The sequence below is a fragment of the Nocardia sp. NPDC051321 genome (genome assembly GCF_044455225.1).
Lineage (GTDB): Bacteria > Actinomycetota > Actinomycetes > Mycobacteriales > Mycobacteriaceae > Nocardia.
Window position 1 is genome coordinate 48,133 of sequence record NZ_JBITEM010000021.1, and the last position, 106,488, is coordinate 154,620.

Sequence of the window (106,488 nt, forward strand, 5' to 3'; positions counted from 1 at the left end):
CGCGCGTCCGAGCTGTCGAGACTCGCGCCTGCGGCGCATGCGCTTCGACAGCTCGGACGCGCGACGGGCCGCGAACGCGCTCGTATGACTCGCTTTGTGCGGGGCGGGTTGGGGCGATATGTCACGAGGGGGTTCGCTACAGGAGTGTGTGCTGCCGCGCGGTGCGTATTGCCCCGTGTGCTGGACCACATTTCGGAACTTGTTGCGTGGGGCTATGCGCGGAGCAGGGTCGGCGGGGGTCTACCATCCTCTGTAGTAGTAGCCGCGCCGCACGGCCGAAGGGGCGCCGAGGCGGGCGAAGGTCCAGCTCTCGCGCATCCAGGTCGGCGGGACCGAGCGCGCTGCTTGGTCCATGCCGGATGCGATGCACAGCGTGCGAGGAGAAACAGTGCGGATTGGGCAACAGCCGGGTGGCAATGACGCGCACGGCTCCGCTCCCACGGTGCTGGCCGACCGGTTCACGGGTCCTGGCCTGCCGTCCCGACTGACCCGGCGGGTGCTCGCGTACATCGCGCTCACCAAGCCGCGGGTCATCGAACTGCTGCTGGTCGCGACGATTCCGACGATGCTGCTCGCCGACCGCGGGCACATCGACATCCGCCTCATCCTGGTCACCCTTTTCGGTGGCTGGATGGGCGCGGCCAGCGCGAACACCCTGAACTGCGTCGCCGACGCCGATATCGACAAGGTGATGAAGCGGACCGCGAAGCGCCCGCTGGCCAGGGAGGCGGTGCCCACCTCGCACGCCTTCGTGTTCGGTGTGCTGCTCGGCCTGGCCTCGTTCGCCTGGTTGTGGTGGCAGGCGAATCTGCTCAGCGGCGTGCTGGTGGTCGCGACGATCCTGTTCTACGTCTTCGTCTACACCCTCGGTCTCAAGCGCCGCACCTCACAGAACGTGGTGTGGGGCGGCGCCGCGGGCTGCATGCCCGCCCTGGTCGGCTGGTCCGCGGCCACCGGCGGCATCGGCTGGCCGGCGATCGCGCTGTTCGGTGTCATCTTCTTCTGGACGCCGCCGCACACCTGGGCGCTGGCCATGCGCTACAAGGAGGACTACCGCGCGGCGGGCGTCCCGATGCTGCCGGTGGTGGCGACCGAGCAGGTGGTGACCAAGCAGATCGTCATCTACACCTGGCTCACCGTGCTCACCACGCTCGCATTGGTCCCGGCGACCGGCGTGGTCTACGCGGCCGTTGCGCTGGTGGCCGGAGCGTGGTTCCTGCTGATGGCGCACCAGCTCTACTCCGGCGTGCGGCGCGGTGAGTCGGTGAAGCCGCTGCGGTTGTTCTTGCAGTCGAACAACTATCTCGCCGTGGTGTTCTGCGGCCTCGCGGTGGATTCGGTGCTCGGCTGGGACACGATCGGCAGTCTGTTCTAAGCGCACGGATCCGATAGCGCGTCCCTCCTGCGCCGGGATTTGCCGACGAATTCGTGAGCGGCAGGACGAGATGTCCGCGGCAGTTCAGGCGCGGTGGCCGAGGTAGCCGTCGGGACGGATCCGGACGCGAGTACCGGGCTCGGCGGCATACGCGGTGAACGCGTGGCCTTCGATATCGATGACGTGCCGCTCGGACGCCGCGGTGCCGGGGCGGACCACTACGTAGACCGCCACGCCCGGTTCCTCCGGAAGTTCACCGGCCTCGCCGAAGCACAGCACCGTCGCGTGCGGACCACGGAACAGGTCGAACAAGCGAATCGGGTTGCCTGCCATGTCTTTCAGCGGTGCGTCGGGAGCGCGATCGCCCGCGACGAGCGGCCGGTGGTCGTTGATGTCGCGGTAGCTGATGTCGAGCTGCTGGGTTTCCGGGCCGCGTTCCATCGCGTCTTCGGCACCGTCGACCAGTTTGTCCAGCAATGCCGAGCTCACGCCGAGCACCCGGGCGGCGACCGTTCGGCGCTCGGATTCGTAGCTGTCCAACAGTGATTCGTCACCGTGCAGCGCGGCGGCCAGCTTCCATCCGAGGTTGTACGCGTCCTGGATGCCCGTGTTCATGCCCTGCCCGCCGGTGGGCGGATGCACGTGCGCCGCGTCGCCGGCCAGGAAGACGCGTCCGTCGCGGAACCGTTCGGCCAGCCGGACATTCGGCCGCCACACCGTCACCCAGGTCAGGTCGGTCAGCGTGATGTCGGTGCGGCCGGAGTAGCGGTCGACATACTCCTGGAGGACGGCGAGAGTCGGCTCGGCATCGCCGGTCAGCGGGGCCGCGAACTGGAACTGGTGTCCACCGGGCAAGGGGGACATGGCGATTCCCTCCATCGGCCGATCGGCCCCGGCGAACCAGTAGCCGAACTCGTGGTCGAGTGCGTCGGCCCGGACATCGCCGAGCAGGATCCGCAGTGATTCGTCGGTGCTGCCCTCGAACGCGATGCCGAGCGCCTTACGTACCGTGCTGCTGCCGCCGTCTGCGCCGACCAGGTAGGCGGCGCGGACGGTCTCGTCGACGCCGTCGCGGGTCAGCGTCGCGGTGACGCCGGTCGCGTCCTGTGCGAATTGCGCCAGGGCCGTGCCGAGTTCGACACGCACACCGAATTCGGCGAGTCGATCGCGCAGGATCGCCTCGGTCCTGGACTGCCCGAGCACCCACGGATTGGGGTAGGGGAGTGCGGGCGTCGGCGCGATCGGCTCCCACATCCGGCGCTCACCGGCGAACTCGCCGCCGAGGTAGGCCCGCATGATCGGCACCGGGATGCCCGCGGCCAGTACCGCGTCCAGCACGCCGAGGTCGTCGAACACCTCCAGGGTGCGGGGCTGGATGCCGTCGCCGCGCGAGCCTGCGAAGAACTCGGTGGCCTGGTCGATGACGCGCACCGGGATATTCCGGCGGGCCAGATCGAGGGCGAGGGTCAGGCCGGTGGGTCCGGCACCGGCGACGAGTACCTGGTTCTGCACGATTTCTCCTAGATGAACCAACATTCAATGAATTCTGATTCAGTATTGGAGTTGGTACGTTCCCTGTCAAGGAGGTGGGTGCAGGTGTCGATGAGTCGCAAGGAGAAGTCGGCCGAGACCGAGCTCGCGCTGAAGGCGGCGGCCCTACGGCTGTTCGCGGAGCGTGGCTACCTGAACACCAAGATCGTCGACATCACGACCGCGGCCAATCGCGCGGCCGGGTCGTTCTACAACCATTTCGCGAGCAAGGAAGAACTACTCCAGGCGCTGCTGAACGACGTCGCGGCAGCGGGTGATGTGACGGCGGAAGGCCCCGACCACAGCCCGGACTTCACCGATCCGGCGGCGATCCGCTTCCACGTCGAGGGGTACTGGGTCGCGGCGAGGCAGCACTGGGCGGTATTTCGATCGATCCAGCAAGCGGCTCTGGTCAACGACGAATTCGCCAGGCAGGCGGGGCAATTCGCGATTCAGCAGCGACGCGACATCGCCGATCATCTGGACGGGTTCGGTCCGCGTGGGCTCACCTTGCCGAGCACGCCGGATGCGAGCCTGGCCATGATGTTCTTGCTCACCACCGGCATGGTGCAGGCCGTCGAAGAAGGCACCGTCGAACTGACCGACAAGCAGGCGGTAGAAGCTTTGACCCGCTTCATCTACCGAGGTCTCACCGGGCTCGACTACTAACGCGGCGGGTTAGGGGATCAGGACGATCGAGCCGGTTGTCTTGCGGGCCTCGAGGTCGCGGTGGGCGCGTTCGGCCTCGGCGAGGGGGTAGGTTTCGCCGACCAGGATGCGTAGGGTGCCTTCGGCGATGGCGTTGAAGACATCCGTTGCGCGCCAGGTCAATTCGGCGCGGTCGCGGGTGTAGAAGGCGAGACTGGGGCGGGTGACGAAGAGGGAACCCGCGCCGTTGAGGCGCTGCAGGTCGAAGGGCGGGACGGGGCCGCTGGCCGCGCCGAAGAGGGCGAGCATGCCGCGCACGCGCAGCGACGCGAGACTCGCCTCGAAGGTGGACGCGCCGACTCCGTCGTAAACGGCGGCGACGCCGACGCCGTTGGTGAGCGCGCGGACGTGGTCGGCGAGGTTGTCGTCGTAGCGCAGCACCTCGGCGGCGCCCGCCTCGCGGGACAACTTTTCCTTCGCGTCGGTGGACACCGTGCTGATCACCCGGGCGCCGCGGGCCACGGCGAGCTGGGTCAGGATCAGGCCGACGCCGCCCGCGCCCGCATGCACGAGGACAGTCTCGCCGGGCTCAGGTGTGTAGATCGATTCGAGCAGGTAGTGCGCGGTCATCCCTTGAAGCAACGCGGAGGCGGCGACCGGCGGCTCGACATCGTCATGCACCTGGATGGCGACTGCGGCGTTCACCGCGACCTTCTCGGCGTAACTGCCGGGTCCAGTCGCCCAGGCCACCCGGTCGCCGACCGCGAACTCGGTGACAGCCGCGCCGACCTGAGAGACCACACCGGTGGCCTCGGAGCCGGGGATGTAGGGCACGGCTTGCGGATAACGCCCGGTGCGAATGTAGGTGTCGATGTAGTTGATGCCGACCGCTTGTACGTCGACGAGCAGCTGATCAGGGCCGATTTGTGGGTCTGGCACATCGACGTACCGCAGTACTTCGGGACCACCGTGTTCGGACACCTGGATCGCACGCATGAGTTCTGTTCTACACCCACTCGGCATGGGCGTCCGATCCGGAGGAGGGCCTGCGCGCGCCGACAATCCGGCACGGGGACTGGACCGTTTCCTACTGGTCGGTAAACTACGGTCCATGAGTGCTCATGCCGCCACGGCCCCAGTGAAGTTGTCGGGCGCCCTCGTGGAGTCCGTCAAGGGATTCGTCGCCGATCACGACGGTTCGGCCACCGCCGTGCTGCAGCCGGTCGGCCGCGCCGGTGTCCGCGTGACGCTGGTCGGTGCCGACGGCATCCTCGGCGACCGCGTCGTCGCCGACCTGGCGACCGCGAAGGAGCTCGTCGCCACCGTCGACGGCCTCACCGAGGCCGACGAGTGGGACCGCGAGCTCACCTCGATCGTCACCCCGCGCAAGTCGCACTGGACCAAGATGGCGGGCTGGGTAGCCCGGCAGAAGAAGTTCCCCAAGGCGCGCAACGAGAGCTGAGCGATGCGCGGAACACGACTGGTCGGCGCGGCGCTGCTGGCCGGGACAGTCCTTGTCGCACCGGCGATTCCGGCCGGAGCCGAGCCGAATGCCCTGCGCGTGTGCACGCCGGGGGACTATCCGCCGTATGCGATCGCCGAGGGGGCGGGCGAATATCGGGGCGTAGACATCGATCTGGCGCGCGGCTTCGCCGAGGTCCTCCGCCGACCGGCCGAATTCGTTCCGGTCACTTGGGCGACCCTGAGGACGGATTTCGCTGAGCGACAGTGCGATATCGCCGTCGGCGGCATCTCCGACTCGCCCGCCCGCCGCGCCTTCGCCGACTTCTCGATCACCTACGGCACCGACGGCAAGACGCCGATCACCCGGCGCGGCAACGACACCGACTACTCGACGATCGAGCAGATCAACCGCCCCGAGGTGCGGGTGATCGCGAACCGCGGCGGCACCAACGAGGAGTTCGCCCGCAAGAACTTCCCCGACGCCCAACTCACCCTCTGGCCGGAGAATCTCACCATCTTCGACGAGGTCGAACAGGGCCGAGTCGACGTCTTCGTCACCGACGGCGTCGAGGGCCGCTACCGCGTTCGTCAACACCCCGCCCTCCAGGTCCTGCACCCCGACAAGCCATTCGACTCGTTCGGCAAGGTGCTGCTGATCCGCAAGGACGCCCCACTTCTGTCCACCGCGCTCAACGCTTGGCTAGCAACACAACTCGCCACAGGCGGCGTAGACCACCTATTCGCCCAGTGGATCGGTCCGAACCCGACCGCCCCCGTCGGCTGACCCCGTATCGGTTTTGTAAAAATGCTTGCGGCAGGGGATTCGGTGGGGTCACCGTGAAGGGTCGAACTGCGGCGGGGTCGGAGGAGTGGTGGCGACAGATGTAATCGGCAAGATTGCGCGCGTGACCGCGGCAATCCGGCCGGACCATCTCGGTGAGGTGGTGATCGAGGTGCGGGCGGGGACCGAACGATTCCTGGCGCGGGCCGCCGACGGGACGACAACCATTCCGAAGCACACCCAGGTTCTCGTGACGGGGAGCCTGGGCGGGCGCACGGTCGAAGTCACTCCCTGGAAATGAAGGTGCATCATGGACGTCCAACTTTTGGTCGTCATCGGGTTCGTCGTCGTCGCTCTTATCGCATTGGCCGTGCTGTTCCGCCTGTCCTGGCGGGTCGCGGAACCCGATGAGGCACTGATTATTTCGGGTTTCCGCGCGGGTGAAGGACCATCAGGGGTCGGCGAGAGCATGGGCTTCCGGATCGTCACCGGCCGCGGCTGCTTCGTCATGCCCGGCCTCACCAAGGTGCGCTTCATTTCGCTGGAAGCACACGAGAGCCAGATCCAGGTGCCGTGCGTGAGCCAGCAGAAGATCAACCTGCAACTCGGCGGGGTGGTGGTGTACAAGATCGGCGACGACTACCGGTCCATCGCCAACGCGGCGCGCCGCTTCCTGGATCGTCCGGCCGAGGAGCTGGAAACCAAGGTGCAGAACGTGTTTGTCGGGCACCTGCGGGCCATCGCGGGCTCGATGACCGTCGAGGACATGATCAGCGATCAGGACAAGTTCTCCGAGCAGGTGCGTGACCGGTGCTCACAGGAGATGGAGTCCTTCGGCCTGGTAATCGACAGTTTCCAGATCCAATCGATCGCCAGTGGCTCCAATTACATTGCCAACCTGGCGATTCCGCATCAGGCGGCGGTCGAGCAGAAGGCGCGGATCGCGCGGGCCAACGCCGACCGGGAGGCCATCGAGCAGGAGCAGGCGGCGCAGCGGCAGATCGCGCTCGCTATGCGCGACACCCAGATCAAGAAGGCGGAGTATCAGGCCGAGATCGACAGCGCCAGTCAGGAAGCCGCACAGCAGGGCCCGCTCGCGGAGGCCACGGCGCGGCAGGCGGTGGTCGAGGTGGCGACGAAGGTCTCCCAGCTGGAAGCGCAGCAGATGGAACAGCAGCTGCAGGTGGACGTGCGCAAGCCCGCCGACGCCGAGGCCTACCGGCAGACAACCCTCGCGACCGCCAACCGCGACGCCAGGATCAGCCAGGCCGAGGCCGATGCCCAGGAAACCAGGTTGCGCGCGGAAGCCGCTGCGGCACAGACGAAGATGCAGGCCCTCGCCGAGGCGGAGTCGATCAAGCTGCGCGCGGCGGCACAGGCCGACGCCACCCGCCTGGCCGGCCAAGCGGAAGCCGACGCGATCAAGGCACGCGGCCTGGCCGAGGCGGACGCGGTCCGCGCGCACATGGCAGCCGAGGCTGCGGGTATCCAGCTGCGGTCCGAGGCGATGAGTCAGAACCAGGAGGCGGTGATCGCCCAGCAGATCGCCGAGAAACTGCCGCAGATCGTCGCGGCGGCCGCGGCCCCGTTCGAGCACATCGACAGTTTCACCGTGCTCAACGGTGCCCAGGGGGTGACCTCGGCGCTCGCCGAGATCATTCAGCAGGCGGGCGCGCTCACCTCGATGGCCCGTGAATCACTGGCCCCGGCAATGACTTCCGGCGTCAAGCCGGCGGAGAACGGCCAGGTCGGTGCCGACCGGCCGTAGTAGCTCGGCGACTTCGCGCTGACTGCGGAGTCATTCGGCAGAACCTGGTGCGCGACGCTCAATATTCGCCGCGTACCAGGTTTTTCGGCTCTTCGCCCGCGATGAAGCGGATGATCTCCGCGCGGACGACGGCGTAGCCGCGTTCGTAACTGCCGGTGCTGCTGCCGCCGACGTGCGGGGTGAGTAGCAGGTTCGGCGCGGTCCATAGCGGGTGGCCCGGTGGGAGCGGTTCGGGGTCGGTGACGTCCAGCGCGGCGCGCAGTCGGCCCGATTGCAGTTCGGCGAGCAGGGCGTCGGTGTCGACGATCGGACCGCGCGCGATGTTGACCAGAATGGCGTTGTCGTCCATCGCGGCGAGGAACGCGGCGTCGACCATGCCGGTGGTCCGGGAAGTGACCGGGACAGTTAGCACGACGACGTCATGTCCGGGGATCAGGCCGGGTAGTTCGTCGACGCCGTGCACGCCATCGCGGGCCCGGCTGCCGACCAGGGTCACCGTGGTGTCGAAGCCGGTCAGCCTGCGGATCAATTCGGCGGCCAGGTCGCCCGCGCCGACCACCAGAATCCGTTTGCCGATCAGCGTCTCTGTCTGATGGAAGGTCCATTGCTGCGCGCGCTTGGCATCGGTAAAGCCGCCGAGTTCACGGTAGATATGCAAGAGCGCGGCCAGTACCCACTCGGCCGAGCTGCCGCCATGTGCGCCGCGTCCGGTGGATAGGCGCACCCCGTCGGGCAATTGGCTGATCCATCCTTCGGCGCCCGCGGTCATCGTCTGCACCAGTCGCAGCTTGGGCAGTCGGGTCAGGTCGACCGTGTCGGCCCGGGAAAGGAACTTGGGCACCAGCACTTCCGCGTGTTCCGCGCCGTCGGGCAGCGGCTCGCCCGCGCTGTATCGCACCAGTTGTACCCCGTCGATTCCGGACAGCGCCGCGACGCCATAGTCGTCCGGCACCAGAACAATGACCGCCATGCAGGCCAGGTTAGCGGCCCCGAGTGCGCCCGGCTCCGCCGGACTTTTTCCGGCCGGTCGGCCCGCGGAAACGCATTTGTCCGCAACTGTCTCAGTCGGTGGGCCGATCGGGCCGAAACGGCCGCAGAGTGACATATCAGTCGGTTAAATTAGGCCTCGCCGGGGGGAGCCGGTGGAATAGAGGTAGCTGTGGTCGTAGACAGGGTCGCTCGGGTGTCCGAGCCACTGGTGCGGTGGGGATTCGATCTCGTGCTGAAGAGTCTGCAGACCTTCGGCCGGACAATACAACTCGCGGCCGCCGCGTTCAGCTTCCTCGTCGGCGACCTCCTGAGGCTGCGCCATCCGTGGCGGGAGACGGTGCAGCAGGGCTGGTTCATCGTCAGCGTCACCGCCATTCCCGCTGTGCTGGTGGCGATTCCGTTCGGCGTGATCGTCTCGGTCCAGGTCGGCAGCCTGACCCAGCAGGTCGGCGCCACCTCGGTGGCCGGCGCGGCGGGCGGACTCGGCGTCATCCGGCAGGGCGCGCCGATGGTGACCGCGCTGCTGCTCGGCGGCGCGGCCGGGTCGGCGATCGCCTCGGATCTCGGGGCCCGCACGATCCGCGAGGAAGTAGACGCGTTGCGCACCATGGGAATCGACCCCGTGCGACGGCTGGTCACGCCGCGGCTTGCGGCGATGATCGTGCTGACGCCGCTGCTGTGCCTGCTGGTCATCTTCATGGGTGTGTTCACCGGTTACGTGGTGGCGGTGGGCTTCCAGGGGGTGACGCCGGGCAGCTACCTTTCCTCGTTCGCGGCCTTCGCGACCATGGCCGATCTCGCGGTGGCGATCGCGAAGTCGGTCGTATTCGGGGTGATCGTGCTGATCGTCGCCTGCCAGCGCGGGCTGGAGGCGACGCACGGGCCGAAGGGCGTCGCGAACGCGGTGAACGCGGCCGTGGTAATCGGCGTGATCGCCGCGTTCGGCGTGAATCTCGTAATCACCCAGCTGGTTTCGATGTTTCTGCCGCAAAAGGTGGGCTGATGACTGAAGTTCCCGCTCAGTATCGGCCGTTCGGCCGGGCCGGTCGCCTCGTCGAGCGCGGCGCGCGCGGACCCATGACCCTGTTCGAATCACTCGGCCACCAACTGACTTTCGTCATCCAGGTGCTCGCCGCGGTGCCGCACACGCTGCGCGCCTATCGCCGTCAGACCATGCTGATCCTCACCGATATCACTTGGGGCAGCGGCAATATCATCGTCGGTGGCGGCACCGTTGCGGTGCTGGTCTTCCTCGGCATCGCGGTCGGCGGCTCGATCGGCGTCGAGGGATTCACCGCGCTGAACATGGTCGGCATGGGTCCATTGACCGGATTCGTCTCCGCGTACGCGAACACCAGGGAGATGGCGCCGATGGTGGCCGCGATCGGTTTCGCGGCGCAGGCGGGCTGCCGGATGACCGCCGAGATCGGCGCAATGCGCATCTCCGAGGAGATCGACGCGCTGGAAGCCATTGGCATCCGGCCGATTCCGTTCGTGGTGAGCACCAGGGTGATCGCCGGGATGATCACCATCGTCCCGCTCTACCTGCTGACGCTGATCCTCAGCTACCTGTCCTGCGCGGTGGTCGTCAACGTGCTGCACGGTCAATCCTCGGGCACCTACTACCACTACTTCGACGCCTTCCTGCAACCCGGCGACGTGATCGCGTCGCTGATCAAGGCGACGGTCTTCGTGGTGATGATCATCCTGATCCACGGCTACCAGGGTTTCTACGCGACCGGTGGACCAGAAGGGGTCGGGCGCGCGTCGGGCCGGGCGATCCGGGCAAGCCTGGTACTCGTGGTGATCGCAGACATGATCATAACGATCGTCTTCTGGGGTCTCGATGTCGGAATCAAGATTTCGGGGTGACGCGTGCCGATATTCGTTGATCATTCGGGGCGCACCGCCGGGCGGTGGATGCTGCGGCTGCGCGGGCTGGTCGTCGCCGCGGTCATCCTGGTGGTGGCCGTGTTCACCACGCAATACGCGCAGGGCAAGTTCGCCGACACCTTCGCACTGACCATCGACGCGGCCACCCTCGGCGAGGGGCTCGCGCCGGGGGCGGAGGTGAAGTTCCGCGGCTTCGGGATCGGTACCGGGCGCAAGGTCGAGACCGTCGACTACGGGCACCAGCGCATCGAGTTGTCGCTGGATCGCACCCAGGCCGCCGCGCTCACCGACGACGTGTCGGCGCGGTTCACCTCGTCGAACATCTTCGGTTCCAGCGCAATCGAATTGGTGAACACCGGCAAGGGTGGGCGGCTACCGGAGAACACCACGCTGTTCATCGGCGCCAACGCGACCAACGCGACGGTGTCGAGCGTGTTCCGCAGGGCGGCGCGGTTGACCCAGGTGCTCGATTCCGACACCGTGCGCGCGCTGTTCGATCTGCTGCTGGACAACACCGCCTCGCTCGGTCCGGCGGTGCGGTCGTTCTTCGCCACCGCGCGCGTGCTCGCCATGAATCAGCGTGCGCCGCTCGGTCATTACCTGGACATCGGCGCGGATGTCGGTGCCGGCGCGGCGCAGGTGACGCCGCCGGTGGTCGACGTGATTCTCGGCGTGCTCGACAACAGCGAGTATTTCGGCACCGAGGAGAACCGGGAGCGGACCAAGCATTCGCTGTCCCGTCTGGACAGCGCGCTGCTACTGCCCGTCACCGATCTATTGCGCAGGGACAACCCCGATCTGGCCGCCATCATCGGCGGAGTGCTGGATCTGGTGGTACCGATCAGCGCGTCGATCGGCACGGTCGCACCCGCGTACAACCGATTGCCCGCACTGCTGGCCCGCATCGACAGCGCGTTCCCGGTGATCGACGGCCGGGTACAGCTGCAACTCGAGGTAATCGTGAAAAACATGCCGTACCTGGCGGATTCGATCATCGGGGCGCCGCGATGAACAGTGTGACCGGTGCGGCCGTCAAGCTCGGCATCTTCGTCGCGATCGTCGCGGTGTGCTCGGCTTTCATCGTGGCCGCGCTGAATACGCCGGTGCCGGCGGACAAGGTCTCCTATGACGCTGTCTTCACCGACATTTCGGGGCTCTACGCCGGAGACGTTGTCCGGATGTCGGGGGTGGCGGTCGGGAAGGTCGACACCGTGTCCCTGGACGGCACGCGCGCACGTGTCCGGTTCACCGTGGACCGCCAGCGCCCGGTCTTCGACAACACCGAAGCCGCTGTGCGATACCAGGATCTGATCGGCCAGCGCTACATCGAATTGCTGACCGCGAAAACCAGTGGGGTGCGGCTCGCGCCGGGTGCCACCATTCCGGTGGAGCGCACCATCCCGAGTTTCGATGTGTCCAAGCTGTTCAACGGCTTCAAACCGCTGTTCGAGACCTTGGATACGGCTCAGCTCAACCAGTTCGGCACCAACATCCTGCGGGTGCTGCAGGGCGACGGTGGCGGCATCGGCCCCGCGCTCGCCGATCTGGACCAGCTCACCAAGCACGCCAAGAGCAGCGAGGCGGTGGTCGTGCTGCTGATCCACAACCTGGGCGAGATCTCCCGGTCGATCGGCGGAAAGTCCGCGGCGGTCGGCGATCTCGTCAAACAGCTGAACGGCGTGTTGAACGCGTTCGGCAGCCGGACCGCGACCATCATCACCGCCATCGAGCAGGCCAATCGCACGTTGGTGCCGCTCATCCCGCTGCTCGAGGAACTGCAAGGAGCCTACGACCAGAGTTACCTGCCGTTGGACGGGTTGTTGCGCAGGCTGCTGCCGCAGACCGATCAGCTGGTCGAAATCCTGTCGCTGGTGCCGTCATTGCTGACCGGCCTCAACCAGCACATACCGGCCAGCGGCGAGGCGAAGACGTATTCGTGTGCCGGTGGTGAGCTCGGGATACCGGGCATCGGCAATGTCGTGCTCGGTAATCAGAAGCTGGTGGTGTGCAAATGACCGGTGCGGCATGGCAACTGGCGGGGCTACCGTTCCGGCTGTTCGGCGAGCTGAAAGAGCTGCGGGCCGCGAAGTCGGAGTCGTGGTCCCAATTGCGTTGGGGGATAGCGGGTGTGCTGTTGAGCGTGCTGGCCCTGCTGGCTGCAGCGGTGCTGTACGTGGTGCCGTTCGGCGAGCAGTCCTATACGGCGGACTTCCGATCCTCCGGTGGCGCCCGCTCCGGAGACGAGGTGCGGATCGCGGGAATCAAAGTGGGGCAAGTCCGTTCGGTGGACCTGGTGGGCGACCACGTGGAGGTGCGCTTCGGCGTCGACCGCGATGTGCACGTCGGCGACGCCTCGGCGGTGGCGGTGAAGATGCTGACCCCGATCGGCGGGCACTACCTGTCGCTGGCTCCGCAGGGGGAGCCAGCGCTGGGCGGCAAGCACATTCCGCCGGAGCGGACCAGCACACCGTTCGAGCTCACCGACATCCTCGACGTGGCCACGCCGGTGCTCGGCCAGGTCGACGGCACCACCCTGCGCGGCACCATCGCCGAGGTGAACGCCGCGCTGGCCGGTCAGCCCGACGCGGTGCGCTCGATCATCGGCAACTTCAACGACCTGACCGGCGTGCTGGCCGACCGGTCCAAGCAGCTGGATTCGGCGGTGCGGGTATCCGACGAATACATCGGCGCGATCGCCACCGACCGGGCGGTGCTCGCCGATTTCGTGCGCGAACTCGGCGTCGTCGCCGTGGTGCTCGGCCAGCGCAAGGGCGAGGTCGTCCAGGTCTTCGAACTGTTGAAGCGGTTGTTCGCGGTGATCCATCGGCCGGTGCTTGCCTACGGCGATTCGATCGAGCCGTCGGTCGCCGAATTCGAGGACCTGTTCAACAAACTCGTGCAGGATCCCGGCCGGCTCGACACGGTCGTCGCGGGGGTCAAGGACTTCATCGGGAAGATCTCGGCGATGCTCGGCGCGGATGGGGTGACCATCGACCAGTCCGCCAGCGTGATTCGCGGTCCGGCACTGTGCGTTCCGTTCGAGGGGAGGACGTGCTGATGCGCGCCTGGGGCAGAGCAGCCGTGCTGATCGCCGCCGTGGTGGTCACGGTCGCGGTGGTGGTCGGCGTGAGCGGTGCGACCTGGCGCGATCGGGTGCAGCCCGCCAAGCAGACCTTATGCGCCGAATTCACCGACACCGTAGGGCTTTACGAGGGCAACAGCGTCACCATGCTCGGCGTTGAGGTGGGCACCGTCTCCGGTATCGAGGCGCGCGGTGACCGCATGCGGGTGTCGATGACGATCGACGGCAAGCTCGCGCTGCCCGCTGATATCCGCGCGGTGACCATGTCCGGTTCGATCGTCACCGACCGGCACGTCGAGCTGACCAAGACCTACACCGGCGGGCCGAAATTCGATACCGCGACCTGTATTCCGCTGGAGCACACCAAGACTCCCGTCGGCATCAGCGAAGCGTTGGACGCACTCGGGAAACTCTCCGGTGATCTGCTCGGCGCGCAACAGTCGCCGACGCCGGGCGCACCCTCGGACACGCTGCTCGATCAGACGATCACCGGCGCGGTCCGCTCGCTCGACGGCACCGGACCACAGTGGAACGCCCTGCTGCAGCGGCTGTCTCAGGTGATCGGTGATCCGGCCGACCGGGATGTGGTGATCCGCAGGCTCGTCGACAACCTCGACCAGCTCACCACGATGTTCATCACCAACTGGCCGGATATGCAGGCGCTGCTGGACAATCTGAAGAACGGCGTCCAGCTGGTCGAAGGCTTCTCCGCCGAACTGTCCAGGGCGGTCGATCTCGCGCTGCAGTTTTTGCCGGTGATCGCCCGCAATGTCGGCAAATACGATCAACAGTCCTACGAATTCCTGGATCGGATCGTGCCGGAGGCGCATCGGTACGCGGTGCTGGCGGGCAGCATCGTGGATCTGCTTGTGCAGCTGCCGCCGCTGAGTAATCGGCTGGTTCAGGTGTTCGACCCGGCGACGGGTGCGGTGCGGGTGAATTACCGCCCGCCGCACTATGAGTCGGCGGACGGCAGCCAGCCGGGTCTGGCCCAGGTAATCCTCGGATCGTTGGGGGCGCCGTGAAGCGAGTGATACCCGTGCTCGCCGCACTGGTGCTGCTGTTGGCCGGCTGCGGTGTGCGCGCGACCGACGTGCCGATTCCCGGAACGTATCTGGCGGGAAAAACCTTCTCGATCAGGATCGAATTCGGTTCGGTGCTCAACCTGCCCGACCGGGCCAAGGTCATCGCCGAGGGCGTCGAGGTCGGCATGCTCGACCGGATCGAGCTGATCGGGGACACCGCCGTCGCCACCATCGACCTGAAATCCGATGTGCGGCTGCCCAAGTCGACCACCGCAGAACTGCGGCAGAGCACCATCCTCGGTGACATCCATATCGCGCTGCAGGCACCGCCGAACGCGGGTCCGCCGTTCCTGGTAAACGGCGACGTCATCCCGCGCTCGCACACGGTGCCCGCCGCCAACGTGGAAGACATTCTGCGGGCGCTGTCGAACATCGTCACCGGCGGTCGCTTCGGCGAAATGCAGGAGCTCGTCGCCAGCGTCAACGCCGCCTTCCCGAGCGATCCGGCGGATCTGCAGCGAATACTGACCGGCGGCAAGAACGCACTGCATGACCTCGTCACGCACAGCGACGATATCGACCGGATCCTGGCCGCCGCGGCCAGCGTGACGACCACCCTCGAGGCGAACAAGGACAACGTCGACCGCACCCTCACCCTCGGGCCCAGCCGCGCCGCCGGTCTATCGGACGTGCTGTTCGGCCTGGTCCAGCTGATCATCGACGGCGGCCAATTGGCGCAGTACGTAGGCGATCTCGCGCTGCCGCTGCGTGGCGACCTGCACGACGTCATCAGCGTCCTGGCGCCCGCGGCGCTCACCATCGCGAGCTCGGACACCACGGTCCCGATGAATGTCGACGCGATGAACCGGCTGCTGCGCGACAAGCTGATCCCGTTTTTCAGTGCGCCACCGAACATTCGGGTGCAGCGACTCAGCGCGGACGCGGTCGCCGCCGACGCGTCGGCTCGCTCGGACCAGATGATCCAGGTGCTGCGGTCGATAGGAATGGTCCGATGAAGCTGTCCGGTCCGGTCTCGCTGGCGCTGTTGCTCGTGATGACGGTGGTGTGCGCCGCGTACCTGGCCGTCGGGGTGCTCGACATCGATCCGCGTCGCACGACGAATACCGTGACGGTGCTGATGGATTCGTCCGGCGGGCTGATGCAGACCTCCCAGGTCGACCTGCGCGGCATGCGGATCGGAAAGGTGCGCGCCATCACCGCCACCGGCACCGGGCTGGCGGTGCGGATCGAGCTCGACGCGAAGTATCGGGTGCCGATCGGCAGCGAGGTACACGTCAGCAACCTGTCCGCGGCGGGCGAGCAGTTCATGGACTTCCGCCCGACCGGTACGGCGGGCCCGTATCTCGCCGACGGCAGTGTCATTCCCGCGCACCAGGTTCGGATCGCCACGACGGTCAGCGAGGCGCTGGCCAAGCTGGATGTGCTGAACTCGCAGATCGATCCGGCGAAGATCGAACAGCTCGCCGCCATCCTGTCGCAGGGTTACGCGGGGCGCGAGAAGGAGATCGCCAACCTCACCCGGACGCTGACCATGACGGCGCAGCTGCTGCACGACAAGCGGGACGAGATCACCCGGCTGTATCTGAGCGGGCAGGACCTCGCCGAGAACTTCAACGGGTACGGACCGGTGATCGGTGGCTGGGCCGACGATTTCACCCAGCTGCTGCCCGAGGTGGTGCACCTGATTCAAGGTTTCCAGGGTTATTCCTATGCGGGCGAGCATGTCTGGGATGAGCCGCTCGGGCCGCTGGTGCAGAAGATCGACCAGTACCTCGCGGTGCTCGGGCCCGATCTCGCGCACATCGCCACCGCGTTGAAGCCGTCCACCAGCGTGCTGAAACCCGTTCGGGTGGACGCGGGTTCGATCATCGACCTGCTGTCGGCGACCTTCCCGGAGAACGGGACCGCTCGCGTCACGCTCGACGTTCCGAAATAGAGAGTTGAGGACATCATGACCACCAATGAGCCCGCTGACGCGTCCGAGACCGGTCAGGACGCAGCCCCCGATGCCGCCTCGACGCCAGCGGCCGTTGCCGCTCCGATGTCGGAGGCCGCGCCGCCGCCGCGGGATGCCGCTCCGGTTCCGGCGATTGTCGCTGCCCCGGCATATGCGGTTGGAACTGCGGCAAATAGAGGTGTCGCCGCTCCCGTCGCAGAGCTGAAGGGACTGCGGCGCAACGGAACCAGCTACCTCCTTGGCGGCCTTACGGTGCTGCTCACGGTGCTCGGCATCGCCCTCGGCCTGTCCTGGCAGTCCACCTCCGACGATCTCAGCGCACTGCGTCAGCAGAACGCCGACCGCGACAAGGCCGCCGAGATCGCCAAGGACTACACGCTGCGCTCGCTCACCTACGACCACAAGAACCTGCCCGCCTTCTTCGACGGCGTGCAGCGCGGTACGTCCGACGCGCTGCGCAAGCGCTACGACGAGGTGCACGACACGCTGGCGAAGATCATGACCGAGGCGCAGGTGGTGGCCACCGGGCAGGTGCTCGGCACGGCCGTGGACGCGCAGGGCAACGATCAGTACTCGGTGACGGTCTTCGCGACACAGAAGACCCAGAACATCCAGCAGCCGACTCCCGCCACGGTGCCGAACCTGCTGGTGGTCACAGTGGCGAAGAACGGCGGCAACTGGCAGGTCGTGGACTACGGGCCGAAGGGTGATACACCGGCGCGTTGATAAACTGACGCGCTATTTGTCCTGTTCTGTCGAGAGGGAGTGCTGTGCCGGAGCAGCCCCGCCGCGGTCGGCCACCGCTCGCCGGTCTGCCGGAACGACGCAGACAGCAGATCATCGAATCGGCGTACGCCGTGTTCGTCGAGCGCGGTTACGAGGCGACCGCGATCTCCGATGTGGCCGCGCACGCCGGTATCGGGCAGGGCACGGTGTACCGGTACTTCGCGAGCAAGCGCGAAATCCTGGACCATGTGGTCGATTTCGGCTTCGAGAAGCTAATCGACGCGCTGGAGCCGCAGTCGCTGCTAAGCCGTCCGAACTCGGCCGAGGAGCTGCTCGCCGGGGTGCGGGCGGCCATTACGCGGTTGTACGCGATGCTGGAGCACGATCCGGACTTCGTTCGGCTGGCGCTCGTCGAGGCGAGCGCCATCGACAAGGAGCTCAGCGATCGGCTGCTCGGTGTCGAACTGCTGGTGAGTACCTTTGTGGCGCAAGAACTTCGACGCGGCGTCGCGGCCGGGTGGATTCGCGCGGACATCGATCCCGAGGTGACCGCGCACGTTACGCTCACGCTGGTGGTACCCGGGTTGTTGCAGGAGATGCGCGGCGACAACACGCCGCAGGCGCGGGAAAGAGCCACCGCCAGCATGCTCACCCTGCTCGAAAAGGCATTGCGGCCAAGCCATTCCGTCACGGCCGGACCCGCTCGATGAATGTCGCCAAACGTCGTGCTGAGCTTGTTCTCGCCGCCTACGAGCTGTTCGTCGACAGGGGATATCGCGCTGTTGTCGTCGCCGACATCGTCGCTAGGGCGGGCGTAAGCCACGGCACCTTCTACAACTACTTCACCAACAAGCGCGACGTGCTCGACGCGGTCATCGACCACTATTTCGCGTTGATCCGCAGCCGTGTCTTCGGCCGGGTGGTGGCCGGGCAGCGCCCGCAGACCCTGGACGAATTCTGCGCGCTCGCCGCCAGCGTCATCGACCAGTGCTACGAATTGGTCGCTGCGGAACCGGGTTTGGTGACCTTCATCCTGCTCGAGGCGACCTCGATCGATGACCGGGTAGCCGAGCGATCGATCCAGAACCTGACGATCTACGGCGACGAAGCCACCGAGTGGATCAAGAACGGCATTGCCCTCGGGTACATGGACTCCGCGCTCGATCCGCGGCTGACCGGCGAGATTCTGCTGTCGATCCTGTTGTCCGCCTTGCTGTCAGCGGTCCGCAACGGGTCCGACGGCCTGGATCAGGAACGCGTCAGGACCGACCTCGTCCGGTTCGTCCGTGCCGCGCTCGCACCTTAACGGCGGGCGAAACGGGCGGCCGCTTCAAGGATTGTCGCGGACAAAGGCGACGTACGGGGGAGCGGTGGGTCAGGCGGACTGCTTCGCGGGGGCAGGGGTGGCGACCGTTTCTCTGGTGCGCAGGGAGGCCCAGAGGGCGGCGGTGGCCGCTACACAGGCGGCGGCTCCGCCGACGTGGACGACCACGAGAGCTGCTGGGACGTGGGTGAAGTACTGCACGATGCCGACCAATGCCTGCGAGCAGACGAGGGCGAGCAGGACGAACAGGCGAGTGCGGACCGCGGGGGTGATGCCGACCGCGAACAGGCCGAAGGCCAGGCCGATCAGCAGCGCCAGATAGCCGACGAGCAGCTGGGAATGCAGGTGTACCAGGGTGACGATTTCGATCTGCAGGCGCTCGACCGGACGCTCGATACTCTTGTCGCCCGCGTGCGGCCCGGCGCCGGTGACCAGGGTGCCCGCGATCAGCACGCCGCTCAGCGCGACACCGCTGAGCGCGGTGAGCCAGCGCAACGGCGCGGGCGCCTGCACGACCTCGATGCCGTCGTCGGGTTGATTGATTTTCGCGTAGAGCACCACGGCCAGCCAGACCATCAACATCGAGGCCAGCAGATGTACGGAGACGGTCCACCAGAGCAGGCCGGTGCGCACGGTGATGCCGCCGATGATGGCCTGCAGCACCGTTCCGCCGGGCATCAGCCAGGCGTAGGTCAGCACGTCGCGGCGGCGCCGGGCGCGGGTGACCGCGAGCACGATCAGCGCGGCGCACAGCGAGACGGCGAAGGTGAGCAGCCGGTTGCTGAACTCGACGGTCTGATGCAGCACCGGCACCTCGGAGACGCCGACGGGGGTGAAGCTGCCGGGGAAGCACTGCGGCCAGGTCGGGCAGCCGAGGCCGGAGGCGGTGACCCGGACGACAGCCCCGGTGACCGCGATGCCCGCCTGCGAGAGGATCACCGCGATGGCGATCAGGCGCTGCACCCGCAGCGAGGGCAGCGGCAGCTTGTCGACGAGTCGCAGAAAGGCGCGATACAGCACGTCACGATGGTAGAGCACGGTCAACTACACGCTGTCGTTGGTACCGGGCTCGGACCGCCGAGCCGGCCTATTCGAAGCGGAAGTAGCGGGCGGCGAGCACGCCGGAGACCGCGCCCCACGCGGCGAGCACGGCGACGCCGAACCAGTCGATGCTGCTGCGCATCGCGTCCTCGAGGGTGACCGCCAGCGCGCCGGAGGGGATCAGGCGGGCAAGCACATTCACCGCGGTGGGCAGGTCGTCGGAGGCGAATACCACGCTGGCGATGCCGAGCATGACGAACCACAGGATGTTCGCCAGCGCCAGCACGATTTCGGCCTTCAGCGTGCCGCCGAGCAGCAGGCCCATCGCCGCGAAAGTCGCGGTGCCGAGCGCGATCACGAGCGCGCCGAGCGCGAGCCCGGCGGGTTCGGGTCGCCAGCCCAGCGCGAAGCCGATGGCACCGAGCAGAATCGCTTGCAGCACAACAACAATCAGCACCGCCGCGCTCTTGCCCGCGATAATGCCCCAGCGGGGCAAGGCGGTGGCGCCGAGCCGTTTCAGCGCGCCGTAGCGGCGATCGAAGCCGACGGCGATGGCCTGCCCGGTGAACGCGGTCGACATCACCGCCACCATCATCACCGCGGGCACGATCTTGTCCACCCGGTCGTCGCCGAGGTCGCCGAACGGCAGCAGGCTCAGCCCGACCAGCAGCGTGATCGGAATGAACATGGTCAGCAGCAGCTGTTCGCCGTTGCGCAGCAACAGGATCAGCTCCAGGCGTGTCTGCGCCGCCATCATCGCGGCGCGCGAGTTCGGCCGTGGATCGGGGGCGAAGGTGCCCGGCGTGAAGCGGTTGGCGGTCAGATCGGGCTGGGTCATCCGCGTAGGTCCCGTCCGGTGAGTTCCAGGAAGACATCTTCGAGCCTGCGCTGATCGATCCGAATATCGGTGGCCAGCACGTTCACTCGCGCACACCACGCGGTCACCGTCGCAAGCACCTGCGGATTGATCTCGCCCTCGACCAGATACGTGCCCGGCGTGGTCTCCCGTGGCGAGAAGCCCTCCGGCAGCGCCGATTTCAACAGTTCGAGATCGAGTTTCGGTGGGGCGGAAAAGCGTAACTGTCCCGCGGCGCCGTGCGCGGTCACCTCGGCGGGCGTCCCCGAGGCCACGATCCGCCCATGATCGATGATCACCAGCTGATCGGCCAGCTGCTCCGCCTCGTCCATCAGATGCGTGGTGAGCACCACGGTCACCCCGTCCCGCCGCAACGCGTCGATCAGCTCCCACACGATCAGCCGAGCCTGCGCGTCCAACCCGGCGGTCGGCTCATCCAGGAACACGATCTCCGGCTTCCCCACCAGCGCACAGGCCAACGCAAGCCGCTGCTGCTGCCCACCCGACAACCGCCGATACGGCGTCCGCCGATTGTCTTGCAACCCAAGCGTCCGCAACAACCACTCCGGATCCAGCGGATCGGCGGAATAGGCAGCCACCAGATCGAGCATCTCGCCCGCCTTCGCTCCGGGATAGGCGCCGCCCCCCTGCAACATCACCCCGATGCGGGCCCGCAAGCGATCAGAATCGGCGATCGGATCAAGCCCTAGGACGCGCACCGAGCCCGCGTCCGGTGTCACGAACCCCTCGCACATTTCAACGGTGGTGGTTTTGCCAGCCCCATTAGGACCGAGCAGCGCAAGTACTTGTGCGCGTTCGACATCGAAGCTCAAACCATCGACCGCAGTGGTCGCGCCATAACGTTTGACGACACCGTCGACGCGAACGGCAGGTCCGGAGGCTGTCACGATGTCACACCGTAAGACGTGGGCGTCTGTGACGGAGCCGACACCCCCTGCTGTGCCCGCCACGGCAGCTTGTTTCGGGTGATCACGATGAACAGCACCGAGACGATCACGGTCGCGATGGCAGCGCCGACGATCTGGAACACCTCGAGGTCGGCGCCGCGCGGCATCAGGATGACGCTGACAACCGCAGAGAAGGCAACGGCGGGAACACGGAACGCTGGCCGGGTGGCCCAGGCGGCCAACGGCACGATCGCCCACAGCACGTACCAAGGCTGCACGACGGGGAACAACAGCACGATCGCACCCATCGAGACGCCGAGCGCGCCGATCGGATGCAGCCGCCCGAGACCGGTGGCGACCAGCATGCGCACGGTGAGGAAGGCCGTGATCACCGAGGCGATCGGCCGGGTAATACTCAACAATGCGGTGGTGTGATCGCCGAGCCCCAGCAACACCCCGCCGAACCCGGCGATGATGCCGAGCACCGTCGGCACCGACATCCAGCTCCGCACTTTGTTCGCGACACCGAGGGTATGGATCCAGCCGAAGCCGAGCCCGCTCATCGAACCGATGAAAAGTGTGACGCCGATAGCAATCGCACCAAGCATTGCCGCAGCGATGAGTACGTTCCGCAGACTGAATCCCCACCGGCGGGCCAATGCCATGCCGACGAACCCGAGCGCGACGATCGACGTGAGTTTTACCGACGAAGACAGCGTTATGACGATCGCTCCGGCGATCAGCCACGTATATGCCCGCCCGTCGAACGGATGTATGTCTTCGATTGCCCGTAGGCAGAACTCCATTCCGGCCAGCATCAGACCGAGCATCAGGGCGTCGTTGTGCACACCGCCGACCAGATGGAACAGCACCAGCGGATTTGCGGCACCGAGCCACAGCGCGCTCACCGGCGCCACTCCGCAACGCACCGAAAGTCGTGGCAGCGCCCAGACGATCAACGCGACACCCGCCAGCGCGAGCATCCGGTGCACCCACACGCCCGCGATGATGTTGTCGCCCGTGATTTCGGCGATGCCGCGGCCGAGCCAGAGGAACAGCGGCCCGTACGGCGCCGGGGTGTCGCGCCAGATGTTCGGCACATTGTTGGTCAGCACGTTATCGATGCCGAGCCCGGCGACTGGCCCCTCTTGATAAGGATCGATGCCGCGCGCCGCGATTTCGCTTTGTGCCAGATAGGAATACACGTCGTTGCTGAACAGCGGTGGCGCGACGCTGAGCGGGATGATCCAGAGCAGGAGGGTGCGATCGAGTTGGGAGCGGGTCAGTCGACGCAGGGGAGCACGACCGATGCCACCGACCGCGAAGCGGCCGAGCAGCAGCCAGGCGAGCACCACCACGACCGTGCCGACCATGCACATGGCAAGCGAGCCGGTGTGGGCGCGGGCGAAGATGCCGAGGACGCGGACGCCGGAGGTGGGGTTCTGGTGGACGGGCTGGGCGCCGATGCCTAGCGCGCTGATCGCCATCAGGACGGTGCCGGTGGCGCCCATCAGGCGGATGCGGTCCAGTTGGACGCGTTCTTTCCGGTCGAGGCCCGGAACCTCGGTCTCGTCCTGGTGCAGGACCGCGATCGTGTGATCGGCGGTCGGCACGTCCAACCCGAGTGCTCGGCGCCCGAATGCCAGTGTCCTGCGCCGCGCGCCCTCCAGTACCGCCACGAGACGAAGCATAAGGGGCGCGGTCCCGGCACAGACCGGTGACGGCGGTGCTCGTTCCGATCGGAAGCGTCGCCGGCCGGGGCACAATCAGACACATGGTTTCGGAGTCCAGGCGGCGGATCGAAGTCGCCGCGTGCGAGCTGCTCGCGCGGCACGGGTATCACGGGTTCGGTCTGAAGGCGTTGAGCGAGGCGGCCGGATTGCCGTATGGCTCGATCTACCACCACTTTCCAGGAGGCAAGGAGGAGATCGCGGTCGCCGCCATCACCGGGACGGGGACGTTGACCGGGCGGATGATCCGGCAGGCGCCGACGGATGTCTTCGCGACGACCACCACCATCTTCGATTTCATGGTCGGCAAGCTGGCCGCGTCGGCCTGGGACGACGGCTGCCCGATCGGCACACCCGCGCTGGACGGCGGCAGCGATGTCGAGACGATCCGCGCCGCCTGCGCGTCCGCCTTCGAGGAGATGGAACAGGCGTTCGCCGGGATGCTCGCCGAATTGGGGTTGTCTGCGCAGGACGCGGGGGAGTTGGCCACCACGGTGGTCGCCGCGTACGAGGGCGCGACCATGCTGGCCAGGGTGCGTCGCTCGGAGGCGCCGCTGCACACAGTGGCCGCGGCGATGGAGCGACTGATCCGGGTGACGTTCACCGAGGCGGGTTTGCCGAATTCCGAAGCGGCCGCGGCGGAGACGCGTCCGTCGGGCACCGGATCATCCGATATCGACAAGGGGATGCCCGCGGTAGATGCGGCACCATCGGTCGAAGCGAGAGTGGTGGCGGCGGCCGCGGAATCCACCGGAAATGTCCCGGAAGTTGGTGTCGAGCAGTGAAATCCCCGGCAAGGCATTGACTAGAAAGAACGTTCTAGCGAAACTCGACTCATGAAGCGTCTGATGTTGACCGGCCCCGGCGAGCTGCGGTGGGAGGAGCACCCTGAACCCGAGCTCACCGGGCCGGACCAGGCACTGGTGCGCCCGATCGCCTTGGCCACCTGCGATATCGATCCGGCCGTCCTGCGCGGTGCCTTTCCGCTGCCAGGTCCCTACCCGTTCGGGCACGAGGGGGTGGCCGAGGTGGTCGCGATCGGGGACGACGTGCGCGCGGTCGCGGTCGGTGATCGGGTCGTGGTGCCGTTCCAAATCTCTTGCGGCACATGCCCTTCCTGCCTGCGCGGCCGCACCGGCAACTGCACGAGTCACGCGCCGTTGGCGTCCTACGGCCTCGGCCCGCTCGGCGGACTGGACTGGGGCGGACTCTGGGCCGACCGCACGCTCATCCCGCACGCCGACGCCATGCTCGTGCCGCTGCCGCCCGGTATCGACCCGGTGGCCGTCGCGAGCGCGAGCGACAACATCCCCGACGGCTATCGCGCGGTCGGCCCGCAGCTCGCGGACAACCCCGGTGCCGAGGTATTGGTCATCGGTGGACCCGCCGCCCCGTCGATCGGGCTCTACGCCGCAGGCCTTGCCGTCGCGCTCGACGCGGCCCGCGTCGTCTACCTGGACGACTCCGTCGAGCGCTTGGAGATCGCGAAATCCTTGGGCGCCGAGGCAATCGAGGGTCCACCCGACGCCCGCGTCGGCCGGTTCCCGATCACGGTCGAGTCCGCGGGCGGTGCGACGGCGCTCCGTGCCGCGATCAACGCCACCGCCTATGACGGCTGGTGCACGAGCGTCAGCGTCCAGCCCGCCGACGTGCCACTGCCGATCTTTCAGATGTATTCGCGATGCTGCACCTTCCATACGGGTCGCGCGCACGCTCGTCCCGCCATCCCCGAGGTCCTGGAATTGGTCGCCGCGGGGCGGTTCGATCCGTCGCTGGTTACCACCTGTACAGCAAACTGGGACGAGGCTGTCGAGGCGTTATTGGAGACGCCGATGAAGCTCGTCGCCGTCTGCTGAACGGTTTCAGCGAGGTGGTCGGATGACCATATGTGACGTAACGCACTGGACTCGATCGCCGCGAAAATGATGGTCGAGGCATCGGACGCCGAAGCGGCCGACCCGTCGACCGCGAACAGTGCGCACGTCGGGGCGTTCCGGGGTCGCCCAGTGAAACAGCAGCTCAGAGGCTATATTTTCGGCCGTTTTAAGGCTGAGCTTAAATAGCGGGCGGTCGCGACCCCGATCTGCAACTCCGCGGCACTCCGGATCGCACTCTCGCCGACCTGTCAAGGACGGTCTACGCAGGTCACGAGCCCTGAGAACTCAGGGCACCCTTATTAGATTTCGGGAACGAATTCCGCCACACTGATGTTGTGAAAACCGTGGGTTTGCGGAGTGAGGACGAAAGGGCTGGTCGTAAGGCCGGTACCGGATCGTCTGCTGCGTCCGCGACCGCCGGCGAGGGGCACACCCGCGCGGCTATCGTCCAGCTGCTCCTGGAAGAGGGGCCGATCACCGCGACCGCCATCGGCACCACGCTGGGCCTGGCTCCGGCAGGCGTGCGGCGCCACCTCGACGCACTGATCGACTCGGGTCAGGCCAGGGCGAGCAGGTCCGCACCGTGGCAGCAGAAGGGACGCGGCCGCCCCGCCAAGCAGTATCAACTCACCGCCGCCGGCCGTGGCCAACTGGGTCACGCCTACGACGACCTGGCAGGCGCGGCGATCCGCCAGCTCGGCGAGATCGGTGGCGACCAAGCCATCACCGAGTTCGCCAGGAAACGGGCCAGGACTATCGTGGCCGGGATCGCGCCGGTCGAGGCACACACCCCGCAGCAGACCGAGGCCAAGGCCGAGGAGATCGCGGACGCGTTCACCGAGGCCGGTTTCGCCGCCTCCACCCGCAAGGTGGGCACCGGCGTGCAGATCTGCCAGCATCACTGCCCGGTCGCACACGTCGCGGAAGAATTCCCGCAGTTGTGCGAGGCGGAACTCGAGGCGTTCCGTGACCTGCTCGGCACCCACGTGCAGCGGCTGGCCACGATCGCCAACGGCGACTGCGCGTGCACGACGCACGTGCCGCTGCTCGTACTACCGATCACCCAAAAAACTTCACCAGAAATCGCTGCACAGCCCGCAGCAATACGAACGAACTCCGGAAGGAGTGCCGAATGACGACAACCACCGACCAGGTGCAGCCGCTCACTCAGGAAGAGACCATCGCTTCCCTGGGTAAATACGGTTACGGCTGGGCCGATTCGGATGTGGCCGGAGCCAGCGCGCAACGAGGCCTCTCCGAGGCGGTGGTCCGCGACATCTCGGAGAAGAAGAGCGAGCAGGACTGGATGCTCGACATCCGGCTCAAGGCGCTGCGCATCTTCGATCGCAAGCCCATGCCGAACTGGGGCTCCAACCTCGACGGCATCGACTTCGACAACATCAAGTACTTCGTGCGCTCCAGCGAGAAGCAGGCGGCTACCTGGGACGACCTGCCCGAGGACATCAAGAACACCTACGACAAGCTCGGCATCCCGGAGGCGGAGAAGCAGCGTTTGGTCTCCGGTGTCGCGGCGCAGTACGAGTCCGAGGTCGTCTACCACTCCATCCGTGAGGACCTGGAGAAGCAGGGCGTCATCTTCCTCGACACCGATACGGCGCTGAAGGAGCACCCGGAGCTGTTCCAGGAGTACTTCGGCTCGGTCATCCCCGCGGGCGACAACAAGTTCTCCGCGCTGAACACCGCCGTGTGGTCGGGCGGCTCGTTCATCTACGTGCCGCCGGGCGTGCACGTCGACATCCCGCTGCAGGCCTACTTCCGGATCAACACCGAGAACATGGGCCAGTTCGAGCGGACCCTGATCATCGTCGACGAGGGCGCCTACGTGCACTACGTCGAGGGCTGCACCGCGCCGATCTACAAGTCGGACTCGCTGCACTCCGCGGTGGTCGAGATCATCGTGAAGAAGGGCGGCCGCTGCCGCTACACCACCATCCAGAACTGGTCGAACAACGTCTACAACCTGGTCACCAAGCGGGCCAAGGCGGAGGCGGGCGCGACCATGGAGTGGGTCGACGGCAACATCGGCTCCAAGGTCACCATGAAGTACCCGGCGGTCTGGATGACCGGCGAGTACGCCCGCGGCGAGGTGCTCTCGGTGGCGTTCGCCGGCGAGGGCCAGCACCAGGACACCGGCGCGAAGATGCTGCACCTGGCGCCGCACACCTCCTCGAACATCATCAGCAAGTCGGTGGCGCGCGGCGGCGGCAGGGCCTCCTACCGCGGCCTTGTTCAGGTGAACAAGGGCGCGTACGGGTCCAGGTCGACCGTGAAATGCGATGCGCTGCTTGTCGATACGATCAGCCGCTCGGACACCTACCCGTACGTCGACATCCGCGAGGACGACGTGACGATGGGTCACGAGGCCACCGTGTCGAAGGTGTCCGAGGACCAGCTGTTCTACCTGATGAGCCGCGGCATGACCGAGGACGAGGCAATGGCCATGGTGGTGCGCGGCTTCGTCGAGCCCATCGCCAAGGAACTGCCGATGGAATACGCGTTGGAACTGAACCGGCTCATCGAGCTGCAAATGGAAGGGGCCGTTGGCTGATGTCGACTGGTGTCATTGGAGCGGTAGAGGGCGAGAACACCTCGAAGCCGATTCAGAACCCGGGCGCTGGCGCGGCGACCAACAAGGGCGAGGTCTTCACCTCGTTCGACGTCAACGCCTTCGAGGTGCCGTCCGGCCGGGACGAGGAGTGGCGGTTCACCCCGCTGCGCCGCCTGCGCGGGCTGCACGATGGTTCCGCGGTGCGCGACGGACAGGCCACGGTCGAGGTCAGCTCGGTCGAGGGTGTCCGGGTGGAGACCGTCGGACGCGCTGACGAACGCCTCGGCGCCGCGGGCACGCCCGCGGATCGCGTTGCCGCCCAGGCGTTCTCCGGCTTCGAGTCGGCCACCGTCGTGTCGGTCGGCGCGGAGACCGAGGTCGCCGAACCGGTGGTCGTCACGGTCACCGGCCCCGGCGAGGGCCGGACCGCCTACGGCCACTTGCAGATTCGGCTCGGCAACTTCGCCACCGCCACCGTGGTCATCGACCAGCGCGGCAGCGGAACCTACGCGGAGAACGTCGAATTCGTGCTCGGCGACAGCGCCAAGCTGACCGTCGTCGCGGTGCAGGACTGGGCCGACGACGCGGTCAACGCGACCGCGCACCATGCGCTGCTCGGCCGCGACGCCACGCTGCGGCACATCGCCGTCACGCTCGGCGGCGACCTGGTTCGCCTCACCGGAACCGTCCGCTACGCGGGCCCCGGCGGCGACGCCGAACTGCTCGGCCTCTACTTCGCCGACGCGGGACAGCACTTCGAGCAGCGCCTGCTGGTCGACCACTCGCAGCCGAACTGCAAGTCCAACGTGCTGTACAAGGGTGCGCTGCAAGGGGATCCGCACTCGCCCAAGGGCGACGCGCGGACCGTGTGGGTCGGCGATGTGCTGATCCGCGCCGCCGCCGAAGGCACCGACACCTTCGAGGTGAACCGCAACCTGGTGCTCACCGACGGCGCGCGCGCCGACTCGGTGCCGAACCTGGAGATCGAGACCGGCGAGATCGCCGGTGCCGGTCACGCCAGCGCCACCGGCCGCTTCGACGACGAGCAGCTGTTCTACCTGCGCGCGCGCGGCATCCCGGAAGACGTGGCCCGCCGACTGGTTGTGCGCGGCTTCTTCCAGGAGATCATCCAGAAGATCGCGGTCCCCGAGGTCCGGGAGCGGCTGGAGTCGGCCATCGAGGCCGAGCTCGCCGCTGTCGGCGCCTGATCCCGAAAACTCATACCCCACAAAGGAACTCGAATTCGATGACCACCCTGGAAATCAAGGACCTGCACGTCGAGGTCGCCAACCCGGACGCGTCCGGCGAGCCCATCAAGATCCTGAAGGGCGTCGACCTCACCATCAATTCCGGTGAGACGCACGCCATCATGGGCCCCAACGGCTCCGGCAAGTCGACCCTGTCGTACGCGATCGCCGGCCACCCCAAGTACACGGTGACCTCCGGCTCGATCACCCTCGACGGCGAGGACGTCCTCGCGATGTCCGTCGACGAGCGGGCGCGCGCGGGCCTGTTCCTGGCCATGCAGTACCCGGTCGAGGTCCCCGGCGTCTCCACCTCGAACTTCCTGCGTACCGCCGCCACCGCCGTGCGCGGCGAGGCGCCCAAGCTGCGGCACTGGGTCAAGGAAGTCAAGGAGTCGATGGCCGAGCTGGAGATCGACCCGGCCTTCGCCGAGCGCAACGTGAACGAGGGCTTCTCCGGTGGCGAGAAGAAGCGCCACGAGATCCTGCAGCTGGGCCTGCTCAAGCCGAAGATCGCCATCCTGGACGAGACCGACTCCGGCCTGGACGTCGACGCGCTGCGCATCGTCTCCGAGGGCGTCAACCGCTACAAGGAGCGCGAGAACGGTGGCGTGCTGCTGATCACGCACTACACCCGCATCCTGCGCTACATCGAGCCGGAATTCGTGCACGTCTTCGTCGGCGGCCGCATCGTCGCCGAGGGCGGCTCGGAGCTGGCCGACGAACTCGACGCCAACGGCTACGTCCGTTTCACTCAGTCTGCTACTGCGGGAGCTTGATATGACCGCCACGGTCCGCACCCTCGACGTGGCCCGCATCCGGGCCGACTTCCCGATCCTGAGCCGCACGGTTCGGGACGGGAAACCGTTGGTGTACCTGGACTCCGGCGCGACCTCGCAGCGGCCACTGGCGGTGCTCGACGCCGAACGCGAGTTCCTGATCACCCACAACTCGGCCGTGCATCGCGGTGCGCATCAGCTGGCCGAGGAGGCGACCGACGCCTACGAGGGCGCGCGCGCCGACATCGGCCGGTTCGTCGGCGTGGACGCGGACGAGATCGTGTTCACCAAGAACGCGACCGAATCGCTCAACCTGGTGACGTACTCGTTCGCCGACGACCGGTTCCCGTACCACGTCGGGCCGGGCGACGAGATCGTCATCACCGAGCTGGAGCACCACGCGAATCTCGTTCCGTGGCAAGAGCTCGCGCGCCGGACCGGCGCGACGCTCAAGTGGTACGGCGTGACCGACGACGGCCGGATCGATCTCGATTCGCTCGAATTGTCGCCCGCCACCAAGGTTGTGGCGTTCACCCACCAGTCCAACGTGACCGGTGCCATCACCGATGTCGCCGAATTGGTCCGGCGCGCAAAGGCAGTCGGCGCGCTGACCGTGCTCGACGCCTGCCAGTCGGTGCCGCACATGCCGGTGGATTTCCGCGAGCTCCAGGTCGACTTCGCCGCGTTCTCCGGGCACAAGATGTTCGGTCCGTCCGGCGTCGGCGTGCTGTACGGGCGTCGCGCGCTGCTGGCGCAGACGCCGCCGTTCATCACCGGCGGCTCGATGATCGAGACCGTCACCATGGAGGTCAGCACCTACGCGCCGCCGCCGCAGCGGTTCGAGGCCGGCGTGCCGATGACCTCTCAGGTGGTCGGATTGGGCGCTGCCGTGCGTTATCTCGAAGCGATCGGCATGGCTGCCGTCGCGGAGCACGAACATACGCTGGTCGGTGCCGCGATCGCGGGTTTGAGCGCGATCGACGGTGTACGGATCATCGGTCCTACCGAGAACGTGGACCGCGGCGGCGCGGTGTCGTTCGTGGTGGACGGTATCCACGCCCACGACGTCGGTCAGATTCTCGATGACGAAGGTGTCGCGGTCCGGGTCGGTCACCACTGCGCGTGGCCGTTGATGCGGCGGTTGGGCGTGCCCGCCACCGCGCGTGCCTCGTTCGCCGCCTACAACACACTCGATGAGGTGGACGCACTGGTTGCCGCGGTGCGGAAGGCTCAGCAGTTCTTCGGCGTGAGCGCAGCGAAGGCCGATAATGGGCAGAGCGGAGTTGCATAGAACATGCGCATGGAGCAGATGTACCAGGAAGTGATCCTGGACCACTACAAGCACCCGCACCACCGCGGGCTGCGGGAGCCGTTCGGTGCCGAAGTGCATCACGTGAACCCGACCTGCGGTGACGAGGTCACCCTGCGCGTGCAGCTCGACGACAACGGCGACGTCGCCGACGTCTCCTACGACGGTCAGGGCTGCTCGATCAGTCAGGCCTCCACCTCCGTCCTCACCGACCAGGTGATCGGCCTGCCGGTGCAGCAGGCACTGAAGGTGGTCGACTCGTACAACGAGATGATCTCCAGCCGCGGCGCCGTCGAGGGCGACGAGGACATGATCGGCGACGGCATCGCCTTCGTCGGCGTCTCCAAGTACCCGGCGCGCGTCAAATGCGCGCTGCTCGGTTGGATGGCGTTCAAAGACGCCGTGCTCCGGATAACCTCGGCAGAAGAGGCACAACGTTCGATGGGAAACGGGGACCAGGCATGAGTGACACACCGGCAACCGAGACACCTGAGCAGGTCGAGCTGTCCGCCGAGGACATCAAGCGCCTCGAGGACCTCGAGGAGGCGATGCGCGACGTCGTCGACCCCGAGCTCGGCATCAACGTGGTCGACCTCGGCCTCGTCTACGGCCTGTCCGTCGAGGACGAGGTAGCCATCCTCGACATGACCCTCACCTCCGCGGCCTGCCCCCTGACCGACGTCATCGAAGACCAGTCCCGCAACGCCCTCGTCCGCAGCGGCCTGGTAGACGACCTCAAAATCAACTGGGTCTGGATGCCCCCCTGGGGCCCCGACAAGATCACCGAAGACGGCCGCGAACAACTCCGCGCCCTCGGCTTCACCGTCTGATATTCAGCCCCGCACCCAGGTTGGCACCATCGAGTCGAGTCAAAAGGTTGCTATTGAAGATCATCTAGCGACCTTTTGACTCGACTCGATGGTGGTCGATTGCCCGCCTGATGGGGTCAGTGAACAGCTCGGGCTGGTGGAGGACGTCGAGGGCTGTGGCATAGAAAATTGTCCAGCCCTCGGTGGTCAGGTGGTTGTGGCGGGCGTTGTCTCGCGCGGCGGCGTGTAGTCCGGAATGCCAAGCGATGCTGTCATATTCAAGTCCGATGCGATGTTGCGGCCAACCGAGGTCGAGTCGCCGAGGGCCGTCCGGGGTCGAGACTTCCAGCTGTGGCTGTGGGTGGGGGAGTCCCGCGTCGATGCAGCGCAGTCGGGTGCGTGACTCCATCGGCGATTCAGCTCTGCAGTCCGCCAATTGGATCAGTTCGGCGGCCTGCCGGAGGCCGCGGCGTCGGTGGTGGCGGGTGAGTTCTTCCCTGAGCTCGTCTGGTGAGAGTCCGCGGCGGCTGGCGGCGTCCAGCGTGGCCAAGGCGTCCATACGGTTCAGGGTGCGGGCAAGGTCGATCGCGGTGCGTGCGGCGGTGGTAGTGGATATCCCGTTTATGGTTGCCACCTGTGCGGGATCGTGTCGATCCAGGTGTACGACAAGGTGCTTCGAGCGAGACAGTTGCACACCAAGCACGTGTGTCGCGTTCCGATCCGCGACCGAAAAGCCGTGTAACTCGGCAGCCGTGTCGTACGCCGCGATCAGGACTGGCAATCCCATGGACAGGCGCGCCGCCTCGACGCGCAGTTCCGGTCCCGGCTGCGTGGTCGTCTCCCGGTAGACGCCATGGAACACCGGCACCCACTCGCCACGGTGCAGGCGTGCGCGCAACTCCGCGCGGGTGTATTCGATGAGCGCCTGCCCGGTGGTGAAGACGCCGAACTGCTTATCCCGCAACCCTTCCAACTGTGCCCTCATACCCGCCAGCATCGAGCACCGCCCCGTCACCCCTCGCCACCTCACCTGCAAAAACAACCCCCTGTGCACAACCACCCCGCTGGGGATGACCATCGAGTCGAGTCAAAAGGTCGCCAAATGATCTTCAACAGCGACCATTTGACTCGACTCGATGGGGAGTTAGCGCGCGAGGGTGGTGGACAGGCGGGGGTGGCTCGGCGATGATCAGGTTCGCGTTATTTCTTTGAAACGGGGAGATTCTGGTGTCTGTTCTGGGTAGGGGCGCGTTCGGTGCGGCTCTGGCGTGTACCGCGGCGCTGACCTTTGTGGGGGCGGCGGGGGCGGCGGGTAATTACTATGGGACGCTGGCTTTTTCGCCGGGGACCGGGAAGGTTGTGGCGGCCACTGATCAGGCGTCCTGGGTGGCGGCGGATGCGGTGGCGATCAGGGACTGCGGTGTTTATGACTGCCGGATCATGGTGCGGTTCGCCAACGGGTGTGCGGCCATCGCGCGGGGTGCGGACGGGCAGTTCGCCGCGGACTGGGCGCCCGCGCGGGAGGATGCGGAGCGGCTGGCGATCGCCAAACTCGGTGAGAGTGCGCCGCCGTTCCCTGACCTCGGCAGCGCCTCGCCGCGGGCGGCGAGCATCGTGTTGTCCTCGTGCACGAAGAACGCGGGCTGAGCGCGGTCACAAATCCCGGTGACGTCCGGTCATAGCGGTGACGGGAACGCCCCGTCACCGCCACGTCGCGTGGCGATCGCGGTCGAAAGGGATCGACGATGGCGCAACGGATCCGCAAGGCAAGGCTCATTACCGGGGTGTATTGGTTTCTCGGCTTCGAGTTCTTCGTCGGCTTTGTCACCAAATTCTGGCCCGGCCCAACCTTTTTCGGGCCCGCGTACGCGGAAAAATTCGTTGACTGGGGCTATCACCCGAATATGCGGTTCGTGGTCGGCGCCCTCGAACTGACCGCCGCCGTACTGCTGGTGATTCCGCGCAAGGAGAGCAGATTCCTGGGCGCCGCGCTGCTGGTGCTCGTGCTGACCGGCGCGGTCACCACCCACCTCGTCGACGACGCCCCGTTCTGGCAGGGCACGTCCGCGCCGATCCACTGGGTGATCATGATGATTGTCGCGTTGGCGAACTGGCCGGCCGACTGGCGCGACGTGGTGCCGCCGTGGTCTCGGCGCAGTGCCGCACCGGTGCGGCACTGCAATCTGAGGTATTCATTCCGAAAGGCTCTGTAGCCCGGCGGTTTTCACGCCTGGAACGGTTTGGACAAATCGGAAGCGGTGCCTCATGATCTTGCTCGAAGCTATTTCTTTTCTCGGGGAGGATCACAATGTCGTTGTCGCGCAAGGCTGCTCTCGGCCTGGTCGTGTCATCCGCGGCCGCATTGGTCGCGGCCGGTGCGGGCGCCGCCCAGGCCGAGCCGGACGCGGCGGGCCGGTACTACGGTTCGCTCGCGCTGAACCCTAAGAACGGGGACACCGCGTCGGGGTTCAACTACCCGAGCTGGGAATCGTCGGACGCCAGGGCGCTGGCCGAATGTGACAGTCGGGATTGCTTCATCGTCGTCCGCTTCGTGGACGGCTGCGGTGCTGTCTCGGCGAGTTCGGACGGCAAGTGGGCCGTCGGCACCGGCCGGGACCGGGGTGAGGCGGAACGCAACGCCATCGCCGCCCTCGGCCCCCTGGCACCGCCGTTCCCGAACTTCGGTAGCGCGGCGCCCAAGCGTGCCGAGATCCTGCACTCCCAGTGCACGCCGGAGTAGTCACACAAACCGAATGAGGGGTGTCCGTGCTCAGCGCGGACACCCCTCGTTTCGTCAGCGGCGCAATATCTTCCGGGCCAGCCAGTTGCCGAAGAACTGGATGACCTGCACGCCCGCGATGATGATCAGCGTAGCCACCAGGGTGACCTGCCAGTTGAATCGCTGATAGCCCTGAACGAGCGCGAAATCGCCGAGCCCGCCGCCGCCGACGGTGCCCGCCATGGCGGAAATGTCGACGATCCCGATCACCGCGAAGGTGTAGCCGAGCACCAGCGGGCCGAGTGCCTCGGGGATCAACAGGGTCAGGATGATGCGCAGCGGCCCGGCGCCGACCGCCCTGGCCGCTTCGATCACCCCCGGGTCGACCGTCACCAGGTTCTGCTCCACGATCCGGGCGATGAAGACCGACGCCGCCACGATCATCACGAACGCCGCGGCATCTCCGCCGATCGTGGTGCCGACCACCTTCAGCGTCACCGGGCCGAGTGCCGCGAGCAGGATGATGAACGGGATGGGCCGCACCACATTGACGATCACGTTGAGCAGCAGGTTGATCGGCGCGTTGGCCAGCAGCCCACCCCTGCGGGTGACGTACAGCACGGTGCCGAGAAACAGGCCGATCAGACCGGCGATCACGAAGGTGATCAGCACCAGATAGATGGTCCGGTCGATGGCCTCGTACAGCAGTGGCCGGAGAGTGTCCCAATTCGCATGCATAGGTACGCCTTTCAGGCCGACTGGCGATGGAGTTCGTCGATCACGTCGTCGATGGCGTCGTCGGGGCCGTGCAGCGCCAAGGTGATGCTGCCGAATGTCTTGTCCTGCAACGTGCTCACCCCGCCGTAGACCACCTCGAAGCGGACGCCCGCCGATGTCGCGGTGGCCAGCGCCGCGCCGATGCCGCGCCGGTCGTCGACGTCCACCGTGATCAGCCTGCCGCCGTGCAGCTCACCGAGCCTGCGCAATTCGTCCTCGGACGGCCGATTGTGCAGGACCGTCGCCACGAACGACTGCGTCGGCACCGCCTTCGGGGCCGCGAAAACCTCGAAGGTGCTGGCGAGTTCGACGATGCGGCCCTCGGCGAGCACCGCGACCCGGTCGGCCACCGCGCGGATCACATCCATCTCGTGGGTGATCACCACGATGGTGACGCCGAGTTCGCGATTGACCTTCTTCAGCAGTCGAAGCACCTCGCCGGTGGTTTCCGGGTCGAGCGCCGAGGTCGACTCGTCCGCGAGCAGCAGCGACGGTGAGGTCGCCAGCGCACGGGCGATGCCGACCCGCTGCTTCTGTCCGCCGGAGAGTTGATCGGGATAGCTGCGGGCCTTGTCGGACAACCCGACGAACTCCAGCAGCTCGGCGACCCGCGCCTTGCGCTCGGCTCGCTGCCAGCCCGCGACCTTGAGCGGATACTCGACATTGCCTGCGGCCGTGCGCGATCGGAACAGATTGAATTGCTGGAACACCATCCCGATGTCGCGGCGCAGCCGCCGCGCCTGCGCCTCGCGCACCCCGGTGATGGGGGTACCCGCGACCGTGATGGTGCCGCTGGTCGGCTTCTCCAGCGCGTTGATCAACCGGACCAGCGTGCTCTTACCCGCGCCGGAATAGCCGATCACGCCGAAGATTTCGCCCTGCTCGATGCGCAGATCGATATCGTCGAGTGCGACGTGGGCGTCCGCGCCCTTGCCGAAAACCTTGGTGACCGAACGGAACTCGACAGCAGGCCTGGTATCGATCACTTGCCGTCGCGGATCGACTGCTGCACCCGCTGCAGAATCTGTTCCAGCTCAGGGGCGTTGCGCCGCACCTCGACGGCGGTGCCCTTGGTCACCTCGCTGTGCGCCTTCTGCACCTCGGGGTCGTGCCACAGCTCGACCAGCTGCAGCAGCTTCGGGTTGTTCTTGTCCTCGGCCCTGGTCACCAGCGCGTTGATGTAGGGCTCGGCCGCGGGATTATTCGGATCGTCCTTGTACAGCGCCGAACTGGGGTCGATGCCGGACCGCTCGAGGAAGGTGTTGTTGATCACCGAACCGTCCACCGAGGCCAGCGAGAGCGCGGTCTGCGCCGCGTCGACCGTGGTCACCTTCACCTTGGACGCGCCACGGTCGATGTCGGCGGGGGAGGGCGAATTCGTCTTCGAGGACAGCTTCAGCAGACCGGCCGCCTGCAATACGAACAGGGCCCGCGCCTGGTTGGTCGGGTCGTTCGGGATGGCGATCTCGGCGCCCTGCGGCAGATCCGCGAGGGACTTGTGCTTCTTGGAGTACAGCCCGAGCGGCACGATGTAGGTGGACCCGATCGGCGTCAGGGTGTCGTTGTTGGCGACGTTGTACGCACCGAGGAACTGCAGGTGCTGGAACAAATTCACGTCGATCTGCTTTTGCGCCAGTGCGAGATTCGGTTGCTTGTAATCGGAGAAGTTGGTGATCTTCAGCGTGATGCCCTTGTCCTTGGCTCGTTGCTCGAAGACGTCCCAGGCCTTGTCCTTGTCGGTCGTGCCGATCCGCACTACCGTGTCGGAGGAGGCCTTGTCGCCAGAACCGCACGCCGTAACGGTGAGGGCCGTGGTTGCTACCAGGACCGGGATCGCCAGTACCCGATGGAATTTCACTCGTGCTCCCGAAATGCTTGTCGCTATATGAACCCGGTAATCCAAGCGGCCCGGCAATCGGGTGGACAACAGTTGAGATTGTGGTGAGCGAAACCCTTCCGGAAATTTGGACGACCGTCTAGTTTGCTCGCAATGCGCTTGATGCACCGACTACTGTTGATCCCACTCCTTTCCGCCTTGGCCATCGCCGCTGTTTCGTGTGGCGCGGAGCACCGCGGCGACGTGATCCGCATAGGTGTGAACGATCTCTCCCTGCCGCACTGGGACGTGTACAAGAAGAAAGCCGCAGAACAGGGCATCGCCATCGAGTTCATCAACTTCACCGACTACAACCAGCCCAATCCCGCACTCGCGCAACATCAGATCGATCTCAACAAGTTCCAGCACGTGCGATACCTGGCCAACTACAACGCCCGCAACAACGACACCCTGGTGCCGATCGGCGCGACCGAGATCTTCCCGCTCGCGCTGTATTCGCGTAAGCACAAGTCGGTGGCCGACATCCCGCGCGGCGGTCAGATCACCTTGAGCAACAATTCGGCCAACCAGGTGCGGCCACTGCTCAGCTTGGCCGCGGCGGGGCTGATCGTGCTGAAGGGCGGTGCCAGTTGGGATTCGAAGATCGAAGACGTGGATACCGCCGCCTCGAAGGTGAAGCTGACCCCGATCGATCCGACGCTGACCGCGCAGTCGCTCAGCAGCGTGGACGCCGCGTTCGTCGACGACACCTTCGCTCGCCCAGCGGGTTTGACGAAGAACGACACGATCTACACCGATGACCCGGAGCTGCCGGAGCTCGAGCAGTACATCAACATCTTCGCCGCGCGGGCCGCCGACAAGGACAATCCGACGCTGCTGAAACTGGCTCGGCTGTACCACGATCCGGAGGTCGAGGCCGCGGTGCGCGCCGAGACCGGCTATGAGGGCATCTTCAAAACCAACGAGCCCGCCGACCTACAGGCCGCGGCGGCCGAGCTGGAAGCCAAGTTCCGCAAGTAGTTTCGGCTACGAGCGCGCCGCGATAGCCCGTGCGGCTTCTCGCTGCGCGTTCGTATTCGGTTGCAGGCCACGAGAACCGGCGAGCTTCGCCTGGACATGTTCGGTGACGGTGATCGGCGCGTACTTGCTGCCCGCACCGATGCAGGAGGGAAGTGTCTCGATCAGTGCGTCGAAATTGCCGTCATGGAAAAACGCTGCGCTGCGGCGTCGTTCGACGGTGCCGTCGATGATCGGTGGCATCACCCGGTGCAGGGTGGAGAGCCACCGCTCGTTCGTCCAGCGGGCCATCAGGTCGCCGAGGTTGATCAGCAGTGCGTCGTCGGCGGGCTGCACGTCATGCCAGCGGCCATCCGCGCCGAGCACCTGCAGGCCGGGCACCTGATCGGCCCACAGGACGGTGACGATGCCGTAGTCGGTGTGCTCGCCCATGCCCCTGAGCTCGCCGTCGAGGTCGACGCTGCCCGGCGGCAGCGCGTAGTTGTTCATTCGCAACACATTCAGCGAATGATCGGTGAAGCGGTCGAAGTAGCCTGCGGGCAGGTCGAGGGCGTCGGCGAAGATGGTGGTGAGGGTGCCCGCGACGCGCGCGGCCTCGGCGTAGTAGGTCAGCACGCGTCGCCGGAAGGTGGGAAGCTCTGCGGGCCAGACGTTTTCGGCGTAGCCCGCGGCGGCGGGCAAGTCCAGCTCCGGGTAATCGGCGGTCGTGGTGCCGATATTGAACGCCTCGAAGAAGTCGTTCATTCGGGTCGCGGACGCCACTCCGAGACTCAAGCTCAGGCTCTCGCTCTTCGGCGGCGAGTAACCGCGGTTGAACTCGACTGCCGCTCGGTAGCCCTCCTTCGTCGCCTGATCGAGGGCGAAGAAATCGTCGAGGGCGGACGCGAACTCGTCGAGCACCGACTCAGCGATGCCGTGCCCGCGGATCTGCATGAATCCGACGCTCCGCGCCGCCTCATCGATCTGGCGCGCGACCACCGACCGCTCCGCGGCGCTCGCATCGCCGACGTAGGCGGAGATGTCGATGACGGGAACCTGAAACTCCACGATGAGCCGTCCTTTCATTAGTCGGTGACCGCTCCAAGCATGGAACGCGCGGACGTCCCCGTTCGCTCGTTCGGGTGACATTCCTGTAAACGTACGTTCCTATTGGAACGTTCCTCCGAGATATTGTGAAAAAGGTTCTGGCTCAACGAAATTCGCGCCCGAATTGGCTTGCATGTCTGTCGGTACCTTGCCCTAGACTGGGGCCTCATTCCATTCGAGGTAGGGGGCTCTAAATGACAGTGACGCTGCAACCGCTCGAGGTACGTGTGTGCAATTTGGAGCGCAGGTACGCGGCGCTGGATGAGGACCGGCTCGCGTATGAGGACGCCATCTACAAGACCAAGAGGAAGGTCAAGAAGACCCATCGGTGGGTTCAGGGGATCCAGCAGGAAGTCTGGGAGTTACGCGATGACTTCGTGAAGTTCAGGCTGGACATGGGCGAGTTCAAGGTCGAGATGGGCGAGTTCAGGCACGAGGTCCGAGACGAGTTCGCGACGATCAAGCAGGACGTTTCGGGCCTGAAGGAAGACGTTTCGGGTCTGAAGCAGGACGTTTCGGGTCTGAAGGAAGACGTTTCGGGTCTGAAGGAAGACGTTTCGGGTCTGAAGCAAGGCATGTCGGCATTGGCGCACGGTGTCAGTGCGATCGTGTCGCACCTCGGGATCGTTATGCCCGAGGGCGAGAACTAGCAGTTAGGCGACCACCCCCATTCCGTCCTCCGGTGACGTCGCACTGCGATGCCTGAAGGGCTGTGTGCGGCGACAACACGAGGGCGTGGATGGGGGTTCAACGAGACAGGGGGCTTTATGTCTGCAACACCGCCAGAGCTGGAGGGGCGTGTAAGCGTGTTGGAGAGGAGGTGCGAGCGTTCGGAGGCGGACATGGCGGCGTACCAGGACACGATTGTCGAGACCCACGAGGCGGTTAACACACTCGTCGTGAGCGTCGAGGTGCTGAAGCTGGACGTGTCCGGGCTGAAGACGGACATGTCCGGATTGAAGACGGACGTGTCCGGATTGAAGACGGACGTGTCCAGGCTGAAGACCGATGTGTCCGGGCTGAAAACCGACGTGTCCGGGCTGAAGACGGACGTGTCCGGATTGAAAACCGACGTGTCCGGGCTGAAAGAGGGCGTGTCCGGATTGAGAAAGGGCGTGTCGGAGTTGAAGCCGATCGTGCTCGACACTCAGGTGCGGACGCAGCGGCTCGAGCATGACGTGTCCGGGCTCAATCGAGGCGTCGACGCGATCGTCTCGTACTTCGGGATCACAGTTCCCGAGGACGAGAACTAGTAGGTAACGACCACCCCATCCGTCCTCTGGTGTCGTCGCTCTGCGATGCAGAAGGCTGTGCGGCTACACCGAGGCGGATGGTGTTCACCGAGACAGGGGGCTGTATGTCGGTAACGCTGGAAGATCTCGCGGCCAGGGTATGTGTGCTCGAAAGGTTGGTAGGGGAGCACGGCGACAGGCCGTTCTCAGCGGACGACGCCTTCAAGGATGTGCGTAACCGAATCACGAGTCTGCAGCTGAGCGTGATCAGTTTGCGACGTCAAACGGAGGAGCTCATTGACGATGTCCACGACCAGGGCAGCATGGGCGCCGCGGTTGCCGCAATCGCGTCGCATCTGGGTGTGACAGTTCATGAGGACGAAGCTCGGCCGTAGGCGATTCCGTTAGTACCGTCCACACCGGGAATGCCCCGGTGTGGACACTCAACTCCACAGTGTCACATGGACTTTCGGCGGGAAGTGGGTGACGTCGACGCCGGAGCCGAGGATCGCCGCCTGAGTCCATCTCGGGGTAATGAAGCGGAGGTGTTCGGACACGGCGCGGTGCCGTGGGCGACCAGGTTCCAGCCGACGGCCGCAGCGATGACGGCCGCGCTTAACTTATCTGCGATCTCTTACTGCCCGCGCATACCCTGGCCGGAATGCGGGAGCTGCCGCGTGTACTTATCGAACTGCCTCCGTGGTGCTATCGGCTGCGCTCTGAGCGGAAAGTGCTGCGGGCGGCGGTGGTAGCGGCGATGATGCTGGTGTGGACGAACAGATGTACGAGCGGTCGCGGCGTTGTTTGCATGCGGTGGCGGAGTTGTTGATTGCGGGGCCGCAGTATCGGCAGCACGGAACCATTCGGTTGCGGGCGGTGCACCAGGGGTTCGGTGGTGTGCAGTGGCCGGTTTCGGTGGTCGGTGCGGAATTGGTGTGGGCGGAGGGTCGGGCGCCGCTCCAAGGGACCTACCGGGAGCTCGGGCGGCTGGCGGGGTTCGAGCCGGAGGCGCCGAAGGGGGTGTACAAGGATACGACTGGGGTTGATCCGGACAGTGTGATGGTGATCGATCCTGAGGCGGCGCGGGTGATCGGGGATTGGTTTGCGCTGGGGGACAAGGCTTTGCGAGCCTTGGCGCCGGATGTGACACCGGTGCTGTGGCCGGAGCATTTCGACCTGTCGATTACGGTCAACGAGGTGAATTACGGTGTCTCGCCGGGTGATTCGTTTCATTCGGGCCCGTACGCCTACGTCGGCCCGTGGGCCCCGCGCACCGGCGAGTTCTGGAACGCGCCCTTCGGCGCCTTCCGCCCGCGCGCGGAGGTCGACTCGGACGCAACCCTGCTGGAGTTCTTCGAGCAAGGCCGAGCGGCAGTCGGATAGGCCGCCGCACGCCTCTTGATTTCCCGCACCGAGCATCGCATGCGAAATTCGGTGCGGGAAACCAGAAATGGTGCGTGTCAGTGTACGAGAGCGCCCGACGTCGTAGTGGCGGACCGGAAATAGGCTTCGGTGGCGATCTCGACCGGGATCAGGTTCCGAACGGCATGAACTAGCGGGCGGCGCGGTGATTGTCCCCGGCCAGACGCCCGCGGCGGATCAGTGCGCGCTTGGAGCCGGGTGCGATGGCGGCGGCGTCGAGGTGCGAATCCGGTTCGGGTTCATTGGGATTCGGCCGGACGAACAGGGTGACCGTGGCGGCCGGGAGGAAGCCGCTGCGCGTCATGAGAGCCGTGGAGGCGGCGTTGCGGTCTTCGACATCGGTGACGATGCGCCGCGCGCCTCGGGCGAACAAGGCTTCCGAGCAGACGTCCACCAGACGACGGGCGATGCCGTGCCCCTGCATGTCCGGCGCGACGGCGATCCACTCGAGGTAGGCCCAGTCGTCGCGGTTCTCGAATTCCATCGACCCGAGCACGAAACCGACCACTCGGTCGGAATCGAGTGCGACCCAGCAGGCGTTGTCGGGGCTGTCCAGGTGCTCGGCGACCGAGGTCAGCGACCACGAGGTGTACGGCTTGGTGGTGATGTCGAAGACTTCGTGACCGAGATCGAGGACCTGGCGCAGGTGGCCGAGACCCATCGGGACGATCACAATGGCGGAATCCATACGCGACAGTTTGCCAGGAGTGTGCGCCCGTTCTTACGCACCCTTGCGGGCCGCGGTCTTCTTGGCCGCCTTCTTCGCAGGTTTCGCGGCGGTCTTCTTGGCCGCGGTCTTCTTCGCGGCCGCCTTCTTCGCCGGTTTGGCCTTGCCCTTGTCTTCGCCCCCACCCGCCGCGCGCCGACCGCTCGCCTCCAGGCTGCGTTGCAGCGCGGCGACCAGGTCGACCACCTCCGCGTCCATCTCGGCGGGCGCCGACTCGGGCTGCTCGGGTACCTTGCCGGTGCCGCTGGCGATGGCCTCGTCCAGCAGCCGCTTGAGTTCGATCTGGTATTCGTCGGTGTACTGGTCCTGATCGAAATCGTCCGACATGGACTCGACCAGCGTCTCGGCCATCTTGATTTCCTGCGGGCGCGGCGCGGCGACCCCGTCCAGGGATTCGAAGTCGACCGCGCGCACCTCGTCCGGCCACAGCAGCGTCTGCAGCACCAGCATCCCGTCGCGCACTCGCAGCGCCGCGAGCCGGGTTTTCTGCCGCAGCGTGAAGTGCACGAGCGCGGTGCGGTCGATGCGTTCCAGCGTCGTCGCCAGCAGCACGTAGGCCTTGGGCGTGCTGGAATCGGGCTCGAGGTAGTAGCTCTTGTCGAACAGGATCGGGTCGATCTGGTCCGACGGGACGAACTGCAGCACCGGGATCTCGTGCTTCTCGGCGGCGGGCAGTTTCGCGAAGTCCTCGTCGGTGAGAATGACCTTGTCGCCGTCGGGTGACTCGTACGCCTTGTCGATATCGGCGTACTGCACGGACTTACCGCACACCGTGCAGACACGGTCGTATTTGATCCGGCCCCCATCCTTGGCGTGCACCTGATGGAATCGGATGTCGTGGTCCTCGGTCGCGGTGTAGACCTTGACCGGGACGTTTACCAGCCCGAATGCGATCGAGCCCTTCCAGATCGACCTCACTGCTGCATCCCCTCGACGCGGGTACCTCGTCCGCGGGTCACCGCTTCGGCGACTCGGAACGGGATGAGTGCTGGACGTTAAGGCCCACTCATTCTTCCATCATGGCCGACGGCATTCGAATACGCGAGCGAATGCCCATCCCGAGTGTCGCGGCAGCGACGCGCCGACGGAGCTGGGGCGGGAGGGCGCCGAAAAGGGTGCGCATCGCGGTGACGGTGCCGGTCAGGTCGGTTCGACCGGACAGGTAGGCGCGCTGCGCGGAGGTCGGCATGGCGAAGAAGGCGTCGAAGAAGACCGGGAGATCGGCGGGCGGCAGGCCGAGCAATGCGCGCAGTCCCGCGGCGCGGAGCCGATACACGGCGCGGGCCGATGCGGGCCAGGCCGCCGCTCCCGCAGCGACCACCTCGGCCGCGGTCAGCGAGGCCGCCACGCTGTAGCCGGTGGCCGGATGCGCGAAACCGCCTGCGGCGCCGAAGGTATGCCGTCCGGGCCGGCCGCCCTCGACCGGGAAGCGGACCCGCTCGACTCGTTCATCGCCGGTGAATTCGATTCCGCGCGAACGCAATCGGTGGTGCAGCCGGTCGCGCAACACGGTGCCGTCGAGCGCAGGGCGCCCCGCCAGGCAGGTCTCCTCCAGCAGCATCGAGCCGCCGCCGAGCGGCACCGCGTAGAGAAACGACCGTGCTGCGTCGGCGGGTGCGCCGTTGTCCGTGCGCCAGTCCATGAACGACGGTTCGACGCCTGCACAGTGCCGCGCGTCGAGAACAAGCCCGTGAGCCGTCTGCTCGGCAAATGCGGCAGATCGGGCAATGCCACGTGCATCGAACACCCGTCGAGCCGTCAGCAGCCGTCCAGAGGCCAGTACGACCGTGTCGGCGGTCAGCTCCATCGCACGATCCGCGACCACCTCGGCACCGGTCAGATCGAGCGACTCCCGCAGCCGGTCCGTATCGAGCACGACGTAAGGCCGATCAATCCGGTGCGCGCGAGTTCCCCACGCCGTCGGCTGGTCGACCGTGGCCGCGATAGCCGCCGGATCCAGCCAGCCGGGAAGTTCGTCAGCCCATGCCGCGTAGGTAGCCGACCACCGCCGATCAGGAAGTGGATCGACAACAGTGACCGATAGTCCGCGCGCCAGGCAGCGACTCGCCAGTGCCCGGCCCGCGGGACCGAGACCAGAGACGATGACATCCGTCGTCATGGCGCGACCACCGCCGAATACGCAACGGCCATCGGCGTTTCGGACGGTCAGAGACCGCCGGTGGACAGCAGCCCGCCGTCCACGCGCACGGTCTCGCCGGTGATCCACGCGGCCTCGTCGGAGACCAAGAACCCGATCAGCCGTGCCACATCCTCGGGCGTCCCGAGCCGCTTCATCGGATAGATGCTCGCCGCCCGCTCCTCGTCGTCGGAGTACAGCGCGTCGGCGAACTTCGTCTTGATCACGCCGGGCGCGACCGCGTTCACCCGGATCTTCGGTCCGAGCTGCCAGGCGAGTTCGTCGGTGAGCCGGATCAGCGCGGCCTTCGACGCGCCGTACGCGGCGATCACGCCGGACGAGCGGATGCCCGCGACGCTCGCGACGTTGACCACCGCGCCACCGTGCTCGCCCATCCACGCCTTGAACGCCTGCTGGATGTAGCCGAGCGCCGCGACAACGTTGACGTCGAAGATCTTGCGCACCGCGTCCAGGTCGGCGTCCATCAGCGAGCCGAACACGGGGTTGATGCCGGTGTTGTTGATCAAGATGTCCAGCGAACCGAATTCGGCCATCAGCCGATCGATGGCCGCCGCGCGATCCTCGGCATGACCCGAGTTGCCCGCGAACGCCACGACCTCGCCCTGATGACCGAGCGTGCGCAGTTCCGCGGCGGTCTCTTCCAGCGGATCCTTCTTACGGGCCGTGATCAGCACGTTCGCGCCACGACTCAACAACTCCGCCGCGACAGCTTTGCCGATGCCCCGGCTGGCACCGGAGACCAACGCGCTTTTGCCGAGCAGATCGGTACTCACAACTCCACCTCCCTAGCGCTCGCCGTCACCACCGGGATAGCTGTGTTGATTCGTCGTTTGCTGCGCTCGCTCATGCATCGGCAGGCTACCCGCCGTTCAGTTAGCGCCGTCACATGTGCGTCGCCGCGGGTAAAAGCGGTCGCCGGACCCAGGTAAAATCAGTGGTTCTTGTGCATATCGCGTCGCACAATCGAGTAGCTACCGCCCAGCACCACTGATCCGCGAGGAGAAATCTGTGATCACCGCGACCGACCTGGAGGTCCGGGCCGGCGTCCGCACCCTGCTGTCGGCCCCCGGACCGGCCCTGCGGGTGCAGTCCGGCGACCGGATCGGATTGGTCGGACGCAACGGTGCTGGCAAGACCACCACGCTGCGCATCCTGGCGGGCGAGGGCGAGCCGTACGCCGGAAAGATTCTGCGCTCCAGCGATATCGGCTACCTGCCGCAGGATCCGCGCGAGGGCAACCTCGACATCCTCGCCCGCGACCGGGTGCTTTCCGCGCGCGGCCTGGACACGCTGATCCGCGACATGGAGAAGCAGCAGGCGCTGATGGCCGAGGTGGCCGACGAGGCCGAACGCGACAAGGCGGTCCGCAAGTACGGCCGCCTGGAGGAGCGTTTCTCGGCGCTCGGCGGGTATGTCGCCGAGAGTGACGCGGCGCGCATCTGCAACAGCCTCGGCCTGCCCGACCGGGTGCTCGCCCAGGCGCTGCGCACCCTGTCCGGTGGTCAGCGTCGCCGAATCGAGTTGGCGCGCATCCTGTTCGCCGCCTCCGACGGCAGCGGCGGCCGTTCCGACACCATCCTGCTGCTCGACGAGCCGACCAACCACCTCGACGCCGACTCGATCACCTGGCTGCGCGGTTTCCTGCAGAACCACGACGGCGGCCTGATCGTGATCAGCCACGACGTGGAACTGCTCGGCGACGTGGTGAACAAGGTGTGGTTCCTGGACGCGGTGCGCGGCGAGGCCGACGTCTACAACATGGGCTGGCAGAAGTACCTCGACGCCCGCGCCACCGACGAACAGCGCCGTCGTCGCGAACGCGCCAATGCCGAGAAGAAGGCGGGCGCGTTGCGCGTGCAGGCCGCCAAACTCGGTGCCAAGGCCACCAAAGCCACTGCGGCACAGAACATGGCCAAGCGCGCCGACCGGCTCATCGCCGAGCTGGATGACGTGCGCGTCGCCGACAAGGTCGCCAGGATCAAGTTCCCCGAGCCTGCCCCCTGCGGCAAGACGCCGCTGATGGCGGAGAACCTGACCAAGGTCTACGGCTCGCTGGAGATCTTCACCGGCGTCGACCTCGCGATCGACCGGGGTAGCCGGGTCGTGGTGCTCGGCCTCAACGGCGCGGGCAAGACCACGCTGCTGCGGATGCTCGCCGGGGTCGAACAACCGACCGCGGGCAACCTGGTGCCCGGACACGGCTTGAAGGTCGGGTATTTCGCGCAGGAGCACGACACCCTCGACGATCAGGCCAGCGTGTGGGAGAACATCCGGCACGCCGCGCCGGACGCGGGGGAGCAGAGCCTGCGCAGCCTGCTCGGCGCGTTCATGTTCACCGGTCCCCAGTTGGAGCAGCCCGCTGGCACGCTGTCCGGCGGTGAGAAGACCCGCCTCGCGCTGGCCGGCCTGGTTTCCTCGGCCGCGAACGTGCTGCTGCTCGACGAACCGACCAACAACCTCGACCCGGTGTCGCGCGAGCAAGTGCTCGATGCGCTGCGCACCTACGCCGGCGCGGTCGTGCTGGTCACGCACGATCCGGGTGCCGCGGAGGCGCTGTCGCCGGAGCGGGTGATCTTGCTACCGGACGGTACGGAAGACCATTGGTCCGCCGAATATTTGGAACTTATTCAGCTCGCGTGACTTTCATCACAAGAATTCGTTGATCACGGACCCTCGAGTGCTTAGCCTGGAAAGAGCTGCTCGGCGACTCGGAGGAAGCCATGAGCGACAGGCCCACGCAAGTCAAAGCCACCCTGGGTAAGGGAACACGCGTCACGGGGAAGTCCCGGGACCGCCTACAGACCCAGTTGAAGAAGCAGTACGAGGCAGGGGCGAGCATCCGCTCGCTGGCGCGAGCAACCGGTCGCTCCTACGGCTTCATCCACAACGTACTGGTGGAGTCGCACGTGCAACTCCGCAGTCGCGGCGGTGCGAACCGTCGCAAGAGCCAGTAGCGTTCCGGAGAACTCGAAACCGGTTTCGGCGGTATGTTTTTCGCCGACACCGGTGAGTTCGGCTGGTCGGGCGTTGTCCAGAGCCCGGCCAGGGACGCGCGCTGGATTCGCTGGCCGGTCGGCGACTGCCGTGCGGCCCAACCTGATCCGGTCGCGCGCGCCGGATGAGCCTCGGCTGCTGCCGTTTCCGGCTGCGGTTCGGGGTCGAGCGGCGCTGGTGTCCGAGATCGGGTGTGCGCCTGACGGACTCTCGTCAGTAGCCGCTGACCGCCCCGTCGCCATCGACGAGGAGATTGGCGAGGCTACGAAAAATGGGCAGCCCCGTCTTGATCTCCAGGTACGCGAACTGCCCCTGCGGGTTGACCTCGAGGAAGTAGTACTCGCCGTCGAGGCCGAGCCGAATGTCCAAGACGCCGAAGGACAATCCGAGCGCGCCCATCAACGTCGCGAGCGACTTGCTCACCGACGCGGGCAGATGCTCACGCACGAAGTCGACCGAGGTGTCCAGCCGGGAATCGACCCGGCCGACACCGGCCTGCGAATCGATGCGCACCGTCCACTCGACGCCGTCCACCCAGACCACCCGCAGGTCGCATTCGGCATCGATGTAATCCTGGAAGGTGGTCGGCGCCGAGCGAATCCCCGCCAGCCTGCCGTAGTCGGACTCGGTGATGATCCTGGTCTCCGCGAACTCGGCGCGACTGGTCCCGGTGCGCTTGTAAACGACTGGGCCGGGCCGAGATTCGGCGAAACTGCGGGCCTCGTCCGGATCGTTGGTTATCAGCGTCTCCGGTACCGCGAACCCGGCGCGCAACGCGGTCTCCAACTGCACGATCTTGCGGGTCGCGGTGCGGTCGGCGCCGGGGTCGTTGATCCAGTTGGCCGGAATGGACCAGAGCATGCCCTGGATGAAGCTGTCGCATTCGGCCTGGCGGAAGTCGTCGTCGGCGGCGCGCACGCCACCGGGCACCTGGGCGGGATGCGGCCGCCGCCACCAGACCGAGCGCACGTCGTCGAGTCCGATCAGGTGCGAGAGCGAGCGCGCGGTGCCGAGCCGGTCCAGCCGGAAACTGCCCGACTCCCGGGGGAAGTCGCGCAGGTCGAGGTGAATTGCATTGAGCGCGTGGTGTTCTCGCAGCGTCGCCGCCATCGCGGTGGCGTGTAGATCGTCGGATTCCGACACTATGAGGACCGAGCTCGCCCGGCGTGCCGTCATGCGTGCACCGCTCAGTCGAGACTGTCGCAGTTGATGCCGTCGTCGCTGGTCGCGTGCGACTTGGTCTGGCAGTAGGTAAAGGTCGCGCCGTGCGCGCCGGTGAGGTCGGCGAGTTGCAGGCGGTCGGCCCAGGTTTCGGTGAGCTGCTGCAACTGCTCGTCGCCGAGCGCCGCGGACGGTGCCTCGGTGAGCGTCATCGGCCGGTCGACAAGGTCGATGCGCAGGCGGCGGGTGAAGTCGGCGGTGGCACCCGCGCGGATATCGACCAGCACCGGGCGACCGCCGTGTTCCGGCGCGTCGGACCGGGTGGTGACTCCGTCGGGCATCGTGGCGATGCCATCGGGCACCCGCGAGACCCCGTCCGGCAGTGGCGAATCGAGCACGCGCAACACGTCGGACCGACAGAACGTCCACGTTCCCTCGGCGACCCGCACGGTGATATCGCGTTCCGACTCCGCTACCAGCAAACCCTGCAGCGGCGGAACGCGGTCACTCTTCGGCGCGGTGCCAGGAAGGCGGAGTGCGTCGGTCATAACTTGTTTCTCCGATCTGCTCGCGATTTGCCACGACCCCCGAGCGTGAACTGGATCATATCGCGCAGCGAGGGCGGATCGGATCGGATCGGGAGATTTCACGGCCGGTGGCAAACCGGATTTCGACGCAGGATGCGCTAGCGCCGAAAGTTTTTCGGTACACCAGAAATAGTTCCTGTGCAACCGTTTAGCTATTTCCGAACGGAAAATTTGAGGAATGCGTTGCCGTGGGTTGACGGCTGTGCATCCGTACTTACCGCTTCACAGACCGAGCAGGTCCGGGCGCTCGGCCAGCGCCGCGAGGCGTTCGCCCGGCGCGGCGACGAGCTTGCGGGCGGTGAGATCGAGCAGGCCGCCGGTCGTTGATATCTCGGCGGCGACGGTGCCGTCGAGTTTGCGGATCTCGTGCCGGAATCGAAAGGTTTTACCGGTCGACCATTCGAAGTCGACCGAAACGGTGACCTCGTCGCCGCCGCGCAGCTCCCGCAGGTACTTGATGGTGTTTTCGAGCACGACCGGACCGATGCCGCCTGCGACGAGTTTGTCCTGCGGCGCGCCTGCCGCACGGAGCAGTTCCCATCGGGCGTGTTCGGCGTATTGCAGATAGACCGCCTGGTTCAGGTGTCCTTGCGTGTCGAGCTCGTAACCGCGAACGACGATCGGAACGGAAAAGGTCATCTCCTGCGAACCTCCTTCGCGGCCGGAGTTGTTCCGACCTGCAACGACGGGTTGGTCACAGTCGAATTGTGCACCTGTCTCAGCGGCGATTGGCGTTGCGCTCGGCCCACCAGTTCGGCGCGTCGACGAAGTGGTTGTCGAACTCCTCCTGCGCGGCCGCGAGGTCGGCCAGCGGCGATTCGCCCTTGGCGATGCGGTCGAGCAGCCGGAAGTATTCGAAGCGCTGCACCCCGGGCATGAGCGCGATCATGATTCGCGCGGAGCTGTCGGGCGTGGCGCCGAAGGCGTGCGGCATGAATTTCGGCACCACGATCGAGCCGCCGGTGCCGACGGTGACGATCTTGTCGCCGGCCAGCAGTTGCAGTTCGCCGTCGGCGACGTAGAACAGCTCGTCCGAGCTGGTGTGATAGTGCGGCGCCGCGCCGTCCGCCCCCGGCCGCATGGTGACCTCGAGCGTGCTCAGCGCACCGTCGGTGGCCTCGGCATCGAGGAGCAGCCGCATGGTGACCGCGTCGGTGCCCAATGTCTCGGCGTCCCGCGGCTGACGGATCGCGGCGTCCATGCGAGGGGTGGTGCTCATGATGCTCTCCAAGTAGTTCGGTGATTGATAATTCGCTACCGAACTATATATCGACGAATAGAATCCTGTCCATGGCTGAGACGCGACTGATTTCGCAAGCACATGGGTGACCCAACGACCCCGTCGTCCGCTCGGCCGTCGGTCGGCGGCGCGGGGGACGATCCCGTCGACGTGATCATCGGGCAGTGGCGGCGCGAACGACCCGACCTCGAACTGGAGGCCATGTCGATTCTCGGCCGCCTCGCCCGCCTGCTCATCGTCGGCCAGCGGACGGTGGAGGAGGTCTTCACCGCACACGGATTGCAGCGCGGCGAGTTCGATGTGCTTGCGGCGCTGCGTCGTTCGGGCGAACCGTACGAGCTGAACCCGTCCGTGCTCGCCGACACGCTGATGCTGTCGCGCGCGGGCATGACCGGCCGTCTTGACCGGCTGGAGTCGGCCGGGCTGGTCCGGCGGATCGCCGACCCCACCGACCGCCGCGCCGTGCGCGTCGCACTCACCGCCGACGGCCGCAAGCTCATCGACCGAGTCGTCACCGCACACGCCGACAACGAAACCCGCATGCTGGCAGTGCTTTCCGCGGCCGACCGCAGCGAACTCGACCGCATCGCCCGCGTGCTACTGGACAGTCTGGAATCGGGGGAGTAGTCCGGGCCGTAACAGCCGCCATCAGCGTCTGTGAGTAGCCCTTACCGCACAGCGAAAGATGGCACGCCAGAGCGAACGCCCGGCCGCTTAATCCTCGCTATCCCTCGTGGACGTAATGAGCCTGGTCTGCCGCGAGTCCGAATGGGGTCGCGGCGGGTCCGTTCGGAGTCGCGGGTTCGGTGAGCGGATCGAGTAGTTCGTTACTCGGGTAATGCCTGCGCAGCGGGGTTTACCGTGGGGTTCCGCGCCGAAGCCTCGGCGTGGTCGGCTAGGAGATCAACGATGATCGACATCATCACCCTGCGCGGCACCGGTGAGTCGCGGAACCCGGATGGGGCGCCCGCGGGAATGCTGCACGACGTCACCAAGCTGCTCGATACCGAACGGTTCTCGTTCTTCGAGCCGAATTGGCCCGCGTCGGTGGGGCCGGACCCGAATGTCTGGGGCTCATCGCTGGACACGTCCGTGCGGCTCGGTACCGCGGCGGGGGTCAAGGCGATCCAGGATTCGCCGAATGTCTGTGGGCTACTGAGCTATTCACTCGGCGGGATCTGCGCGAGCCACATTCTGGAGGGGGTGCGCTCAGGTAAGTACAAGAACTCCGACGGGTCACCGCTGGAGATCGCGTTCGCGGTGAATATCGCCAACCCGTTGCGCAGGGCGGGTGAGTCGGTCGGGAATCTCTGCCCGCCGTCGACCTATGGCCTGCACGGTCAGCGCGGCGCCTGGCCCGCCGCGGTCGCCGTCCGTGAGTACGCCAATCCGGGCGATATCATCACCGCCGCACCCGCCGATTCGCCGCTCCGGTTCATCGACGTCGGCATCTCACCGTTCTCTTTCCTGGAGGGGGCCCGCATCGGCAACCTCGGTCCGCTGATATTCGCCGAGCTGCTCGAATGGTTGATGCACGATCCGATCGCGAACCTCGATCGATATGCCGCGGCCGTCCGCGGGATCGTCGGCTACCTCACCCCGTGGCCGGACGGTCAGCACGTGCTGTACTCCGGGCACAACATGCCGGGCACCGGCCGTCTGTGGACGACCGACGCGGCCGACTACATCAACGCGACCTTCTGAAGCGACCTCAGTCCCGCCGACGCACCGACGCTTCGACGAGATCCAGTACCGCGGTGAGGTTTTCGTTCGTATGCCCGGAGGCGATCCGAGCGATCAACCCGTCGAGCACCAGATCGAGATAACCGAGCAGCACATCGGTGGGCACGTCATCACGCAACGCCCCCGCGGCCTTGCGCCGCTCCAACCGAGCCAATGTCGCGGCGGTCAGTTCCGCCGACCGCTGAGTCCACCCCGCGCGGAACTCAGGATCGGTGCGCAACCGCCGCGCGATCTCCAAACGTGTGCCAAGCCAATTGAATTGCTCGGGATGGGCGAGCATGTCCCGCATCACCCCGACGATGCCCTGATTGGCCGCGACATCGGCCATCCGTTCGGCGTCCTCCTGCGCGAGCGCGAGGAACAGCGCGTCCTTGTCCCGGAAGTGATGAAAGATGGCGCCGCGGGACAGCCCGATCTCCTCCTCGAGGCGTCGCACCGTCGCGCCCTCGTACCCGTATTCGGCAAAGCAGCGCCGCGCCCCGTCGAGAATCTGGCTGCGCCGGGCGGCGAGGTGATCATCACTGACTTTGGGCATGGCGGGCGTGCTCCTCCAGGAGGTGTGAGAAGTCCGCGCACCGCGAAAACGCGGTGCGCGGACCCTCGACTAACGGCGTGTGGGTAATCAGCCGCGAATCATGTTGCGCAGCACGTACTGCAGGATGCCGCCGTTGCGGTAGTAATCGGCCTCACCGGGGGTGTCGATCCGGACCACGGCGTCGAAGGTGATCTTGTCACCGTTCTCCTTGGTGGCGGTGACCTTCAAGGTCTTCGGCGTCGTGCCCTCGTTCAGCTTGGTGATGCCCTCGATGTCGAAGGTCTCGGTGCCGTCCAACTTCAGCGACGCGGCCGACTCGCCGGCCGGGAACTGCAGCGGAATGACGCCCATGCCAATGAGATTCGAGCGGTGGATGCGCTCGAAGGACTCGGTGATGACGGCCTTCACGCCGAGCAGCGAGGTGCCCTTGGCCGCCCAGTCACGCGAGGAACCCGAGCCGTACTCCTTGCCGCCGAGCACGACCAGCGGGATACCCGCGGCCTGGTAGTTCTGCGCGGCGTCGTAGATGAAGGCCTGCGGGCCGCCGTCCTGGGTGAAGTCGCGGGTGTAACCGCCCGAGACGTCGTCGAGCAGCTGGTTGCGCAGCCGGATGTTGGCGAAGGTGCCGCGGATCATCACCTCGTGGTTACCGCGACGCGAGCCGTAGGAGTTGTAGTCCTTGCGCTCGACGCCGTGGCCCTCGAGGTACTGCGCGGCCGGCGTGCCCGCCTTGATGTTGCCCGCGGGGGAGATGTGGTCGGTGGTGACCGAATCGCCGAGCAGGGCGAGCACCCTGGCGCCGGAGATGTCGCTGACCGGCTCCGGCTCCGGCGGCATGCCGTCGAAGTACGGGGGCTTGCGCACGTAGGTGGAGTCGGCGTCCCAGTCGAAGATCTTGCCCTCGGGGGTCTCCAGGCCGCGCCAGCGCTCGTCACCCTTGAACACGTCGGCGTAGGACTTGATGAACATGTCCTGGCTGATCGCGGTGCCGATGGTCTCCTCGATCTCCTTCGAGGAGGGCCAGATGTCCTTCAGGAAGACGTCGTTGCCGTCCGCGTCCTGGCCGAGCGCGTCGTGCTCGAAGTCGAAGTCCATCGTTCCGGCGAGCGCGTATGCGATGACCAGCGGCGGCGAGGCCAGGTAGTTCATCTTCACGTCGGGGGAGATGCGGCCTTCGAAGTTGCGGTTGCCGGAGAGCACCGCGGTGACCGAGAGGTCGTTGTCGTTGATCGCCTTGGACACGGCCTCCGGCAGCGGGCCGGTGTTGCCGATGCAGGTGGCGCAGCCGTAGCCGACCAGGAAGAAGCCGAGCTTCTCCAGGTAGGGCCACAGGCCGGCCTTGTTGTAGTAGTCGTTGACGACCTGCGAACCCGGCGCCATGGAGGTCTTCACCCACGGCTTGGAGGTCAGGCCCTTGTCGACGGCGTTGCGCGCGAGCAGCGCGGCGCCGAGCATGACCGACGGGTTGGAGGTATTGGTGCAGGAGGTGATCGAGGCGACCACCACCGCGCCATGGTCGAGCACGAAGTCGCCGTACTCCTCCGAGGACACCTTGACCGGCTTGCTCGGGCGGCCGACGGCACCGTTCGCGGCGGACGGGATCAGCACCGCGTCGTCGTCGGCGAAGGACAGCACGGCCGGATCGCTGGCCGGGAAGGACTCCTCGATGGCCTCGTCGAGGTGGGTGTGCGGGGTGGCGGCGGCGGGGCCGCTCTCCGCGTCGTTGGTGTAGTTGTGGATGTCCTTGCGGAACGCGGTCTTGGAGTCCGACAACAGGATTCGGTCCTGCGGCCGCTTCGGGCCCGCGATGGACGGCACCACATCGCCGAGGTCGAGCTCCATGTACTCCGAGTACACCGGCTCGTGCTCGGCGTCGTGCCACATGCCCTGTTCCTTGGCGTACGCCTCGACCAGCGCGAGCTGCTCGTCGCTACGACCGGTCAGGCGCAGGTAGTCGATGGTCACCTCGTCGATCGGGAAGATCGCTGCGGTGGAACCGAATTCGGGGCTCATGTTGCCAAGGGTCGCGCGGTTCGCGAGGGGCACCTCGGCGACGCCCTTGCCGTAGAACTCGACGAACTTGCCGACGACGCCGTGCTTGCGCAGCATGTCGGTGACGGTGAGCACCACATCGGTGGCGGTGACGCCGGGCTTGATCTCACCGGTCAGCTTGAAGCCGACGACGCGCGGGATCAGCATCGAGACGGGCTGGCCGAGCATGGCCGCCTCGGCCTCGATACCGCCGACGCCCCAACCCAATACGCCGAGGCCGTTCACCATCGTGGTGTGCGAGTCGGTGCCGACACAGGTGTCCGGGTAGGCCTGGCCGTTGCGGACCATGACCGTGCGGGCCAGGTGCTCGATGTTGACCTGGTGCACGATGCCGGTGCCGGGGGGGACGACCTTGAAGTCGTCGAACGCGCCCTGGCCCCAGCGCAGGAACTGGTAGCGCTCCCGGTTGCGGGAGTACTCGATGTCGACGTTGCGCTCGAGCGCGTCGGCGCGGCCGAACACGTCGATGATCACCGAGTGGTCGATGACCATCTCGGCGGGTGCCAGCGGGTTGACCTTGTCCGGGTCGCCGCCGAGGGTCTTGACGGCCTCACGCATGGTGGCGAGGTCGACGATGCAGGGCACGCCGGTGAAGTCCTGCATGATCACGCGGGCCGGGGTGAACTGGATCTCGATGCTCGGCTCGGCCGAGGCATCCCATTCGGCGATGGCGCGAATGTGATCGGCGGTGATGTTCGCGCCGTCCTCGGTGCGAAGCAGGTTCTCCGCGAGGACCTTGAGTGCGTAGGGGAGTTTCTTGGTGCCGGGCACGGCGGAGAGGCGGAAGATCTCGTAGGAGTTGCTTCCGACCTCGAGGGTGCCCTTGGCGCCGAAAGTATCGATACTTGTCGTCACGTCAGCTCCACTCGTCTGTGAGGGTTGGCCGTCGGCGGGGCTGCGCCGGCGGCGGGTTGTTCGAGCGACCTGCAAGCAGTCGCTACGGTGGTCTTTGCAGGTGTTCCGGGACCGGAGGGCGCCGGTTCCGCGCGCTACGACCTTAACAGTACGCTTGTCCTGTGAAGGGCGCGGGGCCCGCCCCGTAAGTGTGCGCCGCCGCTCGTGCCCGGCCGCGCGGGGGCGCGTCGGGTGCCGTCTGCGCGTACACCGACTCTCCGTCGCGTACTGTGCTTTCGGAGCCAGCCGGGTGGCGTGGTGCTCACCCCGCAGTGTTGGATGCACGTCGCTTCGGATGCCGATGCGGCTCGACAGACCGGATGGAAGATGACCGTCTCGCACACCTCGGTTTTCACACCCATGGCCGCCGAACTGCCGCCGAACTTCACCGAGGACACCGTCACCACCATCAACGCCGATTTGGCCGACAACCATGTCGCCACGGTGGATGGCAAGGATCAGACGGAGTTGGCGGCCGTCGCCGCCGACGCGAGAGCGCATGGCATCCCGCTCGACATCGTGGTCGTGCCCGGCGCTCCCGGCCACGAAAGCCTGCGTGACCTGGCCACCGAGATCGGTCACAGCCAGCAGGGCACCGTCCTGGTGCTGAGTGACGAATGGGCGGGAACGTACAGCGACAGCATCTCCCGGGTCCGCCTCGAGTGGGCCGAGGACAAGGCGAAGTTCAACGGCGGGCACTCCGCCGAGGCGGCACAGCATTTCGTGGACAAGCTGGAGCAGCCGGAGACGGTGTCCTGGAATGCGATCGCCAGTGTGTTGCTCGCTGGCACCGCAGCGGTAGTGATCGGGCTCTACTTTGTGAAGTCGCGTCGGCGTGCCGAACCCGCCACGCCGGTGAGTGTTTCAGATTCCGAGGGTGATCGGGCCTCCACCGCATAGCTGGTTGCTAACCAGCTACTTTCCCTGACGACCGGTATGTTCTACCGCTCGGAAACCTTTGTCACATACGGCTAATTCCAGGCAACGGCGAAATTACACGCCTGTCATTCTGTGGCTGGAGTTCCTTTGGTGACTCGAGTGTCGTACGGTCGTGTAGTTACCGATGGGGAAGAAGTGTTGTCAAGGGTTATCTGCCGACCATTGAGCGGGTAGGTGCGGTTGGTGCTCATGGTGCGTTGCTGGAGTCGGGTCCTTGGGAGGTGCGATGCGCAACAACGGCGAGGCCGCTTATCGACGTCCGCTGGGAGTCGCTCTGGGGTTGCTGGTGACCGTCGTCGTGGTGCTGGCCGGGCCTGCCGTCGCGGTGCCGCCCGCCCCGCCGAATCCCAGTGACGGCCAGATCGCCGATGCCGGAGCGCAAGTCGACGCGAGCGTGACCGAGGTCGGCGGCCTGATCAATCAGGTCGCGGCGGTCGAGCAGCAGTTGCAGCAGCTCGACAGCGAGGTCGCGCGCAAGCGCGAGGAAGTGAACAAGGCCCTGGTCGATCTGCAGAACGCGCGTGCCGCCGCCGACGCGGCCGCCGCCCTTGTGCAGGACACCCAGCGCGAATTGGCCGACGCCGGAACAAAAGTCGGCGCCGCGCGACGCAATTTCGACCAGTTCGCGGCCCAGGCCTACACCCGCCCCGCCGCAGAGTCGATGGTCGTCTACCTAGCCGCGGCCACCCCGGCCGCCGCCCTCGACCAGGCCCAACTCCTAGCCTTGGTCTCGAAGAACCAGCAGCAGGTCCTGGACAGCCTACGCCGCGCCCAGATCGACCAGGGCAACAAGAATTCCAGTGCACGCCAAGCGAAGTCGGACGCCGACGCGGCCGCCGCGGCCGCCGAGCAGGCCAAGGTCGACGCCGAGCACGCGGTCACCGCCGCCAAGGCCGCCCTGGACGCACAAACCGTGCAGCGCGACAACCTGCAACGCCAGCGCCAGGATGCGCAGGGCCGCTTGGACTTCGCCAGGCAGAACGTAGCGGGCCTGCAAGGGCAACGCGACGTCTATCTGAACTGGGAACAGCAGCGCAAGGCCGAGGAGGCCGCGGTGCGCGCCGCCGCCGCGGCCGCCGCGGCCCGCGCCAACGCCGACCAGAACGCGCAGGGTCGGGCCGGGCAACTCGGCGAGGGCAAGCGCCCGCACACTCAGCTGGAGAATTCACCACCGCGCCGCGGCACCCCGCGTCCGAGCCTGCCGTCCATCGGTGGCTCCGCGGCGATCGAGACGGTGGTCGACCGCGCCATGTCCCAGCTTGGCGTCATCTACGCCTGGGGCGGTGGCGACGAGGACGGCCCGACCTACGGCATCCACGACGGCGGCGTCGCCGACAGCTACGGCGATTACGGCAAGATCGGCTTCGACTGCTCCGGCCTGATGATCTACGCCTTTGCCGGGATCGGGGTTTCGCTGCCGCACTACAGCGGGTACCAGTACAACGCGGGCACTCGCGTGCCGGTCGATCAGCGCGCCCGCGGCGACATGCTGTTCTGGGGCGCGAACGCCAGCGAGCATGTCGCGTTGTACCTGGGCAACGGCCAAATGATCGAGGCGCCGGAGTCCGGCGAGGTGGTCCGGGTGACGTCGGTGCGCGAGGGTGGCATCATGCCCTACGCGGTGCGGATCGTCAGCTGACGGTTCTTCGTCGGGCAAAACACGTAGCCGCGCACTTGCCCCGAACCGGACACCTGAAAGCTTTGAATTCCCTTCATGTCGGGTCCGGTTGCGGCACATACGGCCATTACCTGGAATAGTTGTGGCAGCACGCACAGGACCAAAGCGAAAGCGGGGATGTTGGTGACTTCGACAGACGGTGTGAGCGGGGCGAATTTGGCGAAAGACGCGCCTGCCACGCCTAGCACCCTGGAGCGTGACGTCCAGACGCTGGAGAAGGCGATCTACGAGGTCAAGCGGGTAATCGTCGGCCAGGATCGGCTGGTCGAGCGGCTGCTCGTCGGCGTGCTCGCCCGTGGTCACGTACTGCTCGAAGGCGTGCCGGGCATCGCGAAGACGCTCGCCGTGGAGACCTTCGCCAAGGTGATCGGCGGCTCGTTCTCCCGGGTGCAGTTCACCCCCGACCTGGTGCCGACCGACCTCATCGGTACCCGTATCTACCGGCAGGGCCGCGAGGAGTTCGACACCGAGCTCGGCCCGGTCGTCGCGAACTTCGTGCTCGCCGACGAGATCAACCGCGCGCCCGCGAAGGTGCAGTCGGCACTGCTCGAGGTGATGGCCGAGCGGCACGTGTCGATCGGCGGCAAGACCTACCCGATGCCGAATCCCTTCCTGGTGATGGCGACGCAGAACCCGATCGAGAGCGAGGGCGTGTACCCGCTGCCCGAAGCGCAGCGCGACCGCTTTCTGTTCAAGGTCGTCGTCGACTACCCCTCGGTCGAGGAGGAGCGCGAGATCATCTACCGGATGGGTGTCACCCCGCCGGAGGCGACGCGCATCCTGACCCCGGAAGATGTGGTCCGCCTGCAGCAGGTCGCGGCCACCGTCTTCGTGCATCACGCGCTGGTCGACTACGTGGTCCGGGTGATCGCGGCGACCCGCAAGCCCGCCGACTTCGGCATGCAGGACGTGGCCAGCTGGATCGCCTACGGCGCCTCGCCACGCGCCAGCCTCGGCATCATCGCCGCGGCCCGCGCCGTCGCGCTGATCCGCGGTCGCGACTACGTGGTGCCGCAGGACGTGGTCGAGGTGATCCCGGACGTGCTCCGGCACCGCCTCGTGCTGTCCTACGACGCGCTGGCCGACGAGATCAGCCCCGAGGAAGTGATCAAGCGGGTGCTGCAGACCATCGGCATGCCCCAGGTCGCTCCGCAGGCCGTCGCGCCGGGCGCGGCTCCGGTCAATTCCGGTGCGCCGCAGCAGAATGTGCCGCAGCCCGCGCAGCAGCCGCAGCAGCAGGGCGTCCCGCAGCCGGTGCCGCAGCAGCCGAACGGGCAGCAGTCCCAGCCCGCCGGCAACGTTCAGCACAAGTGACCGCGGCGCCGGAACCGTTCCAGTCCGTGCCTACCCACCCCCGGTCGGCTCCGCCTCCCTACCAGCCCCCACTAGGCCCGTCGACTCCGCACGCTCCGCCGTCCTTCCACTCGGGCGAGCTGACCGACCCGCGGCTGGCCGCGGCGCTGAAAACGCTCGAGCTCACGGTGCGCCGCAGGCTCGACGGCGTGCTGCACGGCGACCACCTCGGCCTGATCCCCGGCCCCGGCTCCGAGCCGGGCGAGGCGCGCACCTATCAGCCGGGTGACGATGTGCGGCAGATGGATTGGTCGGTCACCGCCCGCACCACCCATCCGCACGTGCGGCAGACCATCGCCGACCGTGAGCTGGAAACCTGGATGGTCATCGACCTGTCGGCCAGCCTCGACTTCGGCACCGCGCTGTGCCAGAAGCGCGACCTGGCCATCGCCGCCGCGGCCGCCATCACCCACCTCACCAGCGGTGGCGGCAACCGGATCGGTGCCGTCGTCGCGACCGGTGAGGAATTGGTCCGGGTGCCGGCGCGCAGCGGACGGGTGCACGCCCAGTCGCTGCTGCGCAGCATCGCGACCACCCCGCACGCGCGCGACGGGGTGCGCGGCGATCTGCGCGGCGGCATCGAATCGCTGCGCCGCCCGCAGCGCAAACGCGGCCTCGCGGTGATCATCAGCGACTTCCTCGGCGACATCGACTGGCAGCGTTCGCTGCGCGCCATCTCGGCGCGGCACGACCTGCTCGCGGTGGAGGTGCTCGACCCGCGCGACCTGTCGCTGCCCGACGTCGGTGACGTCGTGCTGCACGACCCGGAGACCGGGCGCACCCGCGAATTCAGCGTGACGCCAACGCTGCGTGCCGATTTCGCGGCCGCCGCGCAGCGGCACCGGGATCAGGTCGAACAGGCTTTGCGGAGCTGCGGCGCGCCGGTGCTCACTTTGCAGACCGATCGGGACTGGATCTCCGACGTGGTCCGGTTCGTGTCCACCCGGCGCCACAGCTTCGGCGCCCCGACCGGGCGGGTGCCACGCCAGTGAGTATTTCGCATTTCACCGCAACGTTCTGGCTTGGTTTCCTGGTCGTCATCGCGTTGATCGCGCTGGGCTATGTGCTGGTCCAGCGCGGCAAGCACAAGCACATGATGCAGTTCACCAACATGGAGCTGCTCGAGAAGGTCGCGCCGACGCGACCGAGCCTGTTCCGTCATGTGCCGATCGTGCTCATGGTGATCGGGCTGGTGTTCTTGACGATCGCGGCGGCCGGGCCGACCGCGGTGAAGAAGGTGGCCCGCAACCGGGCGACGGTCATGCTGGTGATGGACGTGTCGCTGTCGATGGAGGCGACCGACGTGCCGCCGAGCCGGATCGAGGTCGCGAAGAAGGCGGGCAAGGATTTCGTCGACGGCCTGCCGGAGGGACTCAACATCGGGTTCATCACCTTCGCGGGCACGGCGTCGGTGATGGTGACGCCGACGACCAACCACGAGTCGGTCAAGGCGGCGATCGACAACGCGAAGCTCGCCGAGCGCACGGCCACCGGCGAGGGCATCATCACCGCACTCAACGCGATCGACACCCTCGCGTCGGTGCTCGGCGGCGCCAACGAACCGCCGCCTGCTCGGATCGTGCTGATGTCGGACGGCAAGCAGACCGTCCCCGCGTATGAGGACGTGGACAATCCGCGGCACGAGTTCGTCGCCGCGCGACTGGCCAAGAACAAGAACGTCCCGATTTCGACGATCTCCTACGGCACCAAATGGGGTGTTGTCGAGATTCCGCACGAGGGCGGCGGTACCGACAAGGTGAAGGTGGAAGTCGACGACGACGCGATGCGCGAGATCGCGCGGCTGTCCGGCGGCGAGTTCTACTCCGCCTCCACCCTGCAGGAACTGAGCAAGGTGTACGACACCCTCGAACAGCAGATCGGCTTCGAGCTGACCAGAGGCGACGCGAGCAGGCCGTGGTTGCTGCTCGGGCTGCTGATCACGGCCGCGGGTGTGATCACCGGGCTGCTGTATCGCCAGCGTCTGCCGTAAGCGTCGAGTTGCGTTGGCAGCTCTGCCATTTCGGGAATGGCAGAGCTGCGGCAGGGCGATGCGTGCCGGGGCAGGCTTCCGCGCAGTCGTGTGGCGCGGACGCCTGCCTGTGGTCGGGCGACAACTATTCGGGTAGTGCCTGGGCGTTGTCGCACTCTGCCAGCAGCGAGAACTACTGCACGGAGCTGCCGGGACAGGTTCAATCGGTGTTCAACAATTCCCAGGTGCAGTTGATGTTGTCCGAAGGGACGTGCGGTTCGCCAGGCGCATACAAGTACGTCTCACCGGGCGAAGCTGTTCCGTCCCTGGGATTCGCCGCGACGGTGTTGTCGTGGTGCCCTAGCTGCTGAGCGCCCCGTCCCATCCGGCGGCGGCCGGGCCCGTCCGGCGATCCACACCGATGCCGGCACCGTCGTGGTGCCGGCATCGGTCGTCTGTGCGGCTGGAGACGGTGGTCGGGCGGGTCGTAACCGCCAGATCCGACCGGGTAGGTTGTTGCCCATGTCGAACATCACAGCCCGGTCCGTCCTGGTGACCGGCGGTAATCGTGGCATCGGTCTGGCAGTCGCACAGCGCTTGGTCGCGGATGGTCACAAGGTGGCCGTCACGCATCGTGGGTCAGGGGTGCCGGACGGCCTGTTCGGCGTGAAATGCGATGTGACCGATAGTGCTTCGGTCGATGCCGCGTTCACCGAGGTCGAGGAGAAGCAGGGTCCGGTCGAGGTGCTGGTCGCGAACGCGGGCATCACCGACGACACGCTGCTGATGCGGATGACCGAGGAGCAGTTCACCAGGGTCATCGACGCGAACCTGACCGGTGCGTTCCGCTGTGCCAAGCGGGCTAATCGGGCGATGCTGCGGGCGCGCTGGGGCCGGATGATCTTCCTCGGCTCGGTGGTCGGCCTCGGCGGTGGCCCCGGCCAGATCAACTACGCCTCGTCCAAGGCCGGTGTCGTCGGCCTGGCGCGTTCGATCACCCGTGAGCTCGGCTCGCGCTCGATTACCGCGAATGTCGTCGCGCCCGGCTTCATCGAGACGGACATGACCGCCGAACTGCCGCAGGACATGCGCGATATGGCCAAGAAGTTCATTCCACTGCAGCGCCTCGGCCAGCCGGAAGACGTTGCGGCCGTGGTCAGCTTCCTGGCCTCGGAGGATTCCCGCTACGTGTCCGGTGCGATCATTCCGGTCGACGGCGGCATGGGCATGGGTCACTGACCCGACCGACCCTGCGGCCGGCGAAACCTCGGCGGCCGCAAGCAATTCCACACTCGACTCCAGGAGAACCGAAAACTTATGGGCGGACTGCTCGAAGGTAAGACCATTCTGGTCACCGGCATCATCACTGACTCGTCGATCGCCTTCCACGCGGCCGCGGTCGCGCAGGAGCAGGGCGCGAAGGTGATCATCACCGGCATTCCGGAGCGGCTGCGGCTGATCGACCGGATCGCCAGGCGGCTGCCGCAAGAGGTCCCCCCGGCCATCCCGCTCGACGTCACCAACGAGGAAAACCTCGGCGAGCTGGCGGACAAGGTGCGCGAGCTGGCGCCAGAGGGCGTCGACGGCGTGCTGCACTCGATCGCGTTCGCGCCGCGCACGCTGATGGGTCCGGAGGCGCGTCCGTTCCTCGACGGCCCCGGCCCGGACGCCGCCAAGGCGTTCGAGATCTCCGCGTGGAGCTACGCGTCGCTGGCCCGCGCGGTGCTGCCGGTGATGAACGAGCGCGGCTCGATCGTCGGCATGGACTTCGATCCGCGCACCGCGATGCCGTACTACAACTGGATGGGTGTGGCCAAGGCCGCGCTCGAGTCGGTCAACCGGTACGTGGCGCGAGAGGTGGGCGCCGCCAAGAAGATTCGCTCGAATCTCATCGCCGCAGGCCCGATCAAGACCCTCGCGGCCAAGGCCATCGCCGGCACCGCGACCGACGACGCCGCCAAGCTCAACCAGCTCAACGAGTACTGGGACGGCGCGTCGCCGATCGGCTGGGACGTCGACGACCCGACGGTGGTCGCCAAGTCGATCGTCGCGCTGCTGTCGGACTGGCTGCCCGGCACCACCGCGTCGATCATCTACGTCGACGGCGGAGCCAGCCACAACACCTGGTTCCCCGAAGGCATGTCGATCAACTGATCTTCCTAGGAGGACATTGTGGTTCGGGCCGCTGACGCGTTGCTGCTGTTGTCCTTCGGCGGTCCGGAACGCCCCGAGGACGTGATGCCGTTCCTGGAGAACGTCACTCGGGGCCGGGGAGTGCCGCGCGAACGCCTCGAAGAGGTCGCGCAGCACTACCTGCACTTCGGCGGGGTGTCGCCGATCAACGCGCTCAACCGGGACATCATCGCGGCGGTCGAGGCCGAATTGGCCACGGCGGGTATCGATCTCCCGGTGTACTTCGGTAATCGGAACTGGTCTCCGATGGTCGAGGACACCGTCGCGCGGATGGCCGCCGACGGTGTTCGCTCCGCACTGGTGTTCCCCACCTCGGCGTGGGGTGGTTACTCGGGTTGCCTGCAGTATCACGAGGACATCACCAGGGCACGCACCGCGTTCGGCGACGACGCACCGGAGCTGGTCAAGTTGCGTCAGTACTTCGACCACCCGTTGCTGATCGAGGCGTTCGCCGACGCCATTCGGGCCGCGCGGCAAGAACTTCCGGCCGAGCGGCGCGACGGTGCGCGGCTCGTCTGCACCGCGCACTCCATTCCGGTCAGCGCCGACACGGCCGCTGGTCCGCCTGCCGACGGTGGTCATCTGTACAGCCGTCAGGTCGCCGAAGCCGCCCGGTTATCCGCCGCCGCAACGGGTTTCACCGACTACGACCTCGTCTGGCAATCGCGCTCCGGCCCGCCGCAGGTGCCGTGGCTCGACCCCGACATCGTCGACCACCTCGACGATCTCGCCGCCAAGAATGTCGAGGCGGTCATCGTCTGTCCCGTCGGTTTCGTGTCCGATCACCTCGAGGTGATCTGGGATCTGGACAACGAGGCAAAGGAGAAGGCCGCCGAACTCGGCATGACCTTCGCCCGCGCCGCCACCCCCGGCACCGACCCGCGCTTCGCCCAGTTGGTCGTCGAATTGATCGATGAGCAGCTGAACGACACCGCCGCCCGCCACCTCGGCGAGGTTCCCGGCTACGGCTGCACGCTGAACGGTGCGCCCTGCGCCATCGGCTGCTGTGCCCCGCAGCGGCGTCCCGCAGTTGTGAAATGACGCGAATCGGCTTGCGATAGCATCGCGTTCCGAAAAGCCCAGGCGGGCAGCGCCTGTACCCCACCCGTTGTATCACCGCTCACCGTTTGTTTAACCCGCACACCCAGTAGACGTGGTGTGCGGCTCCCACAACCGGTGAGCATCCCTCAACCCCCCACGCAGACAGCGGAACCCGGAACGGCACCGCGTCGTAGGCATCGAGGTGAGTCAAATGGTTGCTGTTGGAGATCAATTGGCGACCATATGACTCACCTCGATGAAATTGCTCGGGATGCGAGCGTAGACCCCCGGGAAGCCCGGGCGGGCAGCGCCTTTGCCCCATGACGTGAGGCCGACCAGCTGTCCGTCGACGAGAAGCGGTCCGCCGCTGTCGTATTCGGCGGTGTCGGCTTCGGGTGAACCGGCGCACAGCATTTCGTTCGGATCGAACGCGGCACCGTAGGCGGCGGCGCAGTCGGCGTCCGGGACGAGCGGCACCGTGGCGGTGCGCAGGTGGGTGTTCGACTCGTCGGCCTCGGAGGTGGCACCCCAGCCGAGGATGGTGCCGGTGTTCGCCTGAGCGGCGGCGACTTTCACGAACGGGCCGGGCTGCGGCTGGTCCAGGATGAGGATGGCCAGATCGTTGTGATGCACGGTCTCGCCCTCGAAGTCGGTGTCGTGGAAGCCGGGGTGGATGCGAATGTCCTTGACGTGCACCTTGACTCCGTCGGAGTCGCGTAGGTCGGTGCGTCCGAAGGTGACCGTGACCGCCTGGGCGACCAGTTGCGCGAGCGATACACAGTGCGCCGCGGTGAGTACCTGGTCGGGGGCGATCAGTGTGCCACCGCAGAACTGGCCGGACGGCCTGGTGAAGAACAGCGGGCTGCCGACCGCCCCGAGCCACGGATAGGCGCTCGCCTCGGTCTCGGTGCCACCGACGATCGCCGACGCGGGCGCCGCGGCGGGCAGGCCGAGGGCGAGCAGCGCGGCCACGAGGGTCGCGGCACCGCGACGCGGGAAGTTCATGTCGTACCGCCTGCTGAGGAGGGCTGGTTCATGGCGTACTGCGAGCCGCCGCGTGAATGGCCACCAGACGTGCCGCGCGGATAGCATCCCACAGCGGTCGTAGTAGTGACTCCTGGGCGCCGATCGCACTGGCCGAGGTCGGCGAGGATGCCGGTTCCCGTTGCGCCACAGTGAGTATCGCAGCGACATGGTCGGCGGTGTCGAGAATCTTCCTGGCCCGCAACGGGATAGAGCCGGGGTAGTCGTGCCGGGAGTAGTCGGCGAGCTCGGCCTCGATGAGTTCCCTCGGATCGGAATCGGCCGAGCCGACCGAGGTGGTGTGCAACCGCATCAGCGCGTCGGCGGCGTCGCGGACCGCTTCGCGCATCGCGTATTCGGCCTCGCCGAGCGACATGTCCTGACCGGGGACCGGCGGAATCGGCGTGCTGTAGACGGCCCACTGGAGCGTGTCGTCGTCGGTCCACTGCGGGATCAGGCCGGTGCCTTCGGTGCCGGGCACGCCGATGAGCAGTCCCTCTTCCGCCTCGATCGCGTCGGCCGCGAAGGCGGTGCCGGTGGGCAGGCCGCGCACGTCGCCCGGCACCGGAAGCACCAGCCGCAGCTGGGCGCCGGGTTGGGCCATGCTCTCGCGAATCACCTTGAGCAGCGCCATCATTCCGGTGCCGGGCAGGTTGCCCCTGGACGACCACGGCAGGTCGGTGCGGCCGCCGGTGACCGGATCACCGGCGGCGATGGTGTGCTGGGGCGCCCACGCGTGCAGGGCCTCCAGTACGTCGTCGGGCGCGCTACAGCCGGCCAGCCAGGAGCCGGCCCACACCGTCAGCGTGGCACTAGGAGAGCACATAATTATCGAGCATAAAGGGTGACGGTTATTCGCGGGCATTCCCGGAAAGGGCATTCCTGAGCAGCGGCGCGAGGGCACCCGCGCGACCTGCTATTCCGGCTCGGTGACGAAGTCGATGAGCCGTTCCACCGCTCCGATGAGCGGCGCCTCCAGGTCGCGGAAGGACTCGACGGCGTTGTACACCCGCCGCCAGCCCTCCTGCGGGGTGCCCCAGCCCAATCGATCACAAATGCCGGTTTTCCAGTCTTCGCCGCGCGGCACCTCCGGCCATGCGGCGATCCCGACGGTCGCCGGGCGCACCGCCTGCCAGACATCGATATAGGGATGACCGGTGACCAGCACGTTCGCGCCGAGCCCGGTGGTGAGCTGGGTTTCCTTGGATCCGGTGACCAGGTGGTCGACCAGCACCCCGACCCGGCGGCCCGGTCCCGGCGCGAATTCGGTGAGGCGCTCGGCCAGGTTGTCCAAACCCTCCAGATGCTCGACGACCACGCCTTCGACGCGCAGGTCGTGTCCCCAGACCCGCTCTACCAGCGCGGCGTCGTGCACGCCCTCCACCCAGATCCGGCTGGTCCGTGCGACCCGTGCGCGCAGACCCTCCACCCGCGTCGAGCCGGAGGCCGAGCGCGTTTCCTTCTTCGGGGCGGCGGCCGATGGCCGGACCAACGTGACCGGCTCGCCGTCGATCAGGAACGCGGCCTCGCGCAGCGCGAACAAGCGCACCGCGCCGCGCGCGTCCTCGAGTTTCACGAACTCGCCGTCGTAGCTGCGATCGAAACCCACAACGGCGCCGCAGAATCCGCTGGCCGCGTCCTCGACCACGAGGTCGCGCTCCGCCATTACCTGCGGTACCGCCCGCTTTTTCGCTCGGGAGTGTCCGGAGAAGATGTCGCCGCCATAGCTGTTATGCCCGCTCACCCGCCTGAAGCTAGCACCGCCGCTGGCGATTTCGATACATCGGCCCGGCCAGCGCGTCCACCCGCGGTCGGCGCGCGATTCGTGATTCACCCGAGATCTGTAGTCGTGTCAGTGCGGCCCCAGAACATCACCCGCGCACTAGAGTGGTTTCGTGGCCGCAATAGTTTGGCTGGTCGCGGGCATCTTGCTCGCGGCGGCGGAAATGCTCACCGGCGACCTGACGCTGCTCATGCTCGGCGTCGCCGCGCTCGGCACCGCGGGCGTCAGCGCGGTCGCGGACACCACGCTGGTGGTCGACGCCATCGTCTTCGGCGTGCTCACGCTGGTGCTGTTCCTCGGCGTGCGGCCGATGCTGCGGCGCCGCTTCGGCACGCCGCCGCCGATCCCGACGAACGTGGATGCGCTACAGGGTAAGTCGGCGCTGGTGCTCGAGGAGGTCGCCGCGCACTCCGGCCAGGTGAAACTGGGCGGGGAAGTCTGGTCCGCGCGGCCGATGGACGAGTCCGAGGTTTATGAACCGGGTACGAAGGTGTATGTCATGAGGATCGAAGGCGCGACCGCCGTCGTCTGGAAGGGGCCGTAATGGCTGTACTGATCGTTGCCGCCGTACTCGTGCTTTTGGTTGTGGTGGTGGTGTTCAAGTCGATCGCGCTGGTGCCGCAGGCCGAGGCGGCGGTGATCGAGCGGCTCGGCCGGTATTCGCGCACGGTGTCGGGCCAGCTGACGTTCCTGGTCCCGTTCGCCGACCGCATCCGCGCCAAGGTGGACCTGCGCGAGCGGGTAGTGTCCTTCCCGCCGCAGCCGGTGATCACCGAGGACAACCTCACGCTGCACATCGACACCGTGGTGTATTTCCAGGTCACCAGCCCGCAGGCGGCGGTCTACGAGATCAGCAACTACATCGCCGCGGTCGAGCAGCTCACCGTCACCACGCTGCGCAACGTGGTCGGCGGCATGACGTTGGAACAGACGCTGACCTCCCGCGATCAGATCAACGGCCAGCTGCGCGGCGTGCTGGACGAGGCGACCGGGCGCTGGGGCCTGCGAGTGGCGCGCGTCGAGCTGAAGAGCATCGACCCGCCTGCCTCCATCCAGGAGTCGATGGAAAAGCAGATGAAGGCCGACCGCGAGAAGCGCGCGATGATCCTCACCGCCGAGGGCACCCGCGAATCGCAGATCAAGATGGCCGAGGGTTCCAAGCAGGCGCAGGTGCTCTCCGCCGAGGGCGCCAAGCAGTCGGCGATCCTGGAGGCCGAAGGTGAACGGCAGAGCCGCATCCTGCGCGCGCAGGGCGAGCGGGCCGCCTCCTACCTGCAGGCACAGGGCCAGGCCAAGGCCATCGAAAAGGTCTTCGCCGCAATCAAGAACGGCAAGCCGACGCCGGAACTGCTTGCCTACCAATACATGCAGACACTGCCGATGGTCGCGCGCGGCGACGCCAACAAGGTGTGGCTGGTGCCGAGCGACTTCGGCAAGGCGCTCGAAGGATTCGCGACCAGCTTCGGCAGCAAGGGCGAGGACGGCATCTTCCGCTACGAGGCGCCCACCGCCGACGGCGAACCGGCCAAGGTGGAGGACGACTCCGAGGACGTCGCCGACTGGTTCGACACCGCACCCGACCCCGCCATCGAACGCGCGGTGCGCGCGGCGGAGGAGACCGCCCGCAAGCCGGTGGAGGGATTGATGACCGCGGCGACGACACCACCGGCGCATCAGGCGTCGCCCCATCAAGCGGTGATGCCGCCGCGCGAGGAGGCGTACCCGCCGCAGCAGGAGACCCCGCCGCAACAGCAACTGCCGCAACAACAACCGCCGCAGCAACCGCCCCAGCAGCAACCGCCGGCCTACCGCCCCGACGACCCACACGGTCGGCCGTGGCAGCCGCCGGAGAACTTCTCGAAGTAGGCCGGTCGCACGAAATAGCCAGGCCCGGGGGATATGCGAAGCAGGCGGGAACTACTGCAGGTGGCGCTGATAGCGCCGCTGGCAGCCGCCTGTGCCCCCGATCTGCTGCTCGGTAACCCCGGTGCCGTGCGCATCGGGGTGTCGTGGAGCGGTGCCGAACTGGCGGCGTTCCGCGCCGTGCTCGCCCGCCTCGGCTACGACGAACAGGTGGACGTCGTTCCGCTCGGCGACGAAATCGAGACCGCGTTCACGGCGGGCGGGCGGTCCGCGCCGGACATCGTGATGCTGCCGCAGGCGGGCCGGGTGCGGCCGCTCGCCGAGCAACAGAAGCTGCGGCCGGTCCGCGACACGCTGTGGTTCGACGAGCTCGGCTCGCGTTACCCGGACGTGTGGCGGCAGTTGTTGCAGCACAACGGAAAACCGTACGGTGTGCCGTTCAAAGCGGCGGATAAGTCGATGGTCTGGTACGACCGACAACTCGTCGACAAGTACGGGCTCGGGGATCCGGTCGGCTGGACCCTCGCGGACTGGCTGGACCGCATGGAGGTCCTCGCCGAAACACCGGTTCGGCTGCTCGCCCTTGGCGCCGCGGACGGCTGGGTGCTCACCGATGTCTTCGAGAACGCGCTGCTCGCCGAATCGCCCCGCATCTATGACGAGGTGGCCGTCGCACGCACTGATCGGACCTGGGAGAGCCCCGCGGTGCGGGCCGCGTTCAATCATCTCGGTTCGCTGTGGGGGCATCGGCATGCGTTTCCCGGTGGCGTCGCTGCCGCGTTGACCCGCCAATTCCCGGACGCGGTTCGCGAGGTATTCGAGCATCGGCGCGCGGTCATGGTGGTCGAATCGGATTTCGCCGAGCCGATCGTCCGCGCCGCGGTCCAGCGCTCGGGGCGGCGCGCCGAAGACGTGGTCGGTGTCGCCGCCTTTCCGGCCGTCGCGGCCGATCTGGATCCGCCACGGATCGTCGGCGGCGACGTCATGGTGGTCACCGAGTCGGCGGCCGACCGGGCCATGGAAGTGGTTGGTGCCCTTGCCGATCCGGCGGCGCCGCTGCCCTGGATCGAGAACTACGGGGGCTTCATCGCGCCGAACCTTCGGACCAACGCCCGATATTCCCCCTTCCTCGAGTCCTCGGCCCGCACCCTGAGCACCCGCAGCGCCTTCGATCTGTCCGACCGGATCGGCGCGGTCGGTGGCCGAAACGGCTTGTGGCGCATACTGACCGACTTCCTGATCGCGGTCGGCGACGGAAAGACCGAACGGCTCGACGACGCGACCGATCGCGCGATCGCCGCGCTCGACGCGGTGGATCGCGGGCAGCGATGATGGCCAGCGCGGTGGAGAGGCGGGGTGATGGCGGGCTCGCCTGACTTCCAGGCCAACGGGTTGCGATTGGAGCTGGCTACGCGTCGGATGCGTGGGCCATTGGTTGCGGGAAGTCATCCGCGGCGATGGCTCGGTTGGGCGGCCGGGTTGCCCGCGACGGTGCTGACGGTGTCGTTGGTTGCCGTGCCGGTGGTGTGGACGGTGGTGATCGCGGTGCGGGCGCGGCCGGTGGTGGTCGTATCGTGTCTGCTGGTGGCGTTCGGGGCCGTCGGGTTGACGCAGCTTGCTCGGCATCGGTGGTTTTCGGGGATTCGGTTGGTACCGTGGCCGATTCTGCTTGCCGTTGTCGTCGGCGGGTTGTGGGCGCTCGGTGGCGCGTTGGGGCGCGACGGTAGCTGGGCGTATCTGCGGACGTTGGTGTGGGTGCTGTTCGGCGTGGTGCTGCTCGCGGTGGCGTTGGTGATCGCGTGGTGGGGAAGGGATTCGCGGTGGTTGTGGCGGCCGCTGATCGTGCCGTTCGGGATCTCGGTGCTGGTGTCGGGGGTGGCTTTTCGGCTGATCTTCCAGTATCTCGGGGATCGGGTCGGCATCGAAAGTGTTGGGGTTTACCGGTTTTGGTTCGCGGTGATGCTGGGGTCGGCGTTCCTGTGGACCTGGCTCGGCTTCGTCACCGGACTGTTCCGTGCCGGTATCCGCGCCATCGAGACCGACCCGGTGCGCACCGGGTACCTGCATCGTGGCGACGACAGGCCATTGCCGTTGCGGCTCTACGAATTACTGCGCCCGGTGGTGTTGATCGTCGGGCTCGCCGTCGGTGTGGCCGCGGCGCGGGTGTTCGATGTGGTGTTGATCGGGGTGCCCGGTTCGATGCAGTACCAGGTCGACAGCGCGACCGTGCACTGGTGGCGACTGGCCGTCGACTCCGATGCCGACGCGGGCGCCGCCGCCGCGTACGGGCTGCCGCTCGCGGTGCTGGTCGGTTTCGTGGCGTGGCTGTTGCAGACCGACGTGAGCAGACATCGCACCAGCTGGTCGGCACCGGCGGAGCCATCCGGGGTGGAGGCCCGGCCACGTCTCGGACTCGGTCGGGCACTGGGGATTTCGGCGGTGGCGGCGCTGGCTCTGATACCGATCGGCGTGCTGATCGTCACCAGCCTGCACGATCGCGACGGCTACGGCTTCGGCGCGATCACCCGGATGTGGCGCGATCCGGCATTGCTGCGGTCGCTGGAGACCACCGCGTGGGTGGCCGCCCTCGCCACGATCATCGTGGTCACCGCGGCCGTGCCGGTGGCGTATCGGCTTGCCGCGCTGCGACCGAACCGTCCCGCCGCGAGAATCGCGGTGGTGTTCCTGGTCGTGCTCTCGGTGCTGCCGGTGCAGAGCTACCTCGGGCCGCTGAGCACCTTCATCGACACCTACGGGCTCTCCGGCACCCGAATCCCGTTGATCCTGCTGCACGCGGCCGCCGGACTACCGATCGCGATCCTCGTCCTACGCGGCGCCCTATTGTCCGCCCCCGGCAGTCCCGCCGCCGACGCACTGCACGGACTCGCGGGCCCCGGCACCATCGCCCGCCGCGTACTGACCTCCGCGGGCCCCGCCCTCGGCGCGGTAGCGGTCCTCGAATTCATCCAGGTCTGGAACGATTTCGTCATCGGCCTGCTGATCAGCGGCGCGGGCGCAACCCCATGGTCGCTGCTGCTCTGGGGTGAGGCCCGCCAATTCACCGAGAACTCAGCCCAATTGGCCGCGGGCGCACTTATTTCGGCGATCCTGCCGGTAGCCCTGCTACTCGCCACCTGGCGCCGCTGGCTGGTGCCCGGCCTTACTGGCGGGGCACTGCGGTGAGTCACGCGGAAAGCTCGGTGCGGCAACGTGCCTGGTCGGTAGTGCGCGGTGCGACGGCGCGGTCGGGCGGTGCTGTGGTACTGCTGGAGCGGACGGCTGGGTTCTTGCGATGAGTCATCCAGGGGAGCACGAGCGGCGAGAGGAGGCGTCATCAATCGAGCCCAGCACGCCGAGATCGTCTATCTGGCAGGGATTTCTGGGCACAGCATCGGTGGTGGCCTATGCGCTGCTGTTCGAGTTGGCACGGAATCTAGTGGTCAATTCGTTCGGCGAGAGCACCGCGATGACGGTGCTGGCGGGGACGCTGCGGTGGCTTTCGGTGCTGGTCATCGCCGCGGCGGCGGTCTATGTGGGTTACCGGTTCGTCTTGCGGTATCGCGAAAGAGTTCGGACCACAAAGGAACTCGAGCTGATCGCGGATCTGGTCGAGCCGGGGCCTCGGGTGCTGGCCACCGATGCGGAGCCGTGCCCGGCGCCGCCGCGCAGCGTGGGCGCGTTGAACGGTGAGATGATCTGTGCGGTGTTGCGGGACCTGCCCATGCACGAATTCGAAACGGCCGCACTGCTCGCCGTGCTGACGGCCGCCCTCGACGCACCGGACCGGCTACCGCTGGAACGGGTTGCGCCGCACTCAACGGCGGCGGTGCTACTCGGCGACCTGGAGCGGCGCGGCATCGTGACGCCCGGTGGTGCGCAACGCTATTGCCTCCGTCAGGTGCCTCGGCTACCGCGCCCGACGGCGGTCCGCGCGGAACCGGAGTGGCGGGCGGCGTTGACCGCGCTCGTGCACTACTACGCCGATCGCGCCACCCGCTGGGCGATCGCCCTGGAGTCGGTGCGATTCGCCGCGGGCGCGCGCCGCTGGTTCGAGTCCGAGGAGCCGTACCTGCGCAAGCTCGTCGCCGCCTGCGTGGCACTCGGCGCGGCCGTGCCCGACACCCTGGTGCCGGAGCTGGTGCGCATCGGTGACGCGCTGGACGGGTGGTACGCCCGAATCGGCATGGGGGAGGACGACTCAGGGCTAGCCACCGAGCTGTGCGGCGTATGTGGGCTGGAAAACCTTGTGCTGCACCGTGATCTGGCGTGGATGCGGGCTGACCGACTGCACGAGCGTCCCCAGCGTTACCGGCCGCGCAACCTGTCCACCAGCCTCGCCGCCCGCTGGGAACACCGTGCCGCGCTGCGCCTGCTCACCGAGTCGCCCGTCGATCTCGCCGCGGTGACGGATCGCTTGGAAGCGTCCTGGTGGCTACTGCCGAGGGAAGACGTCGCGGGCGAGGTATGCGCGCTGATCAACCTGGCCGTCGTGCACATTCGGCAGGGCAGGCTCGATGCCGCCCAAGACCGACTGGAGCTGGCCGAATCCCTCACTCGCACCGGCCGCGACCCCGACGGCCGCGCCCACGTCCACGAAACCATGGGCGTTGTTTGGTGGGCCCGCGGCGAGCCACGCCGAGCCCTGCGCTGCTGGCAACAATCGCTGACCGCGTACCGCACCCTCGCCGACGACCACGGCACCGCTCGCTGCCTGCAACACCTCGGCTCTGCCATGACCGTCGCCCCCGAACACGGCGGCACCCTCCTTGGCGCCGACCCACCCCTCACCCGCACCGAAGTCCACCGCCAAGCCACCGGCTGGCTAGCCGAAGCCCGTCGCCTGCACCCCGCCGCCCGCTACGCGGAACACTATGCCGCGCAAGCCCGCTCATCCCTGAACCCGCACGGCATCCGCCGCCTTTTCGCGCCCCGCACCCCGGCCCTCGACCACATCGACCGCTGGCCGCTCCCCACCTGACCAGCCGCTGGCTGCAGAATCCGCACCGACTCTCGGGACCCGCACCGTCTCGAGGGCCCTGATCTCGGTGCGTATCCCGAGACAGAGTGCGGATTTGACGCAGTGGGGTCCGGGGAGGGGGTGGCTGCGGTGGCAGACTGCTTGGTATGACGACAAGTGAATGGTCGGATGTTGATAGCTATATTGTCGATACTCTGGTGCGGGATGGGGAGACGGCGGCGGCGTTGACGGCTAATGCTGCCGCGCGGTTGCCCGCGATCGATGTGTCGCCGCCGCAGGGGAAGTTCTTGTATCTGCTGGCGCGGACGGCGCGGGCGCGGCGGGTGCTGGAGATCGGCACCCTCGGCGGGTACAGCACCATCTGGCTTGCTCGCGCGGTCGGCGAGAAGGGGCAGGTGGTGACGCTCGAATTCCAGTCGGAGCACGCCGAGGTCGCGCGCAAGAACCTGGACAACGCGGGCGTGGGTGGCCGGGTCGACATTCGGGTCGGCGCGGCCCTGGACAGCCTGCCGGTGCTGGCCGGCGAGCAGCCCGAACCGTTCGACCTGGTGTTCATCGACGCCGACAAGGTCAACAACTCCAACTACGTCCAGTGGGCGCTGAAGCTGACCCGCCCGGGTTCGGTGATCATCGTCGACAACGTCGTCCGTAGGGGCGGCCTCGCCGACGCCACCTCCGAGGACGAGGCGATCCGCGCCAGCCGCGCCGTCGTCGAACTGTTCGCCGCCGAGCCGACCCTCGACGCGACCGTCGTACAGACCGTCGGCAGCAAAGGCTGGGACGGCTTCGCCTACGCGATAGTGAACGGCGACCCGACAGACTGACCTCGCCGAGATCCCCGACCACGCCAGCCAGAGCCGGAGTGCGATCGTGCCGGGCATGGACGGGCATGGACGGGCTGGACGGGGCGGGTGAGGGTCGGGTTCATTCGGCCGCGGGGGTTTGCACTGCGTGCCCGCGGGATCCGCGCCGCGCCGGCTGCGGACAGTTCAGTCCGTACTCGTCACCCGCCACGCTCCGCGGCCCGCGATATCGAGAACTAGCGCCGCGATGTTCCATGCGTCGTCTTCGCCGCGGTGGTGCCGCCCTTCGAGGGGAAGCCCGGCGATGTGCAGCGCTCCGGCCATTCCTTGCCGCCGGTTGAGTCCGTGGGCCTCGTTGAACACCAGTTTGGCGTTGGTATGCCGATGTCCGAACGGGTAGGCGGTACCGGTGGCGCCGCATTGGCTCAGGAACTGCTTGCGGTCGTAGTCGCCCCAACTGGCCCAAGCGCGTACTCCCGCCGCATGCTCGGTCGCCAGCAACCGGCACGCCTCGGCGAAGGAGACGCCCGTATCGACCTCATCCTGGGTAAGCCCGGTCAATTCGGTACAGAACTCACTCACCGTGGAGCGGGCGGGCCGCACCAGGATGCGATGCTTCCGACACCGCTTACTCGACTCCAAATCCACTTCGGTCAAACCGATTTCGATGATCTCACTTACCGCGCCGAACGGCGTCTTGCCGTCCCAGCAGGTCGCCTCGACATCGACGACATTGAGCAGCCCCGTATTTCCTCCCATGGGTGTCGAGCGTAGAGAGGAAACACGAAGCCGCTCAATGGGTTTTCGAGCGAGCTAAGGAATCAGCACGACCTTGCCGGTGGTCGCGCGGGTCTCCAGGGCATCGTGTGCGGCGGCGGCGTCCGCCAGTGAAAACCTTTGTACTGCAGGACGCAACCGCCCGGCGGCCGCCTCGGCCAACGCGCGATCCTCCAGGACGCGAACATCGCCACCGGCGCGCTGGAGCATCGGCGGGCCGAGGACGACGTCGAAGGTGATGCCGCGCGCGGCATACTCTTCAGCCGAGAGCGTCGGAGCGGCAGCGTCTTTCGGGTCTTGCCCGGACGCGCCGAACACCAGATGCTGTCCACCTTTGCCGAGCAAATCGACGGCGGCGCGAGCGGTCTCGCCGCCGACCGAGTCGAAGAGGACGGTCGCGCGCCGATCCGCGAGGAAAGCGCGGACCTGTGCGGGCCAGTCGGGGAGTAGGTAGTCGACGGCGAGGTCGGCGCCATTGTGTTGCACCAGTTCGACTTTCGCGGGCCCACCGGCAAGCCCGAGCACGGTCGCGCCGACGTTCTTCGCGTATTGCACCAGCAGCGTGCCGATTCCGCCCGCCGCGGCCGTCACGATCGCGACACTGTCGGGGCCGAGCTCGGTGAACTGCAGAATGCCCATGGTCGTGCGGCCGGTGCCGATCATGGCCACCGCTTCGGCCGGTTCGAGGTTCGCCGGAATCTCGTGCAGCCGAGCGACTTCGGTCACGGCGAGCTCGGCATAACCGCCGGGCACCATGCCCAGGTGCGCGACCACGTGCTTGCCGACCCAGCCCGGGTCGACCTCGGCACCGACCGCGTCGATAGTCCCGGCGACCTCACGGCCTGGCACGGTGGGCAGTTCGGGAACCGGATACGGCCCGGACAATCCCTTGCGCAACGCCGTGTCGATGAGATGAACACCGGCCGCCGCCACGGTGATTCGCACCTGGCCCGTCGCCGGCGTCGGATCGGGAAGGGTCTCGTAGCGCAGATTGTCGGCCGGGCCGAAGGCATGAAGGCGAATCGCGTGCACGGTGGCTCCTGTTCGTGATGGTCGCCACCACCGTGCAACATCAAGCTAGGTTCAGGTCAAGTCGGCCCGCTGCCGCGCCTTGGCCTCGAAGCCGTCGCAGAGCGCGGAAAGCCCGGCGTACAGCAAATCCTCCTGGGATAGGTCATTGATCCCGCTACCTTCCAGGTCGGCGAGCGCGGCGGGCACCGGAAATTGTGATCTTCCTTTCAACATGGTGCGCAGGCCGTTGTCGCCCTCGGGGTTCATCCCCTTGCGTGCCATGAGCGAGGCGCTGATGTGCGGCAGGGTCGCGCCGGAGATGTGGTTCCACACGGTGAACGCCATGGTGGTCGCCTCGCGGGTGGAGACATTGAGCTCGGCGAACCCCTCGACCATCCACGCCAGGCAGGCCAGGCTCATCGGCCCGAAGCTGTAACGCGGCGTGGCGAAGGTGAGCAGGACCCACGGATGTTGCTGGTAGAGCGCCCAATCGATCTCGGCGGCGATACGGACCCGATCGCGCCAGGTCCACTGCTGTCCCTCGGCCGAAGGGTAGGGATTGCGGCGCGCCACCTCGTCGGTCATCTCCGCGAGGAGTTCGTCCTTGTTCGCGACGTGCCGGTACAGCGACATGGCGCCGACACCCATCTTGTCGGCGATCCGCCGCATGGACAGTGCGTCGAGGCCTTCTTCGTCGGCAAGCGTTATCGCGGTGTCGATGATGGCGGCTCGGTTGAGCTTGAGCTCAGACATCCCATGACTCACTTTCACTTCCGGGGGAGGTTGCGTACACTGTACTCCAGCTCGTGCGTACGCCGTACGCGAGATGGAGAGGAAAACTCAGGATGACAGACGTTGAGGCCGGGGGACGGCAGCCGGCAGGGCGGGTGAACACAGCACGGTCCGCTGAGCCCGCTGTCGGCTCACGCCGTGCCTGGCTCGGCCTTGCGGTATTGCTGCTCCCGGTGCTGCTGGTGTCGATGGACATCTCGGTGCTGTTCCTGGCGATGCCGACCCTCACCGTCGATCTCGACCCGTCGGCCGCCCAGCAACTGTGGATCCTCGACATCTACGGCTTCCTGATCGCGGGCCTGCTGATCACCATGGGCAACCTCGGCGACCGGATCGGGCGGCGCAACATCCTGCTCGTCGGCGCCACCATCTTCGGCATCGCCTCGATCCTGGCCGCCTTCGCGCCGAGCGCCGCGGTGCTCATCATCGCGCGGGCGCTGATGGGTGTCGGCGGCGCGACCCTGCTGCCGTCCAGCCTCGCCCTGATCTCCACCCTGTTCCCCGACGCGCGGGAACGGGCCGCCGCGATCGGCGTGTGGACCGCGTTCTTCGCGGGCGGCTCGGCCGTCGGCCCGATCATCGGCGGCCTGCTGCTGCACCAATTCTGGTGGGGCTCAGTCTTTCTCATCAACATCCCGGTGCTGCTGATCCTGCTCGCCTTCGGGCCGTTCGTGCTGCCCGAACACCGCGCGGGCGTGCGCGGACCGCTGGACCTGCCGAGCGTCGCGCTGTCCATCGGCGGCATCCTGCCACTCGTGTACGGCATCAAGCACGCCGCGGCCGACGGGGTCGACGCCCAGGCCGTCATCATCTCGCTGATCGGCGTGGTGGTCCTGACCGTCTTCGTGCGCAGGCAACGCCAGCTGGACGAACCACTGCTCGACCTGCGGCTGTTCTCCCGCGCCGGATTCTCGGTGGCCATCGGATCCAGCCTCGTCGGCATGATGTCCCTAGCCGCGATGAGCTACCTCACCAGCATCTACCTGCAGTCGGTCACCGGCCGCGACCCGCTCGCCGCCGCCTTGTTCGGTATTCCGATGGCGGTCGCCGTGTTCGTCTGCTCGATGAGTGGTGCCAGGTTCGGTCGCCGGTTCGGCACCCGCAACACCTTCGTGTTCGCGCTGACCGCCTCGGCCGCAGGCAATCTCATGCTGCTCGGCGTCGGCGTGCACGGTGGGCTCTGGTGGTATCTGGTCGGATCCACCATCGCAGGCATCGGTTACGGCCTCGCCTTCACGCTGGTGTCGGATGTTTCGGTGTCCTCGGTACCCCCGGAACGCGCGGGCTCGGCCGTCGGCATCTCGGAGACCAGCTTCGAGCTCGGCAACGCGCTGGGCCTCGCGCTGCTGGGATCGCTTGCCGCACTGATCTTCCGGTCCGGCGGCGACTACGCCGCGACGCTGGGGGAGACCATCCAGAAGGCAGGCGACAACACCGCGCTGATCGAGTCCGCCCGCGAATCCTTCGTCTCCGGAATGCATATCGCGACCGCCGTCGGCGCCACGGTGCTCATCGCGATGGCAATGATCGCGCGCTTCGCCTCGCCCGCCCGCGTCCCGCTCAACACCGGCGCCGGTCATTAGTACCGGCGCGCCTCCCGCACGAGAAGCGTTGTCTGCGATATAATTAAGTGTCATGTTCGCGCATGATCCGCCCCTCGCCGACAACTCTTCCGCACCCACCACCCCCATGGTGCAGGACTTCATCCGCCGCTACGACGACACCCTCGCGGCGGCCGACTTCGATACCCTGCCAAGCTTCTTCGACGAGCAGGTCCTGGTGATCACGCCTTCGTCGAGTCGATGTATGCCCCGAACGGATTTCGTCGCAGCAGCCGAAGCGCGTGCCCGTCACATGGATTCGGCACCACACGCCGAACTGATCGAACAGTCCACCACTGAACTCGGCGGACACTGCTGGCTCGCCTCGGCACAGTGGCGGTTGACCCTCGACGGCGACCGGCACCTCGATCTGCACAGCGACTTCCTGATCCGCCGCGGCGACGGTGACCTGCGCATCGCCGCCTACCTCACCCGGCAGGATCTGCCACAACTGATGCGCGAGGCCGAACGGCGATCGTGACCACGCGATACCACGGGTGAAATTGGCGCGTTGCTAATAGAGTCGGGATCGTGAACGAAACCCCGGCGCAGCGCAACGGGCGGCCGATCGCCGAGCGAGTGGCGACGCGACTGCTATACCCGAAGTCTCGCCCGCGCGACGAGTCGCTGCGCGCGGCCGTCGGCGGCAAGATCGTGCTGGTCACCGGCGCGTCACACGGCATAGGCAAGGTCAGCGCGCGCAAGCTCGGCGCGGCGGGCGCGGTGGTGCTGCTGGTCGCCCGGTCCGCCGACGACCTGCACCAGGTCGCCGCCGAGATCAAGGCCGACGGCGGCACCGCGCACGTCTATCCCACCGACCTCACCGACATGGACGCCGTCGAACAACTCGGCCGTCAACTGCTGGCGGAGCACGGCCACCTGGACGTGGTGATCAACAACGCCGGCAAGTCGATTCGCCGCTCGATCAGCAAGTCCTACGACCGCTTCCACGATTTCACCCGCACCATCGACATCAACTACCTCGGCCCGGTGCGCCTGCTGCTCACCCTGCTGCCGGACATGCGTGAACGCAAACAGGGCCACATCGTCAACATCTCCACCTGGGGCGTGCTCTCCCCGCCCGCCCCGCAGTGGGCCGCCTATGGCGCCTCGAAGTCGGCCTTCGACGTGTGGCTGCGCAGCGTCGCCACCGAAGTCGCGATCGACGGCGTCACCACCACCTCCATCTACATGCCCCTGGTCCACACCAGAATGAGCGCCCCCACCGACTTCAGCCGAGTCCCCGGCCTCACCGTCGACGAGGCCGCCGACCTCGTCTGCCACGCCGTCACCGCCAAGCCCCGCGAAATCGCCCCCTGGTGGTCCGCCCCCGTCCAGGCCTGGACCGACCTCACCCGCAACCAGGTCCAGCGCTTCTTCGAGCGCACCTTCCGCCGCTGACGCCGCCATCGAGGTGAGTCATATGGTCGTCAGTTGATCTTCAACAGCGACCTTATGACTCACCTCGATGGCGAGGACTCGACCAGGACACGCCGCCGCAACACGCCGGGCATAGGATCCGTCGGTGGGTGAAATCGGGTCGGTGAGTTTGGCGACGCTGTTGGCGTTGGCGGATTCGCGGTTGCCGATCGGTGGGCATGTGCATTCCGGTGGGGTCGAGGAGGCGATCGCGTCCGGTCTCGTACGTGACGTCGCTACGGTCGAGTTGTATCTGCGGCGCCGAATCGGTACCTCGGGGCTGGTCGCGGCCTCGTTGGCCGCGGCGGTCTGCGCGGGGGCGCTCGAACCGGCGCGTGCCGAAGCCGAAGCGGACGCGCGGACACCGTCGTCTGCCGCGCGAACCGCCTCGCGCGCACAAGGGCGTGGCCTGCTGCGGCTGGCGAAACAGCTGTGGGCGCAAGAAGATTGGTCGGCGCTCGGCGCTCGTCCGCACCTGTCGACGGTGTTCGGCATGGTCGGCGCGGCCTGTCTGGTCACGCCGCGGGAGATCGCGGGCGTTGTCGTCTACACGACCCTGACCGGCACGGCCACCGCCGCCCAACGCCTGCTCGCCCTCGACCCCGCCGCCATCGCGGGCTGCACCGTCCGCCTCGCCGACCTGTGCGATCGCACCGCGGCCGCGGCGGCCGACGGCCTCGCCTGCCTGTCCGACCCGCTGCAGGACGTCCTCGCGCAACGGCACCTGCACCGCGACATGCCACTATTCGCCAGCTGACCCCGGAAGAAGGAGATCGCCACCATGCCACCGCATCTGATCGACGGTGAACCGCACGACCACACCCACGATCGGCCGAAACGTGCACGCACACCCGGTGAGGCGCTGCGCATCGGCATCGGCGGTCCGGTCGGCTCGGGCAAGACCGCGCTGGTTGCCGCGCTGTGCAGGCAACTGCGCGAAGAACTTTCGCTTGCCGTGCTGACCAACGATATCTACACCACCGAGGACGCGGACTTCCTGCGCAGGCACGCGGTGCTGCCGGACGAGCGGATCACCGCGGTGCAGACCGGCGGCTGCCCGCACACCGCCATTCGCGACGACATCACCGCGAACCTGGACGCCATCGACGACCTGGTCGCCGCGAACCCGCCGCTGGATCTGATCCTGGTCGAATCCGGCGGCGACAACCTCACCGCGACCTTCTCCTCCGGCCTGATCGACGTGCAGATCTTCGTGGTCGACGTGGCCGGTGGCGACAAGGTGCCGCGCAAAGGCGGTCCCGGCGTGACCTTTTCGGACCTGCTCGTGGTCAACAAGACCGACCTCGCCCCGCTGGTCGGCGCGGACCTCGGCGTGATGGAGCGCGACGCGGCCAAGGTGCGCGAGGGCCGCCCGACCGCGCTGATCTCACTCACCGACGACCCGGCCGCCACCCCGGTGCTGGCCTGGGTGCGCGAGCAGCTGCGCGTCATCGCCGAGCAGGATCGGGCCGACGCCGAATCCGCTGTTGCGCACTGAGGTTCGCGTTGTCGCGAGCACCGCGGCGCTGCCGGAGATCCACGCGAGCGGCGGGCTATCGGCCCGCCGCACCGGCCCGCACACCGTGCACCTGATCGGGACCGCCGCGACCCCGCTCGGCGGGGACGAACTCGACATCAACATCGTGGTCGGTCCCGGCGCGCGGCTCGTCGTGCGGTCGGTCGCGGCCACCATGGCGCTGCCGAGCGCCGCGACGCCGGCTTCGGTGGCGCACTGGCGTTTTCAGGTCGGCAGCGGGGGAGACCTCGACTTCGATCCGGAGCCGACGATCGTGGCCGGCGGCGCACATCATCACACCATCGCCACGATCCTGCTCGCGCCGGATGCTCGCCTGCGGTTGCGGGAACGCGTGCAGATCGGACGTTCCGGCGAGGACAACGGCGGTTGGCGCGGCGACCTGATCGCCGATCTCGGCGATATCCCCTTGCTGCGACACCGTTTAGAGCTGGGGGCGGGCACCGCCGCGGATGACTCGCTCACGGCACCGCGAGCGTTGGAAAGCGAACTGCGTTACCCGGACGACCGGCCGGTGGAAACCGCGGGCCTCACCGAGACGCGCCTACCACTGGCAGCGGGCGGAACTCTATTCACCCGGACGAGCTCAGTCCTCGTCCCTGCTCGCTGACCGCGGCGGCAGCCCCGGTTCACCCGGGTCTCCCACGACTGCGAGGTCGATGATTGCTGACATGTTGCGCTGATCTTGACCTCGCGACGACTCGCCGAAAGCGACTCGCCGAATCAGAAACGCGCGTTGGTGTCGGTCATCACCCCGAGGTGTAGCCCGCCCAGAACGGGAGAAAAGACAAAGGGTGGGAACCCGACAATGTCGTCGGGCTCCCACCCTTGTTCGATCTGCACGTCCTAGCCGCGGGTAATGGTCAGTCGCCGACGACCCGCGATGGGGCGTTGAACGCGTTCACCGCGCCGACGGCCGCACCGGCCGCGGCACCGATCGCGGCGGCGGGCACGGTGATCACGGCCGCCCCGAAGGTCGCACCGAGCATCGGACCGGCGACGATGCCGACCGGCACGAACGGAAGCCCGACCACCAGGCCAACCGCGCCGCCGACGAGCGCGGAGGTCGCCGCGAACGGGGCACCCGAGGCCGCACCGGCCAGCGCGCCCATGGCGGCCGTGCCGACGGTCTGCCCGGCGATCCGGTCGGACCTGCTGCGTTCCATGCCCACCGAGTCGAGGAAGGTGGCCAGGTTGGCCTCGGCGATGGCCGAGTTGTCATTGATCTGGATGGCCTGCTCGGAGTCGATCCAGTCCGGCGCGTCCACCTGCACGTCGCCGAAGCGGAACTTGCCGGGCGGCGGCGCGATCGGCGGCACCGGGGCCACCGGGAAGGGCGCGTGCAGCACGCCGACCGGTGCCAGGTACTTCTTTTCCGGCAGCGGCCGCGACCACTGCAGCGAGCTCTTGGTGTTGTCCGGGATGTTGAGTCCCTCGTACGGCAGCGCGTTCGGTGGCTCGGCCGCCGGCCACTGGGCCGGATGGTCGGGCTGTGCCGCCGCGTTGGGTTGTGCAGGCTCGGCATTGGCGGTGCCGGTGCCGACCAGTGCGAGGACCAGCGGTACCGCACCTGCCGCGACCATCGAGCCCACCTTTTGCCGCTGCGGGTTGGGGGCTCTGTGCTTGCCTGTGCCCATAGGTAGATCGCCTTTCGTCAGGTCAGAAGAGATGTCACTTTCGACGTCCCACATTCGGATCTGCTCGGCGCCTGGATGGGTGCATTTCCGGCCGATATGGCGACCGCGGCATTGCCGCTGAATAGCTACGTATGGATTGCGAATGCCCCCGGCGATCGGCATTTCAGACATCCGGGCACACATCGACCGAACCCGACCCAGCAGTCTCCGTACCGGCACAGAGACCGCACGAACGACCGAAGGCGACCTATCAGCTGTCCAGACAGCTCGAAGGTCGCCTTCGGTGGGATCCGGCGGTACGTGGGTGTCAGCTCACCCGGCCCTCGACGGCCGCCTTGGCCTTCTCGGCGAGCTTGCCGTTCGCCGGGGGCGCACCGAGCGCGGCCGCGAGCTCGTCGGCTTCTTCCTCATCGGAATTGACCTGCTCGAGCGCGAGCCGCGCGAACACCCACTGCTCGGTGGCCGCCATCTGCCCGCGACTGCGCCCGAGGAAGGTGACGAACCACTGGATGACGGTGACGATCCGGCTGCGGTAGCCGATCAGGTAGTACAGATGCAGCGCCAGCCAAGCCAGCCAGGCGATGAACCCGCTGAACTCCAGCTTGCCGACCTGGCACACGGCGTTGAACCGCGAGACGGTCGCCATGCTGCCCTTGTTGAAGTACTTGAACGGCTTACGGTCTTGCGGCGCTTGGCCATTCAGCCCCGCCTTGATCGCCTTGGCCGCGTAGGTGGCGCCCTGGATCGCACCCTGCGCCTGGCCGGGCACGTCCGGCACGGACATCAGGTCGCCGACGACGAAGACGTTCGGATGTCCCTTGATGGTCAGGTCCGGCTCGACGATGACGCGTCCGGCGCGATCCACCTCGGTGCCGTCGGAGCGCTCGGCCAGCATCTTGCCGAGCGGGCTGGCCTGCACCCCGGCCGACCACACCTTGCAGGAGGATTCGATGCGGCGGACGGTGCCGTCGGAGTCCTTGACCGTCACGCCGAGGGCGTCGATATCGGTGACCATGGCGTTGAGCTGGATCTCGACGCCCATCTTCTCCAGCCGCTTCTTGGCCTTGAGCCCGAGCTTCGGTCCCATCGGCCCGAGCACCGCGCCCGCACCCTCGAGCAGCACCACCCTGGCGTCGCGCGGATCGATATTGTGGAACGTGCCTTCGAGCGTGCGATCGGCGAGTTCGGCGATCTGCCCGGCCAATTCGACTCCGGTGGGCCCGGCGCCGACCACCACGAAGGTGAGCAGGCGGTCCCGCATCTCCTGGCTGGTGGCCAGCTCCGCACCCTCGAACGAGCCGAGGATGCGGCCGCGTAGTTCGAGCGCGTCGTCGATGGTCTTCATGCCGGGGGCGTAGGTGGCGAACTGGTTGTTGCCGAAGTACGACTGTTGCGCGCCGGTGGCCACGATCAGGCTGTCGAACGGGGTGACCGTGTTCGAGTTGAGCAGCCGCGAGGTGACCGTCTTCGCTTCGAGGTCGATGTCGATGACATCGCCGAGCAGCACCTGCGCATTCTTCTGCTTGCGCAGCACAAGCCGGGTGGCGGGCGCGATCTCGCCGACCGAGAGGATGCCGGTGGCGACCTGGTAGAGCAGCGGCTGGAACAGGTGCGATGTGGTCTTGGAAATCACCGTGACGTCGACGTCCGCCCGCTTGAGGTGCTTGGTGCCGAACAGGCCGCCGAAGCCGGAGCCGATCACCACCACCTGGTGACGACGGTTCTCGACGGACTGAGTGCGCCCACCCGTCGCTCGGCCACCATCGCCCACCGAATCGCTACGCGATGCTGTGCTCATCGTCCTGACTCCTCGACAGACCTGGGGTTTGTCCCCCGCGAACGGTTGTTGTCAGGTCCCAACCGTAGTCGGCTCCATCTCGCCCGTCGCGACGACGTCCCTGTTCCGGGTGTGTTGCGCCGCGATGGACACGGCTTGCCGGGGCACCATTGGTCGACTTCGTTGTGGCGAACCGACCTAACGAAGGTGCCGAACAGAATACGATAAACACTGTCGTTCAGGGAGGTTCGCAATGGTCGCCGGGGACCGTGCAGTCGGTCGAAAGCCCAGCGTGCGCGGAAAATCCGACGAGTTACCCGACTCCGAGAACTCGGCACTGATCGACATTCCGCACGACCACCTGCTCGACCGGGCGCTGGATCGGCTCCCCGAGCGGCATCAGGTCCTCGCGGCGCCGCCGCGGGGCAGCGAAACCACCGCGGTCCATGGCGACGCCGGGCTGCCGTACCTGGGCCGGGTGCTGCAGTACATGCGCTGGGGCCCCGCCGAGATGGTCGGCCGCTATCGCAAATACGGACCGGTCTCGTTGAACACCTCGCTCGGCGTCGACCGGGTGCTCGTCGCCGGACCCGAGGCGCTCGACGAGGTACTCGGCCGCCGCCGCCGCGATTTCGGCCAGGGCTGGGACTACTTCATCGGCCCGTTCTTCCGGCGCGGACTGCTGCTGCTCGAATTCGACGAGCACAAATTTCACCGCCGGATCATGCAGCAGGCCTTCACCAGGGACCGTCTGGAAGCCCACCTCGCCGCGCTGACCCCGGTCGTGCGCGCGAGCATCGAACGCTGGATTCCGCAGGGCGGCAACGCCGAACGGACGGTGCTGCTGTATCCGACGCTCAAGGAGTTGACCCTCGACATCGCGGGCGAGACGTTCATGGGCGTCGATGTCGGCGCGCAACGTCGTGAACTGATCGACGCGTTCGTCGACTGCACGCACGCGGGTCTCGCGATCATCCGGCACTCGGTCCCCGGCGGCCACTGGCGATCGGGCTTGCGCGGCCGAAAGGTGTTGCAGGACTACTTCACCGCGATGCTGCCGGAGAAGCGGCGCACCGAATCACCGGACTTCTTCTCCGGCCTGTGCCACGCGCGCAGCGAGGACGGCGGGGTGTTCGGCGACGCGGATGTGGTGAACCACATGATCTTTCTGATCATGGCGGCGCACGACACCACCACGACAACGGCCACCGCCGTCGCCTATTACCTGGGCAAGCACCCGGACTGGCAAGAGCGGGTGCGCGCCGAGGTGCTCGCCCTCGATGCCGAAAACGACGGTGCGGCACCGACTATCGACGATCTTGAGGGGCTGCGCGACCTGGATCTGGTGGTCAAGGAGAGTCTGCGGCTGATGCCGCCGGTGCCTGGGTTGTCGCGTCGTGCGGTGCGCGACACCGAGATCGCGGGCCACTACATTCCGGCGGGCACCCCGATCGATCTCGCCTATCAGGTCAACCACCTGCTACCCGAATTGTGGACCCGGCCCGAGCTGTTCGATCCCGAACGCTTCGGCGAGGCGCGCCGCGAGGACAAGTCGCATCGCCTGGCCTGGCTGCCGTTCGGTGCGGGCGCGCACAAATGCATCGGCATGCACTTCGGCACGTTCGAGGTGAAGACGGTCATCGCCGCGCTGGTGCGTGCGTATGCGTGGCAGATTCCGGCGGCGTACCGAATGCCGTGGGGGTACACCTCGATTCCGTTCCCGAGGGACGGAGCGCCGATGGTGCTGCGGCGACGCTCCGCGTGAACTCGGTAGCTGCGTAAGCGGGTTCAGCGACCCGCGAACAACATCTCGGCCACCTTGGTGTCGGTGTCCGAGCCGTCGGTGAAGCCGCCGTCGCCGCCGAGCGCGGTCATGATGGCCAGGGTGTATCGCTCGCCGGGGCCCGCGAATCCGACCGAATTGACCACCCAGCCGCCCTGTTCCTGGGACCAGCCGTTCTTCAGGCCAGGCCGCATCGCCGCGCCCGCGCCCCACACGCCCCAGTGCTGGTTGCTGTCCACCGCGCGCATCCGGTCCAGCAGGTAGTTGCGGTCGTCGGGGTGCATGCGGTTGAGCACGTTGTCCATCAGCCGGTCCAGGTCGGCGGCGGTGCACTTCTGGAACGACCAGTCCGGGAACAGCGCGGTGTTGGTCGGCTGCGGGTCGAGGGTGGCCATGCCGTTGGCGCGGAACGCGTTGTTGAACGCCATCCGGTCGATACCCGAGTACTTGGTCCAGAGGATGTCCGCCGCGCCGTCGTTGGACGTGGCCAGCATCGACTCCATGGTCGCGCGATCTTCCGGCGTCAGGTTGATCGCGCCGACCCTGGCCCGGTTCAGCAGGTCCTCGGCGATGGCCAGCTTGATCGTGGACGCGGTCCAGACCTTGTTCTCCGCGTTGCCATTCGCGTAGACCCCACCGGAGACCCGGTCGCGCACAACGTAACCGGTGACGCCGGGACGACCGGTGAGGTACTTGTCGACCGCGCTGATCCGGCTGCTCATATCGCAGTCGAAACCGGCCAGGCACCCACTGGTATGCGCGATGGGCACGGCGGCCGCGCTCGGCAGCAGCGTTGGCGCGCTGGGGATGAGGATGGCCGCGGCGGCGAGGACACAGGCGGACGCGGCCACGCGGGGAACGGAACGGGTGGCGGACGAGGGAGGGCGCACGAGGCAACACGATCGCACATCGGCGAGCTAGACGCACGTCTTGAGCTCAGGACCGGCGTGTGCTAGAGCGTGTTGCGCGCTTGCGTCCCAGCGGGTTTCGGCCACCGGCGCCCCATTCAGCGGAACGCGGCCTGCAATTCCTCTACCGTGCGCCCATTGAGGCGATAGCAGTGCTCGAACGCCTCGGTGTGCTGATCGCGCGGCCACGAATGTAGGACAACGGTACGGCCGTAGCCTCGCGAGTTGACGAGCTCCCAACGATCTCCTACGCGGCGGACTGTGAACCCGCCTCGCGGAACCAGGGGAATCACCATCGCAATCATGAACGCGAACCAGCCTTTCGGTGCAGCTCTCTCGTCCTCCCCGGTTCAGCACTGTTGCACATCGGGCGCGCGGATCCGAGCGGACACGGCGTAGGAATGTGTTCTTGTGTGGCTCATTTCACTCCAGTCACACAGGTAACAGAATGAGGTCCGTTCGGACCTGCTTCGGGGTGCCGAAGTCGCTCGAGAGTCGCTGCGCGTATAAACGTGCACGAAGGCCGAGGCGCACCCGAGCAACGAGCGAGCCGCGAACTCCAGCGCCGCCCGATACCCCACCGACCGAGAGGCGCAGATGCCGCTGCACATCCACCGTGCCGAACGCGCCGATCTCCTGGCGGACGGACTGGCCGGTCTGCTGGCCACGCCGCTGCCCGACCCGTTCGCGGCGGAGGTGGTCGCGGTGCCCGCGAAGGGCGTGGAGCGATGGTTGACGCAGCGGTTGTCGTCGGTGCTCGGTGTGTCCGGGGCGGTGGCGTTTTCCGCGTCGTTCGATGCGGCCTCGACCGACGGCGTCGCGGCGAACATTCAGTTCCCGTCGCCGTCCGCGCTGGTCGCGACGGCATTGGCGGCGGCGAGTGGTGTTCGCCCGGAAGACGATCCGTGGGCGGTCGAGCGGGTGGTCTGGACGTTGCTGCGGGTGATCGACGCCTCGCTCGGGGAGCCGTGGTGCGCGGTGCTCGCCCGGCATCTCGGCGCGCGGGACCCGGCCGGGCGCGATCATCGGATCGGTCGCCGCTACGCCACCGCCGCGCACCTGGCCTCGCTATTCGACAGTTACGGGGCGCAGCGGCCCGGGCTCATCCTCGAATGGGCCGCGGGTTCCGACACCGACGGCGCGGGAAATCCGGTGCCCGACGATCTGCTGTGGCAGCCGGAGCTGTGGCGACGGCTGCGCGCCGAGGTGGGTGCGCCAAGTCCGGCGGAGCGGCTCGACGGCGCGTGCGCGCGGCTGCGGGCGGACGCTGAACTTGTTCCATTTCCGGCGCGATTTTCGTTGTTCGGTGCGACCAGGATGTCCACCGATCAACTCGCGGTGTTGTCGGCGCTGGCGCAGACCCGCGAGATCCATCTGTGGCTGCCGCATCCGAGCCCGGTGATGTGGACCGAACTGGCCGGTACTCCCGCGGCCGGTTCGCGCGCCGCGGATCTCAGTGGGAGCGTCGTGCGGCACCCGCTGTTAGCCGGTCTCGCCCGCGATGTCCGGGAACTGCAACAGCGTTTGCCTGCGTCGTCCGATACGCACTACCCGGATGATCTTGCGCCGGAAAGTGATACGACGCTGCTCGGTGCGTTGCAGGCGGGGATCCGCGACGATCGGTGGCCGCCTGCCGCGGTGCGCGCCGGTGACGGCACCGTGCAGGTGCACGCCTGTCACGGCCCCGCGCGACAGGTCGAGGTGCTGCGCGAATGCCTGCTCGGGTTGTTCGCCGCGGACGACACGCTGGAGCCGAGGGACGTGCTGGTCATGTGTCCCGAGGTGGAGGCGTACGCGCCGCTGGTGCGCGCGGCCTTCGGGCAGCGGGCGCCGGGAACGATTGAGCTGGCACCGGATTCGGCCCACCCGGCGCATCGCCTGCGGGTCCGGCTTGCCGACCGGGGCCGTGGCATCACCAATCCGCTGCTCGCGGTGATCGGTGTGCTGCTGGAGCTGGCCGACGGCCGGGTCACCGTGACGCAGGTGCTCGATCTGGCGGCGGCCGAAACGGTCCGGCGGCGTTGCGGATTCGACGACGACGATATCGAGCGGTTGCGCGAATGGGCCGCTGAATCCGGCGCGCGGTGGGGGATCGGGCAGCGTCAGCGCCAGGCGTTCGGGCTGGCCGACTTCGCGCAGAACACGCTGAACGCCGCGGTGGATCGGATCCTGCTCGGCGTCACCGCGGGGGAAACGTCCGAGGCCGCGGCGGATGGCGGCGCCGCGGGCTGGCTTGATCTCGCGCTGCCGCTGGACGACGTGGACAGCAACGATGTTGATCTGGCAGGCCGGTTCGCCGAATTCATCGACCGGTTGGCCGTGTGCCTGCGCGATCTGCGCGGGCCGCGCCCCGCACACGAATGGGCGACGGTGCTCGGTCGTGCGCTGGATCTGCTGACGGACGTGCCGGATTCGCAGGCATGGGTGCGCACCGAGGCCCGCCAGGAACTGGCCGCCGCCACCGAGTACGCGGGCGGCGTGCCGTTGCGGCTGGCCGACGTCGGGGTGCTGCTGCACTCGCGGCTGGCGGCCGCGCCGACCCGCGCCAACTTCCGCACCGGCGAGCTGACCGTGTGCACGCTGGTGCCGATGCGTTCGGTGCCGCATCGGGTGGTGGTGCTGCTCGGCCTCGACGACGACGTGTTCCCGCGCACCAGCGGCGTGGACGGCGACGACGTGCTCGCCCGCAATCCGCTACTCGGCGAACGGGATCCGCGCAGCGAGGACCGGCAGCTGCTGCTCGACGCGGTCCTCGCGGCCAAGGACAAGCTGCTGGTGTTCCACACCGGTGCCGACCCGGTCACCGGCGCGCATCGGCCGCCTGCCATTCCCGTCGCCGAGTTGCTCGACGCGCTGCGGGCTCATGTCGGCGCGGCAGGCATGGACGCGGTGCTGACCCGACATCCGTTGCAGGCCTTCGATCGTCGCAATTTCCGGGCCGAGCGGCCGTTCAGTTTCGACACCGTCGCGCTCGCCGGTGCGGTGTCCGCAGGGCAACCGCCCGTGCCACGGCCGGTATTCCTGCCCGAGCCGCTGCCGACGCCGGAACTCGCGGATGTGGCACTGGCCGACCTGATTTCGTTCGTCGAGCATCCGATCCGCGCCTTCCTGTGGCAGCGGCTCGGACTGCGCGTACCCGAACACGAAGAGGACATCGCCGACCGGCTGCCCATCGAACTCGACGGCCTGGCGAAATGGGAACTGGGCGAACGTCTGCTGGCCGCCCGGCTGACCGGCGCCGACCCGGCCGGGCTGCGCGCCGCCGAGTGGCGGCGTGGCACGTTGCCGCCCTTCGGGTTCGGCGCGGCGGTGCTCGACGAGGTCGAACATACCGTGGACAAGCTGGTTCGCGCGTCACAGGGCGACTACGAGGGTGCACCGCGCGCCGTCGACGTCGCGGTGGATCTCGGTAACGGGCGCAGGCTCACCGGGACCGTGCCCGAGGTGCGCGGCGAGACCCTGGTCCGCACCACCTTCTCCCGGCTCGCCCCGAAACACCGGATCGCCGCCTGGGTTTCGCTGCTCGCGCTGGCGGTCACCGAGGATCGCTGCTGGCGCGCGGTCACCACCGGTCGCGGTCAATTCGGCCGTCCCGCATGGCGTTCCGAGATCACCGCACCGGATATGCCCGCGGCGCGCACGATCCTGCGCGAGCTGGTCGCGTTGCGCGACGCCGGACTGACCGAACCGCTGCCGATCACCCCTGGTGCCACCGCGGCCTACGCCGAACGTCGCTTCCGCGGTGCCAATGTCGATGAAGCCATCGTCGCCGCCGAACGCGAATTCAACGGCGGTCCGAACGGACCGGGCGCGTTCGGCGACCACACCGACCGCCACCTGCGCTACGTGTGGGGTCCGGCACCCCGCCTCGAACACCTCATGGAGATCCCGGCCCCGCCCGGCGAGCCGGGGGAGACCAGCCGTTTCGGCGCCCTGGCCCGGCGCATGTGGGTGCCGTTGCTGAGCGCGGAAAGCCAGGGGCAGCCGTGAATCTTCGCGACGGCACGAGTCGAGCGTCGCGAATGCCGGCGGCGGTTGCGGCGACCGTCACGCGTGTCGGTGGCACGGGGTTGCGGCCCGGCCCGGCAGAATGGCTGTTTCGGCGGGTCGGAAGGCGGGTGTTCGCGTGACCGTGCAAGACACCTCGTTCGTGGTGCCCGAGTTCGACGCGCCCGACAGCTTCGAGCCGTACGGTCCGCTGCCCACCGGAACCACGGTGTTGGAGGCGAGCGCGGGCACCGGCAAGACGCACGCGATCGTCGGGTTGGCGGTGCGGTATGTCGCCGAGGCCGGGATCGATGTCTCGCAGCTGCTGCTGGTGACGTTCAGCCGCGCGGCCACCCAGGAGTTGCGCGAGCGAACCCGGGACCGGTTCGTGGTGGTCGCGGCGGGGCTCGCGGATCCCGAGCTGGCTCGCGCGCACGCCGATGACCTGATTCGCTATCTGGCGCAGGCGGATTCGGATGAGGTGCGGCGCAGGCGGGCCCGATTGCTCGCGGCCCTTTCCGATTTCGACGCGGGCACCATCGCGACCACGCACAGCTTCTGTCAGCGGATGTTGGACGAACTCGGGCTGGCAGGCGAGCATGATCCCGGTGCGCGGCTGGTCGAGAACGTCGACGAGCTGATCGGCACGGTCGCCGACGACCTCTACCTGAACCGGTACGCTCGTACCGAACCGCCGTTCTCGGTGAAGGAAGCGCACACGCTGGCCCTGGCCGCCGTGCGCGATCGCCACGCGGTGCTGATGCCGAAGGGTGACTCCGCGGCGGGCGAACGGGTGGCCTTCGCGACCGCGGTCCGCGCGGAAACCGAACGCCGGAAACGGCTGGCCGGGCTGCGCGACTTCGACGACCTGCTGGTGCTGCTGCACGACGTGCTGGCCGACACCGAGCACGGCCCCCGCGCGTGCCGCCGCATCCGCGAGCGCTACCGGGTCGCGCTGGTCGACGAATTCCAGGACACCGACCCGCTGCAGTGGGACATCCTGCGGCGCTCGTTCCACGGCCACACCACTCTGGTGCTCGTCGGCGACCCGAAGCAGGCTATCTACGCCTTCCGCGGCGCCGAGGTGCTCAGCTACCTCGATGCCGTCGCGCACGCCGACACCCGCAAGGAACTCACCACCAACTGGCGCAGCGACGCCGGACTGCTTGCCGCGCTGGACCACCTGCAGGGTGGAGCGGCCTTGGGGCACAAGGAGATCACCGTTTACCCGGTGGCGGCCACCCGGCCGTGGTCGCGACTGTCGGGGCCGGATGACCTCGTCACCCCGATGCGGATGCGGTGTCTGCCGCGCACCGGCGCGGGGCCGTTGAACAAGTCCGGTTTCCCCGCCGTCGGCCGGATGCGCGCGAAGGTCGCCGACGATCTCGCGGCCGACATCGTCAGGCTCCTCGAATCCGGGGTCACGCTGGCCACTACCGCGCGGCCGAGCCATACCGGCTTCAATTCGCCTGTGGCCGTGCGGGATTGCGGAGCGGCCACCTTCACTGATCCGGCAGACACCCGAGGCTCGGGTCAGGGCGCCGACCGATCGAGCGCGAGGACTGCTCCGTCAGGCGACGCTGGGCGGCCGTCGGACATCATGCACAGGCCGATCAGCCCAGGTGACATCGCGGTCTTGGTGCGTACGCGATCCCAAATCGACGTGGTGCGAGCAGCGTTGGATCGCGTCGGCGTTGCGTCGGTGCTCGCCGGCGGCACCAGTGTGTTCGCGACCAGCAGCGCCACCGACTGGCTGTGGTTGCTGCGGGCGCTGGAACAGCCGCATCGCGGCGACCGGGTCCGGTTGGCGGCGTGCACGCCGTTGATCGGTATCACCGCCGCCGAAATCGATAGCGGCGGAGCGGATCTGGTCGGCCGGGTCAGTGCGCAACTGCGGGACGCCGCTCGCTTGTTCGCGCGTTCGGGTTTCGCGGCGGTCTTCGAAAAGATCTCCGCCGAAGCGGACTTGGCGCATCGGCTGCTCGCCGTCGAGAACGGCGAGCGACAGCTCACCGACCTGCGGCACGTCGCGCAGCTGCTCGATCAGGTGTCGCTCACCGAATCGCTCGGCCTGACCGCGCTGACCCGCTGGCTGGGCGATCGGGTGCGTGATCCCGCGTCGGGCACCGTCGCCGACCGCAGCCGCAGGCTCGACCGCGACGCCGCCGCCGTGCAGATCGCCACCGTGCACGCCAGCAAGGGCCTCGAATTTCCCGTCGTCTACTTGCCGTTCGCCTGGGACAACGCGAAGAACCCGTACCCGGCCACGCTGCTGTTCCATGACGACAACGACATGCGCGTGCTCGATGTCGGCGGGCCGGACGCGTCCGGGTACGCGGAACGCAAGCTGCGCAGCGAATCCGAGGAGGCGGGCGAGGAACTGCGCCTGCTGTACGTCGCGCTGACCCGCGCCATGTGCCAGGTCGTCGCGTGGTGGGCCCCCGCGTTCAGCACCGCGGCTTCGCCACTGCACCGGATGATTCTCGGTCGCCCCGATGGCGGCGACACCGTCCCGCCGCGCGCCGCCGTGCCCGCGGATGCCGTTGCGCCAGGACTGCTTTCGGCCTGGGCCGGGGGAGCGGCGCAGGCCATCTCGGTGACCGCGGTCGCCAGCACCGACGACGTCGCGATCCAGCGGGTGCGCACCGAACCCGTGACCGGCGAGCTCGCCGCCGCGCACCTCGACCGCAAGCTGGACCAGCAGTGGCGGCGCACCTCGTACTCGGCGCTGACCGCGTCCGCGCACGGCCCCGTCACCCCTGAGCTGGACATCGAACCGGAGGACAACCGCGGTACCGGCGACGAGCCGAGTACCCCGGTGGTCGCCGAGGTCGAGGAGGTGTTCGCCGGCCCGGCGTCGCTGATGAATTCCCTGCCTTACGGCGCGGAGTTCGGCACCCTCGTGCACGGCGTGTTCGAGCTGATCGACACGGACGCACCGGATCTGGCCGCCGAGGTGGACACCCGCTGCCGCGCGATCATCGACGACCTGATGGCCGAGGCCGATCCGGCCGTGCTCAGCACCGCCGTACTCGCCGCGCTGCGCACCCCGCTCGGCATCGGCTCGCTCGCCGATATCTCCAGCCGAGACCGCCTGAACGAGTTGGAATTCGAGCTGCCGCTGGCCGGCGGGGATGCGCCGAGCGCCGAATCCGCCACACTGCGACAGATCGCGGACCTGTTCCGCACCCACTTGCCCTCCGGTGACGACCTTTTCGTCTACGCCGACCACCTGGCCACCCTCGACGACATCCCGCTGCGCGGCTACCTGACCGGCAGCATCGACGCCGTCCTCCGGATCACCGACGGCACGGACACTCGCTACGTGATCGTCGACTACAAGACCAACCGCCTCGGGACCGGCGACCTCACCGTCGGCCACTACACCCGCGACCGCATGGCCGCCGAGATGATGCGCTCCCACTACCCACTCCAGGCCCTGCTCTACGCGGTCGCCCTGCACCGCTACCTGCGCTGGCGCCTGCCCGACTACGACCCGTCCCGCCACCTCGGCGGCGCCCGCTACCTCTTCGTGCGCGGCATGATCGGCCCCGAAACCCCCACCGGCCACGGCGTTTTCGACTGGAATCCGCCTGCTTCCCTCATCATCGCCCTGTCCCAGCTGCTGGCGGGCGAGGTCACCCGATGACCTCGATCCAGTTGGCGCAGCGGGGGACCGGGCTGTTGCGCGCGTTCAATGAGGCGGGAGTGCTGTCCGCCGCGGACGTGCACGTGGCGATTCGGTTGGGGCGCTTGGGTCGTGAGGACACCGAGGAGGTGTTGTTCGCGGCGGCGCTCGCGGTGCGGGCGGTGCGGTCCGGTTCGGTGTGCCTGGAACTGCATCGGATGCGGGAGATCGGTATCGATGCCGACGAAACCTGGGACACCGGCGAGCGCATCGATCCGGCGACGCTGCCGTGGCCCGATATCGAGGCGGTGGTCGGCGCGCTGCGCGTCAGCCCGCTGGTGACGGGCGGGCCTGCCGGTCCGCTGCAACCGTTGCGGCTGGTGGAATCGCAGCGCCGCGACGACACCGGGCCGCTGCTGTACCTGGACCGGTACTACCAGCAGGAGCAGACGGTTCGCCGCGTCCTCACCGAGCGGTCCGGACATCACCCGGTCGTCGACCCGAATATCGTTCGGCGCGAACTGGATCGGCTGTTCGACGCCCCGGTGGGCGGCGTGCCCGATCGGCAGCGGCTCGCGGCCGCGCTCGCCGCGACGCACTGGACCACGGTGGTGGCCGGCGGCCCCGGCACCGGCAAGACGCACACCATCGCGCGCATCATCGGCCTGCTCGACGCGCACCGCAAGGCGAATCCCAAACTGCCCGCGTTGCGTATCGCACTGGCCGCGCCGACCGGCAAGGCGGCCGCGCGACTCCAGGAGGCCGTCCGCGAGCAGGCCGAAGAGCTCGGCCTGCCCGACCTCACCGCCGCCACCCTGCACCGCCTGCTCGGCTGGCAGCGCGGCCGGACCACCCGGTTCAAATACCACGAATTCAACCGTCTCCCATACGATGTGATCGTCGTCGACGAAACCTCCATGGTGTCGCTCACCATGATGAGCAGGCTGTTCGCGGCCCTGCGCCCAGACACCCGCCTGGTCCTCGTCGGCGACCCCGACCAGCTCGCCTCGGTCGATGCGGGCGCGGTACTCGCCGACCTGGTCGCGGGGCCCGTTGCGGGCACCCCGAATCCGATGCTCGACGAGATCCTCGGCGCGGATGCACCGGAATCGGCCGCGCCGGAAGCCGATCCGGCCGCACTCACGACGCTGGAGCGAACGCGCCTGCGCGGCGGCATCGTTCGCCTGACCCGCGGCCGCCGCTTCGGCGGCCGGATCGCCGACCTCGCCGTCGCGGTCCGCGCGGGCGACGCCGACACCGCACTCGACCTGCTCCGCGCGGGCGGTGACGAACTATCGCTGAGCGCGCCCGACGAAATGTCCGGTGTCCGTGCCGATGTCGTGCGCGCCGCCCGCGAGGTGACCAGCGCCGCACTCGACGGTGATGCCGCGGGCGCGCTCACCGCTCTCGAATCGCACCGCCTGCTGTGCGCACACCGCCAGGGCCCGTTCGGCGTCGAACGCTGGGACCGGATGGCCGCCGAGTGGGCGGCCGCCGGCGGAGCGGGACCCGAGTCCCATTCGGCCCCCTGGTATCCCGGCCAGCCGCTGCTCGTCACCGCCAACGACCACGAGGCCCGCATCTACAACGGCGACACCGGCGTCGTCGTGCGGATGCCCGACGGTTCGCTGCGCGCCGCGCTGCAACGCGGTAGCGAGCCGTACCTGGTGCACCCGACCCAGTTCCCGGCCGTGGTCACCGTGTTCGCCATGACCATCCACCGCAGCCAGGGCAGTCAGTACGACACCGTCTCGGTGGTGCTGCCCGAACCGGAGTCGACCCTGCTGACCAGGGAACTGCTCTACACGGCGATTACAAGGGCCCGCCGCCACGTGCGCGTCATCGGCACCGACGAATCCATCAGGGCCGGTATCGCCCGCCGGGTGCTGCGCGCCAGCGGGCTGTCCCGGCGCGCGGACGGCGCCCGATGACCAGCGAATCTCACGTTTCCGACGGCCCGAACGTCTACCCAGTGTGAGATTGCCTCCGTTCGAGGAAGTGGTGGCCGAATACGGCCCGATGGTGCTGCGCGTCTGCCGGGCGGTGCTCGGCCCGACCGACGCGGCCGACGCGTGGTCGGAGACCTTCCTGTCCGCCCTGCGCGCGTATCCCGACCTCGCACCCGACGCGAACATCGAGGCATGGTTGGTCACCATCGCGCACCGTCGCGCGATCGACGTCGGCCGCGCGCTCACCCGCGCCCCGGTCCCGGCCGAGACACTGCCGGAACGCCCGTCCGCGGCACCGGACCCGGCCGACTACGACCCGCACCTCTGGGCCGCCCTGAAAGCGTTGCCGCCCAAGCAACGTCAGGCGGTCGCCTACCACTATCTGGCAGGCCTGCCGCACGCCGAAATCGCCGAGCTGCTCGGCAATTCCACCGACGCCGCCCGCCGCGCCGCAGCCGACGGCCTCAAAACTCTGCGCAAGCTCTATCCGAAGGATGAAACATGATGGCCACCATCGACCGTGGCGACCCGAACGGCCTGTTCGACGGCCTGACCCCCGACCGTGACCTGCTGGCTCAGCTGCACCACCGGTTGGCGGCGGACGCACAGTCCGCGGGCTTGCTCGACGTCGCCTACCGCACCATGGACACCCCCGTCGGCACGCTGTTGCTCGCGGCAACCCCGGCCGGGTTGGTGCGTGTCGCCTACCCCAACGAGGACCACGACACCGTCCTGACCACCCTCGCCGAGCGGGTCAGCCCCCGCGTGCTGGCCGCACCCGCGCGCCTCGATGCCGCGGCCCGCGAGATCGACGAGTACTTCGCCGGTACCCGAACGCATTTCGACCTGCCCCTCGATCTGCGACTGACCGGCGGATTCCGTCGTCAAGTGATCGAGCATCTGAGCGACATCGGCTACGGGCAGCGGGAAAGCTACGCCGTCGTCGCCGCTGCCGTCGGCAATCCCCGGGCGGTCCGCGCCGTCGGTTCGGCGTGCGCGCACAACCCGCTGCCCGTGGTGATTCCGTGCCATCGGGTGGTGCGCAGCGATGGATCGATCGGCCAGTACGTCGGCGGCATCGAGGCCAAAAATACCTTGCTCACGCTGGAAGCCGCGTAAGCACCGACCACCCCGCTGACCTTGGAGGCGGTATGCGAATCACCGAAACCCTTGCCCCGCTGGCCGATCGAATCGCCGCACAGCCCTGGCCCGAACTCACCGACGAGATCGACGCCTATGGTTGTGCCCAGACCGGCCCGCTCCTGACGCCCGGCGAATGCGCCGAGTTCACCGAAATGTGGGACGACCTGGCGAGATTCCGCTCCACCATCGACATGGCCCGCTACCGATTCGGGCAGGGCACCTACCGGTACTTCGCCGATCCGGTCCCGGAGCCGATCATGGCTATGCGTGCGGCGTTCTATCGAAAGCTGTTGCCCGTCGCCCGCTCTTGGGCCGAACGGTTGGGCGATCCGGCTCCGTGGCCCGACGACTTCGGCGATTGGCTCGACGCCTGTCACGCCGCAGGACAGTCCAAGCCGACGCCGATCCTGTTGCGCTACACCGAAGGTGACTGGAACGCCTTGCACCGCGATCTCTACGGCGACCTGGTATTCCCACTGCAGGTGGTGATCGGGCTGGACCGTCCGGGAGTCGATCACACCGGCGGCGAGTTCCTGCTCGTCGAGCAACGACCCCGTGCCCAGTCGAAAGCGACTGTCACCGTGTTGGAGCAGGGCCACGGCCTGATCTTCACCACCCGAGATCGGCCGACCCCGTCGAGCCGTGGCTGGTCTCGCTCGCCAGTTCGGCACGGCGTCAGCCGAATTCGGGGTGGTATCCGCCACACGCTCGGCCTCGTCCTGCATGACGCCCAATAACAGGTACACCCTGCTCGACGCCGATGCCCGCCCGTACCTCAGTCCGACTCCGGGCACGTACGGCGGCCATCGGCGCGGCAGGATCTACGGTCGCCTGGACTGCCCGTCCGCCTTACGCGCCCTGTCCCGCGGTGCTTACCGCGCTCACCGCGTCTTCTTCGCCGACGAACCAACGGCGATCAGCGCAGGCTACCGGCCGTGCGCGGTCTGTCTGCCTGAGCGGTACGCCGCTTGGAAAGCGGCTCGGCACAACAAATCCCAGTGATCTCACGTTTCTGGCCCGGCCGGCGTCTACCAGATGACAAGAACGCCGAACAGGAGCACACCATGCAGACCTCAACAGCCCGCACAGTTCACGCCTCGGCACTCGGCAACCTCCGCATCGAAGCGAGTTCGCTTGGCATCACCCGGGTCGTCTTCACCGCGGACGCGCCCACCGCGCCGACCGCCGAGAATTCTTGCGCACTGGACTATCTCGTCACCGCGATCGCTGAGATCGATGGGTACCTGGCGGGCACTCGTCAGGAGTTCACGGTCCCGATGGACCGGACCGCGATCAGCACCTTCGACCGGCAGGTACTGGAAACCCTCGAAGCCACAACCGGTTACGGCGACACGACCACCTACGGCGCGCTCACCCGCGCACTCGGTCGTGGACCCGAGGACGCCCGTAAGGTCGGCGGTGCGCTGTCACGCAACCCGCTGCTGATCCTGCTCCCGTGCCATCGAGTCCTCGGCGCGGGCGGTGCCCTCACCGGCTACGCGGGCGGACTCCCCGCCAAACGCGCACTGCTGGATCTCGAGTCCGCCGATCTCTTACTGCCACTGGCCATCTGACAGGATCCGGCCTTGGTCGACCGGACTCTGTCGGTGAGCGGGGATCGTGACAGCCCGGCGAGACAACTCGCCGGGCTAGGCGATCACCCCGTACGCGGTGGTGAGCATCGCGATGGCGAGCAGCAGACCACCGAAGGCGCTCAGCGTGTTCGCCGCCGACCACTTACCCGGCTTGCCGATCGCCAAATTCAGGAACATGCCGCCGGATTGGGCGATCACGCCGAGCGCGAGCAGCGTGCACACGACCCACAGCACCCCGTCGCCGAATCCGGTATCCGCCAGAATCGCGAGCGTCGCCAACGTCATCACCAGCAGTACGCCCGCGTGCGCGTGCCCGGCCCGGAAGTAGGTGCGCTGGTACTCGGTGAGCTTTTCGGCGGCGAGTAGGCGCAAGGCCATCACGCCACCGAACATCACGGTGGGCAGGGAGATCAGCGCGATCGCGGTGAACAGCTTGATGGGGTCCATGGGTTGTCTCTCATTCGATGTGCCCGTTCAACTAATCTGAACGGCGTACAGAACATAGGTCGGCATCTGAATGCCGTACAGATGTTGTGCGGTGAATCACATCGAGAGGTGTTATGACTGAGCGCAACCCGCAGGCCGCGCGCCGCACTACCTACCGGCACGGCGCGTTGCGGCCCGCGCTGATCGAAGCCGGGTTGCGCCTGGCTCGCGACGGTGGCGGCCCGGCGGCGATCGTGCTCCGGGAGGCGGCTCGGCAAGCGGGTGTCGCGCCGAACGCCGCGTATACGTATTTCGTCGACCGCAACGCGCTCGTCACCGCGGTGGCGAACGCGGCGCTGGCGCAGATGGCGACCATGATGGCGGCGGAGCAGGACAGTCTCACGCTGAGTGCGGATCCCGCGGTGGCCGCGCGGCAGCGGTTCCGCGGCGTCGGCGTCGGCTATCTGCGATTCGCGCGTACCGAACCCGGGCTGTTCCGCACCGCGTTCACGATCGGGCGGGATGCCACCGCGATGGGCCTGTCGGATGCCGCGGGCCCTACCGGCCGGTCCGGCATCGAACTTCTCGGAGACGCGCTCGACGAGATGGTCGCTGCCGGGAATATGCCGCAGGAACGAAGGCCGGGGGCGGAGTATTTGGTGTGGTCGGCGGTGCACGGGATGGCGTTTCTGGCCATCGACGGCCCGCTGCGGACCTTGCCGGACGATCAGCTCGACGCTATGAGTGAGCGGATGCTGGACATGATCGATCGCGGCATGTGAAGCAGGTGTGCCCCTCCCACCCGAAAAGTGGGAGGAGCGTCAATCCGGCCTGATCAGATGGCGCGGACGTCCGTGGCCTGCGGACCCTTCTGGCCCTGGCCGACCTCGAACTCCACACGCTGTCCCTCATCGAGGGACTTGAACCCGGACCCGCCGAGAGCCGAGTAGTGGACGAAGACGTCGGGACCGCCGCCGTCCTGCGCGATGAAGCCGAACCCCTTCTCCGCGTTGAACCACTTGACGACGCCCTGTGTCATATTTTCTCCTTGTACTCAGTGATGTTTCAGTCCACAGAAATGGTGCAAAATTTACGGACTCAGTGGACAGCATTCCATGCGCGCTGGCCGCGTGGTTAACGCGGGCGAGCGGAATGTGTGCAAAAGCATTCTCCGCTCACTGCGCTACCGGCCTGGGGCCGACAGCACTAGCGCCGCGTCAGCCTACCTTTTCCCCGCCGATTGTGGGTGGCGGCGACTAGGCGGCTCGACCGACAACCCGTGTCGATGCTTCGGCGCGCCGCGATTCCGATCAGGGCATGACAGCGCCGCATCTGCTACCGCGCGCCCGACCTGCGCGTATCTTTCTGTCCGCCCAGCTAGTGCCGCAGCCATCGATCGGGTCCTTGCCGCGAGCCCTCGGCGTCGCCACGGTCCGCGGGCGCAATTCGGCACGAAATCCCTAGGGATTGAGTGTGATTTGTTCACCGAAATCGAGGTTTAGTTCGGCTGAAACGGCATGCCACGGCACTGTCAAGACCCGAATCTTGGTCCTCCGCTTCAGGTTTTGTGATGATCTTGCGGCGGTATAACGGGATAGTGGCGGCTTCAAAGTATGTGGTTTTGCTTGTTGGTGTGTTGATGGCTTCGGTCTTGTCGGTCGGACCGGCTGCGGCGGTTCCGACCGGCGCGCGGCTGGTCGAGGAGGCCTCGCTTGGCGGGTCGGTCGCGCGGATGGATGTCTACTCACCGTCGATGGATCGGGTGGTGACCAACCGGGTTATTCGGGCCGCCGGTGGTCCGGCGCCAACGCTGTACCTGCTCACCGGGATCGGCGGCGGTCAGGACGGCATCTCCTGGTGGGACGACACCGATGTCCGGGACTTCTTCGCCGACAAGCACGTCAACGTGGTGATGCCGGTCGGCGGCGCGTACAGCCTGTACACCGATTGGCTCGCCGACGACCCGGCGGTCGGGCGCAACCGGTGGACGACCTACCTCACCCGGGAACTGCCGGGAGTACTCGACGCCAAGCTCGGCTCCACTCGGCGCAACGCGATCGCGGGGGTCTCGATGAGTGCGGGGTCGGCGGTCGACCTCGCGATCCAGGCGCCCGAGGTGTACAGCGCCGTGGCCGCGTACAGCGGATGTCCTTGGACCGCTGACGCTCTCGGGGTCGCGATGGTCAGCGCGCAGGTAGTCCGCGGCGGCGGCAATACGGCGAACATGTGGGGCGCGCCGGGCGATGCGATCTGGCGGGCGCACGACGCGTTCGCCAATGCGGCTGTGCTAGCAGGGAAAACGATCTACCTGTCGGCCGCCACCGGCACCCCCGGCGCGATCGATGAAGGGGGACTGCCGTTTCCGCCGATCGAGGCCATCGCCAGCGCCTGCACGGCGGCGTTCGCGGGCAGGCTCGATCAACTCGGACTGCCCGCGGTGCACGTCAACCGGCCCGAGGGCGCGCATACCTGGGGCCAGTTCGAAACGGACCTGCACGACTCCTGGCCGCATCTGGCCGGTGCCATCGGCGCGTGAAACACCTGACCTACCGGCCTGCCTCGCGAAAATAGCCGAAGTAGACAATCCTTGACTGCGGTTGCGGCCGCTCGGTCGCCTCCGCAACGGGTGTCAGCGAAGGATCGGTTGCCTGCTTTACGCTGCTCTTCCGCGCAGATTCGGCAACCGGAGGATGCATGTCCAGCGAGAACGAAACGGTCAGCCGGAAAAGGGATTCGGCCGCCACCGCCGCCGCGATCCTGGCGGCGGCGCAGGAATTGTTCGCCGAGCGGGGGTATGAGCGCGCCACGGTGCGCGACATCGCGGCGCGCGCCGGGGTGAATCAGGCCTTGCTGTTCCGGTATTTCGGCAACAAGGACGAGCTGTTCCGGGCCGCGATCGCGGACCAGGGACGGCGCAGGCTCGAGGACGGACCGGTCGAGGGTCTGTTGAGCAGGCTGCTCGCGGGGATGCTGGAGCCGAGCGGTCCAGGGGCACAGGAATATTGGCTGCAAGCCGCACTACGCTCCCCTGGACACGACCAGGGGACCTCGGCGATTCGCCGCGAGCTGGGCGACGAGTACGTGCGCGCGATGTCCTCGCTCGGCGACGGTCCCGATAGCGAGCTGTGTGCCGACCTGCTGCTCGCCTGGTTGCTCGGCATCGGACTGCTGCGCTCCGTGCACCGTAGAGAGCCGTTGGCCAGCGCGGATCCGGCGGTGGTTGCCGGTCATGTGCTGCGTGCCGCCCAAACGCTTTTGGCCCGCACGGACGTGAATTTCCCGCCGCCGTAACGCAATCCGACCGTTGACGCGGCATTGTGACCTCCCTAACATGAGGTTGTGTAAGCAATTGCTTACATCGCTACCGCGCCAGTCGGCGTCGGCCAAGGGAGACCCGCATGACCGTGAAAACTGAGGTGCGCCACTACCCTTTCGGTGAACCCATCCGCCTAGACATGGACCCGCTCTTCGCCAAGCTGCGTCGCGAAGAGCCGGTCTCCCGTGTCCAGTTGCCCTACGGCGACGAGGGTTGGCTGGTCACCCGGTACGCGGACGCCAAGCTGGTGCTCGCCGATCCGCGATTCAGCCGCGCCGCGACGGTGGACCGCGAGGACATCCCGCGCACCACGCCGAACCCGACGCGGCAGAACTCGCTGCTCAGCATGGACGCGCCCGAGCACAGCAGGCTGCGCAAGCTGGTCGCCAAGGCGTTCACCAGCCGCCGCGTCGAGCAACTTCGTCCGCGCGCGCAGCAGATCGTGGACGAGCGGCTCGACGAGATCGAATCCGCCGGGCCGGTCGCCGATTTGGTGCAGAGCCTGGCCTTGCCGCTGCCGGTCACCGTGATCTGCGAGATGCTCGGCGTGCCCACCCGCGACCAGCACCGGTTCCGCGACTTCTCCGACACCGTGCTGTCCACCACCGCGCACACCAGCGAGCAGATCGACGCCGCTCGCGCGGCCCTCGAGGCCTATCTCGCCGAGGTGGTGGCGCAGCGCAGGCAACAGCCGACCGACGACCTACTCGGCGCGTTGGTGGCCGCCCGCGACAACGACGACCGGCTCAGCGAAGACGAACTGGTCAACCTGGGGATCGGCCTGCTGATCGCGGGTCACGAAACCACCGCCAACCAGATCGCCAACTTCGCCTATGTCCTGCTCAGCGAACCGCAGCACTGGGAACTGTTGCGCGGCAGGCCGGAATTGGTGCCGGTCGCGATCGAGGAACTGCTGCGCTACGTCCAGCTCGGCTCCGGCGGTTCCTTCGCCAGGGTGGCCACCGAGGACGTCGCGCTCGGCGGCGTCACCGTGCGGGCGGGGGAGTCGGTGATCGTCAACACCCAGGCCGCCAATCGCGACGAAAGCGTGTTCGACCATTCCGAAGAGCTGGACCTCACCCGAAACAACAACCCGCACATGGCGTTCGGTCACGGTGTCCATCACTGCCTAGGTGCCCAACTCGCCAGACTTGAGCTGCAGGTCGCGTTAGGCTCACTGCTGCAACGCTTCCCGACGCTGCACCTCGCGGTCCCGTACGAGGAAGTACCGTGGAAGACCGGCTTGCTGGTACGTGGGCCGAAAGCGCTTCCAGTGAGCTGGTAAGGGGAACTGGTATGGCAGAGCAACATTGGCGGATCGAGGTCGACCGTGGCACCTGCCTCGGCTCCGGGATGTGCACCGGCCTTGCCCCCGCACACTTCACCCTCGTAGACGGCCGCTCCAGCCCGATAACCGAAGTCGTCCCGCCGGACGACCTCCTCATCGACGCCGCCGAATCCTGCCCCATCGAAGCAATCCTCGTCCGAGCAGCAGAATCCGGCGAGATCCTGGCGCCAGAACAGTAACCCTCTGAATCCACATTCAGTGGCACACCACGGCGGACCCTTCTCGGGTGGATTCAAGTGGTGGATGCAATACCCTTGATCAGGAGTGTTGATGAATCATCTGCCGTTGAAGTCTGTCATGCGTCGTTTCTGGGATCTGATCGGTGAGGGTGCTTCGGTCGTGGCCGC

The 106,488-nt window shown here is 67.2% G+C and carries 107 protein-coding genes and 1 pseudogene; 74 read left to right on the top strand and 34 right to left on the bottom strand.

Features of this window, described 5'->3' with window-relative positions; genetic code table 11:
• Positions 1–388 precede the first annotated feature (388 nt).
• Positions 389–1,375, top strand: a complete 987-nt coding sequence (locus ACIA8C_RS38495; protein WP_397143590.1) for a heme o synthase — start codon at positions 389–391, stop codon at positions 1,373–1,375.
• 84 nt (positions 1,376–1,459) lie between these two features.
• On the opposite strand, the gene ACIA8C_RS38500 is transcribed toward ACIA8C_RS38495, so the two are convergent.
• Positions 1,460–2,887, bottom strand: a complete 1,428-nt coding sequence (locus ACIA8C_RS38500) for an FAD-dependent monooxygenase (protein ID WP_397143592.1) — start codon at positions 2,885–2,887, stop codon at positions 1,460–1,462.
• A 90-nt stretch (positions 2,888–2,977) separates the two neighbouring features.
• Here ACIA8C_RS38500 and ACIA8C_RS38505 point away from each other — a divergent pair, with 90 nt between their 5' ends.
• Positions 2,978–3,574 carry a TetR/AcrR family transcriptional regulator gene (locus ACIA8C_RS38505; protein ID WP_397143776.1) on the top strand — a complete coding sequence of 199 codons (597 nt, stop codon included), beginning with the start codon at positions 2,978–2,980 and terminating at the stop codon, positions 3,572–3,574.
• 9 nt (positions 3,575–3,583) lie between these two features.
• On the opposite strand, the gene ACIA8C_RS38510 is transcribed toward ACIA8C_RS38505, so the two are convergent.
• Complete coding sequence (locus ACIA8C_RS38510) at positions 3,584–4,549, bottom strand: quinone oxidoreductase family protein (RefSeq protein ID WP_397143594.1); 966 nt, start codon at positions 4,547–4,549, stop codon at positions 3,584–3,586.
• Between the two features lie 115 nt (positions 4,550–4,664).
• On the opposite strand from ACIA8C_RS38510, the gene ACIA8C_RS38515 reads away from it, so the two are divergent.
• From ACIA8C_RS38515 to ACIA8C_RS38530, 4 genes are all read left to right on the top strand, one after another.
• Entirely contained in the window at positions 4,665–5,015 is a 351-nt protein-coding gene (locus ACIA8C_RS38515; RefSeq protein ID WP_397143596.1) for a hypothetical protein, read from the top strand.
• Between the two features lie 3 nt (positions 5,016–5,018).
• Positions 5,019–5,801: a transporter substrate-binding domain-containing protein gene (locus tag ACIA8C_RS38520; protein WP_397143598.1), complete on the top strand. Its 783-nt coding sequence runs from the start codon at positions 5,019–5,021 to the stop codon at positions 5,799–5,801.
• A gap of 121 nt (positions 5,802–5,922) precedes the next feature.
• Complete coding sequence (locus ACIA8C_RS38525; protein WP_397143600.1) at positions 5,923–6,099, top strand: hypothetical protein; 177 nt, start codon at positions 5,923–5,925, stop codon at positions 6,097–6,099.
• 9 nt (positions 6,100–6,108) lie between these two features.
• On the top strand, positions 6,109–7,566 hold the full coding sequence (locus ACIA8C_RS38530; RefSeq protein ID WP_397143602.1) for a flotillin family protein: 1,458 nt from the start codon (positions 6,109–6,111) through the stop codon (positions 7,564–7,566).
• A gap of 58 nt (positions 7,567–7,624) precedes the next feature.
• Here ACIA8C_RS38530 and ACIA8C_RS38535 read toward each other — a convergent pair whose 3' ends face one another.
• Positions 7,625–8,536, bottom strand: coding sequence for a 2-hydroxyacid dehydrogenase (locus tag ACIA8C_RS38535; protein ID WP_397143604.1), 912 nt, complete (start codon positions 8,534–8,536; stop codon positions 7,625–7,627).
• 189 nt (positions 8,537–8,725) lie between these two features.
• On the opposite strand from ACIA8C_RS38535, the gene ACIA8C_RS38540 reads away from it, so the two are divergent.
• The 11 genes from ACIA8C_RS38540 (at position 8,726) to ACIA8C_RS38590 (ending at position 18,566) form a co-directional block, all read left to right on the top strand.
• Positions 8,726–9,559, top strand: coding sequence for an MlaE family ABC transporter permease (locus ACIA8C_RS38540; protein ID WP_396990937.1), 834 nt, complete (start codon positions 8,726–8,728; stop codon positions 9,557–9,559).
• 74 nt (positions 9,560–9,633) lie between these two features.
• Positions 9,634–10,428 carry an MlaE family ABC transporter permease gene (locus tag ACIA8C_RS38545; protein ID WP_397143778.1) on the top strand — a complete coding sequence of 265 codons (795 nt, stop codon included), beginning with the start codon at positions 9,634–9,636 and terminating at the stop codon, positions 10,426–10,428.
• A 3-nt stretch (positions 10,429–10,431) separates the two neighbouring features.
• On the top strand, positions 10,432–11,460 hold the full coding sequence (locus tag ACIA8C_RS38550) for an MlaD family protein (RefSeq protein ID WP_397143606.1): 1,029 nt from the start codon (positions 10,432–10,434) through the stop codon (positions 11,458–11,460).
• Positions 11,457–12,464, top strand: coding sequence for an MlaD family protein (locus ACIA8C_RS38555; RefSeq protein ID WP_397143608.1), 1,008 nt, complete (start codon positions 11,457–11,459; stop codon positions 12,462–12,464). Before ACIA8C_RS38550 ends, ACIA8C_RS38555 begins: the two co-directional genes overlap by 4 nt.
• Positions 12,461–13,507 carry an MlaD family protein gene (locus tag ACIA8C_RS38560; RefSeq protein ID WP_397143610.1) on the top strand — a complete coding sequence of 349 codons (1,047 nt, stop codon included), beginning with the start codon at positions 12,461–12,463 and terminating at the stop codon, positions 13,505–13,507. The genes ACIA8C_RS38555 and ACIA8C_RS38560 overlap by 4 nt, the downstream gene beginning before the upstream one ends.
• Positions 13,477–14,556 carry an MCE family protein gene (locus tag ACIA8C_RS38565; RefSeq protein ID WP_397143612.1) on the top strand — a complete coding sequence of 360 codons (1,080 nt, stop codon included), beginning with the start codon at positions 13,477–13,479 and terminating at the stop codon, positions 14,554–14,556. Before ACIA8C_RS38560 ends, ACIA8C_RS38565 begins: the two co-directional genes overlap by 31 nt.
• Positions 14,553–15,572 (top strand): MlaD family protein, encoded by a 1,020-nt coding sequence (locus ACIA8C_RS38570; RefSeq protein WP_397143614.1) that lies wholly within the window; start codon positions 14,553–14,555, stop codon positions 15,570–15,572. Before ACIA8C_RS38565 ends, ACIA8C_RS38570 begins: the two co-directional genes overlap by 4 nt.
• Positions 15,569–16,513, top strand: coding sequence for an MlaD family protein (locus tag ACIA8C_RS38575; protein WP_397143616.1), 945 nt, complete (start codon positions 15,569–15,571; stop codon positions 16,511–16,513). Before ACIA8C_RS38570 ends, ACIA8C_RS38575 begins: the two co-directional genes overlap by 4 nt.
• A gap of 15 nt (positions 16,514–16,528) precedes the next feature.
• Positions 16,529–17,260, top strand: coding sequence for a hypothetical protein (locus ACIA8C_RS38580; protein ID WP_397143618.1), 732 nt, complete (start codon positions 16,529–16,531; stop codon positions 17,258–17,260).
• A 44-nt stretch (positions 17,261–17,304) separates the two neighbouring features.
• Positions 17,305–17,970, top strand: coding sequence for a TetR/AcrR family transcriptional regulator (locus tag ACIA8C_RS38585; protein ID WP_397143620.1), 666 nt, complete (start codon positions 17,305–17,307; stop codon positions 17,968–17,970).
• Positions 17,967–18,566, top strand: a complete 600-nt coding sequence (locus tag ACIA8C_RS38590) for a TetR/AcrR family transcriptional regulator (RefSeq protein WP_397143622.1) — start codon at positions 17,967–17,969, stop codon at positions 18,564–18,566. Before ACIA8C_RS38585 ends, ACIA8C_RS38590 begins: the two co-directional genes overlap by 4 nt.
• Positions 18,567–18,635: 69 nt before the next feature.
• On the opposite strand, the gene ACIA8C_RS38595 is transcribed toward ACIA8C_RS38590, so the two are convergent.
• The 4 genes from ACIA8C_RS38595 to mptB form a co-directional block, all read right to left on the bottom strand.
• Positions 18,636–19,604: a heme A synthase gene (locus tag ACIA8C_RS38595; RefSeq protein ID WP_397143780.1), complete on the bottom strand. Its 969-nt coding sequence runs from the start codon at positions 19,602–19,604 to the stop codon at positions 18,636–18,638.
• A 67-nt stretch (positions 19,605–19,671) separates the two neighbouring features.
• Entirely contained in the window at positions 19,672–20,463 is a 792-nt protein-coding gene (locus ACIA8C_RS38600; protein ID WP_397143624.1) for an ABC transporter permease, read from the bottom strand.
• A complete protein-coding gene (locus tag ACIA8C_RS38605) occupies positions 20,460–21,392 on the bottom strand; it encodes an ABC transporter ATP-binding protein (RefSeq protein WP_397143782.1) in 933 nt (310 codons plus the stop codon). Before ACIA8C_RS38605 ends, ACIA8C_RS38600 begins: the two co-directional genes overlap by 4 nt.
• Complete coding sequence (gene mptB, locus ACIA8C_RS38610; protein WP_397143626.1) at positions 21,386–23,080, bottom strand: polyprenol phosphomannose-dependent alpha 1,6 mannosyltransferase MptB; 1,695 nt, start codon at positions 23,078–23,080, stop codon at positions 21,386–21,388. Before mptB ends, ACIA8C_RS38605 begins: the two co-directional genes overlap by 7 nt.
• A gap of 83 nt (positions 23,081–23,163) precedes the next feature.
• Between mptB and ACIA8C_RS38615 the strand changes: the two genes are divergently transcribed.
• The 9 genes from ACIA8C_RS38615 (at position 23,164) to ACIA8C_RS38655 (ending at position 31,727) form a co-directional block, all read left to right on the top strand.
• Positions 23,164–23,904, top strand: a complete 741-nt coding sequence (locus ACIA8C_RS38615; protein WP_397143628.1) for a TetR/AcrR family transcriptional regulator — start codon at positions 23,164–23,166, stop codon at positions 23,902–23,904.
• A 51-nt stretch (positions 23,905–23,955) separates the two neighbouring features.
• A complete protein-coding gene (locus tag ACIA8C_RS38620) occupies positions 23,956–24,975 on the top strand; it encodes a zinc-binding dehydrogenase (protein WP_397143630.1) in 1,020 nt (339 codons plus the stop codon).
• Between the two features lie 365 nt (positions 24,976–25,340).
• Positions 25,341–26,132: a helix-turn-helix transcriptional regulator gene (locus ACIA8C_RS38625; protein ID WP_397143784.1), complete on the top strand. Its 792-nt coding sequence runs from the start codon at positions 25,341–25,343 to the stop codon at positions 26,130–26,132.
• Positions 26,129–27,565, top strand: a complete 1,437-nt coding sequence (gene sufB, locus ACIA8C_RS38630; RefSeq protein WP_397143632.1) for a Fe-S cluster assembly protein SufB — start codon at positions 26,129–26,131, stop codon at positions 27,563–27,565. The genes ACIA8C_RS38625 and sufB overlap by 4 nt, the downstream gene beginning before the upstream one ends.
• The gene (sufD, locus tag ACIA8C_RS38635; protein WP_397143634.1) at positions 27,565–28,773 is read left to right on the top strand and encodes a Fe-S cluster assembly protein SufD; all 1,209 of its coding nucleotides are present in this window, start codon (positions 27,565–27,567) and stop codon (positions 28,771–28,773) included. Before sufB ends, sufD begins: the two co-directional genes overlap by 1 nt.
• 38 nt (positions 28,774–28,811) lie before the next feature.
• Positions 28,812–29,588, top strand: coding sequence for a Fe-S cluster assembly ATPase SufC (gene sufC, locus ACIA8C_RS38640; RefSeq protein ID WP_397143636.1), 777 nt, complete (start codon positions 28,812–28,814; stop codon positions 29,586–29,588).
• 1 nt (position 29,589) lies between these two features.
• Positions 29,590–30,879, top strand: a complete 1,290-nt coding sequence (locus ACIA8C_RS38645; RefSeq protein ID WP_397143638.1) for a cysteine desulfurase — start codon at positions 29,590–29,592, stop codon at positions 30,877–30,879.
• Between the two features lie 3 nt (positions 30,880–30,882).
• Positions 30,883–31,362, top strand: coding sequence for a Fe-S cluster assembly sulfur transfer protein SufU (gene sufU, locus ACIA8C_RS38650; protein WP_397143640.1), 480 nt, complete (start codon positions 30,883–30,885; stop codon positions 31,360–31,362).
• On the top strand, positions 31,359–31,727 hold the full coding sequence (locus ACIA8C_RS38655) for a metal-sulfur cluster assembly factor (protein ID WP_397143642.1): 369 nt from the start codon (positions 31,359–31,361) through the stop codon (positions 31,725–31,727). The genes sufU and ACIA8C_RS38655 overlap by 4 nt, the downstream gene beginning before the upstream one ends.
• A gap of 64 nt (positions 31,728–31,791) precedes the next feature.
• Here ACIA8C_RS38655 and ACIA8C_RS38660 read toward each other — a convergent pair whose 3' ends face one another.
• A complete protein-coding gene (locus ACIA8C_RS38660; RefSeq protein WP_397143644.1) occupies positions 31,792–32,691 on the bottom strand; it encodes a hypothetical protein in 900 nt (299 codons plus the stop codon).
• A 242-nt stretch (positions 32,692–32,933) separates the two neighbouring features.
• Between ACIA8C_RS38660 and ACIA8C_RS38665 the strand changes: the two genes are divergently transcribed.
• From ACIA8C_RS38665 to ACIA8C_RS38675, 3 genes are all read left to right on the top strand, one after another.
• Positions 32,934–33,353: a DUF4189 domain-containing protein gene (locus ACIA8C_RS38665; RefSeq protein ID WP_397143646.1), complete on the top strand. Its 420-nt coding sequence runs from the start codon at positions 32,934–32,936 to the stop codon at positions 33,351–33,353.
• Positions 33,354–33,451: 98 nt separating this feature from the next.
• The gene (locus tag ACIA8C_RS38670) at positions 33,452–33,919 is read left to right on the top strand and encodes a DoxX family protein (RefSeq protein WP_397143648.1); all 468 of its coding nucleotides are present in this window, start codon (positions 33,452–33,454) and stop codon (positions 33,917–33,919) included.
• A gap of 95 nt (positions 33,920–34,014) precedes the next feature.
• Positions 34,015–34,446, top strand: coding sequence for a DUF4189 domain-containing protein (locus ACIA8C_RS38675; protein WP_397143650.1), 432 nt, complete (start codon positions 34,015–34,017; stop codon positions 34,444–34,446).
• A gap of 54 nt (positions 34,447–34,500) precedes the next feature.
• Here the strand turns inward: ACIA8C_RS38675 and ACIA8C_RS38680 are convergent, their stop codons facing one another.
• Genes ACIA8C_RS38680 through ACIA8C_RS38690 form a run of 3 tightly spaced genes read right to left on the bottom strand, consistent with a single transcriptional unit; the run spans position 34,501 to position 37,060 of the window.
• Entirely contained in the window at positions 34,501–35,163 is a 663-nt protein-coding gene (locus ACIA8C_RS38680; RefSeq protein WP_397143652.1) for a methionine ABC transporter permease, read from the bottom strand.
• 11 nt (positions 35,164–35,174) lie between these two features.
• Positions 35,175–36,188, bottom strand: coding sequence for a methionine ABC transporter ATP-binding protein (locus ACIA8C_RS38685; protein WP_397143654.1), 1,014 nt, complete (start codon positions 36,186–36,188; stop codon positions 35,175–35,177).
• Positions 36,185–37,060, bottom strand: a complete 876-nt coding sequence (locus ACIA8C_RS38690; RefSeq protein ID WP_397143656.1) for a MetQ/NlpA family ABC transporter substrate-binding protein — start codon at positions 37,058–37,060, stop codon at positions 36,185–36,187. Before ACIA8C_RS38690 ends, ACIA8C_RS38685 begins: the two co-directional genes overlap by 4 nt.
• A gap of 132 nt (positions 37,061–37,192) precedes the next feature.
• On the opposite strand from ACIA8C_RS38690, the gene ACIA8C_RS38695 reads away from it, so the two are divergent.
• Positions 37,193–38,059, top strand: a complete 867-nt coding sequence (locus tag ACIA8C_RS38695) for a MetQ/NlpA family ABC transporter substrate-binding protein (protein ID WP_397143658.1) — start codon at positions 37,193–37,195, stop codon at positions 38,057–38,059.
• A gap of 6 nt (positions 38,060–38,065) precedes the next feature.
• Here ACIA8C_RS38695 and ACIA8C_RS38700 read toward each other — a convergent pair whose 3' ends face one another.
• Positions 38,066–39,103, bottom strand: coding sequence for an isopenicillin N synthase family dioxygenase (locus tag ACIA8C_RS38700; protein WP_397143660.1), 1,038 nt, complete (start codon positions 39,101–39,103; stop codon positions 38,066–38,068).
• 233 nt (positions 39,104–39,336) lie between these two features.
• Between ACIA8C_RS38700 and ACIA8C_RS38705 the strand changes: the two genes are divergently transcribed.
• The 3 genes from ACIA8C_RS38705 to ACIA8C_RS38715 all read left to right on the top strand — a co-directional run bounded on the left by ACIA8C_RS38705 (position 39,337) and on the right by ACIA8C_RS38715 (position 40,769).
• Entirely contained in the window at positions 39,337–39,792 is a 456-nt protein-coding gene (locus ACIA8C_RS38705; protein ID WP_397143662.1) for a hypothetical protein, read from the top strand.
• A 117-nt stretch (positions 39,793–39,909) separates the two neighbouring features.
• The gene (locus tag ACIA8C_RS38710) at positions 39,910–40,395 is read left to right on the top strand and encodes a hypothetical protein (RefSeq protein ID WP_397143664.1); all 486 of its coding nucleotides are present in this window, start codon (positions 39,910–39,912) and stop codon (positions 40,393–40,395) included.
• Positions 40,396–40,472: 77 nt separating this feature from the next.
• Positions 40,473–40,769: a hypothetical protein gene (locus tag ACIA8C_RS38715; protein ID WP_397143666.1), complete on the top strand. Its 297-nt coding sequence runs from the start codon at positions 40,473–40,475 to the stop codon at positions 40,767–40,769.
• A gap of 48 nt (positions 40,770–40,817) precedes the next feature.
• Here the strand turns inward: ACIA8C_RS38715 and ACIA8C_RS38720 are convergent.
• Positions 40,818–40,943: pseudogene (locus tag ACIA8C_RS38720) on the bottom strand (LysR family transcriptional regulator); the annotation flags it as partial.
• 199 nt (positions 40,944–41,142) lie between these two features.
• Here ACIA8C_RS38720 and ACIA8C_RS38725 point away from each other — a divergent pair.
• On the top strand, positions 41,143–41,757 hold the full coding sequence (locus ACIA8C_RS38725; RefSeq protein ID WP_397143668.1) for a hypothetical protein: 615 nt from the start codon (positions 41,143–41,145) through the stop codon (positions 41,755–41,757).
• A gap of 169 nt (positions 41,758–41,926) precedes the next feature.
• Here ACIA8C_RS38725 and ACIA8C_RS38730 read toward each other — a convergent pair whose 3' ends face one another.
• The 4 genes from ACIA8C_RS38730 to ACIA8C_RS38745 all read right to left on the bottom strand — a co-directional run bounded on the left by ACIA8C_RS38730 (position 41,927) and on the right by ACIA8C_RS38745 (position 45,454).
• On the bottom strand, positions 41,927–42,484 hold the full coding sequence (locus tag ACIA8C_RS38730; protein WP_397143670.1) for a GNAT family N-acetyltransferase: 558 nt from the start codon (positions 42,482–42,484) through the stop codon (positions 41,927–41,929).
• Between the two features lie 33 nt (positions 42,485–42,517).
• A complete protein-coding gene (locus tag ACIA8C_RS38735) occupies positions 42,518–43,441 on the bottom strand; it encodes a Ku protein (protein WP_397143672.1) in 924 nt (307 codons plus the stop codon).
• 88 nt (positions 43,442–43,529) lie between these two features.
• The gene (locus tag ACIA8C_RS38740; protein ID WP_397143674.1) at positions 43,530–44,642 is read right to left on the bottom strand and encodes a lycopene cyclase family protein; all 1,113 of its coding nucleotides are present in this window, start codon (positions 44,640–44,642) and stop codon (positions 43,530–43,532) included.
• A 47-nt stretch (positions 44,643–44,689) separates the two neighbouring features.
• Positions 44,690–45,454 (bottom strand): SDR family oxidoreductase, encoded by a 765-nt coding sequence (locus tag ACIA8C_RS38745; RefSeq protein ID WP_397143676.1) that lies wholly within the window; start codon positions 45,452–45,454, stop codon positions 44,690–44,692.
• A 235-nt stretch (positions 45,455–45,689) separates the two neighbouring features.
• Here ACIA8C_RS38745 and ACIA8C_RS38750 point away from each other — a divergent pair, with 235 nt between their 5' ends.
• From ACIA8C_RS38750 to ACIA8C_RS38760, 3 genes are all read left to right on the top strand, one after another.
• Positions 45,690–47,321 (top strand): ABC-F family ATP-binding cassette domain-containing protein, encoded by a 1,632-nt coding sequence (locus ACIA8C_RS38750; protein WP_397143678.1) that lies wholly within the window; start codon positions 45,690–45,692, stop codon positions 47,319–47,321.
• An 80-nt stretch (positions 47,322–47,401) separates the two neighbouring features.
• Positions 47,402–47,635: a helix-turn-helix domain-containing protein gene (locus ACIA8C_RS38755; RefSeq protein ID WP_040736162.1), complete on the top strand. Its 234-nt coding sequence runs from the start codon at positions 47,402–47,404 to the stop codon at positions 47,633–47,635.
• Between the two features lie 33 nt (positions 47,636–47,668).
• Positions 47,669–47,803, top strand: a complete 135-nt coding sequence (locus ACIA8C_RS38760; RefSeq protein ID WP_397143680.1) for a hypothetical protein — start codon at positions 47,669–47,671, stop codon at positions 47,801–47,803.
• A gap of 85 nt (positions 47,804–47,888) precedes the next feature.
• Here the strand turns inward: ACIA8C_RS38760 and ACIA8C_RS38765 are convergent, their stop codons facing one another.
• The 4 genes from ACIA8C_RS38765 to ACIA8C_RS38780 form a co-directional block, all read right to left on the bottom strand.
• Positions 47,889–48,851 (bottom strand): hypothetical protein, encoded by a 963-nt coding sequence (locus ACIA8C_RS38765; RefSeq protein ID WP_397143682.1) that lies wholly within the window; start codon positions 48,849–48,851, stop codon positions 47,889–47,891.
• Positions 48,852–48,862: 11 nt separating this feature from the next.
• Positions 48,863–49,384 (bottom strand): hypothetical protein, encoded by a 522-nt coding sequence (locus tag ACIA8C_RS38770; protein WP_397143684.1) that lies wholly within the window; start codon positions 49,382–49,384, stop codon positions 48,863–48,865.
• A gap of 261 nt (positions 49,385–49,645) precedes the next feature.
• Entirely contained in the window at positions 49,646–50,062 is a 417-nt protein-coding gene (locus ACIA8C_RS38775; RefSeq protein WP_397143686.1) for an acyl-CoA thioesterase, read from the bottom strand.
• Positions 50,063–50,141: 79 nt separating this feature from the next.
• Positions 50,142–50,642, bottom strand: a complete 501-nt coding sequence (locus ACIA8C_RS38780; protein ID WP_397143688.1) for a cupin domain-containing protein — start codon at positions 50,640–50,642, stop codon at positions 50,142–50,144.
• 102 nt (positions 50,643–50,744) lie between these two features.
• Between ACIA8C_RS38780 and ACIA8C_RS38785 the strand changes: the two genes are divergently transcribed.
• Both ACIA8C_RS38785 and ACIA8C_RS38790 read left to right on the top strand, forming a co-directional pair.
• Positions 50,745–51,290 (top strand): MarR family winged helix-turn-helix transcriptional regulator, encoded by a 546-nt coding sequence (locus tag ACIA8C_RS38785; protein WP_397143690.1) that lies wholly within the window; start codon positions 50,745–50,747, stop codon positions 51,288–51,290.
• 282 nt (positions 51,291–51,572) lie between these two features.
• Positions 51,573–52,367 carry a hypothetical protein gene (locus tag ACIA8C_RS38790; protein ID WP_397143692.1) on the top strand — a complete coding sequence of 265 codons (795 nt, stop codon included), beginning with the start codon at positions 51,573–51,575 and terminating at the stop codon, positions 52,365–52,367.
• A 7-nt stretch (positions 52,368–52,374) separates the two neighbouring features.
• Here the strand turns inward: ACIA8C_RS38790 and ACIA8C_RS38795 are convergent, their stop codons facing one another.
• Both ACIA8C_RS38795 and ACIA8C_RS38800 read right to left on the bottom strand, forming a co-directional pair.
• Entirely contained in the window at positions 52,375–52,941 is a 567-nt protein-coding gene (locus tag ACIA8C_RS38795) for a TetR/AcrR family transcriptional regulator (RefSeq protein WP_147132001.1), read from the bottom strand.
• An 87-nt stretch (positions 52,942–53,028) separates the two neighbouring features.
• Positions 53,029–55,848 carry an aconitate hydratase gene (locus tag ACIA8C_RS38800; protein ID WP_397143694.1) on the bottom strand — a complete coding sequence of 940 codons (2,820 nt, stop codon included), beginning with the start codon at positions 55,846–55,848 and terminating at the stop codon, positions 53,029–53,031.
• Between the two features lie 366 nt (positions 55,849–56,214).
• On the opposite strand from ACIA8C_RS38800, the gene ACIA8C_RS38805 reads away from it, so the two are divergent.
• The 9 genes from ACIA8C_RS38805 to ACIA8C_RS38845 all read left to right on the top strand — a co-directional run bounded on the left by ACIA8C_RS38805 (position 56,215) and on the right by ACIA8C_RS38845 (position 65,060).
• Positions 56,215–56,787, top strand: a complete 573-nt coding sequence (locus ACIA8C_RS38805; RefSeq protein WP_397143696.1) for a DUF6676 family protein — start codon at positions 56,215–56,217, stop codon at positions 56,785–56,787.
• 265 nt (positions 56,788–57,052) lie between these two features.
• On the top strand, positions 57,053–58,465 hold the full coding sequence (locus tag ACIA8C_RS38810) for an NlpC/P60 family protein (RefSeq protein ID WP_397143698.1): 1,413 nt from the start codon (positions 57,053–57,055) through the stop codon (positions 58,463–58,465).
• A gap of 156 nt (positions 58,466–58,621) precedes the next feature.
• Entirely contained in the window at positions 58,622–59,818 is a 1,197-nt protein-coding gene (locus tag ACIA8C_RS38815) for an AAA family ATPase (RefSeq protein WP_397143700.1), read from the top strand.
• Positions 59,819–59,937: 119 nt separating this feature from the next.
• Positions 59,938–60,849: a DUF58 domain-containing protein gene (locus ACIA8C_RS38820; RefSeq protein ID WP_397143785.1), complete on the top strand. Its 912-nt coding sequence runs from the start codon at positions 59,938–59,940 to the stop codon at positions 60,847–60,849.
• The gene (locus ACIA8C_RS38825; protein WP_397143702.1) at positions 60,846–61,847 is read left to right on the top strand and encodes a VWA domain-containing protein; all 1,002 of its coding nucleotides are present in this window, start codon (positions 60,846–60,848) and stop codon (positions 61,845–61,847) included. The genes ACIA8C_RS38820 and ACIA8C_RS38825 overlap by 4 nt, the downstream gene beginning before the upstream one ends.
• 62 nt (positions 61,848–61,909) lie before the next feature.
• On the top strand, positions 61,910–62,197 hold the full coding sequence (locus ACIA8C_RS38830; RefSeq protein WP_397143704.1) for a peptidase inhibitor family I36 protein: 288 nt from the start codon (positions 61,910–61,912) through the stop codon (positions 62,195–62,197).
• A 151-nt stretch (positions 62,198–62,348) separates the two neighbouring features.
• The gene (gene fabG1, locus ACIA8C_RS38835; protein WP_397143706.1) at positions 62,349–63,065 is read left to right on the top strand and encodes a 3-oxoacyl-ACP reductase FabG1; all 717 of its coding nucleotides are present in this window, start codon (positions 62,349–62,351) and stop codon (positions 63,063–63,065) included.
• Between the two features lie 78 nt (positions 63,066–63,143).
• The gene (gene inhA, locus ACIA8C_RS38840) at positions 63,144–63,980 is read left to right on the top strand and encodes an NADH-dependent enoyl-ACP reductase InhA (protein ID WP_396990885.1); all 837 of its coding nucleotides are present in this window, start codon (positions 63,144–63,146) and stop codon (positions 63,978–63,980) included.
• 18 nt (positions 63,981–63,998) lie between these two features.
• On the top strand, positions 63,999–65,060 hold the full coding sequence (locus ACIA8C_RS38845) for a ferrochelatase (protein ID WP_397143708.1): 1,062 nt from the start codon (positions 63,999–64,001) through the stop codon (positions 65,058–65,060).
• Positions 65,061–65,288: 228 nt separating this feature from the next.
• On the opposite strand, the gene ACIA8C_RS38850 is transcribed toward ACIA8C_RS38845, so the two are convergent.
• From ACIA8C_RS38850 to ACIA8C_RS38860, 3 genes are all read right to left on the bottom strand, one after another.
• Complete coding sequence (locus ACIA8C_RS38850) at positions 65,289–66,065, bottom strand: S1 family peptidase (RefSeq protein WP_397143710.1); 777 nt, start codon at positions 66,063–66,065, stop codon at positions 65,289–65,291.
• Positions 66,066–66,093: 28 nt separating this feature from the next.
• The gene (locus ACIA8C_RS38855; protein WP_397143712.1) at positions 66,094–66,909 is read right to left on the bottom strand and encodes a hypothetical protein; all 816 of its coding nucleotides are present in this window, start codon (positions 66,907–66,909) and stop codon (positions 66,094–66,096) included.
• A 90-nt stretch (positions 66,910–66,999) separates the two neighbouring features.
• Complete coding sequence (locus ACIA8C_RS38860) at positions 67,000–67,827, bottom strand: DUF3097 domain-containing protein (protein WP_397143714.1); 828 nt, start codon at positions 67,825–67,827, stop codon at positions 67,000–67,002.
• A gap of 151 nt (positions 67,828–67,978) precedes the next feature.
• Between ACIA8C_RS38860 and ACIA8C_RS38865 the strand changes: the two genes are divergently transcribed.
• The 6 genes from ACIA8C_RS38865 (at position 67,979) to ACIA8C_RS38890 (ending at position 75,531) form a co-directional block, all read left to right on the top strand.
• Positions 67,979–68,410 carry an NfeD family protein gene (locus ACIA8C_RS38865; RefSeq protein WP_397143716.1) on the top strand — a complete coding sequence of 144 codons (432 nt, stop codon included), beginning with the start codon at positions 67,979–67,981 and terminating at the stop codon, positions 68,408–68,410.
• Positions 68,410–69,732: an SPFH domain-containing protein gene (locus ACIA8C_RS38870; protein WP_397143718.1), complete on the top strand. Its 1,323-nt coding sequence runs from the start codon at positions 68,410–68,412 to the stop codon at positions 69,730–69,732. Before ACIA8C_RS38865 ends, ACIA8C_RS38870 begins: the two co-directional genes overlap by 1 nt.
• Before the next feature lie 33 nt (positions 69,733–69,765).
• Positions 69,766–71,061, top strand: a complete 1,296-nt coding sequence (locus ACIA8C_RS38875; protein ID WP_397143720.1) for an ABC transporter substrate-binding protein — start codon at positions 69,766–69,768, stop codon at positions 71,059–71,061.
• A gap of 27 nt (positions 71,062–71,088) precedes the next feature.
• A complete protein-coding gene (locus ACIA8C_RS38880) occupies positions 71,089–72,912 on the top strand; it encodes a hypothetical protein (RefSeq protein ID WP_397143722.1) in 1,824 nt (607 codons plus the stop codon).
• A 214-nt stretch (positions 72,913–73,126) separates the two neighbouring features.
• A complete protein-coding gene (locus ACIA8C_RS38885) occupies positions 73,127–74,707 on the top strand; it encodes a hypothetical protein (protein ID WP_397143724.1) in 1,581 nt (526 codons plus the stop codon).
• 146 nt (positions 74,708–74,853) lie between these two features.
• Positions 74,854–75,531, top strand: coding sequence for an O-methyltransferase (locus ACIA8C_RS38890; RefSeq protein WP_397143726.1), 678 nt, complete (start codon positions 74,854–74,856; stop codon positions 75,529–75,531).
• A gap of 165 nt (positions 75,532–75,696) precedes the next feature.
• On the opposite strand, the gene ACIA8C_RS38895 is transcribed toward ACIA8C_RS38890, so the two are convergent.
• From ACIA8C_RS38895 to ACIA8C_RS38905, 3 genes are read right to left on the bottom strand one after another with little or no spacing between them, the layout of a single operon-like run.
• Complete coding sequence (locus ACIA8C_RS38895; protein WP_397143728.1) at positions 75,697–76,269, bottom strand: exonuclease domain-containing protein; 573 nt, start codon at positions 76,267–76,269, stop codon at positions 75,697–75,699.
• Positions 76,270–76,323: 54 nt separating this feature from the next.
• A complete protein-coding gene (locus ACIA8C_RS38900) occupies positions 76,324–77,319 on the bottom strand; it encodes a zinc-binding dehydrogenase (RefSeq protein WP_397143730.1) in 996 nt (331 codons plus the stop codon).
• A gap of 51 nt (positions 77,320–77,370) precedes the next feature.
• The gene (locus tag ACIA8C_RS38905; protein WP_396990867.1) at positions 77,371–78,051 is read right to left on the bottom strand and encodes a TetR/AcrR family transcriptional regulator; all 681 of its coding nucleotides are present in this window, start codon (positions 78,049–78,051) and stop codon (positions 77,371–77,373) included.
• 92 nt (positions 78,052–78,143) lie between these two features.
• Here ACIA8C_RS38905 and ACIA8C_RS38910 point away from each other — a divergent pair, with 92 nt between their 5' ends.
• From ACIA8C_RS38910 to ACIA8C_RS38935, 6 genes are all read left to right on the top strand, one after another.
• A complete protein-coding gene (locus tag ACIA8C_RS38910; protein ID WP_397143732.1) occupies positions 78,144–79,673 on the top strand; it encodes an MFS transporter in 1,530 nt (509 codons plus the stop codon).
• 52 nt (positions 79,674–79,725) lie between these two features.
• The gene (locus ACIA8C_RS38915; protein ID WP_397143734.1) at positions 79,726–80,172 is read left to right on the top strand and encodes a nuclear transport factor 2 family protein; all 447 of its coding nucleotides are present in this window, start codon (positions 79,726–79,728) and stop codon (positions 80,170–80,172) included.
• 50 nt (positions 80,173–80,222) lie between these two features.
• Positions 80,223–81,092 carry an SDR family NAD(P)-dependent oxidoreductase gene (locus ACIA8C_RS38920; RefSeq protein ID WP_397143736.1) on the top strand — a complete coding sequence of 290 codons (870 nt, stop codon included), beginning with the start codon at positions 80,223–80,225 and terminating at the stop codon, positions 81,090–81,092.
• A 142-nt stretch (positions 81,093–81,234) separates the two neighbouring features.
• Positions 81,235–81,867, top strand: a complete 633-nt coding sequence (locus ACIA8C_RS38925; protein ID WP_397143787.1) for an urease accessory protein UreF — start codon at positions 81,235–81,237, stop codon at positions 81,865–81,867.
• A gap of 24 nt (positions 81,868–81,891) precedes the next feature.
• Positions 81,892–82,608, top strand: coding sequence for an urease accessory protein UreG (gene ureG / locus ACIA8C_RS38930; protein WP_397143738.1), 717 nt, complete (start codon positions 81,892–81,894; stop codon positions 82,606–82,608).
• Positions 82,598–83,254: an urease accessory protein UreD gene (locus ACIA8C_RS38935; protein ID WP_397143740.1), complete on the top strand. Its 657-nt coding sequence runs from the start codon at positions 82,598–82,600 to the stop codon at positions 83,252–83,254. The genes ureG and ACIA8C_RS38935 overlap by 11 nt, the downstream gene beginning before the upstream one ends.
• A gap of 253 nt (positions 83,255–83,507) precedes the next feature.
• On the opposite strand, the gene ACIA8C_RS38940 is transcribed toward ACIA8C_RS38935, so the two are convergent.
• Both ACIA8C_RS38940 and ACIA8C_RS38945 read right to left on the bottom strand, forming a co-directional pair.
• A complete protein-coding gene (locus tag ACIA8C_RS38940; RefSeq protein WP_397143742.1) occupies positions 83,508–84,227 on the bottom strand; it encodes a hypothetical protein in 720 nt (239 codons plus the stop codon).
• 361 nt (positions 84,228–84,588) lie between these two features.
• A complete protein-coding gene (locus ACIA8C_RS38945) occupies positions 84,589–86,079 on the bottom strand; it encodes an NAD(P)/FAD-dependent oxidoreductase (RefSeq protein ID WP_396990861.1) in 1,491 nt (496 codons plus the stop codon).
• Between the two features lie 232 nt (positions 86,080–86,311).
• On the opposite strand from ACIA8C_RS38945, the gene ACIA8C_RS38950 reads away from it, so the two are divergent.
• Positions 86,312–87,823 carry a cytochrome P450 gene (locus tag ACIA8C_RS38950; protein ID WP_397143744.1) on the top strand — a complete coding sequence of 504 codons (1,512 nt, stop codon included), beginning with the start codon at positions 86,312–86,314 and terminating at the stop codon, positions 87,821–87,823.
• A 23-nt stretch (positions 87,824–87,846) separates the two neighbouring features.
• Here ACIA8C_RS38950 and ACIA8C_RS38955 read toward each other — a convergent pair whose 3' ends face one another.
• Positions 87,847–88,692, bottom strand: coding sequence for a tat pathway signal sequence (locus tag ACIA8C_RS38955; RefSeq protein ID WP_397143746.1), 846 nt, complete (start codon positions 88,690–88,692; stop codon positions 87,847–87,849).
• 654 nt (positions 88,693–89,346) lie between these two features.
• Between ACIA8C_RS38955 and recC the strand changes: the two genes are divergently transcribed.
• The 8 genes from recC to ACIA8C_RS38995 all read left to right on the top strand — a co-directional run bounded on the left by recC (position 89,347) and on the right by ACIA8C_RS38995 (position 101,030).
• Positions 89,347–92,739, top strand: a complete 3,393-nt coding sequence (gene recC / locus ACIA8C_RS38960) for an exodeoxyribonuclease V subunit gamma (protein WP_397143748.1) — start codon at positions 89,347–89,349, stop codon at positions 92,737–92,739.
• Between the two features lie 136 nt (positions 92,740–92,875).
• The gene (locus ACIA8C_RS38965; RefSeq protein WP_397143750.1) at positions 92,876–96,385 is read left to right on the top strand and encodes a UvrD-helicase domain-containing protein; all 3,510 of its coding nucleotides are present in this window, start codon (positions 92,876–92,878) and stop codon (positions 96,383–96,385) included.
• Entirely contained in the window at positions 96,382–98,295 is a 1,914-nt protein-coding gene (gene recD / locus ACIA8C_RS38970) for an exodeoxyribonuclease V subunit alpha (protein WP_397143752.1), read from the top strand. Before ACIA8C_RS38965 ends, recD begins: the two co-directional genes overlap by 4 nt.
• Before the next feature lie 49 nt (positions 98,296–98,344).
• Entirely contained in the window at positions 98,345–98,818 is a 474-nt protein-coding gene (locus tag ACIA8C_RS38975; RefSeq protein WP_397143789.1) for an RNA polymerase sigma factor, read from the top strand.
• A complete protein-coding gene (locus tag ACIA8C_RS38980) occupies positions 98,818–99,432 on the top strand; it encodes a methylated-DNA--[protein]-cysteine S-methyltransferase (RefSeq protein WP_397143791.1) in 615 nt (204 codons plus the stop codon). The genes ACIA8C_RS38975 and ACIA8C_RS38980 overlap by 1 nt, the downstream gene beginning before the upstream one ends.
• A gap of 32 nt (positions 99,433–99,464) precedes the next feature.
• Positions 99,465–100,193 (top strand): 2OG-Fe(II) oxygenase, encoded by a 729-nt coding sequence (locus ACIA8C_RS38985; RefSeq protein ID WP_397143754.1) that lies wholly within the window; start codon positions 99,465–99,467, stop codon positions 100,191–100,193.
• Complete coding sequence (locus tag ACIA8C_RS38990; RefSeq protein WP_397143756.1) at positions 100,180–100,458, top strand: Ada metal-binding domain-containing protein; 279 nt, start codon at positions 100,180–100,182, stop codon at positions 100,456–100,458. The genes ACIA8C_RS38985 and ACIA8C_RS38990 overlap by 14 nt, the downstream gene beginning before the upstream one ends.
• A gap of 62 nt (positions 100,459–100,520) precedes the next feature.
• Entirely contained in the window at positions 100,521–101,030 is a 510-nt protein-coding gene (locus ACIA8C_RS38995) for a methylated-DNA--[protein]-cysteine S-methyltransferase (RefSeq protein WP_397143758.1), read from the top strand.
• Positions 101,031–101,105: 75 nt separating this feature from the next.
• On the opposite strand, the gene ACIA8C_RS39000 is transcribed toward ACIA8C_RS38995, so the two are convergent.
• On the bottom strand, positions 101,106–101,498 hold the full coding sequence (locus ACIA8C_RS39000) for a hypothetical protein (protein ID WP_397143760.1): 393 nt from the start codon (positions 101,496–101,498) through the stop codon (positions 101,106–101,108).
• A gap of 113 nt (positions 101,499–101,611) precedes the next feature.
• On the opposite strand from ACIA8C_RS39000, the gene ACIA8C_RS39005 reads away from it, so the two are divergent.
• Positions 101,612–102,259, top strand: coding sequence for a TetR/AcrR family transcriptional regulator (locus ACIA8C_RS39005; protein WP_397143762.1), 648 nt, complete (start codon positions 101,612–101,614; stop codon positions 102,257–102,259).
• Between the two features lie 53 nt (positions 102,260–102,312).
• Here the strand turns inward: ACIA8C_RS39005 and ACIA8C_RS39010 are convergent, their stop codons facing one another.
• The gene (locus tag ACIA8C_RS39010; protein WP_069166293.1) at positions 102,313–102,516 is read right to left on the bottom strand and encodes a cold-shock protein; all 204 of its coding nucleotides are present in this window, start codon (positions 102,514–102,516) and stop codon (positions 102,313–102,315) included.
• Between the two features lie 600 nt (positions 102,517–103,116).
• On the opposite strand from ACIA8C_RS39010, the gene ACIA8C_RS39015 reads away from it, so the two are divergent.
• The 4 genes from ACIA8C_RS39015 to ACIA8C_RS39030 all read left to right on the top strand — a co-directional run bounded on the left by ACIA8C_RS39015 (position 103,117) and on the right by ACIA8C_RS39030 (position 106,320).
• Positions 103,117–104,013, top strand: coding sequence for an alpha/beta hydrolase (locus ACIA8C_RS39015; RefSeq protein ID WP_397143764.1), 897 nt, complete (start codon positions 103,117–103,119; stop codon positions 104,011–104,013).
• Positions 104,014–104,171: 158 nt separating this feature from the next.
• Entirely contained in the window at positions 104,172–104,768 is a 597-nt protein-coding gene (locus ACIA8C_RS39020) for a TetR family transcriptional regulator (protein ID WP_397143766.1), read from the top strand.
• Between the two features lie 107 nt (positions 104,769–104,875).
• Complete coding sequence (locus ACIA8C_RS39025) at positions 104,876–106,078, top strand: cytochrome P450 (RefSeq protein WP_397143768.1); 1,203 nt, start codon at positions 104,876–104,878, stop codon at positions 106,076–106,078.
• An 11-nt stretch (positions 106,079–106,089) separates the two neighbouring features.
• Positions 106,090–106,320 carry a ferredoxin gene (locus tag ACIA8C_RS39030; RefSeq protein ID WP_397143770.1) on the top strand — a complete coding sequence of 77 codons (231 nt, stop codon included), beginning with the start codon at positions 106,090–106,092 and terminating at the stop codon, positions 106,318–106,320.
• Positions 106,321–106,488: the final 168 nt, after the last annotated feature.

Bases quoted from the DNA above. Each gene is read 5' to 3' on its own strand.
- ACIA8C_RS38695 (WP_397143658.1), top strand. From the start codon at position 37,193: ATGCGCTTGATGCACCGACTACTGTTGATCCCACTCCTTTCCGCCTTG.
- ACIA8C_RS38775 (WP_397143686.1), bottom strand. From the start codon at position 50,062: ATGACCTTTTCCGTTCCGATCGTCGTTCGCGGTTACGAGCTCGACACG.
- ACIA8C_RS38675 (WP_397143650.1), top strand. From the start codon at position 34,015: ATGTCGTTGTCGCGCAAGGCTGCTCTCGGCCTGGTCGTGTCATCCGCG.
- ACIA8C_RS38990 (WP_397143756.1), top strand. From the start codon at position 100,180: ATGACGCCCAATAACAGGTACACCCTGCTCGACGCCGATGCCCGCCCG.
- ACIA8C_RS38620 (WP_397143630.1), top strand. From the start codon at position 23,956: ATGAAGCGTCTGATGTTGACCGGCCCCGGCGAGCTGCGGTGGGAGGAG.
- ACIA8C_RS38810 (WP_397143698.1), top strand. From the start codon at position 57,053: ATGCGCAACAACGGCGAGGCCGCTTATCGACGTCCGCTGGGAGTCGCT.
- recC (WP_397143748.1), top strand. From the start codon at position 89,347: ATGCCGCTGCACATCCACCGTGCCGAACGCGCCGATCTCCTGGCGGAC.
- ACIA8C_RS38575 (WP_397143616.1), top strand. From the start codon at position 15,569: ATGAAGCTGTCCGGTCCGGTCTCGCTGGCGCTGTTGCTCGTGATGACG.
- ACIA8C_RS38705 (WP_397143662.1), top strand. From the start codon at position 39,337: ATGACAGTGACGCTGCAACCGCTCGAGGTACGTGTGTGCAATTTGGAG.
- ACIA8C_RS38560 (WP_397143610.1), top strand. From the start codon at position 12,461: ATGACCGGTGCGGCATGGCAACTGGCGGGGCTACCGTTCCGGCTGTTC.
- inhA (WP_396990885.1), top strand. From the start codon at position 63,144: ATGGGCGGACTGCTCGAAGGTAAGACCATTCTGGTCACCGGCATCATC.
- ACIA8C_RS38710 (WP_397143664.1), top strand. From the start codon at position 39,910: ATGTCTGCAACACCGCCAGAGCTGGAGGGGCGTGTAAGCGTGTTGGAG.
- ACIA8C_RS38895 (WP_397143728.1), bottom strand. From the start codon at position 76,269: ATGGGAGGAAATACGGGGCTGCTCAATGTCGTCGATGTCGAGGCGACC.
- ACIA8C_RS38615 (WP_397143628.1), top strand. From the start codon at position 23,164: ATGGTTTCGGAGTCCAGGCGGCGGATCGAAGTCGCCGCGTGCGAGCTG.
- ACIA8C_RS38880 (WP_397143722.1), top strand. From the start codon at position 71,089: ATGGCGGGCTCGCCTGACTTCCAGGCCAACGGGTTGCGATTGGAGCTG.
- ACIA8C_RS39020 (WP_397143766.1), top strand. From the start codon at position 104,172: ATGTCCAGCGAGAACGAAACGGTCAGCCGGAAAAGGGATTCGGCCGCC.
- ACIA8C_RS38815 (WP_397143700.1), top strand. From the start codon at position 58,622: ATGTTGGTGACTTCGACAGACGGTGTGAGCGGGGCGAATTTGGCGAAA.
- sufU (WP_397143640.1), top strand. From the start codon at position 30,883: ATGCGCATGGAGCAGATGTACCAGGAAGTGATCCTGGACCACTACAAG.
- ureG (WP_397143738.1), top strand. From the start codon at position 81,892: ATGCCACCGCATCTGATCGACGGTGAACCGCACGACCACACCCACGAT.
- ACIA8C_RS38760 (WP_397143680.1), top strand. From the start codon at position 47,669: ATGTTTTTCGCCGACACCGGTGAGTTCGGCTGGTCGGGCGTTGTCCAG.
- ACIA8C_RS38535 (WP_397143604.1), bottom strand. From the start codon at position 8,536: ATGGCGGTCATTGTTCTGGTGCCGGACGACTATGGCGTCGCGGCGCTG.
- ACIA8C_RS38790 (WP_397143692.1), top strand. From the start codon at position 51,573: ATGATCGACATCATCACCCTGCGCGGCACCGGTGAGTCGCGGAACCCG.
- ACIA8C_RS38520 (WP_397143598.1), top strand. From the start codon at position 5,019: ATGCGCGGAACACGACTGGTCGGCGCGGCGCTGCTGGCCGGGACAGTC.
- ACIA8C_RS38890 (WP_397143726.1), top strand. From the start codon at position 74,854: ATGACGACAAGTGAATGGTCGGATGTTGATAGCTATATTGTCGATACT.
- ACIA8C_RS38680 (WP_397143652.1), bottom strand. From the start codon at position 35,163: ATGCATGCGAATTGGGACACTCTCCGGCCACTGCTGTACGAGGCCATC.
- ACIA8C_RS38985 (WP_397143754.1), top strand. From the start codon at position 99,465: ATGCGAATCACCGAAACCCTTGCCCCGCTGGCCGATCGAATCGCCGCA.
- ACIA8C_RS39000 (WP_397143760.1), bottom strand. From the start codon at position 101,498: ATGGACCCCATCAAGCTGTTCACCGCGATCGCGCTGATCTCCCTGCCC.
- ACIA8C_RS38670 (WP_397143648.1), top strand. From the start codon at position 33,452: ATGGCGCAACGGATCCGCAAGGCAAGGCTCATTACCGGGGTGTATTGG.
- ACIA8C_RS38780 (WP_397143688.1), bottom strand. From the start codon at position 50,642: ATGAGCACCACCCCTCGCATGGACGCCGCGATCCGTCAGCCGCGGGAC.
- ACIA8C_RS39005 (WP_397143762.1), top strand. From the start codon at position 101,612: ATGACTGAGCGCAACCCGCAGGCCGCGCGCCGCACTACCTACCGGCAC.
- ACIA8C_RS39015 (WP_397143764.1), top strand. From the start codon at position 103,117: ATGGCTTCGGTCTTGTCGGTCGGACCGGCTGCGGCGGTTCCGACCGGC.
- ACIA8C_RS38510 (WP_397143594.1), bottom strand. From the start codon at position 4,549: ATGCGTGCGATCCAGGTGTCCGAACACGGTGGTCCCGAAGTACTGCGG.
- ACIA8C_RS38600 (WP_397143624.1), bottom strand. From the start codon at position 20,463: ATGACCCAGCCCGATCTGACCGCCAACCGCTTCACGCCGGGCACCTTC.
- ACIA8C_RS38805 (WP_397143696.1), top strand. From the start codon at position 56,215: ATGACCGTCTCGCACACCTCGGTTTTCACACCCATGGCCGCCGAACTG.
- ACIA8C_RS38730 (WP_397143670.1), bottom strand. From the start codon at position 42,484: ATGGATTCCGCCATTGTGATCGTCCCGATGGGTCTCGGCCACCTGCGC.
- ACIA8C_RS38715 (WP_397143666.1), top strand. From the start codon at position 40,473: ATGGTGTTCACCGAGACAGGGGGCTGTATGTCGGTAACGCTGGAAGAT.
- ACIA8C_RS38645 (WP_397143638.1), top strand. From the start codon at position 29,590: ATGACCGCCACGGTCCGCACCCTCGACGTGGCCCGCATCCGGGCCGAC.
- ACIA8C_RS38855 (WP_397143712.1), bottom strand. From the start codon at position 66,909: ATGTGCTCTCCTAGTGCCACGCTGACGGTGTGGGCCGGCTCCTGGCTG.
- ACIA8C_RS38655 (WP_397143642.1), top strand. From the start codon at position 31,359: ATGAGTGACACACCGGCAACCGAGACACCTGAGCAGGTCGAGCTGTCC.
- ACIA8C_RS38660 (WP_397143644.1), bottom strand. From the start codon at position 32,691: ATGAGGGCACAGTTGGAAGGGTTGCGGGATAAGCAGTTCGGCGTCTTC.
- ACIA8C_RS38875 (WP_397143720.1), top strand. From the start codon at position 69,766: ATGCGAAGCAGGCGGGAACTACTGCAGGTGGCGCTGATAGCGCCGCTG.
- ACIA8C_RS38755 (WP_040736162.1), top strand. From the start codon at position 47,402: ATGAGCGACAGGCCCACGCAAGTCAAAGCCACCCTGGGTAAGGGAACA.
- recD (WP_397143752.1), top strand. From the start codon at position 96,382: ATGACCTCGATCCAGTTGGCGCAGCGGGGGACCGGGCTGTTGCGCGCG.
- ACIA8C_RS39025 (WP_397143768.1), top strand. From the start codon at position 104,876: ATGACCGTGAAAACTGAGGTGCGCCACTACCCTTTCGGTGAACCCATC.
- ACIA8C_RS38765 (WP_397143682.1), bottom strand. From the start codon at position 48,851: ATGACGGCACGCCGGGCGAGCTCGGTCCTCATAGTGTCGGAATCCGAC.
- sufD (WP_397143634.1), top strand. From the start codon at position 27,565: ATGTCGACTGGTGTCATTGGAGCGGTAGAGGGCGAGAACACCTCGAAG.
- ACIA8C_RS38795 (WP_147132001.1), bottom strand. From the start codon at position 52,941: ATGCCCAAAGTCAGTGATGATCACCTCGCCGCCCGGCGCAGCCAGATT.
- ACIA8C_RS38945 (WP_396990861.1), bottom strand. From the start codon at position 86,079: ATGAGCACAGCATCGCGTAGCGATTCGGTGGGCGATGGTGGCCGAGCG.
- ACIA8C_RS38770 (WP_397143684.1), bottom strand. From the start codon at position 49,384: ATGACCGACGCACTCCGCCTTCCTGGCACCGCGCCGAAGAGTGACCGC.
- ACIA8C_RS38995 (WP_397143758.1), top strand. From the start codon at position 100,521: ATGCAGACCTCAACAGCCCGCACAGTTCACGCCTCGGCACTCGGCAAC.
- ACIA8C_RS38505 (WP_397143776.1), top strand. From the start codon at position 2,978: ATGAGTCGCAAGGAGAAGTCGGCCGAGACCGAGCTCGCGCTGAAGGCG.
- mptB (WP_397143626.1), bottom strand. From the start codon at position 23,080: ATGCTTCGTCTCGTGGCGGTACTGGAGGGCGCGCGGCGCAGGACACTG.
- ACIA8C_RS38850 (WP_397143710.1), bottom strand. From the start codon at position 66,065: ATGAACTTCCCGCGTCGCGGTGCCGCGACCCTCGTGGCCGCGCTGCTC.
- ACIA8C_RS38555 (WP_397143608.1), top strand. From the start codon at position 11,457: ATGAACAGTGTGACCGGTGCGGCCGTCAAGCTCGGCATCTTCGTCGCG.
- ACIA8C_RS38515 (WP_397143596.1), top strand. From the start codon at position 4,665: ATGAGTGCTCATGCCGCCACGGCCCCAGTGAAGTTGTCGGGCGCCCTC.
- ACIA8C_RS38915 (WP_397143734.1), top strand. From the start codon at position 79,726: ATGTTCGCGCATGATCCGCCCCTCGCCGACAACTCTTCCGCACCCACC.
- ACIA8C_RS38905 (WP_396990867.1), bottom strand. From the start codon at position 78,051: ATGTCTGAGCTCAAGCTCAACCGAGCCGCCATCATCGACACCGCGATA.
- ACIA8C_RS39010 (WP_069166293.1), bottom strand. From the start codon at position 102,516: ATGACACAGGGCGTCGTCAAGTGGTTCAACGCGGAGAAGGGGTTCGGC.
- ACIA8C_RS38530 (WP_397143602.1), top strand. From the start codon at position 6,109: ATGGACGTCCAACTTTTGGTCGTCATCGGGTTCGTCGTCGTCGCTCTT.
- ACIA8C_RS38980 (WP_397143791.1), top strand. From the start codon at position 98,818: ATGGCCACCATCGACCGTGGCGACCCGAACGGCCTGTTCGACGGCCTG.
- ACIA8C_RS38910 (WP_397143732.1), top strand. From the start codon at position 78,144: ATGACAGACGTTGAGGCCGGGGGACGGCAGCCGGCAGGGCGGGTGAAC.
- ACIA8C_RS38590 (WP_397143622.1), top strand. From the start codon at position 17,967: ATGAATGTCGCCAAACGTCGTGCTGAGCTTGTTCTCGCCGCCTACGAG.
- sufC (WP_397143636.1), top strand. From the start codon at position 28,812: ATGACCACCCTGGAAATCAAGGACCTGCACGTCGAGGTCGCCAACCCG.
- ACIA8C_RS38580 (WP_397143618.1), top strand. From the start codon at position 16,529: ATGACCACCAATGAGCCCGCTGACGCGTCCGAGACCGGTCAGGACGCA.
- sufB (WP_397143632.1), top strand. From the start codon at position 26,129: ATGACGACAACCACCGACCAGGTGCAGCCGCTCACTCAGGAAGAGACC.
- ACIA8C_RS38950 (WP_397143744.1), top strand. From the start codon at position 86,312: ATGGTCGCCGGGGACCGTGCAGTCGGTCGAAAGCCCAGCGTGCGCGGA.
- fabG1 (WP_397143706.1), top strand. From the start codon at position 62,349: ATGTCGAACATCACAGCCCGGTCCGTCCTGGTGACCGGCGGTAATCGT.
- ACIA8C_RS39030 (WP_397143770.1), top strand. From the start codon at position 106,090: ATGGCAGAGCAACATTGGCGGATCGAGGTCGACCGTGGCACCTGCCTC.
- ACIA8C_RS38785 (WP_397143690.1), top strand. From the start codon at position 50,745: ATGGGTGACCCAACGACCCCGTCGTCCGCTCGGCCGTCGGTCGGCGGC.
- ACIA8C_RS38870 (WP_397143718.1), top strand. From the start codon at position 68,410: ATGGCTGTACTGATCGTTGCCGCCGTACTCGTGCTTTTGGTTGTGGTG.
- ACIA8C_RS38940 (WP_397143742.1), bottom strand. From the start codon at position 84,227: ATGGTCGCGGCAGGTGCGGTACCGCTGGTCCTCGCACTGGTCGGCACC.
- ACIA8C_RS38740 (WP_397143674.1), bottom strand. From the start codon at position 44,642: ATGACGACGGATGTCATCGTCTCTGGTCTCGGTCCCGCGGGCCGGGCA.
- ACIA8C_RS38545 (WP_397143778.1), top strand. From the start codon at position 9,634: ATGACCCTGTTCGAATCACTCGGCCACCAACTGACTTTCGTCATCCAG.